At 57.4% G+C, this 113,439-nt stretch carries 114 protein-coding genes, 1 other RNA gene and 2 pseudogenes (1 of these 117 only partly in view); 60 read left to right on the top strand and 57 right to left on the bottom strand.

Going from position 1 to position 113,439, the window contains the following annotated elements; genetic code table 11:
- The 15 genes and pseudogenes from hslV to ubiA all read left to right on the top strand — a co-directional run.
- On the top strand, positions 1 to 410 hold the 3' portion of the coding sequence (gene hslV, locus B2A78_RS05230) for an ATP-dependent protease subunit HslV (protein WP_077728854.1). 154 nt of this gene lie to the left of the window's left edge; 410 of the gene's 564 nt are visible here — the last part of the coding sequence; its start codon lies off the left edge, out of view; its stop codon occupies positions 408 to 410.
- Positions 407 to 1,732, top strand: a complete 1,326-nt coding sequence (gene hslU, locus B2A78_RS05225; RefSeq protein WP_077728853.1) for an ATP-dependent protease ATPase subunit HslU — start codon at positions 407 to 409, stop codon at positions 1,730 to 1,732. The genes hslV and hslU overlap by 4 nt, the downstream gene beginning before the upstream one ends.
- A gap of 14 nt (positions 1,733 to 1,746) precedes the next feature.
- Positions 1,747 to 2,124: a DUF971 domain-containing protein gene (locus B2A78_RS05220; protein ID WP_077728852.1), complete on the top strand. Its 378-nt coding sequence runs from the start codon at positions 1,747 to 1,749 to the stop codon at positions 2,122 to 2,124.
- A 105-nt stretch (positions 2,125 to 2,229) separates the two neighbouring features.
- On the top strand, positions 2,230 to 2,979 hold the full coding sequence (ubiE, locus tag B2A78_RS05215) for a bifunctional demethylmenaquinone methyltransferase/2-methoxy-6-polyprenyl-1,4-benzoquinol methylase UbiE (RefSeq protein ID WP_077728851.1): 750 nt from the start codon (positions 2,230 to 2,232) through the stop codon (positions 2,977 to 2,979).
- 5 nt (positions 2,980 to 2,984) lie between these two features.
- Positions 2,985 to 3,638, top strand: coding sequence for an SCP2 sterol-binding domain-containing protein (locus B2A78_RS05210; RefSeq protein WP_077728850.1), 654 nt, complete (start codon positions 2,985 to 2,987; stop codon positions 3,636 to 3,638).
- A gap of 13 nt (positions 3,639 to 3,651) precedes the next feature.
- A complete protein-coding gene (gene ubiB / locus B2A78_RS05205; protein ID WP_077728849.1) occupies positions 3,652 to 5,274 on the top strand; it encodes a ubiquinone biosynthesis regulatory protein kinase UbiB in 1,623 nt (540 codons plus the stop codon).
- A 386-nt stretch (positions 5,275 to 5,660) separates the two neighbouring features.
- Positions 5,661 to 6,074: pseudogene (locus tag B2A78_RS26270) on the top strand (thioredoxin family protein); the annotation flags it as partial.
- A gap of 147 nt (positions 6,075 to 6,221) precedes the next feature.
- Entirely contained in the window at positions 6,222 to 7,439 is a 1,218-nt protein-coding gene (locus tag B2A78_RS05200; protein WP_240502418.1) for a phosphoglycerate kinase, read from the top strand.
- A gap of 259 nt (positions 7,440 to 7,698) precedes the next feature.
- On the top strand, positions 7,699 to 7,992 hold the full coding sequence (gene rpoZ / locus B2A78_RS05195) for a DNA-directed RNA polymerase subunit omega (RefSeq protein ID WP_077728847.1): 294 nt from the start codon (positions 7,699 to 7,701) through the stop codon (positions 7,990 to 7,992).
- A gap of 52 nt (positions 7,993 to 8,044) precedes the next feature.
- Positions 8,045 to 10,261: a RelA/SpoT family protein gene (locus B2A78_RS05190; RefSeq protein ID WP_077728846.1), complete on the top strand. Its 2,217-nt coding sequence runs from the start codon at positions 8,045 to 8,047 to the stop codon at positions 10,259 to 10,261.
- Positions 10,236 to 10,622, top strand: a complete 387-nt coding sequence (locus B2A78_RS05185; protein WP_077728845.1) for a RidA family protein — start codon at positions 10,236 to 10,238, stop codon at positions 10,620 to 10,622. Before B2A78_RS05190 ends, B2A78_RS05185 begins: the two co-directional genes overlap by 26 nt.
- Before the next feature lie 15 nt (positions 10,623 to 10,637).
- A complete protein-coding gene (recG, locus tag B2A78_RS05180) occupies positions 10,638 to 12,722 on the top strand; it encodes an ATP-dependent DNA helicase RecG (protein ID WP_077728844.1) in 2,085 nt (694 codons plus the stop codon).
- A gap of 287 nt (positions 12,723 to 13,009) precedes the next feature.
- Entirely contained in the window at positions 13,010 to 13,795 is a 786-nt protein-coding gene (gene panB / locus B2A78_RS05175; protein WP_077728843.1) for a 3-methyl-2-oxobutanoate hydroxymethyltransferase, read from the top strand.
- A gap of 152 nt (positions 13,796 to 13,947) precedes the next feature.
- Positions 13,948 to 14,529 carry a chorismate lyase gene (locus B2A78_RS05170; RefSeq protein ID WP_240502407.1) on the top strand — a complete coding sequence of 194 codons (582 nt, stop codon included), beginning with the start codon at positions 13,948 to 13,950 and terminating at the stop codon, positions 14,527 to 14,529.
- On the top strand, positions 14,526 to 15,413 hold the full coding sequence (gene ubiA, locus B2A78_RS05165; protein ID WP_077728841.1) for a 4-hydroxybenzoate octaprenyltransferase: 888 nt from the start codon (positions 14,526 to 14,528) through the stop codon (positions 15,411 to 15,413). The genes B2A78_RS05170 and ubiA overlap by 4 nt, the downstream gene beginning before the upstream one ends.
- A gap of 232 nt (positions 15,414 to 15,645) precedes the next feature.
- Here ubiA and B2A78_RS05160 read toward each other — a convergent pair whose 3' ends face one another.
- The 7 genes from B2A78_RS05160 to B2A78_RS05135 form a co-directional block, all read right to left on the bottom strand.
- A complete protein-coding gene (locus tag B2A78_RS05160) occupies positions 15,646 to 16,731 on the bottom strand; it encodes a nucleotidyltransferase family protein (RefSeq protein ID WP_077728840.1) in 1,086 nt (361 codons plus the stop codon).
- Entirely contained in the window at positions 16,716 to 17,642 is a 927-nt protein-coding gene (locus tag B2A78_RS05155) for an HprK-related kinase A (protein WP_077728839.1), read from the bottom strand. Before B2A78_RS05155 ends, B2A78_RS05160 begins: the two co-directional genes overlap by 16 nt.
- The gene (locus B2A78_RS05150; RefSeq protein ID WP_240502417.1) at positions 17,639 to 17,929 is read right to left on the bottom strand and encodes an HPr-rel-A system PqqD family peptide chaperone; all 291 of its coding nucleotides are present in this window, start codon (positions 17,927 to 17,929) and stop codon (positions 17,639 to 17,641) included. Before B2A78_RS05150 ends, B2A78_RS05155 begins: the two co-directional genes overlap by 4 nt.
- Before the next feature lie 38 nt (positions 17,930 to 17,967).
- On the bottom strand, positions 17,968 to 18,723 hold the full coding sequence (locus B2A78_RS25555) for a hypothetical protein (RefSeq protein ID WP_143735070.1): 756 nt from the start codon (positions 18,721 to 18,723) through the stop codon (positions 17,968 to 17,970).
- Positions 18,724 to 19,073: 350 nt separating this feature from the next.
- Positions 19,074 to 20,711, bottom strand: a complete 1,638-nt coding sequence (locus B2A78_RS05145; RefSeq protein WP_077728837.1) for an electron transfer flavoprotein-ubiquinone oxidoreductase — start codon at positions 20,709 to 20,711, stop codon at positions 19,074 to 19,076.
- Positions 20,708 to 21,658, bottom strand: a complete 951-nt coding sequence (locus B2A78_RS05140) for an FAD-binding protein (protein ID WP_077728836.1) — start codon at positions 21,656 to 21,658, stop codon at positions 20,708 to 20,710. The genes B2A78_RS05145 and B2A78_RS05140 overlap by 4 nt, the downstream gene beginning before the upstream one ends.
- A complete protein-coding gene (locus B2A78_RS05135) occupies positions 21,655 to 22,404 on the bottom strand; it encodes an electron transfer flavoprotein subunit beta/FixA family protein (protein ID WP_077728835.1) in 750 nt (249 codons plus the stop codon). Before B2A78_RS05135 ends, B2A78_RS05140 begins: the two co-directional genes overlap by 4 nt.
- Before the next feature lie 60 nt (positions 22,405 to 22,464).
- Between B2A78_RS05135 and rnd the strand changes: the two genes are divergently transcribed.
- The 4 genes from rnd to B2A78_RS05115 all read left to right on the top strand — a co-directional run bounded on the left by rnd (position 22,465) and on the right by B2A78_RS05115 (position 26,897).
- On the top strand, positions 22,465 to 23,655 hold the full coding sequence (gene rnd, locus B2A78_RS05130) for a ribonuclease D (protein WP_240502406.1): 1,191 nt from the start codon (positions 22,465 to 22,467) through the stop codon (positions 23,653 to 23,655).
- Positions 23,648 to 25,231, top strand: a complete 1,584-nt coding sequence (locus tag B2A78_RS05125; protein WP_077728833.1) for a bifunctional aminoglycoside phosphotransferase/ATP-binding protein — start codon at positions 23,648 to 23,650, stop codon at positions 25,229 to 25,231. The genes rnd and B2A78_RS05125 overlap by 8 nt, the downstream gene beginning before the upstream one ends.
- Positions 25,232 to 25,463: 232 nt before the next feature.
- Positions 25,464 to 26,267: a PDZ domain-containing protein gene (locus B2A78_RS05120; protein ID WP_168175348.1), complete on the top strand. Its 804-nt coding sequence runs from the start codon at positions 25,464 to 25,466 to the stop codon at positions 26,265 to 26,267.
- A gap of 198 nt (positions 26,268 to 26,465) precedes the next feature.
- Entirely contained in the window at positions 26,466 to 26,897 is a 432-nt protein-coding gene (locus B2A78_RS05115; protein WP_077728831.1) for a hypothetical protein, read from the top strand.
- Positions 26,898 to 27,175: 278 nt separating this feature from the next.
- Here B2A78_RS05115 and B2A78_RS05110 read toward each other — a convergent pair whose 3' ends face one another.
- The 5 genes from B2A78_RS05110 to B2A78_RS26505 all read right to left on the bottom strand — a co-directional run bounded on the left by B2A78_RS05110 (position 27,176) and on the right by B2A78_RS26505 (position 29,065).
- Positions 27,176 to 27,607, bottom strand: a complete 432-nt coding sequence (locus tag B2A78_RS05110) for a type II toxin-antitoxin system VapC family toxin (RefSeq protein WP_077728830.1) — start codon at positions 27,605 to 27,607, stop codon at positions 27,176 to 27,178.
- On the bottom strand, positions 27,604 to 27,861 hold the full coding sequence (locus B2A78_RS05105) for a plasmid stabilization protein (RefSeq protein ID WP_077728829.1): 258 nt from the start codon (positions 27,859 to 27,861) through the stop codon (positions 27,604 to 27,606). Before B2A78_RS05105 ends, B2A78_RS05110 begins: the two co-directional genes overlap by 4 nt.
- Positions 27,862 to 28,311: 450 nt before the next feature.
- Positions 28,312 to 28,572: a hypothetical protein gene (locus tag B2A78_RS05100; protein ID WP_143735069.1), complete on the bottom strand. Its 261-nt coding sequence runs from the start codon at positions 28,570 to 28,572 to the stop codon at positions 28,312 to 28,314.
- A 96-nt stretch (positions 28,573 to 28,668) separates the two neighbouring features.
- Entirely contained in the window at positions 28,669 to 28,896 is a 228-nt protein-coding gene (locus tag B2A78_RS26510; protein WP_119631954.1) for a twitching motility protein PilT, read from the bottom strand.
- 10 nt (positions 28,897 to 28,906) lie between these two features.
- A complete protein-coding gene (locus B2A78_RS26505) occupies positions 28,907 to 29,065 on the bottom strand; it encodes a hypothetical protein (RefSeq protein WP_240502405.1) in 159 nt (52 codons plus the stop codon).
- Positions 29,066 to 29,878: 813 nt separating this feature from the next.
- Between B2A78_RS26505 and B2A78_RS05085 the strand changes: the two genes are divergently transcribed.
- Both B2A78_RS05085 and B2A78_RS05080 read left to right on the top strand, forming a co-directional pair.
- Positions 29,879 to 30,175, top strand: coding sequence for a type II toxin-antitoxin system RelE/ParE family toxin (locus tag B2A78_RS05085; RefSeq protein ID WP_077728826.1), 297 nt, complete (start codon positions 29,879 to 29,881; stop codon positions 30,173 to 30,175).
- Positions 30,176 to 30,180: 5 nt separating this feature from the next.
- The gene (locus tag B2A78_RS05080; protein ID WP_077728825.1) at positions 30,181 to 30,480 is read left to right on the top strand and encodes an addiction module antidote protein; all 300 of its coding nucleotides are present in this window, start codon (positions 30,181 to 30,183) and stop codon (positions 30,478 to 30,480) included.
- Between the two features lie 63 nt (positions 30,481 to 30,543).
- On the opposite strand, the gene B2A78_RS05075 is transcribed toward B2A78_RS05080, so the two are convergent.
- From B2A78_RS05075 to B2A78_RS05045, 7 genes are all read right to left on the bottom strand, one after another.
- Positions 30,544 to 30,939 carry a VapC toxin family PIN domain ribonuclease gene (locus B2A78_RS05075; RefSeq protein ID WP_240502404.1) on the bottom strand — a complete coding sequence of 132 codons (396 nt, stop codon included), beginning with the start codon at positions 30,937 to 30,939 and terminating at the stop codon, positions 30,544 to 30,546.
- 125 nt (positions 30,940 to 31,064) lie between these two features.
- The gene (locus B2A78_RS26500; RefSeq protein WP_240502414.1) at positions 31,065 to 31,130 is read right to left on the bottom strand and encodes a type II toxin-antitoxin system VapB family antitoxin; all 66 of its coding nucleotides are present in this window, start codon (positions 31,128 to 31,130) and stop codon (positions 31,065 to 31,067) included.
- 466 nt (positions 31,131 to 31,596) lie between these two features.
- Positions 31,597 to 32,697, bottom strand: a complete 1,101-nt coding sequence (locus B2A78_RS05065) for a 5'/3'-nucleotidase SurE (RefSeq protein WP_077728824.1) — start codon at positions 32,695 to 32,697, stop codon at positions 31,597 to 31,599.
- Between the two features lie 89 nt (positions 32,698 to 32,786).
- Positions 32,787 to 34,307, bottom strand: a complete 1,521-nt coding sequence (locus B2A78_RS05060; protein WP_077728823.1) for a hypothetical protein — start codon at positions 34,305 to 34,307, stop codon at positions 32,787 to 32,789.
- 118 nt (positions 34,308 to 34,425) lie between these two features.
- A complete protein-coding gene (locus B2A78_RS05055) occupies positions 34,426 to 35,949 on the bottom strand; it encodes a hypothetical protein (protein WP_143735068.1) in 1,524 nt (507 codons plus the stop codon).
- Between the two features lie 565 nt (positions 35,950 to 36,514).
- Positions 36,515 to 37,936, bottom strand: a complete 1,422-nt coding sequence (locus B2A78_RS05050) for a hypothetical protein (protein WP_077728821.1) — start codon at positions 37,934 to 37,936, stop codon at positions 36,515 to 36,517.
- Between the two features lie 572 nt (positions 37,937 to 38,508).
- Complete coding sequence (locus B2A78_RS05045; protein ID WP_240502403.1) at positions 38,509 to 39,075, bottom strand: hypothetical protein; 567 nt, start codon at positions 39,073 to 39,075, stop codon at positions 38,509 to 38,511.
- Positions 39,076 to 39,604: 529 nt separating this feature from the next.
- Between B2A78_RS05045 and B2A78_RS05040 the strand changes: the two genes are divergently transcribed.
- From B2A78_RS05040 to B2A78_RS05025, 4 genes are all read left to right on the top strand, one after another.
- Entirely contained in the window at positions 39,605 to 40,270 is a 666-nt protein-coding gene (locus tag B2A78_RS05040) for a hypothetical protein (RefSeq protein WP_077728820.1), read from the top strand.
- Positions 40,271 to 40,491: 221 nt separating this feature from the next.
- Complete coding sequence (locus B2A78_RS05035) at positions 40,492 to 40,914, top strand: hypothetical protein (protein ID WP_077728819.1); 423 nt, start codon at positions 40,492 to 40,494, stop codon at positions 40,912 to 40,914.
- A gap of 141 nt (positions 40,915 to 41,055) precedes the next feature.
- On the top strand, positions 41,056 to 41,613 hold the full coding sequence (locus tag B2A78_RS05030) for a GNAT family N-acetyltransferase (protein WP_205780677.1): 558 nt from the start codon (positions 41,056 to 41,058) through the stop codon (positions 41,611 to 41,613).
- Positions 41,610 to 42,212, top strand: a complete 603-nt coding sequence (locus B2A78_RS05025; RefSeq protein ID WP_077728818.1) for a class I SAM-dependent methyltransferase — start codon at positions 41,610 to 41,612, stop codon at positions 42,210 to 42,212. The genes B2A78_RS05030 and B2A78_RS05025 overlap by 4 nt, the downstream gene beginning before the upstream one ends.
- Before the next feature lie 229 nt (positions 42,213 to 42,441).
- Here the strand turns inward: B2A78_RS05025 and B2A78_RS05020 are convergent, their stop codons facing one another.
- Positions 42,442 to 43,551, bottom strand: coding sequence for a tectonin domain-containing protein (locus B2A78_RS05020; protein ID WP_143735067.1), 1,110 nt, complete (start codon positions 43,549 to 43,551; stop codon positions 42,442 to 42,444).
- A gap of 258 nt (positions 43,552 to 43,809) precedes the next feature.
- Here B2A78_RS05020 and B2A78_RS05015 point away from each other — a divergent pair, with 258 nt between their 5' ends.
- Positions 43,810 to 44,229, top strand: coding sequence for an MAPEG family protein (locus B2A78_RS05015; protein WP_077728816.1), 420 nt, complete (start codon positions 43,810 to 43,812; stop codon positions 44,227 to 44,229).
- Positions 44,230 to 44,291: 62 nt separating this feature from the next.
- Here B2A78_RS05015 and B2A78_RS05010 read toward each other — a convergent pair whose 3' ends face one another.
- The 10 genes from B2A78_RS05010 to B2A78_RS04965 all read right to left on the bottom strand — a co-directional run bounded on the left by B2A78_RS05010 (position 44,292) and on the right by B2A78_RS04965 (position 53,839).
- Positions 44,292 to 45,290 (bottom strand): cytochrome D1 domain-containing protein, encoded by a 999-nt coding sequence (locus tag B2A78_RS05010; protein WP_077728815.1) that lies wholly within the window; start codon positions 45,288 to 45,290, stop codon positions 44,292 to 44,294.
- A gap of 4 nt (positions 45,291 to 45,294) precedes the next feature.
- Positions 45,295 to 45,828: an SRPBCC family protein gene (locus B2A78_RS05005; RefSeq protein WP_077728814.1), complete on the bottom strand. Its 534-nt coding sequence runs from the start codon at positions 45,826 to 45,828 to the stop codon at positions 45,295 to 45,297.
- Positions 45,829 to 45,885: 57 nt separating this feature from the next.
- Positions 45,886 to 47,325 carry an exodeoxyribonuclease I gene (gene sbcB, locus B2A78_RS05000; protein WP_077728813.1) on the bottom strand — a complete coding sequence of 480 codons (1,440 nt, stop codon included), beginning with the start codon at positions 47,323 to 47,325 and terminating at the stop codon, positions 45,886 to 45,888.
- A gap of 153 nt (positions 47,326 to 47,478) precedes the next feature.
- Positions 47,479 to 47,661, bottom strand: a complete 183-nt coding sequence (locus B2A78_RS04995) for a DUF539 domain-containing protein (protein ID WP_077728812.1) — start codon at positions 47,659 to 47,661, stop codon at positions 47,479 to 47,481.
- A 178-nt stretch (positions 47,662 to 47,839) separates the two neighbouring features.
- Entirely contained in the window at positions 47,840 to 49,060 is a 1,221-nt protein-coding gene (gene nqrF / locus B2A78_RS04990; protein WP_077728811.1) for an NADH:ubiquinone reductase (Na(+)-transporting) subunit F, read from the bottom strand.
- A gap of 18 nt (positions 49,061 to 49,078) precedes the next feature.
- Complete coding sequence (gene nqrE, locus B2A78_RS04985; protein ID WP_077728810.1) at positions 49,079 to 49,687, bottom strand: NADH:ubiquinone reductase (Na(+)-transporting) subunit E; 609 nt, start codon at positions 49,685 to 49,687, stop codon at positions 49,079 to 49,081.
- Entirely contained in the window at positions 49,687 to 50,352 is a 666-nt protein-coding gene (locus B2A78_RS04980) for an NADH:ubiquinone reductase (Na(+)-transporting) subunit D (RefSeq protein WP_077728809.1), read from the bottom strand. The genes nqrE and B2A78_RS04980 overlap by 1 nt, the downstream gene beginning before the upstream one ends.
- Before the next feature lie 4 nt (positions 50,353 to 50,356).
- Positions 50,357 to 51,283, bottom strand: a complete 927-nt coding sequence (locus B2A78_RS04975; protein ID WP_077728808.1) for a Na(+)-translocating NADH-quinone reductase subunit C — start codon at positions 51,281 to 51,283, stop codon at positions 50,357 to 50,359.
- Complete coding sequence (locus B2A78_RS04970) at positions 51,276 to 52,481, bottom strand: NADH:ubiquinone reductase (Na(+)-transporting) subunit B (RefSeq protein ID WP_077728807.1); 1,206 nt, start codon at positions 52,479 to 52,481, stop codon at positions 51,276 to 51,278. Before B2A78_RS04970 ends, B2A78_RS04975 begins: the two co-directional genes overlap by 8 nt.
- Complete coding sequence (locus B2A78_RS04965) at positions 52,481 to 53,839, bottom strand: Na(+)-translocating NADH-quinone reductase subunit A (protein ID WP_077728806.1); 1,359 nt, start codon at positions 53,837 to 53,839, stop codon at positions 52,481 to 52,483. The genes B2A78_RS04970 and B2A78_RS04965 overlap by 1 nt, the downstream gene beginning before the upstream one ends.
- A gap of 623 nt (positions 53,840 to 54,462) precedes the next feature.
- Between B2A78_RS04965 and rnpB the strand changes: the two genes are divergently transcribed.
- Positions 54,463 to 54,833: RNase P RNA component class A (gene rnpB / locus B2A78_RS04960), an RNA gene on the top strand.
- Between the two features lie 114 nt (positions 54,834 to 54,947).
- On the opposite strand, the gene B2A78_RS04955 is transcribed toward rnpB, so the two are convergent.
- From B2A78_RS04955 to amoC, 5 genes are all read right to left on the bottom strand, one after another.
- Positions 54,948 to 55,940 (bottom strand): hypothetical protein, encoded by a 993-nt coding sequence (locus B2A78_RS04955; RefSeq protein ID WP_077728805.1) that lies wholly within the window; start codon positions 55,938 to 55,940, stop codon positions 54,948 to 54,950.
- 493 nt (positions 55,941 to 56,433) lie between these two features.
- A complete protein-coding gene (locus tag B2A78_RS25550; RefSeq protein WP_143735066.1) occupies positions 56,434 to 56,700 on the bottom strand; it encodes a hypothetical protein in 267 nt (88 codons plus the stop codon).
- A 265-nt stretch (positions 56,701 to 56,965) separates the two neighbouring features.
- A complete protein-coding gene (locus B2A78_RS04945) occupies positions 56,966 to 57,229 on the bottom strand; it encodes a DUF4242 domain-containing protein (RefSeq protein ID WP_077728803.1) in 264 nt (87 codons plus the stop codon).
- Between the two features lie 40 nt (positions 57,230 to 57,269).
- The gene (locus B2A78_RS04940) at positions 57,270 to 57,758 is read right to left on the bottom strand and encodes a hypothetical protein (RefSeq protein WP_143735065.1); all 489 of its coding nucleotides are present in this window, start codon (positions 57,756 to 57,758) and stop codon (positions 57,270 to 57,272) included.
- A 169-nt stretch (positions 57,759 to 57,927) separates the two neighbouring features.
- Entirely contained in the window at positions 57,928 to 58,698 is a 771-nt protein-coding gene (gene amoC / locus B2A78_RS04935) for a bacterial ammonia monooxygenase, subunit AmoC (RefSeq protein ID WP_077728801.1), read from the bottom strand.
- 369 nt (positions 58,699 to 59,067) lie between these two features.
- On the opposite strand from amoC, the gene B2A78_RS04930 reads away from it, so the two are divergent.
- The 4 genes from B2A78_RS04930 to B2A78_RS04920 all read left to right on the top strand — a co-directional run bounded on the left by B2A78_RS04930 (position 59,068) and on the right by B2A78_RS04920 (position 63,269).
- On the top strand, positions 59,068 to 59,679 hold the full coding sequence (locus B2A78_RS04930) for a hypothetical protein (protein ID WP_077728800.1): 612 nt from the start codon (positions 59,068 to 59,070) through the stop codon (positions 59,677 to 59,679).
- A gap of 80 nt (positions 59,680 to 59,759) precedes the next feature.
- A complete protein-coding gene (locus B2A78_RS25960; RefSeq protein ID WP_168175347.1) occupies positions 59,760 to 59,909 on the top strand; it encodes a hypothetical protein in 150 nt (49 codons plus the stop codon).
- 431 nt (positions 59,910 to 60,340) lie between these two features.
- Positions 60,341 to 62,245 (top strand): ATP-dependent zinc metalloprotease FtsH, encoded by a 1,905-nt coding sequence (gene ftsH, locus B2A78_RS04925; RefSeq protein WP_156880361.1) that lies wholly within the window; start codon positions 60,341 to 60,343, stop codon positions 62,243 to 62,245.
- An 82-nt stretch (positions 62,246 to 62,327) separates the two neighbouring features.
- Positions 62,328 to 63,269, top strand: a complete 942-nt coding sequence (locus B2A78_RS04920; protein WP_077728798.1) for a LysR family transcriptional regulator — start codon at positions 62,328 to 62,330, stop codon at positions 63,267 to 63,269.
- Positions 63,270 to 63,357: 88 nt separating this feature from the next.
- Here B2A78_RS04920 and B2A78_RS04915 read toward each other — a convergent pair whose 3' ends face one another.
- The 5 genes from B2A78_RS04915 to B2A78_RS04895 all read right to left on the bottom strand — a co-directional run bounded on the left by B2A78_RS04915 (position 63,358) and on the right by B2A78_RS04895 (position 69,437).
- Positions 63,358 to 65,694 (bottom strand): nitric oxide reductase activation protein NorD, encoded by a 2,337-nt coding sequence (locus tag B2A78_RS04915; RefSeq protein ID WP_077728797.1) that lies wholly within the window; start codon positions 65,692 to 65,694, stop codon positions 63,358 to 63,360.
- A gap of 39 nt (positions 65,695 to 65,733) precedes the next feature.
- A complete protein-coding gene (locus B2A78_RS04910) occupies positions 65,734 to 66,534 on the bottom strand; it encodes a CbbQ/NirQ/NorQ/GpvN family protein (RefSeq protein ID WP_077728796.1) in 801 nt (266 codons plus the stop codon).
- Positions 66,535 to 66,547: 13 nt separating this feature from the next.
- A complete protein-coding gene (locus B2A78_RS04905; RefSeq protein WP_077728795.1) occupies positions 66,548 to 67,450 on the bottom strand; it encodes an alpha/beta hydrolase in 903 nt (300 codons plus the stop codon).
- An 81-nt stretch (positions 67,451 to 67,531) separates the two neighbouring features.
- Complete coding sequence (locus tag B2A78_RS04900; protein ID WP_077728794.1) at positions 67,532 to 67,891, bottom strand: ribulose bisphosphate carboxylase small subunit; 360 nt, start codon at positions 67,889 to 67,891, stop codon at positions 67,532 to 67,534.
- 124 nt (positions 67,892 to 68,015) lie between these two features.
- Positions 68,016 to 69,437: a form I ribulose bisphosphate carboxylase large subunit gene (locus tag B2A78_RS04895; protein ID WP_077728793.1), complete on the bottom strand. Its 1,422-nt coding sequence runs from the start codon at positions 69,435 to 69,437 to the stop codon at positions 68,016 to 68,018.
- Between the two features lie 575 nt (positions 69,438 to 70,012).
- On the opposite strand from B2A78_RS04895, the gene B2A78_RS04890 reads away from it, so the two are divergent.
- On the top strand, positions 70,013 to 70,696 hold the full coding sequence (locus tag B2A78_RS04890; protein ID WP_077728792.1) for a VPLPA-CTERM sorting domain-containing protein: 684 nt from the start codon (positions 70,013 to 70,015) through the stop codon (positions 70,694 to 70,696).
- A gap of 246 nt (positions 70,697 to 70,942) precedes the next feature.
- Here B2A78_RS04890 and B2A78_RS25955 read toward each other — a convergent pair whose 3' ends face one another.
- The 8 genes from B2A78_RS25955 to cutA form a co-directional block, all read right to left on the bottom strand.
- Entirely contained in the window at positions 70,943 to 71,743 is an 801-nt protein-coding gene (locus tag B2A78_RS25955; RefSeq protein ID WP_077728791.1) for a zinc-ribbon and DUF3426 domain-containing protein, read from the bottom strand.
- Between the two features lie 3 nt (positions 71,744 to 71,746).
- A complete protein-coding gene (gene prmA, locus B2A78_RS04880; protein WP_086134329.1) occupies positions 71,747 to 72,625 on the bottom strand; it encodes a 50S ribosomal protein L11 methyltransferase in 879 nt (292 codons plus the stop codon).
- Positions 72,625 to 73,971, bottom strand: a complete 1,347-nt coding sequence (accC, locus tag B2A78_RS04875; protein WP_077728789.1) for an acetyl-CoA carboxylase biotin carboxylase subunit — start codon at positions 73,969 to 73,971, stop codon at positions 72,625 to 72,627. The genes prmA and accC overlap by 1 nt, the downstream gene beginning before the upstream one ends.
- A 50-nt stretch (positions 73,972 to 74,021) precedes the next feature.
- Complete coding sequence (accB, locus tag B2A78_RS04870; protein ID WP_077728788.1) at positions 74,022 to 74,471, bottom strand: acetyl-CoA carboxylase biotin carboxyl carrier protein; 450 nt, start codon at positions 74,469 to 74,471, stop codon at positions 74,022 to 74,024.
- A 3-nt stretch (positions 74,472 to 74,474) separates the two neighbouring features.
- Positions 74,475 to 74,918: a type II 3-dehydroquinate dehydratase gene (gene aroQ / locus B2A78_RS04865; protein WP_077728787.1), complete on the bottom strand. Its 444-nt coding sequence runs from the start codon at positions 74,916 to 74,918 to the stop codon at positions 74,475 to 74,477.
- Between the two features lie 136 nt (positions 74,919 to 75,054).
- Positions 75,055 to 75,579 (bottom strand): TlpA disulfide reductase family protein, encoded by a 525-nt coding sequence (locus tag B2A78_RS04860; RefSeq protein WP_156880356.1) that lies wholly within the window; start codon positions 75,577 to 75,579, stop codon positions 75,055 to 75,057.
- Complete coding sequence (locus tag B2A78_RS04855; RefSeq protein ID WP_240502402.1) at positions 75,576 to 77,786, bottom strand: protein-disulfide reductase DsbD; 2,211 nt, start codon at positions 77,784 to 77,786, stop codon at positions 75,576 to 75,578. The genes B2A78_RS04860 and B2A78_RS04855 overlap by 4 nt, the downstream gene beginning before the upstream one ends.
- Before the next feature lie 258 nt (positions 77,787 to 78,044).
- On the bottom strand, positions 78,045 to 78,374 hold the full coding sequence (cutA, locus tag B2A78_RS04850; protein WP_077728920.1) for a divalent-cation tolerance protein CutA: 330 nt from the start codon (positions 78,372 to 78,374) through the stop codon (positions 78,045 to 78,047).
- Between the two features lie 47 nt (positions 78,375 to 78,421).
- Between cutA and B2A78_RS04845 the strand changes: the two genes are divergently transcribed.
- The 9 genes from B2A78_RS04845 to B2A78_RS04805 all read left to right on the top strand — a co-directional run bounded on the left by B2A78_RS04845 (position 78,422) and on the right by B2A78_RS04805 (position 86,480).
- Entirely contained in the window at positions 78,422 to 78,850 is a 429-nt protein-coding gene (locus B2A78_RS04845) for an FxsA family protein (RefSeq protein WP_077728784.1), read from the top strand.
- A 275-nt stretch (positions 78,851 to 79,125) separates the two neighbouring features.
- Positions 79,126 to 80,541 (top strand): sulfite exporter TauE/SafE family protein, encoded by a 1,416-nt coding sequence (locus tag B2A78_RS04840; RefSeq protein WP_077728783.1) that lies wholly within the window; start codon positions 79,126 to 79,128, stop codon positions 80,539 to 80,541.
- Positions 80,542 to 80,790: 249 nt separating this feature from the next.
- Positions 80,791 to 81,102, top strand: coding sequence for a hypothetical protein (locus B2A78_RS04835; RefSeq protein ID WP_077728782.1), 312 nt, complete (start codon positions 80,791 to 80,793; stop codon positions 81,100 to 81,102).
- Complete coding sequence (locus B2A78_RS04830) at positions 81,086 to 82,336, top strand: FtsX-like permease family protein (protein ID WP_077728781.1); 1,251 nt, start codon at positions 81,086 to 81,088, stop codon at positions 82,334 to 82,336. Before B2A78_RS04835 ends, B2A78_RS04830 begins: the two co-directional genes overlap by 17 nt.
- 3 nt (positions 82,337 to 82,339) lie before the next feature.
- The gene (locus B2A78_RS04825) at positions 82,340 to 83,020 is read left to right on the top strand and encodes an ABC transporter ATP-binding protein (RefSeq protein ID WP_077728780.1); all 681 of its coding nucleotides are present in this window, start codon (positions 82,340 to 82,342) and stop codon (positions 83,018 to 83,020) included.
- Positions 83,021 to 83,022: 2 nt separating this feature from the next.
- Positions 83,023 to 84,012, top strand: a complete 990-nt coding sequence (locus B2A78_RS04820; protein ID WP_240502413.1) for a hypothetical protein — start codon at positions 83,023 to 83,025, stop codon at positions 84,010 to 84,012.
- 14 nt (positions 84,013 to 84,026) lie between these two features.
- Positions 84,027 to 84,530 (top strand): nitrous oxide reductase accessory protein NosL, encoded by a 504-nt coding sequence (locus B2A78_RS04815; protein WP_077728778.1) that lies wholly within the window; start codon positions 84,027 to 84,029, stop codon positions 84,528 to 84,530.
- The gene (locus tag B2A78_RS04810; protein ID WP_077728777.1) at positions 84,527 to 85,063 is read left to right on the top strand and encodes a TlpA disulfide reductase family protein; all 537 of its coding nucleotides are present in this window, start codon (positions 84,527 to 84,529) and stop codon (positions 85,061 to 85,063) included. The genes B2A78_RS04815 and B2A78_RS04810 overlap by 4 nt, the downstream gene beginning before the upstream one ends.
- Positions 85,047 to 86,480, top strand: coding sequence for a nitrous oxide reductase accessory protein NosL (locus B2A78_RS04805; protein ID WP_077728776.1), 1,434 nt, complete (start codon positions 85,047 to 85,049; stop codon positions 86,478 to 86,480). Before B2A78_RS04810 ends, B2A78_RS04805 begins: the two co-directional genes overlap by 17 nt.
- Before the next feature lie 704 nt (positions 86,481 to 87,184).
- On the opposite strand, the gene B2A78_RS04800 is transcribed toward B2A78_RS04805, so the two are convergent.
- From B2A78_RS04800 to rpe, 8 genes are all read right to left on the bottom strand, one after another.
- Complete coding sequence (locus tag B2A78_RS04800; protein ID WP_205780676.1) at positions 87,185 to 88,582, bottom strand: L,D-transpeptidase family protein; 1,398 nt, start codon at positions 88,580 to 88,582, stop codon at positions 87,185 to 87,187.
- A gap of 312 nt (positions 88,583 to 88,894) precedes the next feature.
- Positions 88,895 to 89,704 carry an inositol monophosphatase gene (locus B2A78_RS04795; RefSeq protein WP_077728775.1) on the bottom strand — a complete coding sequence of 270 codons (810 nt, stop codon included), beginning with the start codon at positions 89,702 to 89,704 and terminating at the stop codon, positions 88,895 to 88,897.
- A 248-nt stretch (positions 89,705 to 89,952) separates the two neighbouring features.
- On the bottom strand, positions 89,953 to 90,756 hold the full coding sequence (gene trpC, locus B2A78_RS04790; protein WP_077728774.1) for an indole-3-glycerol phosphate synthase TrpC: 804 nt from the start codon (positions 90,754 to 90,756) through the stop codon (positions 89,953 to 89,955).
- Positions 90,749 to 91,777, bottom strand: a complete 1,029-nt coding sequence (gene trpD / locus B2A78_RS04785) for an anthranilate phosphoribosyltransferase (protein WP_077728773.1) — start codon at positions 91,775 to 91,777, stop codon at positions 90,749 to 90,751. Before trpD ends, trpC begins: the two co-directional genes overlap by 8 nt.
- 9 nt (positions 91,778 to 91,786) lie before the next feature.
- Entirely contained in the window at positions 91,787 to 92,374 is a 588-nt protein-coding gene (locus B2A78_RS04780) for an aminodeoxychorismate/anthranilate synthase component II (protein ID WP_077728772.1), read from the bottom strand.
- Positions 92,371 to 93,861 carry an anthranilate synthase component I gene (gene trpE / locus B2A78_RS04775; RefSeq protein ID WP_077728771.1) on the bottom strand — a complete coding sequence of 497 codons (1,491 nt, stop codon included), beginning with the start codon at positions 93,859 to 93,861 and terminating at the stop codon, positions 92,371 to 92,373. The genes B2A78_RS04780 and trpE overlap by 4 nt, the downstream gene beginning before the upstream one ends.
- A 149-nt stretch (positions 93,862 to 94,010) precedes the next feature.
- A complete protein-coding gene (locus B2A78_RS04770; RefSeq protein ID WP_077728770.1) occupies positions 94,011 to 94,691 on the bottom strand; it encodes a phosphoglycolate phosphatase in 681 nt (226 codons plus the stop codon).
- Positions 94,692 to 94,693: 2 nt separating this feature from the next.
- Positions 94,694 to 95,389 (bottom strand): ribulose-phosphate 3-epimerase, encoded by a 696-nt coding sequence (gene rpe, locus B2A78_RS04765; RefSeq protein WP_077728769.1) that lies wholly within the window; start codon positions 95,387 to 95,389, stop codon positions 94,694 to 94,696.
- A gap of 324 nt (positions 95,390 to 95,713) precedes the next feature.
- Here rpe and B2A78_RS04760 point away from each other — a divergent pair, with 324 nt between their 5' ends.
- From B2A78_RS04760 to polA, 3 genes are all read left to right on the top strand, one after another.
- Positions 95,714 to 96,550, top strand: coding sequence for a GGDEF domain-containing protein (locus tag B2A78_RS04760; RefSeq protein WP_168175346.1), 837 nt, complete (start codon positions 95,714 to 95,716; stop codon positions 96,548 to 96,550).
- A 54-nt stretch (positions 96,551 to 96,604) separates the two neighbouring features.
- Positions 96,605 to 98,278, top strand: a complete 1,674-nt coding sequence (locus B2A78_RS04755; RefSeq protein WP_077728767.1) for a serine/threonine-protein kinase — start codon at positions 96,605 to 96,607, stop codon at positions 98,276 to 98,278.
- Between the two features lie 401 nt (positions 98,279 to 98,679).
- On the top strand, positions 98,680 to 101,394 hold the full coding sequence (polA, locus tag B2A78_RS04750) for a DNA polymerase I (protein WP_077728766.1): 2,715 nt from the start codon (positions 98,680 to 98,682) through the stop codon (positions 101,392 to 101,394).
- 528 nt (positions 101,395 to 101,922) lie between these two features.
- Here the strand turns inward: polA and B2A78_RS26495 are convergent.
- Positions 101,923 to 102,189 (bottom strand): annotated as a pseudogene (locus tag B2A78_RS26495) (tyrosine-type recombinase/integrase); the annotation flags it as partial.
- 397 nt (positions 102,190 to 102,586) lie between these two features.
- Between B2A78_RS26495 and B2A78_RS04735 the strand changes: the two are divergent.
- The 16 genes from B2A78_RS04735 (at position 102,587) to B2A78_RS04660 (ending at position 113,305) form a co-directional block, all read left to right on the top strand.
- Positions 102,587 to 102,907: a hypothetical protein gene (locus B2A78_RS04735; RefSeq protein WP_077728764.1), complete on the top strand. Its 321-nt coding sequence runs from the start codon at positions 102,587 to 102,589 to the stop codon at positions 102,905 to 102,907.
- Positions 102,908 to 103,009: 102 nt separating this feature from the next.
- On the top strand, positions 103,010 to 103,570 hold the full coding sequence (locus tag B2A78_RS04730; RefSeq protein ID WP_077728763.1) for a hypothetical protein: 561 nt from the start codon (positions 103,010 to 103,012) through the stop codon (positions 103,568 to 103,570).
- Between the two features lie 68 nt (positions 103,571 to 103,638).
- A complete protein-coding gene (locus B2A78_RS04725) occupies positions 103,639 to 104,115 on the top strand; it encodes a VOC family protein (protein ID WP_077728762.1) in 477 nt (158 codons plus the stop codon).
- A 54-nt stretch (positions 104,116 to 104,169) separates the two neighbouring features.
- Positions 104,170 to 104,625 (top strand): cupin domain-containing protein, encoded by a 456-nt coding sequence (locus B2A78_RS04720; RefSeq protein ID WP_077728918.1) that lies wholly within the window; start codon positions 104,170 to 104,172, stop codon positions 104,623 to 104,625.
- A 222-nt stretch (positions 104,626 to 104,847) separates the two neighbouring features.
- Positions 104,848 to 105,465 carry a dihydrofolate reductase family protein gene (locus tag B2A78_RS04715; RefSeq protein ID WP_077728761.1) on the top strand — a complete coding sequence of 206 codons (618 nt, stop codon included), beginning with the start codon at positions 104,848 to 104,850 and terminating at the stop codon, positions 105,463 to 105,465.
- A gap of 179 nt (positions 105,466 to 105,644) precedes the next feature.
- On the top strand, positions 105,645 to 106,016 hold the full coding sequence (locus B2A78_RS04710) for a MarR family transcriptional regulator (protein ID WP_168175345.1): 372 nt from the start codon (positions 105,645 to 105,647) through the stop codon (positions 106,014 to 106,016).
- Between the two features lie 48 nt (positions 106,017 to 106,064).
- Complete coding sequence (locus tag B2A78_RS04705; RefSeq protein ID WP_077728759.1) at positions 106,065 to 106,529, top strand: nuclear transport factor 2 family protein; 465 nt, start codon at positions 106,065 to 106,067, stop codon at positions 106,527 to 106,529.
- 59 nt (positions 106,530 to 106,588) lie between these two features.
- Positions 106,589 to 107,134: a PaaI family thioesterase gene (locus B2A78_RS04700; protein WP_205780673.1), complete on the top strand. Its 546-nt coding sequence runs from the start codon at positions 106,589 to 106,591 to the stop codon at positions 107,132 to 107,134.
- A gap of 114 nt (positions 107,135 to 107,248) precedes the next feature.
- Positions 107,249 to 107,833, top strand: a complete 585-nt coding sequence (locus tag B2A78_RS04695; protein ID WP_077728757.1) for a nuclear transport factor 2 family protein — start codon at positions 107,249 to 107,251, stop codon at positions 107,831 to 107,833.
- A 153-nt stretch (positions 107,834 to 107,986) separates the two neighbouring features.
- Positions 107,987 to 108,412, top strand: coding sequence for a YiiD C-terminal domain-containing protein (locus B2A78_RS04690; protein ID WP_168175344.1), 426 nt, complete (start codon positions 107,987 to 107,989; stop codon positions 108,410 to 108,412).
- Positions 108,413 to 108,928: 516 nt separating this feature from the next.
- Positions 108,929 to 109,519 (top strand): hypothetical protein, encoded by a 591-nt coding sequence (locus B2A78_RS04685; protein WP_077728755.1) that lies wholly within the window; start codon positions 108,929 to 108,931, stop codon positions 109,517 to 109,519.
- A 60-nt stretch (positions 109,520 to 109,579) separates the two neighbouring features.
- A complete protein-coding gene (locus tag B2A78_RS04680) occupies positions 109,580 to 110,059 on the top strand; it encodes a GNAT family N-acetyltransferase (RefSeq protein ID WP_077728917.1) in 480 nt (159 codons plus the stop codon).
- Entirely contained in the window at positions 110,056 to 110,493 is a 438-nt protein-coding gene (locus B2A78_RS04675) for a hypothetical protein (protein ID WP_077728754.1), read from the top strand. Before B2A78_RS04680 ends, B2A78_RS04675 begins: the two co-directional genes overlap by 4 nt.
- A gap of 215 nt (positions 110,494 to 110,708) precedes the next feature.
- Complete coding sequence (locus B2A78_RS04670; protein WP_205780672.1) at positions 110,709 to 110,975, top strand: hypothetical protein; 267 nt, start codon at positions 110,709 to 110,711, stop codon at positions 110,973 to 110,975.
- Between the two features lie 405 nt (positions 110,976 to 111,380).
- A complete protein-coding gene (locus B2A78_RS04665) occupies positions 111,381 to 112,481 on the top strand; it encodes a hypothetical protein (protein WP_077728753.1) in 1,101 nt (366 codons plus the stop codon).
- A complete protein-coding gene (locus tag B2A78_RS04660) occupies positions 112,475 to 113,305 on the top strand; it encodes a hypothetical protein (RefSeq protein WP_077728752.1) in 831 nt (276 codons plus the stop codon). The genes B2A78_RS04665 and B2A78_RS04660 overlap by 7 nt, the downstream gene beginning before the upstream one ends.
- Positions 113,306 to 113,439 lie beyond the last annotated feature (134 nt).

Raw genomic sequence — 113,439 nt, 5'->3', positions numbered from 1 at the left:
TTGCCGGCGCAACCGCCGATGCGTTCACCTTATTCGAGCGCTTCGAAGGCCAATTGGAAAAGCAGCGCGGCAACCTGACCAAAGCGGCGGTCGAATTGGTGAAGGACTGGCGCACCGACCGAATGCTGCGCCGGCTGGAAGCCTTGCTTGCCGTCGCCGATTCGAAAGCATCCTTGATCATTTCCGGCAACGGCGACGTCATCGAACCGGAAAACGGCCTCATCGCGATCGGGTCCGGAGGGCCCTTCGCCCAGGCAGCCGCCCGCGCACTGTTGGAAAATACCGAATTGGGCGCTGTCGACATCGTCGAAAAGTCGCTGCAAATTGCCGCCGATATCTGCATTTATACCAACCGCAATCTGGTTATCGAAGAACTGGACATGCAACGGGAACTGCACGAACACCCATGACGCACATGACTCCCCGAGAAATCGTCCACGAATTGGACAAACACATCGTCGGTCAAGCCGCCGCCAAACGCGCGGTCGCCATAGCCTTGCGCAACCGTTGGCGGCGTATGCAAATCGAACCCGCGCTCCGCGAAGAGATCACGCCCAAGAATATCCTCATGATCGGTCCGACCGGCGTCGGCAAGACCGAAATCGCCCGCCGCCTCGCGCGGCTTGCCAACGCGCCGTTCATCAAGGTGGAAGCGACCAAGTTCACCGAGGTCGGCTACGTCGGACGCGATGTGGAATCCATCGTTCGCGACCTAGTCGATGCCGCGGTAAAAATGACGCGCCAAACCGAGATGGCGAAGGTACGAACCCATGCCGAAGAATCGGCCGAAGAACGGATTTTGAACGCTTTGCTGCCCGGCGGCTCGGGCTGGGGCGGAGAAGGACAGGCCCCGGAATCGGCGACACGCCAGAAATTCCGGCAAAAGCTCCGTAACGGCGAACTCGATGAAAAAGAAATCGAGATCGAAGTCAGCGCCGCACCGATCGGCGTGGAAATCATGGCGCCGCCCGGCATGGAAGAAATGAGCAATCAGCTCCAGAGCCTGTTCCAGAACCTGCACACCGGACGCACGCGCACTCGCAAGTTGCGGGTCAAGGATGCGCTCAAGCTCCTTCGCGAGGAAGAGTCGGCCAAGATGATCAACGAGGAGGACATCAAGTTGCGCGCCGTAGAGTCGGTGGAGCAAAACGGCATCGTATTCATCGACGAGATCGACAAGATCTGCAAGCGCGGCGAGTACGGAGGCCCGGATGTTTCGCGCGAAGGCGTGCAGCGCGACCTGCTGCCCTTGGTGGAAGGTTCCACCGTGAGCACCAAATACGGCATGGTCCGGACCGATCACATCCTGTTCGTCGCCTCCGGCGCATTCCATCTGTCGAAGCCCTCCGACCTCATTCCGGAGCTTCAGGGGCGATTGCCCATTCGGGTGGAGCTGAACGCACTGACCGTGGAGGATTTCATCCGCATCCTGACCGAACCGGCCAGTTCCTTGACCGAACAGTACGCCGCGTTGCTCGCCACCGAAGGCGTCGAACTGGAGTTCACTCAGGACGGCATCGCCCGGATCGCCGAGATTAGCTGGGAAGTGAACGAGCGCACCGAGAATATCGGCGCCCGACGGCTGCACACCGTATTGGAAAGGCTTCTGGAAACGATCTCCTACGAAGCGCCGGATCATGCCGGAAAGTCCGTGGTCATCGACGCCCAGTATGTCGACCGGTATTTGTCCGAGCTGGCCCAGGACGAAGACCTGAGCCGCTATATCCTTTAACCGGCAGTCCCGCCATGGCTGCGCCCCTGCCCACCGAGATCAAGCTCCATCAAAAATCGCGGGTACTCGAAATCGCGTTTGAAGACGGTTCCCGCTTCGAACTGCCCTGCGAATACCTGCGGGTTTATTCGCCGTCCGCCGAGGTTCGTGGCCACGGACCGGGCCAGGAGGTCCTCCAGCTCGGGAAAGAGGATGTCACCATCACGGCGATCCGGCCGGTGGGCAATTACGCCATCGCCCCCAGCTTCAGCGACGGCCACGATAGCGGGATCTACACTTGGGAGATGCTGTACAATCTGGGCGTGCATCAGGCGGAACTCTGGAACGAGTATTTGAAAAAACTGGAGCAAGCGGGATACGAACGTCGAACCGAGGCGCTTCGGAGCCGATAAAGGCGCCGAGAAGGTGATTTAGATCACGTCCCGATCCACGCTGAAGTATAAGATCAACACATATCTCGCCAGGCGATCATCAAGAAACCATCCGGCCACTTACGAATGAACGATCAAAAAACCACCCACTTCGGCTTCCGTGAGGTTCCCGCGAACGAAAAGGCCAGAATGGTCAAGGCCGTATTCGACTCGGTCGCGGGCAAGTACGACGTCATGAACGATCTCATGTCTTTGGGTATTCACCGGATTTGGAAACGGATCGCCCTGCAGCTGAGCCACGTGCGCTCCGGCGAAAAGGTTCTGGATCTTGCAGGCGGCACCGGAGACATGACGTCTCTCTTCCAGAAACGGGTCGGTCCGAACGGCCGTGTCGTTCTTTCCGACATCAATGCCGAGATGTTGAAGCGCGGCCGCGACCGGCTGATCGACGAGGGCGTGGTCGACAACGTCAGCTATGCGCAGATCGACGCCGAAAAGCTGCCGTTCCCGGACAATTATTTCGATTGCGTCTGCATCGCGTTCGGTCTACGCAACGTAACCCACAAGGAGGTCGCGCTTCGCTCGATTCACCGCGTCTTGAAGCCGGGCGGGCGGGCGATCATCCTGGAATTCTCCGAAGCGCAGGGGGATCTGTTCAAAAAGGTCTACGATCTCTACTCGTTCAAGGTCCTGCCGATGCTCGGCAAATTCATTGCCAACGATGCCGAAAGCTACAAATATCTGGCCGAGTCCATCCGGATGCATCCCAACCAGGAAAAGCTCAAGCAGCTGATGCTCGAAGCCGGTTTTGAACGTTGTGAATACTTCAACCTGACCCACGGCGTCGTCGCCGTCCACCGGGGCTATAAGGTCTGACCGTGATGGCTCGTCATCCGGTGTTGGCCGGTATTCTTGCCGAAGCGCTGGAGCGTGCGGTCGCGCACTATTTGAGCCTGGATTCAGGCAACAGAGAACTACTGGCCCCGATCGCGGGCAAAGTCATCGAGCTTCGACTGCATCCGTTCGAGCTGTCGATTTATTTCTGCCCGACCGATTCGGACGTACAAATTCTCGGCGATTTCGGCGGCCGACCGGACGTTACTCTGGCCGGTTCGATTCCGGCCTTTGCCAAGCTCAGGTTCGGCGAACCGGCCAGGCAACTCCTCTCCTCCGGCGACATCGAAATCGACGGCGACATGGACACGGCGCGCCGCTTCCAGGCGCTGTTCGAGAAGCTCGACGTCGACTGGGAGGCCCACCTTGCCCAATATACCGGCCGAGCCTTCGCCTCCGCCTGCTTCGACCTTGTTCGCTCGGGGCTCGGTTGGACCAAAGATTCCCTGAACACCTTAAGACTCGATCTTGCTGAATATTGGCAGGAAGAAAGCCGGGAATTGCCGGCGCAATTCGAGGCTGACGCCTTTTACGCCGAAGTCGACCGGCTTCGCGCCGATTTCGACCGCCTCAAAGCCCGGATAGAGCGGCTTCGGTGCTCGCTGCCGTCTGATTCCTCGTCTTCCGAATCCGCTGCCTAGGAACATCTCGCCCGTGATTCGACCGAAACAGATCCGGCGTTTGCTGCACATTCAACGCGTGCTGGTGCGTCACGGCCTGGACGAATTGGTGCTGGCCACTCACCTGTTTCGGCCGATCCGCTTTGTCGGCACCCTTTCCCCGAACTATTGGCTGGGCGCCAAAGACGAACCGCGCGGCGTTCGGATCCGCCGAACGTTGGAAGACTTGGGTCCCATTTTCGTCAAATTCGGCCAAACCCTGTCCACCCGCCGGGATCTCCTGCCGGACGACATCGCCGAAGAATTGATCAAGCTTCAGGACCGCGTGCCGGCTTTCCCCGGCAGCGATGCCAAAGCCATCGTCGAGCAGGCATTGGGACAGCCGGTCAGCCTGGTTTTCGCCGAATTCGAAGAGACGCCGCTCGCTTCGGCCTCGGTGGCGCAGGTACACGCCGCGCGGCTGCACGACGGTCAGGATGTAGTGGTCAAGGTGCTTAGACCCGGCATCGAAAAGCAGATCCGCTCGGACATCGCCTTGCTGTACGAGTTGGCTCGGCTCGCGCAGCGCTTCTGGAGCGACGCCAAGCGTCTTCGGCCGATCGAGGTCGTCGCCGAATTCGAAAAGACCATTCTGGACGAACTCGATCTGGTCCGTGAAGCGGCCAATGCCGCCGAGATGCGGCGCCGTTTCGAGGATTCCGAGATACTTTACATTCCCAAGGTCTATTGGCCGTACACGCGGCGGCAGGTCTTGGTCATGGAACGCATATCGGGCATTCCGGTCGGCGACGTGGAAACCTTGAAACGCGAAGGCGTCGATTTCAAGCTTCTGGCGGAACGAGGAGTGGAAATCTTCTTCACGCAGGTGCTGCGGGACAGCTTCTTCCATGCCGACATGCACCCCGGCAATATCTTCGTCACGCCGCCCGCTCAGTACATTGCCGTCGACTTCGGCATCGTTGGGAGCATTTCACGGGAAGACAAGCGTTACGTCGCCGAAAATCTTCTGGCCTTTTTCAACCGCGACTACCGCCGTGTCGCGGAGATGCATATCGAATCGGGATGGATTCCCAAAACCACCCGCGTCGAGGAATTCGAGTCCGCCGTACGCGCCGTGAGCGAACCGATCTTCGAAAAACCGTTAAAGGACATCTCCTACGGCCATTTGTTATTGCGGCTGTTCCAGGTGGCCCGCCGCTTCGATATGGAAGTGCAGCCGCAACTGGTGCTGCTCCAAAAAACCCTGCTGAATATCGAAGGACTCGGGCGCGACCTCTATCCGGACCTCGATCTTTGGCAGACCGCCAAACCATTTCTGGAACGTTGGTTCAAGGACGAAATGGGACCCAAAGCCGGCCTGAGAAAAATCCAGTCGCAGCTTCCGGAATGGGCGGAAAGCTGGCCCGAGATGCCCATGCTGATCCATCGGATGCTGGAAAACGCGGCAACCGGAAAGCTGACGGTGACTTTCCAGTCGCGGGAACTCGAACAGATCCATCGGGAAATCACCCAGAACCGGCGGCGCACGCTGACCGGAATCACCGGCGGCGCCCTTGTCATCAGCGCGGCCGTCCTGTCCGGCTCCGCCGCCTCGCTGACCGTCGCCGGAATAGCCGGCGCTTTGGGCGTACTCCTTCTCGTCGGCGCCTGGCTTTAACGAACGATTCAGCATGGCGGCGGGTTTGTCGGCCTACGAGCTCTGCGTCACCGAGTAGGTCCGGAATCCTTCCCAATCGCAAACGGTCGCTTTAGTCGCGACCCTTCCAATCGCAAACGGGCCTTTAATCGGCCCCTTCCAATCGCAAACGGTTGCCTTAGCCGCAACCCTTCCAATCGCAAACGGTCATCCGGGGAAGGGGCTGGCCGGCGCTCCCGGCCAGGCCGTTTGCGATTGGAGCGTCGAACCGATCCTTCCAGGAGCACCGGAGCCGCCCTTCCCGACATTCGCGGGACGGTAAGCGGACGACTGGATTCGATTTCTTTGTTATGATTTCAGCCATTTTCATCGATTTTCACTTATAACGTATAAGAAGGAAGATCTCCATGGCGCGCACAGAAACCCCGGTTTGTGATTTCGGAAAAAAGGCACACAATTTCGCTCTGCCTGGCGTGGATGGGCAAATCTGGACTCTGGAAAAGTGCAAAGGCCCCAACGGCCTTTTGGTGATGTTCATCTGCAACCACTGTCCTTATGTGAAGGCCGTGCAGGACCGCATCGTGCGGGACGTCAAAGAGCTCAAGGAACACGGCATCAACGCCGTGGCCATCATGTCCAACGACCCGGCCGATTATCCCGAAGACTCCTTCGAAAACATGAAAATCGTCGCGGAGCAACTCGGCTATCCCTTTCCGTACCTGTACGACGAAACTCAGGAAGTGGCCAAGGCCTACGGCGCCGTCTGCACCCCGGACTTCTTCGGCTATAACAAGGATCTGGAGTTGCAGTACCGCGGACGGCTGGACGCCAGCCGCAAGGAAACCGCCCCGCCGGACGTCAGGCGCGAGCTGTTCGACGCCATGAAACAAGTTGCGGAGACCGGCAAGGGTCCGAAGAAGCAAATCCCGAGCATGGGCTGCTCGATCAAATGGCGGGAGCAGCCATCGATACCCAAAAAGACCGCTAAGAAGGCCGCTAAGAAGAAGCCCCTCGCTTTCAAGCGAATCACCGATCTCGATCTCGCCGGCAAGCGCGTTCTGATCCGCGCGGATCTGAACGTTCCCGTCAAGAACGGCAAAGTCACCAGCGACACCCGCATCCGCGCCAGTTTGCCCACGATCGAACATTGCTTGAGAGCCGGCGCCAGGGTCATGGTCATGTCCCATCTGGGGCGGCCGACCGAAGGCATATACACCGACGAATTCTCTCTGAAACCCGTGGCCGATCGCATGACCTGGCTGCTCGGACGCAAAGTGCCCCTCGTGAAAGACTGGCTGAACGGCGTCGACATGCACCCGCGGGAGGTCGTTTTATGCGAAAACGTCCGATTCAACAAGGGTGAGAAAAAAGACGACGAAGCGTTGGCCAAGAAAATGGCCGCTCTCTGCGATATCTACGTGATGGACGCCTTCGGCACCGCGCACCGCGCCGAAGCGTCAACCCACGGCGTAGGCCGTTTCGCGACAGAAACCTGTGCCGGCCTCCTGCTCGCTGCCGAGCTCGACGCTCTCGGCAAGGCTCTGGAAAACCCGGAGCGCCCGCTTTTGGCGATCGTCGGCGGCTCCAAGGTTTCCACCAAGCTGACGGTGCTCGACTCCTTGGCCGCCAAAGTGGACCAACTCATCGTCGGCGGCGGCATCGCCAACACGTTCATCGCCGCAGCAGGTCATCCGGTGGGCAAGTCCTTGTATGAAGCCGACCTGATTCCCGAAGCCAAACGCTTGATGGAACAAGCGAAAGCGGAAGGCGCGGAGATTCCGGTACCGACCGATGTGGTTTGCGCGAAAGAATTCTCCGATTCGGCGACAGCCACGATTAAAAAAGTCAGCAAAGTAGCCGAGGACGATTTGATCCTCGATATCGGGCCGGAAACCGCGGCGCGTTATGCGGAAATGATCAAAGCGGCCGGAACCATCGTCTGGAACGGGCCGGTGGGCGTATTCGAGATCGACCAGTTCGGCGAAGGCACCCGCACCGTAGCCATGGCTATTGCGGAAACCAAGGGTTTTTCCATCGCCGGTGGCGGCGATACGCTCGCGGCGATCGAAAAATACGGCATCGGCGATCGGGTATCATATACCTCGACCGGGGGCGGAGCTTTCCTGGAATTCCTGGAGGGCAAGATGCTTCCCGCCGTAGCGATGTTGCAGGAACGGGCAAAATAGTTCTTCGAGTTCACGGCGCGAAGGAGAGCGGCCGAAGCTGTCCTTCGCGCCTTGTTTTTTGGGCGATCTGAACCTTCCAGCCGCGTTGGCGGTCTGGATTAAGAATCCTTCGACCAAAACGCCCGATGGATCGGATTCCGCTTTGAAAAGCGGGTGTTCTGTACAAGAACCTTGCTTTTAGGGTAAAAGGGTTCCATAAACTATTTGTTTTTATTAAATTTTTCATTCAAAACGACTCTAAATCGAGGATACAGCAAACATGGCAAGAGTAACCGTCGAAGACTGTCTGGAACACGTCGACAATCGTTTTCAGTTGGTTTTGCTGGCAACCAAGAGAGCCCGCCAATTGTCCCGCCATCCGGACGATGCCAAGGTGCCGTGGGAAAACGATAAATCGACCGTCGTGGCGCTTCGGGAAATTGCACAGGGCTTGATCACTCGCGAATATCTCACTGCGGCCGCGAAACAGGAGCGGTTCGCCATCGAGCGTCCGCCGGTACCCAATCCGCATGGCGCAGGCATGGGCAACCTTGAAGAGGACGATTTCGAGTAAGGCGAATCGGTACCTCAAACGCCGAAGAGCCGATACAAGAGCGCGGGCTGCCATGAACCAGCTTCTTCCCAAAGAAGTGACCGAACTGCCGAATGAAAAGCTCATTCGCAGGCTGTGCAGCATAGTCTCGGCCTATCTCGACGGAGCGCAGGTCGAGGAAATTTATCGCGCCTATCAGCTTGCCCTTTCCGCGCATGAGGGCCAATTCCGACTGACCGGCGAACCGTATGTGTGCCATCCCCTTTCGGTCGCCATCATCCTCGCCGAGATGCGCATGGACGCAAAAGGCATCATGGCGGCCATTCTGCACGACGTCATCGAAGACACCTCCGTCACCAAGGAGCAACTGCGAGAACAATTCGGAGACGAAGTCGCCGAACTGGTCGACGGCGTCAGCAAGCTGACCCAGCTCGACTGCAAATCGAGGGCCGAGGCGCAGGCCCAGAATGTCCGAAAGATGGTGCTCGCGATGGTCAAGGACCTCCGCGTGATCATGGTCAAACTGGCGGATCGGCTTCACAACATGCGCACCCTAGGGATAATGTCTCCGACGCGGCGCCGGCGCATCGCCCGCGAGACCCTGGACATCTACGCACCCATTGCCAACCGCCTGGGCATGAACGAGATGCGGCTGGAATTGGAAGAACTGGGGTTCTCCGCCATGTATCCGGTACGTTACCGCGTGCTGGAACAGTCGGTAAAGAAAGCTCGCGGCAACCGTAAGGAGGTGGTGGCGATCATCGAGTCGGCCATCACGAAACGACTGCAGGACGCCGGGCTGGTCAACTGCGAAGTAATCGGACGGGAGAAGCATCTTTATAGTCTCTATCAAAAGATGCGAATCAAGCATGTCTCCTTTTCCGGCGTCTACGACGTTTACGCCTTCCGCATCATCGCAGATGAGGTGGACGATTGTTACCGTGCCTTAGGGATAGTTCACAACCTCTATAAGCCGGTGCCTGGCCGCTTCAAGGATTACATCGCCGTGCCCAAGGCCAACGGCTATCAGTCGCTGCACACCGTGCTGGTCGGGCCTTACGGCCAGCCGCTGGAAATTCAGATCCGCACCCGCGCCATGCACCATCTGGCTGAATCCGGCATCGCGGCACACTGGCTGTACAAGAGCGAGCATGAACAGATTTCGACCAGCCAGACCCGTGCCCACGAGTGGCTGAGAGATCTTCTGGAAATCCAGAAGAGCGCCGGCGACTCGATGGAATTCCTGGACAATTTGAAGGTCGACCTGTTCCAGCAGGAAGTTTACGTCTTCACCCCCAAGGGCAAGATCACCAAGCTTCCACGCGGAGCCACCATCGTCGACTTCGCTTACGCCGTGCACACCGATATCGGCAATACTTGCGTCTCGGCCCGAATCGACCGGGTACTCGCGCCGCTGCAAACCGTTCTCGAGAACGGCCAGACCGTCGAGATCATCACGGCGCCCTGGGCCCGCCCCAATCCGCTGTGGCTCAATTTCGTCGTCACCGCCAAAGCGCGCGCGGCCATTCGCAGCTATCTCAGGAATTTCAAGAAACAGGAGGCGGTCGCCCTCGGAAAACGTTTGCTGGAAAAGGAATTCGATGCCCAAAACATACGTTTCGAGGATATTCCGCGGGAGCGGATCGACGATTTGCTGAAGGCGCTCGAATTGCCGTCTCTCGAAGCCTTGCTGGAAGATATCGGGCTCGGCAACCGTTTGCCTTTCCTGGTCGTCCGCCAAATGGCGCAAGCCGACGCCACGTCGGAGACTACAGCCAACCAGGAAAACCTGCCAGCACTGTCGCCTCTGATCATCAAAGGCACAGAAGGCATGGTGGTCAACCTCGCCAAGTGCTGCCGCCCGATACCGGGCGACCCCATCGTCGGATTCTTCAATCCCGGCAAGGGGATCGTCGTTCACCTCACCGAGTGCAAGAACGTCTCGGAGCTCAGAAAAAAACACATGAACTGGCTGGACGTGGACTGGGACAAACAAGCCAGCGGCGATTTCCCGGCGGTCATCCGTCTGGAACTGATGAACCAGGTCGGTACCCTGGCTAAAGTCGCCTCCACCATCTCCCGCATGCGCGCCAACATCGAAAACGTCCAGATCTCCAATCAGGACAGCCAGATTTCCACCGACATCATTACCTTGATGGTCAAGGACCGCGTCCATCTCGCCTCGGTCATGCGAGAACTGCGAAAATTATCGGTCGTTTTGAAAATTTCCCGCGTAAAGTCCGAACTCAGAAAGAAACAGAACCATGGCAAAACAAATTATTCAGACTGACCAGGCTCCCAAAGCGATCGGCACCTACTCCCAGGCCGTAAAAGTCGGCGACACGGTTTATCTGTCCGGCCAGATTCCGCTGGACCCCGCCACCATGACGCTGGTCGAAGGCGGCATGGACGTGCAGATCCGCCGCGTGTTCGACAACCTCAAGGCCGTGGCCGAGGCGGCCGGAGGCAGCCTTCGGGATGTCGTCAAACTGAATGTCTTCCTGACCGATCTCACCCATTTTCCGCTGGTGAATGAAATCATGGCGGAATATTTCGCCGAGCCGTACCCTGCCCGCGCCGCCATCGGCGTGGCTTCCCTGCCGCGGGGCGCCGGAGTCGAAATGGACGCGATCATGGTTTTGGCGAAATAGGCGTCCCGCGACTATTTGGCTTCGCAAAACCGTTCTCTCGACGAGCTTCCGGTCGCCACCCTCAGGGGGGCGGGAGCGCAAACCCTCAAACGGCTGGAAAAGCTGGGCATTTCGACCGTCAGCGACTTGCTTTTCCATCTGCCGCTGCGTTATGAAGATCGGACGTCCGTCACCGCTATCGGACATCTGAAACCCGGCGGTCATGCGCTGGTGGAAGGCCGGATCGAACTCGCGGAAATCCTCCCAAAGGGCCGTCGCTCGCTGATTGTTCGGATCGGCGACGGCACCGGCTTTCTCGATCTGCGGTTCTTCCATTACACGGCGAAACAGCGCGAGCAGCTAACCCGCGGCAAGCGGCTGAGCTGTTACGGCGAAGTGCGGACGGGTTATGCGGGCCTGGAAATGACCCATCCCGATTACAAACTCATCGACGATACGGAGACCGATGTTCCCGAGCGCGCGCTGACGCCGGTTTATCCCTTGACCGAAGGCATCCATCAGAAAGCCATTCGCCGGCTGGCCGCACAAGCACTGTCCATGGCCGACGAAACCCGGCTTCCCGACTTATTGCCCGAGCCCTTGATCCCTTCGGCGAACCGGTTGCGACTCATGGACGCGCTTCGGCTTCTGCATCAGCCGCCCGCCGGCTACAACGAAACTTCGCCGCAACTCGCCGCCGCCCGTTCGCGCCTCGCCTTCGAAGAGCTGCTTAGCCATCATCTGAGCCTCGGGCGCTTCCGGGCCAAGATGCAGGCTCATCGAGCCCCGGTTATGGCGATCAATCGGGAGGCGGCGGACCGGTTTCTGCGCAGCCTGCCGTTCTCTCTAACCGCCGCCCAAAAGCGCGTGATTGCCGAGATCGAAGCCGATTTATCCGGTAACCGTCCCATGATGCGCTTGGTCCAAGGCGACGTGGGATCGGGCAAGACGGTGGTGGCTGCCCATGCCGCGCTGACCGCGCTGTCGTCCAACTACCAGGTCGGCATCATGGCTCCTACCGAACTTTTGGCCGAGCAGCATTTCCGAAGCTTTCGGCAGTGGCTCGAACCCTTCGGCATACAGATCGCCTTCTTGTCCGGACGCCTCAAGGGCGAAGCCCGGAAAGCCGAGCTCGACGCCATCGGTCGCGGCGCAGCCGGCATCGTCATCGGCACCCACGCCCTATTTCAGGAACAGGTGGCATTTCATCGCCTGGGGCTCGTCATCATCGACGAACAGCACCGATTCGGCGTCCATCAACGGCTGGCGCTCCGCGAAAAAGGTCTGCATGATGGCTTGTATCCGCACCAACTCATCATGACCGCCACACCGATTCCGAGAACCTTGGCGATGCTCGGGTATGCCGATCTCGATCTATCGGTCATCGACGAGCGTCCGCCAGGACGGACTCCCGTCAAGACCGTGGTCATTCCGACCAGTCGCCGGGCTGAAATCATCGCCCGCATCACCGACTGGGCGTCCAAAGGAAGACAGGTGTACTGGGTTTGCACGCTGATCGAAGAATCCGAGGCATTGCAATGCGAAGCAGCGGAAAAAACCGCCGTCGTGCTCGCCGAAGCGCTTCCGGATGTTCGCGTCGCGCTGATACACGGGCGTTTGAAACCCGCCGAAAAGGAAGCCGTCATGTCAGCCTTCAAGGAAGGGCATTTCGATTTGCTGGTGGCCACTACCGTCATCGAAGTCGGCGTGGACGTCCCGAATGCCAGCCTGATGATCATCGAGAATGCCGAGCGCTTGGGACTGGCCCAGCTGCACCAATTGCGCGGGAGGGTGGGACGCGGTCCCGGCGAGGCGCATTGCGTCTTGCTGTACCAGCCGCCTCTGTCGGAAACCGCCAAACAACGTTTGGGTATCCTGCGGGACTCCGATGACGGCTTCGTCATCGCCGAAAAAGACCTGGAATTGCGGGGACCGGGAGAACTCCTGGGAACCCGGCAGACCGGCCAGGTCCAGTTCCGCATCGCCGACTTGGCGCGCGACGGACACCTCTTGGATGCCGTTGCTCAAACGGCCGCCATTCTGCTGCGGGATTATCCCGACCGCGCCGAACGCCTGATCCGGCGCTGGGTCGGTCATTCGGTGCAATATGCCGGGGCTTGAATGACTACCCGTACGGGGTATCGACGTTTTTCGAGATGCCATTACATTCTTCCGAAGCGGATACGCCGTGGCGAAACCCCATCTTATCCCCGCCTTGAGGGAAAATCGACCAACGAGATAAGAGCCTATCCAGGCCGTTCGCCCTGAGCCCTTCGACTTAGCTCAGGACAGGGTTGTCGAAGGGTCTGTCCTGAGCCGAGTCGAAGGGTTCTGGGACCTGGCTCTAAGCACCCTGACGAAACGCTTGCGACGCCAGATACGAATCCGACACACCGGAGATGAAAGCCATGAAACTCAACGCAGAGTCCTTGAGACAAATGAAGTCGGTAAAGCCGATCCCGATGCTGACGGCTTACACCGCCCCCGTAGCCCGCTCTCTCGAAAAAGCGGGGATTCCGGTCATCCTGGTCGGAGACACGGTGGGGATGGTGGAAATGGGCTTCGACAGCACGCGCCATGTCACCATCGAGCACATGCAATACCATATCGGCGCCGTCCGCCGCGGCGCGCCGAATACGCATATCATCGGCGATCTTCCATACAACAGCGATCGCGATCCGGCCACGGCCCTGAATAACGCCAAACTGCTGCTGGACGCCGGCGCCGACAGCATCAAGCTGGAAGGTCCGAAGTACGACGTGATCGCTCATCTCGTTGCCAACGGAATCGACGTGGTCGGCCATACCGGATTGACGCCCCAGACGGCTTCCGACTTCCGACAGGTCGGAGGCAAGAAAAGCGACGCGGAACGCATCTTGAGCGAAGCGATCGACATCGCGGAAGCGGGCGCGTTCTTGGTGGTTCTGGAGCACATACCGGCAACCCTGGCGAAGACCATCACGCAGTCGATCAAGGTGCCCACCGTGGGAATCGGTGCCGGCGCATCGTGCGATGGACAGGTTTTGGTCATTAACGACGCGATCGGCCTGGGGGATTTCTGGCCGCCGTTTTCGAGACAGTACGCTTACGTTGGCAAAGCGATCGTCGATGTTGCCGAGCGATTCATGAAGGAAGTCGACGACGGAACCTTCGTGGACAATGTTCTCCACATGCGCGGTTCAAGGAAGAGATAGAGATAGCGATTTGTCCGACCGAAGCGGCCGCTCCGACCGAACCGCCGGAACAGAGGCGCAGCTAGGCAATTCCTTGCAGATGAATGTATCCGGCCGGTCAGGAAAACTCACGCGCTCTGCTAAAATTCGCGGTTTATTCTCGAGACCGACCATTGACGACACGCAGCCAACTTTTCCGCCGAGCACCGGACTGGTTTCAACTTGGAAGCAGTCAGCGCAGCCAGATCCCCGAAGGGCTCCATCCATGGCTTTTCGAAGCCGGCTCGCTGACCCGCCGGGTTCGCGGCCTTTGCGGCGGCGATTTTCGCCTCCGGGTGCTGCAGCAGGACTGGCTGAGGCCGTTTGCCGACGAATCGAGAGCGCTGAGACTTAGACCTTCGCGGGTCGCGTTGGTACGCGAGGTGGCTCTTCAATGCGGCGAACAGCCCCTGGTCGTGGCGCGCAGCATCATACCGGCAAGTATTCTCCGCGGCGCTCAGCGCCATCTGGCTTCTTTGGGCAACCGCCCGCTGGGAGAGATTCTTTTCTCCGACCCGAACCTGAAGCGGCTGGGGCTGGAATTGGCCGTCGTCGAAAGGGCGAAATGGCTACCGGAACGTTCCAAAGCTCTTGACTTCGCCGAATCGTCCGACCGAATCTGGGGTCGGCGCTCGCTGTACGCCGTCGCGCACGGAAACCTGTTAGTAGCCGAGTTTTTTCTACCTTCTCTGTTGAAGCGAGAAGCAAGCCTATGATCGACCAACCGACCTTCCGGCTGTCCAGCCGTCGTCTCGAGCTTTACTGGCGATTGATGCGTCTGGACAAGCCCATCGGCATCTTCCTTCTGCTTTGGCCGGCCCTGTGGGCGCTATTGATTGCCGGAAACGGCAAACCCGACGTCCTGGTGAGCTTCGTCATCGTCACCGGCGTCGTGCTGATGCGGGCGGCGGGCTGCGTGATCAATGACTACGCCGACCGCGACTTCGACCCCCACGTCAAACGCACCAAATTACGTCCGATCGCCGCCGGACTGGTGACACCCAAGGAAGCGCTTTGGCTGTTCGTCGTGCTGTGCCTGGTATCGTTCGGCCTGGTTCTACTCACCAACCCGCTCACAATCGCGCTGTCGGTCCCCGGCGCTTTTCTCGCCGCGTCCTATCCGTTCATGAAGCGCTACACCTATCTTCCGCAAGCCTATCTGGGACTCGCCTTCGGCTGGGCGGTGCCCATGACTTTCGCGGCCCAGACGGGCGGCATTCCGTGGGTCGGCTGGGAACTTTACTTCGCCACCATCCTGTGGGCTTTGGTTTACGACACGATGTACGCCATGGTGGATCGGGAGGACGATCTCAAGATCGGCGTCAAATCCACCGCCATTCTGTTCGGCGACATGGATCGGGTGCTGATCGGAATGCTTCAGGTCTTCGTGCTGCTGATTCTTTATTCGGTGGGAAGGCAATCCGGGCTTGGAATAGCCTATTTTCTCGGTCTCTTGGTCGCCGCCGGGCTGGCCGCCTACCAACAGTATCTGATCCGGGAGCGCGATCCCGCCGGCTGCTTCAAAGCATTTCTGAACAATCATTGGTTCGGCGCGGCGGTATTTTTCGGGTTGGTAGTCGACTACGTCTCCCGCCTTTAGAGCATTTTCCGATTCGGTGTCAGAGAGCCCGATAGGTAGGTCGGCAATCCCTTCCCAATCGCAAACGGTCGCTTTAGTCGCGACCCTTCCGACAAAATCCTTTGCCGAGCCGATAAGTCGGCAAGGGATTGCCGACCTACGTTCTTCCCGCCCGACACGAAGCCGTACACCGGGATGAAAAACGCTCTAGGATGCCTCCGGAGCACCAGCAAGCTCGCATCGAGCCCTCGTTTCACCCGGACTGTTCAACCGCCAATGCCTTACGAGCGAGATGATAAACGAGCAGAGGCAAAGGCATGCGCAGCCAATGGCCCCGAACATAAAGCATCCACCGGGCAATCCCCGTGAAACGGTCGGCGACTGTGGAATGCTTCGGCCGAAGCGCCCGTAAGAACAGCGCATCCATCAGGCTGAGCAATGGCCGCGCCGGCGATCCCACCGCAGCCTTGGCCTGAATCCGCGGAGGAATTCGCGTCCCCAGTATCTTCTCCGTATAACGAAAAGCGTAAAACAAAGGCCTGGCAAGACCGACCTCCACGGCTCGTTCCATCAGACGCTCCCAAAAGCTGTCGTCAGCGGCTGCGAAGTGCGTAAGCAGGGTATCGATATCGGCGAGGTCTCTAAATCCCGAATCCAGTTCGCCTTCCAAAAAAAGATGAGTAGCACTGTGCAGCACCATATCTTCGGGCGCAAGCACAAACAGCCTGTCATGTCCCGGCAACGGCGCTGCCGCAGCGAGCATTTTTTTCGAATCGGCCCGAATCCTGGAAGTAATCGGTGTAATAGCATGATGTACATCGATAACCGTACCACGCTTAATGTGCTGCATCGGTGGGATTTCGTGCATCCATTGGCGATAGTAGCGCTGGTCATAAGCATCATGATGCGTGCTTATCCAGCCATGCAGCATCAGCGCCGCTTCGACATCGGCCAATCGCTCGCGCGGCACCAGTATGTCGATGTCAGCAAACACACGCCCCCGTGCTGCCGGTAGGCCGGCCATTGCGTAGGCCGCCCCCTTGAGCAGGACGATTGGAGCCTGAGTTCTAGCCAGGGCCTTTCGGATTTGCTCGACCTCAATTTCCACGGCCTGGTTTTGCCGGCGTGCAACCAGGTGCGCAGAGATCAGATGTCTGCGGGGAGCCTCCGGGATTAGATCGAGCAAGCCATGGTCTTCGAGTCGGGCCGCTAACTTGGCGAGTACCTTTGCCGCCCTGCACTGGCGGATAACGATGTCCCAGTCGCCAAGAGAACAATCGATTAGAGTCTCGGTGCATGTCAGCGCCTTGGCGGCGGCGACATTCATCGGGCCTGACATAGCGGAGGCGCCTTCAAATCAGCAAATATCGAGATGGCATCATCCAGCTTACTATAGGTAAATTCATAACATTCAGCCTGATCGACTATGCCTATCAAAGCATCAAAGCCTATTGCACCCAGTAAGGTGTAATTAAATGAGTTTTCGGCGAGACGCACGACTGTCCGAGCCTTGGAGTGAGGCCGCAACCGAACGGCAGCATCGCGCTCGTAACGAGGAAAGATGACCCACGCAGGACAAGCCGTTTCGCGAGAACGGAGAATGCTGCCGACCGGCGCTTTCATGTGAGTTACTGTCCCTTTGCGGGTATCTTTTACTACCGGCCCAATCACTGCCGAAGGATTGAAATGGCGGATAATTTCGATCGAATCATTCTTGAGCCCGATCGGGCGGGGAATAGGCGTTATCCGAAGCGTTGCCGGATCGATAAGAGCCAATTCATCGGAAAGCAGCCTCCATCCGCGACTGACCAAAGCGGCGCAGAGTGTACTCTTGCCCGAACCCGGGGGAGCCGCCAAAATTGCCGCACATCCCTCCCGCTCAACGACCGCTGCATGAATCATCAGAAACCGATGGCAATGGTTCGCTATACACCAATTAAGCCCCCATTCGAACATGGGATAAGCTTGCTCGTAAGGCAAAGGCTTAAATGGAACCGTGCCGTCGAATTCAAAGCTGACCTGAGGGCGGAACCAGCGATACGCCGATCGAGGTCGCCGCAACGATACGTGGAAATCTGCAAACGCGCTTGAACCTGGTACCGGGTACTCGCTGTAGTAAAGCTGTAAGCCGGCTAAAACGCTAGGAATATCGGTATAGATTCGGACAACAAACGGAGCAAGTTCTAGAGTTACGCCCTTGTCCGAAAATTGCGCGGACAGGGTCTCGTCGAAGGAGTTAAAAGAGCTCAACTGGCAATTATTTCAATTAGGCCAAGACGCTGAAATTCTTCTAATGTGATGTCAAGAACTCGAATCAACTCCTGTTCGTCGAGATCACCTTTTGCGTTTATTCCGGCAAGAATGGTTGAAGTCTTAAGCGCCTTCTCAGCCTGCAGCATTTCTAGAATCTGAGCACTCAATTTCGGCACTGCGTAAGTGTTACAGCTGGCTGCATCGAATACCACGCATTCGTCCTGCCAAAGCGGCGACATCTTCAGGCGGGCCGCCGAACAAAGAGTGACCACGCGTAAGGTCATGAAGATCAAAAGCAATTTATACCAAAGCCAGCTAATTTTTAGACAAACCCCATGGTGCTTTGTAGATAAAAAATGATTTCCGTTACTCCCCATTTAACACCATTCGTGGGCTGATACTCCGTTAAAGGACCTTTCGCAAACATCTCTTTTGCTTGATCTACCGAAACTGGATACTTCGAATCGGCATTTGCGTTATAAATCGCCGCAATAATGAATTGGGCGAACTGGGCGGCTTGCGGATCGGGCTGCTTTTCCGGAAACGCCAAAAGTTCCCATACAGACGCAAGCCGAGTTTGATCTACAGTCCCGGCACCGTTTGTTGGTAAAACTGGTATAAAAGTAGTAGTGGCGCCAACATACACATCCACGGTTGTACCAAAACTGGATATCTTTGAAGCGGGAGGATTCGAGTCCGATGAAAAAAATGTGTCAAACGAAGGGACACCGCCCCCGGTACAGCCGATCGGATTTCCACTGCCGTCTTGTATCTGCAGTTGCGGTGCATCCAATCCACCTAGAGGCCATGAACCGAACGAAGCACACATCACCAAATAGGAAGGCGGTTTTCCATTGCAGGAATAAACCGGCTCCTCTGTTTGGGGACTGGTGTTTCCAGATGCATGCCGGGATGGAGTGGCACAAGCATTAGCCAACGGCGAATAACCAGAAAAGCTCATCAGGACAGGCGTGGTCAGACCAATTCTCGTCAAATTGCGCCGCGTTTGATCAATTTCCTTTTGCTGCGTTGATGACCGCAACTCAGACTGTTCTTCATGAAGCATATCTTTAGCCATTGTTAGTGCAAATTTCCGATTGTTAAAAACTCTAATGCAACTTACGCGCCGATCACCCTAATAAATTGATTTCTTGGCAACTTTTGATCGCATGCGCAACAATTTTGGCACACTTGTAAAACTTTCTGACATTTGCCAAGATTTGGAGCGAAAGTCAATCAAACTTTACTTCCCGGTAATCTAGTTTAACAGCTGAGTATCCGCCACCCGGACATATTTGCAACTTTCGATCAGAAGCGTGCGTTCGCGATTTAGCCAGGCTTGGAGAACAACCGGTACCAAGATTTTATTCAACAGCGTCCTGCTACCCTATAACTCTCCCGACTTCGACACACAGAACGACCTTGCTTTCACATGTTTACGTAGTTCGGTCCCCCGCCCCCTTCTGGAGGCACCCAGTTGATGTTCTGTGCCGGATCCTTGATGTCGCACACTTTGCAGTGAACGCAGTTCTGCGCGTTGATCTGGAATCGGGCCGGCTGTCCCGGCGCCTCCACGATTTCATAAACCGCCGCCGGGCAATAACGCTGCGCCGGCTCGTCGTACAGCGGCAGATTCCGCTCGATCGGGATGGCCGGATCGGTCAGAACGAGATGGCAGGGCTGGTCTTCCTCGTGATTGGTGTTGGATAGATAGACCGAGGATAGTCTATCGAAGCTCAGCACGCCGTCGGGCTTCGAATAATCGATCTTACGACTGTCCGCGGCTCGATCCAACGAGGCGTGATCCGGAACGCGATTGTGCAGGGTAAACGGCAGCTTTCCCCGGAAAACATTCTGATCGATCCAAATGAACGCGCTTCCAACAAGCGTTCCGAATTTCGCCAACGCGGGACCGAAGTTCCGGCCCCGGAACAGCTCCTGATCGACCCACGATTGGCGATAACGGCCGCCCATATCCGGAATTCCGCCCGTTTCCAGCGCCTCGAACACCGCCTCCGCCGCCAGCATGCCGGTCTTCATGGCGGTATGATTGCCCTTGATCTTCACCGGGTTGAGAAAACCGGCATCGCAACCCGCCATCACGCCGCCCGGAAAAGACAGCTTCGGCACCGACTGCCAGCCGCCCTTGTTCACCGCGCGGGCGCCGTAGCCGATCCGGGTTCCGCCTTCGAGGAACCGGCGCACCACCGGATGGTGCTTCCAGCGCTGCATTTCGCTGAAAGGATTCAAATAAGGATTACGGTAATTCAAGGCCACAATCAAACCGAGCGAAACCAATCCGTCCTCGCCGTGGTAAACGAAGCCGCCACCTTCGGTTTCGTTGTCCAAAGGCCAGCCTAAGGTGTGAACGACCCATCCGGGCCGATGACGCGACGGATCGATGCGCCAGATTTCCTTGATGCCGATGCCGTAATGCTGCGGATCGACGTCCCGCCGCAATTCGAAGCGCTCCATCAGCCGCTTGCCCAAATGCCCGCGGCAGCCTTCGGCAAAAATCGTGTAGGGCGCGCGCAGCTCCACGCCCGGCTGATAGTTCGGCTTCTTCGAACCGTCCCTGGCAATGCCCATGTCGCCCGTGACGACGCCGGCTACCGCGCCTTTATCGTCATAAAGCACATCGGCCGCGGCAAATCCGGTGAATATCTCCGCTCCAAGGGCTTCGGCCCGTTCCGCCAGCCATCGGCACAAGCGGCCCAGGCTGATCACGTAATTGCCCTCGTTACGCATCGGCTTCGGCATCAGAAAGCCGGGCGCTTTGAACGAGCGCTTTTCGCTAAGGAGGTAATGCAATTCATCGTGTTCGACGGCCACGGTGACGGGCGCGCCCTGCCCTTTCCAGTCCGGGAAAAGTTCGTTCAGGGCGGTCGGCTCGAACACGGCGCCGGAAATGATGTGGGCGCCGACCTCCGCACCCTTTTCGACGACGCAGACCCGGAGCGACTTTCCGGCTTCATTGGCCAGCTGCATCAATCGGCAGGCGGCGGACAGTCCCGCGGGGCCGGCCCCCACGATGACGACATCGAACTCCAGACTCTCCCGATTCACGATTTATCCTTGGGCAGAGCATCGGCCAATGCCGGCAGCACCTCGAACAAGTCGCCCACCAGGCCGATATCCGCCACTTCGAAGATTGGCGCATCGGGGTCCTTATTGACGGCGACGATGGTCCCCGCATCCTTGATTCCCGCCAGATGCTGTATCGCGCCCGAAATACCGAAGGCGAGATAAAGCTCCGGCGCGATGATCTTGCCGGTCTGCCCCACCTGCAAGTCGTTCGGAACGAATCCGGCATCCACCGCCGCGCGGGAAGCGCCGACCGCAGCGCCCAGCCGATCCGCCAGGGCGTAGATCAAGTCGAAGTTTTCCTTGCTTGCCAGGCCGCGCCCGCCGGACACCACCACGCGGGCCGACTGGAGATCGGGACGCCCGCCGGACGAACCTTCGACCCGGAGAAAACGCGTGTGGGTCGGGCAGTCGAAATCGAGGCTGATTTTTTCCACAGGCGCCGATCCTGTCTCGGCAACCGCCTTGAACGAAGCCGTACGCACGGTCGCGACGACGATGCCCGGCGGCGTTTCGATCGTTTCCAGCGCGTTGCCGGCATAAATCGGCCGCTCGAAGACATTTCGGCCGAGCACCCGCATGATGTCGCTGACTTGCGGAACACCGAGCAGCGCCGCCGCGCGTGGCAGAACATCCTTGCCGAAGGTGGTCGCCGGCGCCAGCACATGGGTGTAGTCCTTGGCCAGCGCGGAAACTTGCGGCGCCAGAACCGCCGCCACTGGGTTACGGTTGGCGGCATGTTCGACCAGCAACACACGGGTCACGCCATTCAGCCGGGCCGCGGCTTCAGCAGGTTTGTTCTCCGCCTCGGCGAACACCGCCACATCGACCGCCTCAGGTCCGAGAGCCAGCGCGCAGGCCACGGTTCTCGAAGTCGAAAGATTCAAGGTTTCGCCGTCGTGCTCGGCAATAACCAATACCTTGCTCATGACAACAGCCCTCGCTCGCGCAGCGCCGCCACCAGCTCGTCGACCGAAACCACTTTCCGGCCGGCCTGGCGCTTTGGCGGCGGCGCGACTTTGAGCAGCCTGGCCTCCGGTACGAACTCGACGCCCAGGTCTTCCGGCGTAACCGTTTCGATCGGCAGGCGGCGCGCCTTCATGATGTCCGGCAACTTGGGATAACGGGGAATATTGAGGCGAAGGTCGGCGGAAATCACCGCCGGCAGATCGACCAACAGAAATTCGAGCCCGGCATCCACCTCGCGGGCAACGGTCGCGGTTTTATCGGCCAATTCGATCTTGGACGCGAAGGTGGCCTGGGGCCAGCCGAGCAGAGCCGCCAGCATCTGCGGGGTTTGGTTGCAGTCGTCGTCGATGGCCTGCTTGCCCATGAGAATCAACTCGGGATTTTCGCGTCGGGCGAGCTCGGCCAGGGCGCGTGCGGCGTTGACGGGTTGAGGCGCCGCATCCAGGGGTATATGAATCGCTCGGTCCGCACCGAGCGCCAAAGCGCTCCGCAGCTGCTCCTGGACCGCCTGCGGCCCGATCGAAACGGCCACGATTTGCGTCGCCTTGCCGGCCTCCTTAAGGCGAATCGCCTCTTCCAGGGCGATCTCGTCGAAGGGATTCATGCTCATCTTCACCCCATCCAGCATGACGCCCGAGCCGTCCGGCTTCACCTGGATGCGCACGTTGTAATCCACCACGCGCTTTACACTCACCAATACCTTCATGCGCCACCTCGGATCATCGGCGGGAGCGTATTCTTCGTCCCTAAGCCATATAATAACTTTATGACTCGAAAAAGCACTCTCTTCGACATGACGCCTCTCTCCCAAATCAGCTATATCGATTCGCCCAGCCAACTCCAAGATTTCTGCCGTGCCGTCAAGAACTCTCCATGGCTCGCCGTGGACACCGAGTTCCTGCGCGAGAAAACCTACTTTCCCAAATTCTGCCTGCTCCAGATCGCGACCGCCGACAAGGTCGCCTGCATCGATCCGCTCGCGCTCGAATCCTTGGAGCCGGTAGCGGATTTACTGTTCGATCCGGCCATCACCAAGGTTTTTCATGCCGGGCGACAAGATTTGGAAATCTTCTTTCATTTGTGGGGACGTTTGCCGACACCGATCTTCGATACCCAGATCGCGGCTCCCCTGATCGGCTTGCCCGAACAAATCAGCTATGCCGGACTGATTTCGGAACTGCTCGGAATAACCTTGGGCAAAGGACATGCGCGCACCGACTGGTCGCTCCGGCCCCTGGCCGATGCGCAATTGCGCTATGCGGCCGACGACGTCATCCATCTCGGAACCGCTTACCTGAAACTGTGCCAGCGACTGGAAGCCTTGGGCCGCCTGGACTGGCCGGAAGGCGATTTCGGCGCCCTGCTCGATCCGAAGCTTTACGAGAATGCGTCCGATCAAGCCTGGCAGCGTATCAGCGGACATTATCAGCTGAATGCGTCCCAGCTCGCCGTGCTGCAGGCGCTCGCGGCCTGGCGCGAGGACAACGCGCGCCAGCAGGATATTCCACGCAGCTGGCTGGTCAAGGACGAGGTTTTGTTCGATCTCGCACGGCTTCAGCCGACGAATGCCGACAAGTTCAAGCTGATCCGGGGACTGGAGGAACGGACGCTCAAGCGTTACGGCAGCCAATTGTGCCGGATCATCGACGAGGCGAAACATCGTCCGCCGCCGGCGGTTTCTCTCAGGCCGCGGCAGGCCAAAAAGACGCCCGAACAGGAAGCGTTGCTCGACGTATTGACCGCGGTGGTGCGTCTTCGGGCCGCCCAGCACACCCTGAACCCGGCGGTGCTCGCGGGCCGCAAGGACCTGGAACAACTGATGGATGACCCGGAGCAATCGAAACTGCTTCAGGGCTGGCGCAAGGCGATGGCAGGGGCGGAACTGGAAGCGCTCCTTCAGGGCGAACGGCAACTCAGAGTGATCAACGGCCGTTTACGGATGGAACCGCATGGATGACGCCCGCTATCCCGAACTGATCTCGGCGCTGCGGAACCCCGCCGCCTACGATCATCCCACGGAAGCTATCGAAATCCGGGAGACCCATATCTCCTGGGTTTTGCTGACCGGTCCATACGCCTACAAAATCAAAAAGCCGGTGGATTTCGGCTTCCTCGACTTCTCCACCCAGGACAAGCGCCGCCTGTTTTGCGAAGAGGAACTCCGCCTCAATCGCCGGCTCGCCCCGGACTTGTATCTGGCCGTCGTCCCCATCGCCGGAGATCCCCAAAACCCGCGAATCGGCGGCAGCGGCGCCCCCATCGAATTCGCCATCAAGATGCGCCGCTTCGACGAAGCGGCACTATTCGATCGTCTGTGTCAGGACGATCGCCTGTCGGCCGAACACATGGACAAACTGGCCGAGACGCTGGCCCGATTCCACGCAAGCGTAAATCGCAGCACCATCGAAGACGCCCACGGACTCCCGGAACACATCTACGACGCCGCCGAACATAATTTCACCCACATCGAGCCCTTGCAGGACGATCCGGTCGACGTCGCCAAGCTGGAAGCCGTGCGCGCCTGGACGTCCGAGGCGTATTCGCGCTGCCGGGAGACCATGCTCGCCCGAAAAGCCGCCGGCTTCGTTCGCGAATGCCACGGCGACCTCCACCTCGGCAATATCGTGCTCATCGGCGACGAGCCCACGCCGTTCGACTGCATCGAATTCAGCGAAGACTTGCGCTGGATCGATGTGATGAGTGAGCTGGCCTTTCTGGTCATGGATCTGGAAGTCAAAGGCAAGCGGGATTTGGCTTTCCGGCTTCTAAACCGCTACCTGGAAGTTACCGGAGACTACCGTGGTCTCTCGCTCTTCCATTATTACCGCGTCTACCGCGCCATGGTTCGGGCCAAGATCGCCCAACTGACCCGCGCCTCTACCGGCGACACCGCGAAGCAGCAGGAGTTATTGGACCTGTACCGGCGCTATCTCGATTACGCATCCGGCCTCATCCGGCCTCAAAAACCGGCATTGCTCATCACCCACGGTTTTTCCGGCAGCGGCAAATCCCACATCGCGGGCCAAATCGCCGAACGCCTCCCGGCCATACGCCTGCGCTCCGACCTGGAACGAAAACGCCTGGCCGGCTTCGCCGAACACGCCAACACCGCATCGACCCTCGACGCCGGCATCTACACCGCCGACATGACGCGCAGAACCTATAGCTATCTGCTGGATACCGCCGAAGAGATCCTGAAATCCGGCCTCTCCGCTATCGTCGACGCCACGTTTCTAAAACACGACCAGCGGGAAAGCCAGAAAATGCTGGCCGAACGGCTCGGCGCATCATTCCTGATCCTCGACTGCCAGGCACCGATCGCCACATTGAAAAGCCGCATCGAATCCCGCGCCCTGCTCGGGCGTGACCCTTCCGAAGCCAACCCGGCGGTGCTCGACTATCAGCTCGCGGCGCATGATGTTCTGACCGAGGAAGAGCAGCGCGATATGCTGATGATTGATACCGGAGTAGCGGTATCTATTGACGAGCTTATCAAGAAGATCTGTCTCATCACGGGTAAGTCGCCCGGGTAAGATTTTCTTGCCGAAAAGGAATAGCCTAATCGGAAGCAAGAAACACAAGCCTTACCCCGATCATTCATGCAGGGATGAGGGGCGTAGTGTGAGAATTCAATACTAATAGTGTTATAAGACTTGAATTCTCACACCACACCTTTAGGGTAAGGAAATCGAACCATAACAAAATAGGGTAGAGGCTTTGGCTTACCTTATTCAAATTGAAGTCATGCTCGGAAGGGGGACTCTAATGGTTAAAAATTCAATCGCAGTCTCGGTGCTCTTAGTTTTACTTCAAGGATGTTCAACCCCTTTTGCCGAGTTCTACCACGATAATACTGGGGGTGTTGATCTCTCCAAGGCGCCTGCAGTAGAACTCCCCACCGGCAAGCCTCAGTTTTTTCGCGGTAATCATCCGGAGCAGGATACATTGAGAATGCTTGAGGACAATTACAGACTAATTGGCTATTCGTCGTTCAATGCAGGCGATGTGAATGAAAGCGACGCAATCGCGCAGGCAAAGAAAATTAGTGCAGCTGTAGTAATTCTGTATTCCCAATATACGGGATCTGTGCCCGGGTCGATGCCATTGGCGCTTCCTGATACCACTACCTCATCAACATCAATGCTTGGCAGCGCTTATGGTCCTGGTGGTTACGCCTCGTATTCTGGAACCGCATATACGACGACTTATGGAACCAAAACGACGTATATTCCATATACTGTGCATAGATCAGACTACTTGGCGACTTATTGGATCAAAATGAAGCGTCCAATATTTGGTGTTCATATACAGGAACTTACCCCGGAAATAAAAAAGCAAATCGGGAGTAACAAAGGCGTTCTGATTCAAGCAGTGATAAAAGGCTCACCAGCGTTCGATGCTGATATCCTGAAAGATGACGTGCTGAAACAAATCGGAGATATTGAAGTATTTGATGGGGACAGCTACCAAAAGGCGCTATCCAAGTATGAAGGAAAAGAAGCGGACGTTTTTATCATTAGAGGCGACAAGGAAATACATAAATCTGTGGGGTTGAGAAAAAAATATTAGCCAATAACAAAAAGGCGTCATTACTCAGATAACAAATGCGAGCGGCGCTCTTTGTTTTGCCGCTTCTGCTGCAGGTTTACTTAAATATTAACTGTGTCGCCAAGGTACTAGAAGATGAACGAATGTGATCGTGTACGAGGTGTCGGTCAATTGTGTTTCCACTGCACAAGAAACATTGCTTATTATCGTGCAGGATGGATGGGTAAGAACTTTGTTTCCAACGACGATTTTTGGGTGAATGCGAACAGCAATTTTCTAGATATCGCCGTTCTTGAATGGTGCAAACTTTTTACTGACACAAAAGGAAAACATTATTGGACGAAAGTCGTACCTAAATCTGAAACTTTCATGTCTTCTCTTTACGCGGATATTGGGATCACAGAAGGAGATTTCGACGCATGTTATAAGGAAATGCAGACGTATCGAGATAAATTTGTGGCTCACCTTGATGCTGAGCGACGAATGCAGATTCCAAAGTTAACTATTGCCTTTGACACAGTGGTTTTCCTCTATAGCGTTGTGCGGACTGCGTATCCGGACTATCTTCACGATGCGCCATTAGATTTAAAAGCCTTCTACAACGAACGCTTCGCTCATGGTCGCATTAGATATCCAACAATATCAACATAGGCATTGGGGTCAGGCTTTCGTTCTTTGCTTTCGATTTCAATACGCCCCAGCTATTCCGACCCGCGTCGTCCAACGGTTTGATATGGCAAGAGTTTTCCGGACAAAAAGTCAGGCTGCTGTTTGCCACTGTTGTTCGAGTTCCAGCGGAGTTCGGTAGCTCAGGGTTGAACTCGTGTAGCCCGTGTAGGGCGGAATAGCGTACTTGCGTATTCCGCCGCATGGGAATCTCCATTCGGTGCATTACGCTAAACCTAATGCGCCCTACACGAGCTAACCCGCTACGATGCTTCTGGTTGCCAGGGATCGATCAACTTAATTTCCGTTATTTCCTGGAAGTCTTTCAGGTTTCTGGTTGCCAATACCAAACTGTGATTCACGGCAATTGCCGCGATTTGCGCGTCTTCAACCGTAATTGGGCGACCGATGCGGGTACGATGTGCCACAAGTATCGCGTAATGTCCGGCGGCGCGTTCGTCAAAAGGGAGGACGGCTCCTGCAAAGTCTTCGGTAAACATTGCATGTGCCGCATTTGCGAGCGCATCCCGGCGTCTGCCTTTGGGCAGCAAGGCTATGCCCAATTCGATTTCGGCCTGGGTGATGGCGCTGGTAAAGATGTCGCCCCGTGATTGCCTGTCCAGCCAGCCGAGAACGTGCGCATCGGGCTGCGCTTTCATCAACTCCGAGATTACGTTGGTGTCCAGTAGGATCATGGTTCGCCTTTGTCCTTAAAGTCCGGCGGCGGGCGGATATATGTCCGTTCCGGCAATGGCAGATCAACCCCGCCAATCGCAGCAAACCGACTATGGATGCGGAGTCCCAGGCCGGTTTCGGCGGGCGAAGCTTGCACCGCCTGTCTGAGGATTTGCCGCACTTCCTCTTCCATTGAGTGGCCATGGATGGCCGCGCGCAAACGCAAGCCTGCCTTGATGGATTCATCGAGATTGCGAATGGTGAGACTAGCCATGATGGGCTCCGTGTATGCAATGCATGCATCGCTATCGTAGAGCTCGGAGACTGTCGGCGTCAAATAGTCAGGTCGGGCGGGTATCGCCCGCCAAATGATCGGGATATCAGTGGTGACGGCGTGGTCCTAACGATGGAACCTGGACTACAGCCAATCGGCGACGCGAAAAACTACCCGTGCTTCACCGGATTGGTATGGTTGTCATCGAAGTGCCAAATGAAAGGGGCCAGCTCTCACATTCCGACATCAAAGAACTGCCCTTTTTCCCCATGCAAGGAACAGAAATCGCCGTCGATCGTCTCCCAATACCACTCTTAGAGTACTTTCATACCTACTGTACGGGCACTCGCGAGTAGGTTGGGAATCCTTTCCCGACGGTGCCGTTGGGCCAACGGGTTCGTCGGCAAAGGATTGCCGACCTACAAATGCTGAGCCCGTTGAAATCACCGTCTATCGCCTACCAAGGCCATCCTTGATATCTATCCCGAGAGAGAAGGCACTCGGCGCGTCAGCCGTATAGTCGGGCGTGATCGGCACGATGGTGATGTACCCTCGCGCATACCACGTGGTGTCGGCGCCGGGCACCTCGGGCGTTTCGTCGGGGACAATCTTCGTGATCCCGCCCCGGAGCGTGGTTCCGACCGGTACATCGGCGCAGGGCTCACGACAGCCGATGTTGATGGTGACCGTATCGGCGCCATAGCTCACCACCAGATCGTCCGCAAAGGTGACCGTGCGACCCTGCCGCGAAGGGGTCACGAAGGGGTCAGGCTTTTGTTGTTTACTTTCGATTCCAACACGCCCCGACTATTCCACCCCGTATCCCCCGACGGTTCGCAATCCCAGGTGCTCGACAAACGGAATGAAGTCCCGATCGGAAAACAGCTGGGCGTGTCCCTTTTCGATGCGGAATGTAGCGATGATGACGTCGGCGGTTTTGCGGGTGGTGATGCCCCGTTTTCTGAGTGCCCGATAATTCTCCACGTTTTTGTGCGCCTGTTCGGTGCCGAGCAAGTCATAAACGGTTAGCGACATCAGCAACCGTTTAGCCGTTCGGAAATGCCATCCTGGCGAAATCCTTGCAAGACCTCGGTTGGATCAAGTCGCCGATCGCCAGCAGTTCCACGCCGAGCAGTTCGTCGAGTATGGCAGTTTGGGGCGTGTCGATGCCGTTGAAGGAGGGCACACCGGGGTCAGATCTCACATTCCAACATTTCAGCACTATGGGATGGTCGGACACCGACTTCAGGGGCGCTATAAGGCGATATTGGTTCAGAAGGACACCTACTTGATACGGGTTGGCTGCTCAGCCAGTTTGGGCGGGAACGCAAGAGCGCGATCAAGTCCTGCCGTCGATTCGTAATGGACGGCAGAGGGCTGCCCAGTCCACTGGATCAGACCCACCATCAATTGCTATTGGGCGATAATGCGTTCGTCGAGCGATACCGGCAGAACAAAAGCCCGAAGAACTCCGGGCTCCAAAGCGCATCGGCGGTTTATCGCCCTGCCCCTTGACGACTATCGGCAACGCTATCCGGACAGGAATGAGGCATTGGCGCGGGCCTATCTATCCGGCGCTTACACTATGTCGGAGATCGGCACTCATCCAGGCGTTCACTGTAGGAAGCTCTGAACAAGTGGATTCCGTTCATGCCTTTCGACTTAGCTCAGGACAGGCCTGTCGACGGACTTAATCAGAGCTTCCTTAACTGGATTCAGGAGAAAACCGGTATCGATGCGGCCAGCGAGGTCCACTCCTCTCGGGGGCTCCTCGTTCACGTCTTCGGTCGCCTAGCGGCCGCCATCTTCTTATTGAACGTCTTACCGCAAAGCGCTTAATTTGCATTAAAGCGCGACCCGCCGGGACGCAGGCCGTTTACAGGTATTGCTTTACATTCGGCTCCGGCGCTTTGCTCAGGTTCTGTTGTCCGGTGCGCCGCTTAGCTAGACGTTGGGCATCTTGCAGCGGTGTCCTCGCGCCATTGACATTATGTAGCCGAGCGGCTACGGTTAGCCCATGATCGAAATCCGCAAGACAGACGTCTTCGCTCAGTGGCTCGATGGCCTGCGAGACATCCAAGCGAGAGCGCGTGTTCAAGCCAGAATTGAACGGCTCGCCGCCGGTAACTCTGGCGACGTTGAGCCCGTCGGCGAAGGTGTGTCGGAGTTGCGGATTAACTACGGTCCCGGTTACCGGGTCTATTTCAAAAAGCGGGGGCGAGAGCTCATCATTCTCTTGGCCGGTGGTGATAAGAGCACCCAAGCCAAGGACATCAAGGCCGCATTGCGTCTCGCTCGTAATCTTTCGGAGTAATTGCTATGGCCAAGACTACTACCACTCGCTATGACGTTGCTGAACACCTCAGAACCCCAGAGGAAATGGCCGCCTACCTTGAAGCTTGTCTGCAAGAAGCGAACGGAGACGCCGCCTTCATCGCAAAGGCCCTTGGCGACATCGCCCGTGCCAAAGGTATGGCGCAAGTTGCTCGGGATGCGGGACTTTCTCGGGAAAGCCTCTACAAGGCTCTCTCCGGCGAACGTAGCCCAGGTTTCGATACCATCCTCAAGGTCATTAGCGCCCTCGGGCTTAAGCTCCATGCCGAAGCCAACCATAGTTGAAAAGGTATCCAACCCATCGTTCGGGCAGTGAAAGGGTTAGGCTTTTGTTATTTGCTTCCGACTTCAATACGCCCCAGCTATTCGACCCCGTATCTCCCGACCGTTCGCAATCCCGAGTGCTCGACAAACGAAACGAAATCTCGATCGGAAAACAGCAGGGCGTGTCCGTTTATCTATGCAAAATGTAGCGATGATGACGTCGGCGGTTTTGCGAATGGTGATGCCCCGTTTTTTGAGTACCTGTTCGGTGCCGAGCAACTCATAGACGGTTAGCGACATCAGCAACCACTTAGCCGTTCGGAAATCGCCATCTTTGCGGAAGCCCTGCAAGACCTCGGTTAGAATCAAGCCGCCGATGGCCAGCGGTTCCACGCCGAGCAGTTCGTCGAGTATGGCGGTTTGGGGCGTGTCGCTGCCGTTGAAATAATCGATCCAGACGCTGGAATCGACCACGATCACCCGTCGGTTCTCATAGCGTCAAGGTCGCCTTCCCATTTGAGCTTTCCTTTGAACGCTTTGATCTGTTCCTGTTTTTCAAGCGGACGAGTGTCTTGAATCCAAGCTCTACCACCTCCCGTTTGGTTTTAAAGGCCGGTGGATTTCAGAGCTTCGTTCATTAGCTCGTCATCGATGACGATATTGGTTCGCATGCCTGATTCCGATGTGTGTCAAATATGGTCATTTTACACATCCCAAAGCTGCCCAATTCGGCAGGCAAGCCAAAGATGTGGGATAGGCATCTATCGCGGTCAGTCTTCACATTCCAACATTTAAAGAACCGTTCTCGTCGGGATCACCGTCTAGACCATTTTCATACCTGCTGTACGGGCACTCGCGAGTAGGTCGGGAATCCTTTCCAATCGCAAACGGTGTCTCCGGGAGCGCCGAAGCCACCCTTCCAATCGCAAACGGTCGCTTTAGTCGCGACCCTTCCAATCGCAAACGGCCGTCCTGGGAGCGCCAGGACGCCCCTTCCAATCGCAAACGGCCGTCCTGGGATGACCGTTTGCGATTGGAGCGCCGAAGCCGCCCTTCCCGACGGTGCACAGTTGGGCCAACGTTTTCGTCGGCAAAGGATTGCCGACCTACAAATGCTGAGCCCGTTGAAATCACCGTCTATCGCCTGCCAAGGCCATCCTTGATATCTATCCCGAGAGAGAAGGCACTCGGCGCGTCAGCCGTATAGTCGGGCGTGATCGGCACGATGGTGATGTACCCTCGCGCATACCACGTGGTGTCGGCGCCGGGGATCTCGGGCGTCTCGTCGGGAACAATCTTCGTGATCCCGCCCCGGAGCGTGGTTCCGACCGGTACATCGGCGCAGGGCTCACGACAGCCGATGTTGATGGTGACCGTATCGGCGCCATAGCTCACCACCAGATCGTCCGCAAAGGTGACCATGCGACCCTGCCGCGTAACGACGACGCCGGCGGGCTCGGGTAACGGCGGGTAGTTGATGTTGAGACCTATCCCCCGTGGCAGCAGGCTCTTTTCGCCCTCCAGAGAGCCGGCCTTGCGTTCGAGGCGGGCAATGACGGCAACGAGAAAGTCCGCCACCTGCGCGAAATGGGCCTCGTTCGCTGTCTTGCAATCCGGTGTGGACTCGCCGCACAACGGATCGGTGCTGATCGCGATGGCGGGGACAGCGCCGTTGAGCATGGGGGATAGCGCGGCAATGGCGGCACCGACCGTACCCGAAAACTGGGTGGCGGCGCCGATATTGGCGCCCACGTTGATGCCGGACACCAGCAAGTCGGGCAACCGGCCGGTGCTTTGCCGGGCGATGTCCATGGCAACGAGCGCGCTGGTCGCCGGTTCGGCTCCTTCCGCCCCGTCGCCGATCGCAACGGAATACTCGAGCGCGCCCTCGTCGTCGCGTCGCTTGGTAATCCGGAGGTCAGTCAGGTTGATCGCCGCACTGCTGCCGCTTTGCTCATTGAGCGGGCCGGCGAGGATCACGGTGTGACCGGCGGCCGCCAGCGCCCGCTTGGCGGCTTGGATCCCGATAGCATCCCAGCCGTCGTCGTCGCTGAGGGCGATCGTGAGTGCCCGGACGCCGGGCGAGGATACGAGCAACAAGGCGGCGAATGCCGCGGCGACGATGCCTCGGTGCTTGAGGAAGCTCTGATCAAGTGGATTCCGTTCGTGGCTCGACAAGCCTGTCCTGAGCCTGTCGAAGGACTTAATCAGAGCTTCCTTGAGGTCGTTGGGACGCATGGTTTACCTCCGTGTATGGGCATCTTGCAGCCACAAGCGTCCACGGGGCCTTTCTGCGTTTCCGCGGGCGCTCGCAGCGGCACACTTCCTCAGCGGCTCGACGGCCGTGCCTTGCCATCGAAGATGATGACCAATGGTGTCAGCGTCTGCCTGGAATCGGCGCCGCGGGCCGTACCCGGAACAACGTAGTTCCGCTCGATGAACGCGACTGTCTCGCCTTTCGGAATCATCTCCTCCGTGATTTCAAAGCAGTGGGAGAGCCCCGAGCAGTCGCGCGCGAAGTACTGGACGTAAAACCGGTCGGTGTTGTCGACCGTTCCAGAAAACGCCGACGCGCTCCCCGCGAGATCTTCGTCGAAAACGTTCCCGATGCCCTGGAGAACCGACGAACGATTGAGTGCGATGGCCGAGTACGTCGCGTTTCCCGTAGCCGTTTTGAGAGTCCCCACGACGGCCAGCACCTGGCCCGAATCGATGCTCGAACGAGGACTGAGCCGCCAGTCTTCGTCCTGGTTATCGCCGAGGCAGTTCATGGGGCGTTCGAGGCAGTGTTGCCCGACGAGATCCACGGTCAGTTCCAGAGCCTGGAACGGCTGTTCGGGGGCGGAAGTCTGCCCCCAGTGCTTCTTGACCGCCTCGATCAGAGCCGCAAAGTCACTTTGGAGCCCCAGCTCGGAGCGGGCGGTCCGCTCATCGTAATCGGGTTTGGGATAGGGTTCGGTCGGACGCGCCGTGTTCGTGTCCCTCACCCGGAGCACGGCCAGGGGAAGCTGCCGACGCCACTCATCACCCGCCTCCTCGTCCTCCGGACGCGTATAGCGGATCGTGATCCACAGGTCGTCCGCCTCGGGCCCGAGCCCTGCTCGGAAAATCTCCGTTGACACGGGGGTAGTAAACACCTGATTGCGATCGGGGACGCCCGCCCGCAGGAGCGCCTCGGTCACTTCCCGCTCCATCACCGCGTCCGGCGTGACGATGAAGAAGCGCTGCTGGTTAAAGGCCGCGCCGGACTGCCGCTCGATGACGACGTTATTAATGCTGTTGCCGAAGGTCGCGGACATCACCGAGCGGGAAGGGTTCGGCGACGGGGCGAAGAGCAGTTCCCCCAGGAAGGGGTCTGTGACCGACTGGAAGACTATATTCGCGGGGTCGATGCGCCCTTCGCGCGTGAAAACGTAGGTGTGCATCCCGAAGTATTTCGCGGGCGGCGGAAGCTGCGCCAGCACGACCAGCGCCTCGCGCTCATCGAGGCGGTATGTCCACCAGGTGTCGTCCGGCGTCGGCCCGAGCAGATCCTTGATGTGTTCGTCCACGAACTCGTCCGGCCAGAGCGGAACGGCGGGAATAACGTACGGTGACGCCGGATTGTTCCCGAGGCAGTTTCCAATCACGGCGATCGTGAACTGGCAATCCTCGATCGTGAACAGGTCCCAGAAGCCGCGTGTGACCTCGTAGCCTTTCGCCTCGAGGTCGGCTTGAAGATTCTGGACCTTCCGCTCCAGCGACTCGGGGAGCTGATTGTCGTTGCTCGAACCGTTGTTCCAGCCGTTCGCCGCGGACGCAAATCCGATCATCGCCGCGAGCGTGAAGTAAAGCGTGTGGGTTCTCATAAGTCCTCCTGACCGACCATCCTGTTGTCCTTAAGGAAGCTCGGATTAAGTCCTTCGACAGGCCTGTCCTGAGCCTGTCGAAGGGTCATGAACGGAATCCGCTTGCTCAGAGGCCCCTTTAACGGCTCGACGGCCGTTTCGCCCCGTCGAAGACGATGAGCGTCGGGTTCACGAGCTGCTTGGGGTCAGGACCTCGGGTCGACCCCGGCACGACGTAGTTCCGCTGAATGATTTTGATTGCGTCGCCTGGGGGGACCATTTCCTCGGTGATTTCGCGGCAATTCGGAAGGTTCCCGCAGTCGCGTGCGAAGTAGTAGACGTAGAGCTTGTCGGTGTTGCCGACCGTCTCCGAGAAGGCGGACGCGCTCCCCTTGAGATCGGGATCCGAGACGTTCGTGACGCCCACCAGAGCCGGGATCCGGTTGGGCGCCAGACTCGTGTACGTGGCGTTGCCGGTGGCGGTGCCGAGGGTGCCCGCGACGGCGAGGACTTCGCCCGAGTCGATGCTCTCCGTCGGGCTGATCTGGTAGTCTGCGTCCTGGGTATCGCCGAGGCAGTTCATGGGGCGCCGGACGCAATGCTCGCCGATAAGGTCCACCTTGAGCAGCAGGCTTTCGAACGGCCCGTCCTTGGCGTCGGGCTGTCCCCAGTGCTGCTTGACCGCCTCGACCAGATTCTCGACATTACCCTCGAACCCGAGCTCGGACTTGGCGATCCTCTCGTCCCGGACAGGTTTTGGGTAGGGCTCGGTCGGACGCGCCGTGTTCGTGTCCCTCACGCGGAGAATGGCGAGCGGGCGCTTCTGGCGCCACTCATCGCCGGCCGCCTCGTCTTCCGGCAGCGAATAACGCATCACGGTCATCAGGTCGTCCGCCTTTGAGCCGAACCCCAGCCGGCCGAGGTCCGTCGACACGGGCTCGACGAACACCTGGTTGCGATCCGGTACGCCCGCCCGCAGCAGCGCCTCGGTGAGCGCACGCTCCATCACCGCGTCCGGTGTGATGATGAAGAAGCGCTGCTGGTTGAACGCCGCGTCGGATTGCCGCTCGATGACGACGTTGTTGTTGCTGTTGCCGATGCTGGAGAACACCAGCGCACGGGACGGATTCGGCGACATCATGAAGAGGATGCTCTGCATGAAAGGATCATCGGCCACGGACTGGTAGATTTCATCCGTGGTGTCGATCTCCCCTTCGCGCGTAAAGATGTACGTCTGTATCCCGAAGTACCTTCCGGGCGGCGGAAGCTGCGCCAGCACGACCAGCGCCTCGCGCTCATCGAGGCGGTACGTCCACCAGGTGTCGCCCGGCGTCGGCCCGAGCAAATCCCTCATGTTCTGGTCCACGAACTCGTCCGGCCAGAGCGGAACGGAAGGGATGAGATAGGGCGCCGCCGGGTTGTTGCCGAGGCAGTTTCCGATGGTCTCGAGCGCGAACTTGCAGTCTTCGATCCTGAACAGGTTCCAGGCTCCCCGAGCGACCTCGTAGCCTTTCGCCTCCAGGTCGGTCCGGAGATTCCGGACCTTCTGCTCCAGCGACTCGGGGAGCTGATTGTCGTTACTCGATCCGTTGTTCTCACTGTTCGCCGCGGACGCAAATGCAATCATCGCCGCGAACGCGAAGCAAAGCATGTGGGTTCTCATGAGTCCTCCTGACCGACCTAGTGTCCTGAGTGAAACGAATGCGGCAAAGCGCCCCATGTTGCGGAAATGGATCAGAGCAGAAGCGCCTTGCATCAAAAAATTTTCATGCCGCCATAATCTGCTAGATTGCAAGGCTCGGCATTTGTTCCGCTTCCATGGATGAGGTCGGGTCTTGCAATCATGCCTCGACCTGACAAAAACGGAGGACTGCGTCAGTTCTTTACGTCATAGCCGAGATACACGGGCTAACAGGCAATGCCGTTACGTTAAGCCGAAGAACGCCCCCCGGCACGGAACCGTTTATGCGATTGGAATGCCGGGGTCCAGAGGACATGGATGGCAGCGCACCAATCGCGAATGATGCGCTTCACCTTCGTTCAGCACATCCTACGAGCCCGTAGGATGCGCTGAGGTACGACAAATCGGCAGGAAAGCCGATTTGCACGCAAAGCGCCCGAAGGGGACGGCACATGGACGTGCCGTATGACAAATTGGCAGGAAAGCCGATTTATACAGCGGAGCCGCCCGCAGGTCATGCGCACAGCCCGGCGTCCCGCCGGTGTCGTCATAACGACTTCAGATACTCGACTACATCGCGTTTTTCCTGATTGCTCAGTCCTAAATCGAAGCGTGCGTCGTAACTGTCCACCACGTCCAGCAAGGTTTTGAACCGACCGTCGTGGTAAAAACGCCCTTTGTTCTCCGGACGCATGAAAAGGCCGCGTTCACGCACGAAAATCCCGGCCAGGTTCATCGTCTTGTAAGCGTCTCCGGGAGCACGATTCGCCTGAAAACCGTCGATCCTCATCTCGTCGGGTGTATGCAGGTTCCAGCCCGGCTCGGTCCACAGCGGCTCGACATGGCAACTCCCGCACTTGGCTTTGCCGCCGAACAGTTCGCTCCCCCGTTCGGCCGCCCCAGCATCGAAGTCCACGCCGGCTTTCGGCTTGGGTGCGGGCAGAGCCAGCTGAAAGAAATGGAGCGCCGGCAGCTTGGGAGTAACCTGATCCTCTTTCGGATCGACGGATATGTGGCCGAATTCTTTCGCGGCAGCGATCGGAAACTTATCGGCGTCATCCAGCCGGGGATCGAAGAAGGTACCGACCCCGCGCAGTTCCAATACCGCCACGAATGCATTCCAGTAGGTCACCGTACCCCAGTCGCCGGTCCAGGCGTGCTGATTGTAGCCGGCAAGCCCAAAGGCGTCGGGAATGAGCGTGGCAGCCGGCTTGCCTTCCGGGGTGAACGCCTTGCCGTCGAGGAGGAGTTGCGCATCGAACTTGCCGGGTCCCCAACTCTGTAGCACGTCGCGGACTTGGGAGTCGGTAATGTCGGGGTGAACGATTCTCAGCAAATCGACGATTGGTTGCAGGTTCGGAGCGAGGGCGATGATGGCCCCGACGTTGAGATCGTGATTCGCCCAGCCGTCCAAGCGCTCGCCGACGCCCGGAGCGAGCGAGTCATTCACGGTGGAGTGACAAAGGGCGCAGGTGAGACCCACGGATTTGAGCGAACCGTCGGAATTGAACGTGCCTTTGACGCCCAATACGGCGTCCTGCTTGATCAGGGCCAGCGTAACCGCGACGTCGCTCAAATCGACCGCCCCCTGCTCGAGTTGCTGGACGACTGATCCCGGCAGCGCCTCTACGTCGACCTTTAGCCCCAAGTCCAGGGCTTGTTGCGGTGTCAGTCCATTACCGATTCCGCCGAAGCGTTCCCCTTCGATGGCTTTATGCAATTGAAGCGCATCACTCCAGAATTGCTCGTCGCCAAAACTATCGAAGCGAAAAATTTCCCGTCCTTGGGTAACCATCTGCGCGGCATTTTGGACAATTCGGTCGCGCTCCAATTGGGAAGCCGTGTTGGCCTCTGTTGATTTGCCGGTTCTGTGGGAATCATTGGCAAACGCCGCCAAGCTGAGCAAAAACCCCGCAAGTGACAGAAATAACGGGGTGATTGTCCGGGTGATAAGGCTGACTCTATCCATAAGTCTTTCCTCACTATTCCAGTATGAGTTTCCTGCTCATGAACGCGGCGGGCGTTTGTTATCGCTTCGGCACGAGGAGCGATTTTCGACAAACGCCCCTGGCTCTCGTGAAACGCTTAAGTAGCGAACCCGATGCCGCCATGGGTTTGGAGCGGGGGAGGCAGAAAAGCCCGATTACCCGATTCGGGCCTGTATAAAAGGAGACTCGGAATAGGTCGATTTTGTTCACAACTAGACACGCCCGGCACAAACGGCAGCGACGCCTGACCATCCGCCCGGCCCTGTCGCGAAGTTTCGAGGGCCGCCGGGATAGGCACCCTGTCGTGATCGAAAGGTTGGCGGATTGATGCAATACCGATCGGGAGTGTACGGATTGATGTGCGAACGCTTCTTATGGCGAGCGGGGCATGGCACGGGATTGATTCACGACAAGCGACCGATCGCTTGAAGAGATGCGCACCAAGACCTTCGAGAAACTCAAGGGGAAGGGGCCGCTTGTCATTTATGGCCGATGTATAGCCATCGCATGACCGTGCTCAGCCAGCGACAGGCCGCTTGTGCCCCGCATCGCCTCAATGCCAGCCGCCGTAGCGTTTTGTCGGATCGCCGCGGAAGCCGGAGGTGGTCTTGTCTTCCTCGGGAACGGTACTGCTCATCATCGCGGCCGCCATCAGGTTTTTCCGGGTATAGCCGCCCAGCGACTTGGCTTTTTCGGCGATGGCCGTGGTCTTGGGATTGATGTTGTATTGGCTCTCGAACGAGTCCACGATGGCCACTATGAGCGGCTCCGATCCTTCACGATACGCTTTCAGCAGGATCGGCAATGCGGTGCCGGCCGGAATGACGATGGAAAAGCGGTTGCTGCCTTCCAAGGATGTTTCCGCAATGGTGTTGCCTTTTTCGTCGGTGGCCACCACTTTTCCTTGGATGACGGGTTCCTTCTCGTCGTTTACCGTACCTCGCAGGGTCTGCTCTTTTTCGAATTTCTGCTCTTCCTGGAATTTTTGCGGCAGCCCCTGGAACATTTCAGCGGGTTTGTCCGACTCCCCGCATCCCGCTAGGAACACCGCCCCCGCAAGCACAATTGACGCGGTTTTGGGAAGTCTCTTCATCTTTGAAACCAGTTCATGCACAGCCATGGAAACCTCGGATCTTGCATGTGAATGAATAGAGCTATTGCTCGGACAGCTCAATCGGAATGGCATCTTTCAACCATTCTCTAGTTTTCTCTCATTAATCAAACGGTTGCCTGACTCGTCCGACGACATGAATCGGCATTAGATTCAGAGGCCACAGCATACACCAGAATCCATAGCAAACGAGTCAGGAATTCATTCGCCTGCCCGGCTGAGTACGTCTTGGCGTCTTTGGAATCCCCGTCTTCGCAAAAGAGTCCACCCAGTCTCCCACCTGGTTTTCCGTTTAGCACATTACGCTAAAGCCAATGCGTCCTATACGAATCGTCGCAGGCGCTGGATAGTGCTCCCTATCCGGCGACTCATTGTTTCCGAAAATGATTCGATACGGCTGCAGGCCTTGAAATTGCGGTGTTCAAGCCTCTGCACGGTGAATCCCGCGAAGTTTTCCGGCGCGCCTTCCTGTTTCCAACAGCCTGGGCAATGGCGAAAATGGAAAACATCAATACTTGCTCTTTGGAGGTCCCTGAGCATGGACATCATTCTGGACGGGCCGAGTCAACCGCCGCTTTCCTGCGGAAAACCCAAGTACCTCGTGATCCTGCTGCATGGTGCGGCATCGAATGGCGATGAGATCATCGAACTGGCGCTTGATTGGGCTCCCACCTTGAACAAAGCGGAATTCCTGGCGCCCAACGCACCCTGGCTTAGCGATGGGGAAAGCAATCGGCGCCAGTGGACTTGCCCGACCGACAACGCTCAACACTCGGGCGCTGGGCTGGACGAAGCCGCTGAACGTCTTCAGGTGTTTCTCGATGCTGTCCTCGCCAAACGGCGGCTGGAAGACAGCCAGCTCGCGTTGGTCGGTTTTGCCCAAGGCGCGGCTCTCGCGCTTCGCGCCGGCCTGACGCGGGCCAAGCCGCCGGGCGCGATCGTCGCTGTCGCCGGCGGCATCGATGAAGTCCCTATCGAGCGCAATATGATTCGATCCGGTCCGCCGGTGTTATTGGTTGAGGCGGATGTGGAGGCCGGCGCCGGCGCGGTGGGCTTGGATCAGGCCCAGCACCAATTGGCCAAGTGGGGAATCCCTATACAAAGGTTGGCTAAACCCGGAAGTTATCACGGCCTCGACGATGACGGGGTGAGCACCATTGCCGATTACCTTCACCGAGCCTTGGTCAAGCCTAGCGCCGACTAGGCGCATATATCGATCTGCTCTTGGGATGGTAGCTCAAAGGATCTCGCGCCTCGGACTCCATGCGACTCGGCCTGCTAACAATGCAGCTGGTAAGCCTAAGGAGCCCCGAATCCATGACAGCCGAGAACCGGTAAGCACATGGGCCACCTCACTGCTTGTGTACTGGCGCGACGTAGCACGGGCATTCACTTTTGATTAATCGAAAAGCCAGGAGATTCAACGTGTCGCAATCGCAATCCGTAATCCTTAACCGCTCCGACGTGCCCACGCGCGAAGCGCTTCAGGAGGCCATCAAGGGGCTCAAGTTCCAGCTCTCCGTCGATGAGTCCTACGCTCCGTTCGAAAGCTCTGGCTATTTGCCCTGTACCATCAACGGCGAAGACAGTGGAGTCAATATCCGTTTCGATGCTTTGGAGCCTTATCTGGCCCGATTCCCCAACCTGCAGGCGCAGGCCGGCCAGCGCGACACCCTAGTCACCTTGCGCTCGGAAGGCGATCCCCGTGAGGACGTGTGCGTGCTGATGATCGCAGCCGCCTTGGCGCAGAACTTTGATGCCATCGTCCATAGTCCGAAGAAGGATGTACTATCCCCTGCGGAGAAGCTTATCAGTCAGGCGCGCAGCCAGTTCGCCGATCTCGATTAGTCGAGTCGGCCTTCAAACCTGGTAACGGAACCTGCCGGCGGCTCACGACCAGAGGCGCCCATCGATCATGACGTGCGCCTTCGCGCCGGCTGAACTTCGATATCGACGGTGTAGAAAACACTAAACTCGAAAAGCCACGGCATGAAAAATCGGTCGATAGCGGACTTAATTTGGCGTGAAAATGAGACTTTTCCACAGCGTCGTCAGGCATTCACAGGAGAGGCGGCATTGAATCTGAGAATCGCAACAGACGAGGACATCTCTCAGCTGTCTCGTCTCCTTGAGATCCTGTTCGCGCAAGAAGAAGAATTCACGCCCAACGTCGCGCTGCAGGAGGCCGGTTTAAGAACGATCATCTCAAACCCTCAGGTTGGAGAGATCATGCTTGCAGAAGCGGACGGCAAGATCATTGGGATGGTGAGTCTCCTCTATACCGTCTCAACGGCGCTCGGAGCTCGGGCGGCGATCTTGGAGGACATGGTCGTTGATCCCATCAAGAGAGGCGACGGGGTTGGCAGCAAGCTGCTTGAGTATGCGTTGCAGATTTCCCGCGAACGAGGATGTGCACGAATCACGCTCCTAACGGACGCCGGCAATCTTGGCGCTCAAAGATTCTACGAGCGGTTCGGCTTTACCAAATCGACGATGATCCCCTTGCGGCGCTCGCAACAATGCGACTGGCTGAAGTCCGAACAATGAATCGCGACGCCTACAACGCCATCGCCGAGTCATGGGACCGAGCGCGCAATGCCTTTTATGGCCGCGAGAAGGCGTACCTGGACACTTTTCTCCGCGATATGGCCGCGCGGTCCCCTATTTTGGACCTGGGCTGCGGCACTGGACGCCCGATGGCCGAGTGCATTTTGAACCAGGGGCATAAGGTCACCGGTATCGATCAGGCAGTCGAGCTACTCGAGCGCGCCAGAACGCGCATGCCGTCAGGGACCTGGATCGAATCGACGATCGAGGGATTCGAGACCGACGATCGTTTCGCCGGCGTTGTCTGTTGGGACGCCCTCTTCCACATTCCGCGCGAGCGTCACCCGGCTATCCTGGCCCGCATTGCCAAAATGCTTATCCCGAAAGGCCGACTGATGTTGACCGTGGGAGGATCGGAGCATCCGGCGTTCACGGATACGATGTTCGGCGAGACGTTCTTCTACGACTCGTTTCCTCCGGAGAAGGTAATGTCTATGCTCGGCGAGCTGGGTTTCAGGCCACTCGTCGCCGAGTTCATGAACGAACCAAGCTCCGGCCGGGACAAGGGCCGCTACGCTATCGTCGCACACATCGCTTAACGTCTCGATACGGCTGCCGTTTCCGGTTTGCCAGGGAGTAGACGCCCATACAAACGCGTCGAAAAACCCTCGACTCGAAAATTCAGCTTTTCGATCATCGACGAACCACAGACCCTAAGCTGTTCAAACCTTGGGGGATTCTAAGCCCGTTAGGGCGGCAAATTAATGATTGATTTAAAGGATTTACCCGATCGATGGCGCCCACTTTTTCGAGCCTGACTCATACTCATCAGGGGCAGGAAGCAGGGACTGTGTTACTCCAAAAACGATTAGTGAGATCGTTCGGATCCGGCCGGCCATCGTTTGCCGAAAAATTGATTATGATGCCGGAAAGACAAGGGATAGGGAGATCAGCGGCAATTTCCCCATCGGCATTGGCCGTCGTCGTCCAATAATACTCGGAGATTTCGTCTTGGCCGATGCGCACCCCGCGGATAGTCGTCTGTGTATTGGGGAGGAAGCCCGAGCCCGTTACGTGGAAGGCCGTTTCCAGGCCGGCTCCGGTGGTCGAGACGCCGAGGTTGGGCTCCGGTTGGGACGGCGGCGGCGGAGATGGTGACTGCGGCGGTGGCGGTGGAGGTGGGGCCGCGGGAGGAGGCGCTTCGGAGGGTTGCCAAGCCCATAACGTGCCGTCGGCCTTTACGGCCCAATGATCAAGATACCTTCCAGCGGAGATGCTGCTAAACCCTTCCCCTGGGATCTTTTGATAACCGATTCCATCGGTTGTAAACCAGACAGTCCCATCGGCAGCGACGAGCCAGGCTGTGCCATCATGGCTGACCGAGACATCTTCCCATTGCATTTCGCTGCCGATTCCCTCGGCAGGAAACCAGGCTTCATCGGGCGTCCCCACGTTGCCGCGCCACCAAAGAGCACCGTAGTTCGCTATACCCCACATTTGACTACGGTTGTTGCCGGCGAGTCGCTTAAAGCCGATCAAGGCACTTCGGTCCTCGAAATCGATACCGTTCCTCGTCATCCAGACAGACCCATCGGCGCGCGCGACCCATACGGTTCCATTAAACACCGTGACGTCCACCAATGGCCCGGCCAAGTTCTGCGGTACCTGCTTCCACGTTTCATCATTGCGCCGATGCCACAAAAAGCCGCTAGAAGTGATGCACCATACCGTGCCGTCGTACGCCACATCCACGCGTGCAAGTCCGCCGGGGCTTGCGACTTGACCGGCGATTCGGGGGGGCCAGGGGCCGCCGCCATGCCGCCAGAGGGTTCCGTCCTTGGCGATGAGCCAGACATCTGTTGCACCTGTATCCAGTTGCTTGGCGACGTCGCGCAGCTGAGGAAAAGAAACTTGCCCTGACTGGGTGGTGTCGATCACGGACCTCGGATACCAAACCCGTTCGTCAACTGCTCTTACGGTGCCGACGAGCACGGTCAGCACTAAAACGGCCAAGACACTGACAAGCTTGATTGTCCGCTTTGAAGGTGCTGGCATATCCGTGCCTCGCTGTGCAGTTCCCGTGTTTATCGTGACGGGGCTCTAGTGGTAAGGACGGGGTTTGGGTTCGATCATACTTCCCTATGACCGGCCTCCCGAAAAAAGTTCATAAGAGGCTCTATTTACGGGAGTTGATCGATGACGGTTCAGACGTACGATCTTGTTTATCCGATGCTAGCACTGTTCTGCTGGACGTTTCTGATCATGCTCAGGAATGTACAGGTCAGAGTCCGGGCGGTTTTGAAGGGAGAGCTTACAAACGAATACTTCGAACTCTTCTGCGGCCCCGAACCTCCGGAAGAGGTATTGAAGACCGGGAACAATCTGAGAAATCTCTCAGAGTTTCCACCCTTGTTCTATGTCGCCGCCCTCGCAATTATGGTAACAGCGCGTACAGACGCTGTTTTCATTGCTCTCGCGTGGAGCTACGTAGCATTAAGGATCGGGCACAGCATGGTGCACCTGACGTTCAACAAAGTTCCCGTCCGCTTCTTTTTATTCATCCTGAGCAATGCCGTTCTGCTCGTAATATGGATACGGCTCGGTGTTCTGGTGTGAAAAGGAACGAAGTCCCAATCGGAAAACGGCAGAGCGTCCATGCGTCAAACACGACACTGAAACTAGTGCGGATTCGCCTCAACCGCCTGTGCCACAAACTCGCCGAAGGCCCGACTGCCGTCACCGGTGGGAATGGTTTTTTCCAGTTGCAAGGTGTCCGCATTGATCACGGAAACGGAGTTGCTGAACCAATTGGCGACATAGATATGCTTGCCGTCGGGATGGGCGGCTATGCCTTCGGGGTATTCGCCCACCTTGATCGTGGCGATGACTTCGCCCCGGTCGGCCGCGATGACCGATACGGTGTTGTCGTATTGGTTCGTCACGAACAGACGACTACCGCCGGCGCCCAAAGCCACCGCATAGGGTCTGTCGCCGACCGGAATGGTTTTCAGTAGCGCCATGCTCTCCGCATCGACCACGGAGACGTCGTTGCTTTCCACGTTGGCGACGTACAGACGGCTGGCTCTTGAGTCCAGTGTGACGCCGAAGGGGTGCTTGCCGACGGTGACCGTTTTCTTGACTTCCAGCTCGGCGGCATCGATGAGCGAAACCGTGTCGTCGTCCCGGTTCGACACGTAAATTTTCGCTCCGTCCGGACTCACAGCGACACCGGAAGGAGAATGCCCAACCGGAATTCGCTTCAGTACTTTCGAGCTATCGAGATCGACCACGGAAAGATAGTGTCCGTACCAATCCGCCACATAGGCCCTCGTCCCGGCCGGATCGACCGCAATGCCCAACGGTCCCTCGCCCATGGGCAAGGTGGCGATCACGTTTTGGGTGCGTCCATCCAGAACCGTAACGTCTTTACTGCCGGGGTTGGTGACGCAAATCCTGGCGCCGTTTCGGCTGACGGCGACGCCGGCCGGCTCCGACCCGACTTTGACAGCCTTGACGACGGTTCCGCTCGCCGTATCGATCACGGATACGCTGTTGTCCTTTTGGTTAGTGACATAAGCATAGGGTTCGGCGGAAACGTCACCGACCGAGGAAAACAGGAGAGCGGTGGCGTACGCCACCGCTTTCGCCCGATTTACCGAATCGTAAACGCCAAACATGTCGTTATTTCTTCTCGGCAACGGCTTTCAGATTCGCCAATCCTTCCTTGTATAGTTCGGTAACCGCTTTGAGGGCGGCTTCATCGCTCTGCTCCGGCGGAGGATTGTTATTCATGAAGCTGCGATAAAAGGCGCCGTTCCATTCCACCTTGGAACCACCGGCCGGGTTCGGTTCGACTTTGATATTCGACGAATAATTGGCTACCGGCAGATCCTTGGGATCGACTTCGGTGATCTTGTATTGCATGGTCATTTTGGAGGCATCGTAGCTCTTGAGTTCTTCCTTGATCACGCCGCCGCTTTTCAGCTTGAGTTCCCGCGTCGCGCCTTTCTCGGTACCGCCTTGCGCCGTGGTGCTTTCAACCGGCGGCAACCATTTCTGCGGATTCGCCCAGTCGCCGACAAGGGCCCAAACCGCGTCCGGCGTGGCGTTGATGTCGACTGTTTCGGTAACCTTCTGACGGCTCGGACCGTGGGCATTCGCAAACCCCGCCCACAGCAACGACAGGACGGCGACTAATGACAAGAGCTTTTTCATTATTTTCTCCTGGTGTGAACGAACAAAGCCGAAAGTATAAGGCAAATTGCTTATGGGTTAGGAGATAATTTCCTGAGCGTAACGCCGCAGACTCGCGAGGATTTCCAGATCCTTGGCGGATAAGCCGGGAGATGTTTCCAGCGCATCGATTCTTGCTTGATATTCGCTCAGAACTATACTTCCGCCACATCCCTGAACCGTCAAGCGCCGGATGCGATACGCTTCCCAGCGGGCGGCTTCTTCCGCCGACAAAGTCTCGGAAAAGTTTCGAGCACGATAGCGGAAAACCAGCTCCGGCAGACGCGCATCCTTAAATGTTGGTTGCGCGCGGCTTAATTCATCCGGAGACAAACCGCGTAGCCATTTTAGAGTCGCGCGATCGGCATCGCCGATGAATCCGTCATACAGCATGAGATCGGGATCATCCATAACCATCTCGACACCGTTGAATTCCATCACTTCCTGGATCTTCTTCGCCAAGGTCCATTCCCGCTTGAGTAAATCGAGGTGGCGGTTACAGCGAGAAAGGTCGATTTGCAGCCGTTCCGCATCTCCGGGACGCAGAGCCGATAACGGCGCGATAACGGGGCATTTGTTCACGTGGACCGTTTTCAGCGGAACACGCTCGACGCCGGGCGGCAGTTTCGCAACCGGAGTGAACAGGCGTTCCCGAAGCTCTTCAGCACTCAGGGTGACGAGTGGCGTGGGATCGACGGAAAGATCGTAAACAACTATCCCGTTCGGATTTCGCGGATGCTTGACGAGCGCAACCACGACGGCAATACAGTGCCGCTCTGCGGCGAATTTTTCCGAAACGTGCAAGACCGGCTGCATTGCGCCGAACCGCAGCAATTCGAAGGCCTCTCTCTTCCCGCGATTAGAAAAAACGAAATTGAAAAGCTTGGGCTGGCGCTCGCGAACCAAACGCGCTATGGCGATGGTCGCCCAGACGTCGGCCAAGGCGTCGTGCGCATTCTCGTGTTGTATTCCGTTAGCGACCGTCAGCGCGTCCAATCGTAGGCTCGGCCTGCCGGAATCGTCCGTGGGCCATTCGATGCCCTCGGGCCGGAGCGCCCGAGTCAGTCGCAGCATGTCGATGATGTCCCATCGGGAATTGCCGTTGCGCCATTCCCGTTCATACGGATCGAACAGGTTGCGGTAAAGACAGTTTCGGGTGACTTCGTCGTCGAACCGAATATTGTTATAGCCGGCTACGCAGGTTCCCGGCACCAAGAACTGATCATGAATCCTGGCGATAAATTCCGCTTCCGTGACGCCCCGCTCCGCAGCCAACTGAGGCGTTATGCCGGTAATCAGACAAGCTTCGGGTACCGGCAATACATCACGCGCGGGCTTGCAGAACAGCGTTACGGGTTCGCCGATCGGATTGAGTTCCAGATCGGTTCGAATGCCTCCGAACTGCGCAGGACGGTCGCGCCTGGGATCGGTCCCGAAGGTTTCGTAATCGTACCAATATAAGGAAGAGCAGGCGGACATGTGCCGGAAGTACCTAGGGTTTACGTGTCCAAGCGAGGAACGTAAACCGCCACGGTACTGTCTTCATCCGGCACATGGGTTGTTTGCGGGAAAAAATCGTTAATGTATTAGCGCCTATCCGCTGGCGACTGTGGGAATTAAAGCGCCTGTTGATCAGGAGTTTTCGGCCATAGCTTCGAGCTTTCGCCGCTTCTCGCATTTCTGAACGCAAACGCATTCGCCGTTGTTTACGCCTCCACAGGTGCCTTTGATGGCGCCTCGCCCGAACATGACGCCTATCGCCATAAAGAAGATAACGGCGGCTATCACCGCAAAAGTAATCAGAAACAGTGTCATCGTTCGCCTCGACTAATCCAATACGGATGATCTTGAGGCACCCTTATGGCCGGTTGCGCCGGTGCCGAAAAGGACATGCCCCGAAAAATGGTCTCGACTTTACTACGTTTTCCAAAAAAGAAAAGCGGGAGGCGCCCGAAAACCCCTCCCGCTTTCTCGGCCGGACGAACCGGGCGGACTAGCCGCCGAAATCGTCCAGCATGATGTTTTCCCTTTCCACGCCGATGTCTTCCAGCATTTTGATCACGGCGGTGTTCATCATCGGCGGACCGCAAAGGTAGTATTCACAATCCTCCGGCGCCGGGTGGTCCTTCAGATAGTTCTCGTACAGAACGTTATGAATGAAGCCGACGTAGCCGGTCCAATTGTCCTCCGGTTTCGGTTCGGAAAGACCGATGAACCACTTGAAGTTCGGATTTTCTTCCTGCAGCTTGTTGAAATCGTCCACGTAGAACATTTCCCGCAAGCTACGAGCGCCGTACCAGAAGGTCATCTTCCGCTTGCTCTTCAACCTGCGAAGCTGGTCGAAGATGTGCGAGCGCATCGGCGCCATACCGGCGCCACCGCCGATGAAGACCATCTCGTTGTCGGTGTCGCGGGCAAAGAACTCGCCGAACGGCCCGGAAATCGTCACCTTGTCGCCCGGCTTCAGATTGAAGATATAGGACGACATGACCCCCGGCGGAATGCCATTGGCTCCCGGCGGCGGCGTGGCGATACGGACGTTGAGCATGATGATATCGCTCTCTTCCGGATAGTTCGCCATGGAGTAAGCGCGAATGGCCGGCTCCTTGACGACGGATTCGTACTGCCACAGATTGTACTTGTCCCAATCGTCACGGAAGCGTTCTTCGACATCAAAATCCGAGAACTTCGCATGATAAGGCGGGCACTCGATCTGGATGTAGCCGCCGGCGCGGAAATTGACATGCTCGCCCTTGGGCAGTTCCAGCACCAACTCCTTGATAAAGGTCGCGACGTTATGGTTCGAGCGAACCGTGGTCACCCATTTCTTCACGCCGAAGACTTCGTCATGAACATGGATCTTCATGTTCTGCTTGACGGTGACCTGGCAGGCCAGACGATCCCCATCCGCCGCCTCTCGCTTGGTGATGTGCGAAAGTTCGGTGGGCAGAATGTCGCCGCCGCCTTCGTGCACTTTTACCCGGCACTGGGCGCAGGTACCGCCGCCGCCGCAAGCCGAGGATACGAACAGATTGTTGTCCGCAAGCGCGGTCAACAGCTTGGCGCCGATGGGAACGTGGATGGTCTTTTCGTCGTTGATCAGGATATCGACGTTGCCGGATGCGACCAGCTTCGATTTCGCGCCGAGAATCACGAAGACCAGGGCAATGACGATCAGGGTGAAAAACAATACGCCTAGGATGATTTCCAACATTGTCTTATGCCCTGCCCCTTACAGTTGAATGCCCGAAAACGCCATGAAGCCCAGCGCCATCAGGCCTGCCGTGATGAACGTGATGCCCAGGCCGCGAAGTCCCGGCGGCACGTCGCTGTATTTCAGCTTCTCGCGAACGCCCGCCATGGCGGTGATCGCAAGAGCCCAGCCGAAGCCGCTGCCGACGCCGTAAACCACGCTTTCGTTGAAGTTGTAATCGCGCTCGATCATGAACAGGCTGCCGGCGAGGATGGCGCAGTTCACGGTGATGAGCGGCAGGAAGATGCCGAGAGCGTTATAAAGTGCAGGGAAAAAGCGATCCAGCACCATTTCCAGGATCTGCACGATCGCCGCGATCACGCCGATACACGCCATCAAAGCGATGAAGCTCAGGTCGACGTTTTCCAAACCCGCCCAGGACAGTGCGCCTTCTTTCAACAGATAGGTATAGATCAGGTTGTTGGCAGGAACCGTGAGCGTCTGCACGATGACAACGGCGATGCCGAGGCCGACTGCGGTTTCGATCTTCTTCGAGACGGCAATGAACGTGCACATTCCCAAGAAGAAGGCCAGAGCCATGTTCTCGATAAAGACCGACTTAATAAATAGATTGATATAGGCTTCCATCAGTGTGCCTCCCCGTGAGCCGGCATGATGGCGAAGTCAGCCTTCTCGACTTGTTGCGGCTTCCAGGTACGCACCGCCCAGATCAGCAATCCGATCAGGAAGAAAGCGCTCGGCGGGAGCAGCAGCAAGCCGTTCGGGACATACCAGCCGCCGTCCTTCAAAAGAGGCAGCACGTCGATGCCGAGCAGTTTGCCGGAACCGAACAGTTCGCGAACGATGGCGACGGTGATCAGAATCAGGCTGTAGCCGAGGCCATTGCCTATGCCGTCGAGAAAACTTTCCCACGGCGGATTCTTCATCGCATAGGCTTCCGCGCGCCCCATGACGATGCAGTTGGTGATGATCAGACCTACGAACACCGACAATTGCTTGCTGATTTCGTAAGCGAACGCTTTGAGAATCTGATCCACCACGATCACCAGCGAGGCAATAATCACCATTTGAGCGATGATACGAATGCTGCTCGGAACGTGATTGCGGATGAATGCGATACCGGCGCTCGAGCAGGCGGTGACCGAAGTCAACGCGAGGCTCATGATCAGCGCGGTCGATAGCTGCGAAGTCACCGCCAGAGCGGAACAGATCCCTAACACCTGCAGAGTGATGGGGTTGTTATCGACTAACGGTTCGACAAGAACTTTCTTGTGTTCTTCATTAAGGTTCATCGGCTTAACCCCTCTGAGATCTAAGCTTTGCCAGATAAAGTCCGAAGCCTTCCCTGCTCATCCAGTAGCTCACCAGGTTGCTGACGCCGCGGCTCGTGAGCGTAGCGCCCGCGAGCGCATCCACTTGGTATTCCGAGCCCGGCTTGGACGGATCGACGGAGCCCTTTACGAGGCCCAATGCGACTTCGCCGATCTCGATCTGCTGTCCCTTCTCGGTCAAGTTGCTCTCGTGCAATTCCTTGCCGGTGAAGTTGTACACTTTCTTTCCTTTCCAAAGCGCCTTCCATTTCGGATTCACCACCTCGCCGCCCAGGCCGGGAGTTTCCGCCTGATCGTAAAGATTGAGGCCGATAACCGTCTGCGCATCGGCTTGCAGCGCCATAAAACCGTACATGGTGGACCACAACCCGTAACCGCTGACCGGCAGGATCACCGACTTCAATTGGCCGCCCTCCTTGACCAAGTAGACCTTGGCGTATTTGGGCTTGCGCTTGATATTGGCGATATCCTTTTCCGGCGGTATGGCCTCGCTCATCGCCGGATCCTTGGCTGCCTTGCGCTGATCGAAGGTTTTCGGATCGATCGAATCGACGTAATCGCCCGTTGCCAAGTCGACGACTTTCGGCTCGATATTCTTGAAGGCCTCGTCGACCTTGGTTCCTTCATCCAACAGGCCCGCCACCTCGAGAATGTTGACTTTTTCGTCCTTGGACTTATTGCTTTCCTGCAGCGGCTTGAGCGCAACGGCCGAACCCGATACCAATACCGCTCCGACCAGGCACAATGCGAAAGCGACGGCGAGCGTTTTCTGGAAACTGTCGTTCGGCAGCACCAGAATCTTCTGCGCGTACTCGTTCGCTTTTTCGATGAAGCCGGCGATCTTATCGGACACCTGCGTTCCCGCTGTGTTGGGATTTGCTGAATCAGGCATGACGTCTAACCCTTCTCGTGATATTCGCTTTAATTACGGCGTAGTCGATCAGCGGCGCGAAAATGTTGGCGAACAGGATGGCCAGCATGATGCCTTCCGGGAAAGCCGGGTTCACGACTCGAATCAGCACGGTCATGAAACCGATCAAGGCGCCGAAAACCCAACGCCCGGCATTGGTATGCGCCGCGCTGACCGGATCGGTGGCCATATACACCGTGCCGAAAGCGAAGCCGCCCAGAGTCAAATGCCAGTACCAGGGCATCGCGAACATGGCATTGGAATCGCTGCCGACGATGTTGAACAAGGTGGACGTTGCGACCATGCCGACCAGGACGCCGGCCATGATCCGCCACGAGGCGATGCGCGTGTAGATCAGGAATGCGGCGCCGATCAGACAGGCCAGGGTCGAGGTCTCGCCCAGCGAGCCTTGCTCGAAACCGAAGAAGGTCTGCCACCAAGAGATGCCGCCCGCCGTGATCGCGTCGACGCCTCCCATGGCGCCCAAGCCCAGAGCGGTCGCGCCGCTGAATCCGTCTACCGCGGTCCATACCGCGTCACCCGACATGGAGGCCGGATAGGCGAAATACAGAAACGCGCGGCCGGTGAGCGCCGGATTCAGGAAGTTCTTGCCGGTGCCGCCAAAAATTTCCTTGCCGATCACGACGCCGAACGAAATGCCGATGGCCACCTGCCACAAGGGCGTATTGGGCGGCAGCGTCAACGCGAACAGGATGGACGATACGAAGAAGCCTTCGTTTACATCATGCTTCCGGACGACGGCGAACAAGACTTCCCATATACCGCCCGCCACGAGCGTGACGATATAGATCGGGAAGAAATACAAGGCGCCGTGCATCACAACGGAAATCGGATTGACCGGGTTGTAGCCGAAAACGTCCATGATGGCACCGCGCCAGCCGGGTGCCGAGGCGATACCCATGCTCTCCATGGCCGAGTTGGCCTGATAGCCGGTGTTGAACAGCGCCATCAGCAAACACGGCAGAGCCGCGATCCAGACGTAGGTCATGACCCGCTTCAAATCGACTGCGTCGCGGACGTGAACCCCGCCAGCCGTCACATCGGGAGGGCTATAGAGAAAGGTGTCGACCATCTCATAGATCGGATAGAGCTTCTCCAGCCGACCGCCATGCGCGAAGTACGGATGTATCTTGTCTAAGAATTGCCTAGTACGAGACATTAGCCTTCCTTCTCAATTTGGGTAAGATTCTTGCGAAGCACCGGGCCGAAATCGTGCTTGCCCGGATCGACGAAGGTGCAAAGCGCCAGGTCTTCTTCGTCCAGTTCGAGACAACCCAAGGCCTGCGCCGTATCGGTGTCGCCCACGATCAGCGAGCGCAGCAATTGCGTCGGCAGAATGTCCATGGGCATGACCTCTTCGTAGACGCCGACCGGCACGATAGCTCTCGCGCTGCCATATTTGGCGCTGGTGAAAGCGAACTTGCGCCCCTGTTCTTTGGGAAGACTGGATAAAAGCACGTTCAGGAAAGAGTACTTGTCGCGATCCGGTACTACCCACCCCATGAACTCTCTTTGCCGCCCTTCCTCGATGACGCTGACCTGATTGTGATAGCGCCCGAGATAGTCCGACCATCCTTCCGCCTTCTGGCCGCACAGTATGGACCCCGAAATCACGCGTGCTTCCTTATCCGCAACGGTTTCATTTCGAACCAAATCGCTCAGATTGGCGCCCAGCCGAGTGCGGATCAAACGGGGGCGCTCGACCATCGGCCCGGCGAGAGAAACGACTCGCTCCACGTTCAATCGGCCGGTGGTGAACAGGCTACCGATCGCCATGACGGCTTGATAGTCGAGATGCCAGACTATCTTGGTAGCGCTGACGGGATCGAGATAATGGATATGGGTACCCACGAGACCGGCGGGGTGCGGCCCGTCGAACTCAGCGATCTCGATCTTGTTACTGTCTCCGGAAGGCAGGGAATGATTCGGCGCCGTGCAGAGATAAACCTTCCCCTCGGTCAGCTTGGAAACGACAGTCAGTCCGTTTTTGAAGTCTTGAACCCGTTCCTGAATGACAACATCCGGCCGAGCGGCCAATGGGTTGGTGTCGATCGCCGTCACAAAAATGGAATGGGGCGCCGTATCGGGATCGGGAACCTTGCTGTAGGGGCGGGTTCGAAGAGAGGTCCACAAGCCGGAAGCCAGCAGATTCTCTTTTACTTGCTCGACAGTCAGATCGGCGAGTTTGGATTGGTCGTACGATTGAAACTGAACGCTGTCATCGCCGTCCAATTCGATGACGACGGATTGAAGCACGCGTTTGGCGCCGCGATTGATCGCCTTGACCACGCCGCTCCCGGGCGAGGTGAACAAAACCTTGGGATACTGTTTATCCGAAAACAGCGCCTCACCGAGCCTGACCCGGTCTCCCTCCGAAACATTCATGGAGGGCTTCAATCCGACATAATCCAAGCCCAGTAACGCTACGGATTTAACAACGTTACCGTCGTCGTGTATCGTTTGCTCGGGCTCCCCAGTGATCGGCAGATTCAAGCCTTTCTTTGTTCTGATTAGCATATATACGCCTGTGGATCGCACAAATTAACGGCCAAACCACCCCTCTCGCATTCCTGCAACAGGTTCGAAGAAGACGGCAGAGGGAGTGCTAAGATGTTTTCGGCTTAAGGCGCACCGAGAGAGTGCCACGGTTTTTATCAAAACGTCGCGCTCCGAATCGAAGCCGCGCGCAGCGAGAGGTATGCTCGGCGTTTCCCTAAGACTTAGGTAAACCGTCTGGTATTAGAACACAAATACCCGAGGGGCTCAACGCGCGGAGTTCTTGAATCAGAAGGAAAAACGAGGGCCGAGACTCTAATTTTGGTTACAGGACTGTTTCAAAATTCAGCACAAAAAAAAGGGCCTTAGCAAAGCTTCGGCCCTGACAACATCCCAGAGGATTAAGAGGTCTTAAACGCAATGTCGCTAACCCGGAGAATGCTATAACAAGTTCCAAAGAGGAGATGGAGGTAAATCAACTTAGCGTTCTCGCGTGGTCAAAATACTAGCCTCAACCGGACGGTACGATTTTGACTTAAATCAACAAACGCCCGCTTTTCTGTCGTTTCGACAAAAGCTTCGAAACAGTGGCGTAACCGCTCGGTTACTAGCCACTCGACCGATCTCTTAATACAATACCATCGGGAGTTGGCCAGACAGTCGCTGCCCACGTCGTCGACGCGGGGAGAGGAAAGTCCGGGCTCCGCAGGGCGAGGCGCCAGGTAACGCCTGGGAGGCGAAAGCCTACGGAAAGTGCCACAGAAAATATACCGCCGCGCCTCCTTCGGGAACGCGGTAAGGGTGAAATGGTGCGGTAAGAGCGCACCGCGCTTCCGGTAACGGGAGTGGCAGGGAAAACCCCGCCTGGAGCAAGACCAAATAGGGGGGCATTGGGGGCAACCCCTAACGTGCGGCCCGCACGGCTCCCGGGTAGGTCGCTTGAGGCGCGCGGTGACGCGCGCCCTAGATGAATGACTGTCCACGACAGAACCCGGCTTATCGGCCGACTCCTCCCCATCTTCGAAATACCTAGCTGTCTAGTCTCGCAAGGACCGGAAAAGGCATCGAGATCGTGCGCAGTTTCCGCTGCAGCGCGGCATGATCATATCTTCCCGTTCCATCCAATGAATCATTCCTGAGAGCGGACTGCTGTCGACAGAAAACCGATAACTGTGCGGTTTAAGCTTGGCCATACGGAGTGCGGGTTGGAGTTCTCGCAATACCAGGTCTTTACCCCATTGGCACAGCCGGAGTAGGCGACACATCCGTTCGGCAAGGCTTCTACGGCGCGCCCGTCGCACTTGTTACACTTTGCCCACCATTCAACGGTACCTTTCCCATAACCGGGAAAAACCGTGTCTTTGGAGCTGTGCATGACCAGGACCGACAGCGGTTTGGGACAGGAACGATCCGCCAGATCATCCGCGCGGATTCCGACCGCACTCGACACAATAGCCGCCGGAATGTCGCGGGTGCCATTGACGAAGGCGATCCCCATCGAAATAGTCCCGCCATCGGAATGGCCAGTCAGGAGAATCCGGTTCTCGTCCACACACCATTTTTCCTGGATACGCCTCGGAATTCCGGCGAGTTCAATGAGGGTTTCCGGGGCCATACGCTTGTGATCCGCATAAGCCACAATGAACCCGGCTGCCGTGGCATCCCGGGTCAGATAGGTGAACTCCTCCGTGCGATTCCGGTTCTTGCCGTAAGGCGAATACACCATCAGCAGCGGATGGGCTATGGTAGAGTCGTAGTTGGCCGGGGTACGCACATTGTAGCGGATGCCGTCGGAAGTCTCTTCGTCGTCCGTGGCTCCCGCTTGGCCGGGGCGAGCACCGGCTTCGCAACGCTTGGTTCCTGGCCCGATTCGGTATTCGGCCTTACTCAGAATCTGGGCTCCCAATCGGCGCTCGAGATCGTCACCGACATCTTGGGATATCTCACCGAGTCCGGTGAAGCCGCCCATGAAGAGGAGCAGCGCAACCATCGTAATGACTAAACGATCGGGCTCCTTTTTCTTCCACCGCCAGACCCACTGAGGCTTGAGCAACCCCACGACCAATAGCACAACGGAAAGTACGACCAGTATTCGAAACGCAAATTCCAACCCTAGATTCATGACCTATGACCTTAGACCTTGACTAACGACTCGGCCGGGAGGGGAAATCCAGTTGCCTTACCGGTCGATAAAATTGATGCACTCCAAATTGGGGATGGGCGCTACGAATCAGGCCGGAGACTGTTCCAAGCGTTCAGTCCATCCCGAGTAACCGATGATCCGCAGAACCCCGGTCCCGAAAGCCGAGCGGCGATCGAGTCGACATCCTCGCCGACACCGTTCACGAAGCGGCTCACGTAGCTCACGACGCGGCACTGGCTAACTACGTCGACGAAAGCTCTCTCGTTCCAGATGGCGGCGAAGATGACGTCGGCGCCAGCCTGGTGACGTACGTGGGGGTGAGGGTGAGCTTTTTGACATATCTGAGGATAGGTTTCACCCTGTCGTCGACAGCCGCGGTATCGAGATCGACGTTAAGCTGATCGAACACCGATTCATTCACCCCAAAAGTAGCTGTGCCTGCCGCGCGGAGTTAAAAACAACGAGACACTCCTTAGGTCCTCCCTTGTATCTGAGCGGTAGCCTTTCCGGTTCGAAAAAATTTGATCAAGAAAGCGCTGGCTGTAACCAGTATCGCAATGATGGCCGCGAGGATGTCGCTGTTTATCACGTCCTCGTCGATGTTGAGTCCATAGGTCCGTAGATAGGTAACCAAAAAATACAAGGGCTGCACCGTTATTGCCGATATGATCAACGGAACGATAAATCTGTCGAGTACCTTGTGTTCGGTAAACTCCATTCGATCCAAGAATAGCTTCATAGTGACGTACCCCGGAATAAACATCATCATTATGGTAATAATTATGCGTACCATATAATGGGTTATCGGGACTGTAGTAAATACTGACATGATCAATATAAAGATCCCGCTAAACCCGAAGATGCCCAACCACAATAACCGGTCTTCACGGGAGAAGTGAATCGCCTCTTTCATGGATATGTCCTCGATTTCTGAATAGGGATGTGTGGACACCGGATAGTGCCGCGATAGGCTGCCTCTTTCGCTCGCCTCGACCATCCGCGAGTCAAGGATTAAGGTCAAGCACTTCTTCTATCTTGTTGAATGGAAGCGATGCCGCTTCATTGGCACGCCTCACCGACTCCGCATCCGGGGCTTCGAACAAACAGGTACAGCGAGCGTCCGCCGGATAAAAGTTAGTCCGTATATATCTTACCGGTACGCCTTCTCGGGAGAGTTTATCGCTCGCTGCGATAGCGGCCTTTTGGGCTTCAGACAATTGTTCAGGGGTAATGCCAGACAATTGGCGCTGTACGGCATAAATTGGCATGAGTTTTCTCCGTGTTTTTGGATATATCAAATAATGGAAATCAGGTTTGATTAAGCTCCAAGCCTTCAAGAGTCCAGTTAATCCGAAGCGTATCGTCACCCTGAGATCCGCCGGTGTAATGGATATTGCACGCAAAGGCGATGTTTTTCCGCTGTCCCGAAGCGTCACGCTCCACAACGTGCGAGCTGACAAGGTAGCGTCCATTGGACAGTTGCCATACTCTGTGGCCGCTATCCGTAAATTCAATCGTGTCGGAAGCGCCTAACCGATCCTGGACGAAATGATTGCAATGCAAGGCGGCCATTTGACTTAGGTCTTTGCCGTCCAACACGGCCTCTTCCTGGAACACGTTCGAGCTCGCGACAGTCTCGACGAACGGTGAAATGACCTTCGTCTGCAAGATGTATAGTCCGATGACAAAGGCTACGAGTAGAAAGCCGGAATATCTGCTTTCCAGAAGCTTGGATAAAAAACTGGGATTCGACATAGCGGGTATCTCCGAGACTTTAATAAGGGTTTCTGTGATCAAGAATTCTCATGATAATGGGCGTCTTATATGCAGTATCGTGTTTCACTCCGCCCCCTGCCGGAGGGTAAAAAAGGCCACTGCCCAGTGATTTCCGTTTCGGGCAGTGGCTTCTAACTTCAGGGTTTATGGCTGCTCAACATTTACCCGAAGAAGGCCAGTCGGCCTCCGATCACGCCAATTCCGGGCATAGTTCTTTCTTGATCAGTCTGGCGACATCCATAACAACCAGCGAGATGACCCCCATGATCGCAAGCCCGGTCCAGCCGAATACCACAAAGCCGTAGTGCAAGGGCGCTACGAACAGCTCTTCCATGAACCAGAAGGTGTGACCCCACTCGTTCAGCCCCACGTTCGGCAGAATCATGAACGGACCGACAACGACGACCAAATAGGCCAGGGAAAACCCGTTCTTCGCAAATGCCGGCAGGCGGGTATGCGCATACAGGAACGAGGCACCCCCGCTGATGATGTAGATCGGATAGCTCAGATAGAACTCGATGATGTGCGACGGCGTGAAGTCGGTGTCGCGCACGATCGTCTGGTGCCAGGTGCCGTCCTGTTCGGTGAAGTAGCTGCCGCCCCAGTACAGTGCCCACGCATAGCAGCACATCCAGATTCCATGCGTCATGTGGCGGTATAACTGCTCCCGCGGCGTTACGGCATCCATGTCTCGAGTCCGGGTCTTCCACAGATAGCCCCACAGAATCGAGGCGGTGATCACTTCCAGTACGATTTCGGTGTACAGGAAGTTCATCCAGTACGTCTCGAATTCCGGTGCGAACGAGTCGAGACCGGCGGACCAGCCGTAGACCCCTTCGTACCAGCGAACCCATATATAAAACACGAGATAGAGTCCAAGACCAAAAACGAGCCAGCGCTTATCCAGCAGTGGTTTCTCTTGGGCGGCGATCCCACCCGCTTGTTGACTTATAGTAGCCATAACTATTTCCTCTTGCTGATGAAATTAAACAATGATTGCCGGATGAACTTGAGATACCCCAAGAAACATCCGGCGAAGAGTCTGACATAAAATCGGACTAAAAATGCAACATCAAGGTATTAAAGAATTTAATGGCGATATCAAAAAATCTAATTTCAAAACCGCCTAAGGTTAGTCTTTAATGCAGCATCGCGGGAAGAAATAAACCGTATGTTTTGGGAGCGCCTCTCAGTTTATATCGATATATCTTATTATCTTGGTTGGGCACTTTTGCAATAATTATTTGGCTATACAAACGAATCTGCTCCAGAGTAACCCGCGACGCACAGACTATAATCGGCAAATACCAGGTTAACGAGGGCAAAAGATATGTGCGGAAACAGATACCTCAACAAAATAGTCTCGGCCTTGGCCGTTTTAATTCTTGCTTCATTTTCCGGGGTGATCCGCGCACATGGCGGCGGTTCTGGAATCGACGCCGATTCCTGCCGGATTGCCGTCGGGTCTCACTGGGTGCATTTCACGGCTTATCAGCCGCAACTCACGGGAACTACGGAGTACTGCAAGGCCATTCCGGACGTTGGACAGTCGACCCTGGTGTTCGACTACGAAGGTAAAGCACTACGTCGGATGACGGTTGAGTTTGAAATCACACGAGAACCTGACGGGACTAGGATGTACTACCAACCGCCGACGATCCATCCGTCTGGGTCGACCAACGCGACGATCGATTTTACGGAGCCGGGAAATTATCTCGCGCACGTCACCCTGATAAATGAGGGTCAGAAAGTGGATGCGCATGTGCCATTTTCGGTGGGTACGGCGCAAACAGGTCCTTCTCTCGTGGCAGTTCTCGCCATCACTATGCTGGTACTGGCCGTGATCTATATCCTTTATCTCACCAATGCTTCTTTCAAGGGAACCGTTGACCGCCTGCGCCGAAAGCCGGCGAGAAGTGGCACATCGGCTTTGAAGCCTTAATAAAATGTCAGCTCCCATGGAAGAAACCATGCCCTCTTCGAAGTTCGGGGCGTGCTCCGTGAGGTTTTGGGTCAATCCGATTGAGGTTTCTAACCATCGAAGGCGAGCCGCGACGTTACCGACGTTACCTGTTCGTTGCCATCGACCGGACCACCCGCTGGGTCTATCTCACTCTCGAGGTCAACCGTACCGCCCGGAGTCCCAAGGTGTTTTTGAAATCTGTCGGCTAGGCTGCTCCCTTCCGCATTCAAACGTACCTAGCCGACAACGGCTCGGCGTTCGTCGATCATTTCATGAATTGCAGCCAGCAGTCGTCCAGCGACCATCGTCCGACCGTACCTGTGCCCTGCAAGAGATCGAACACCGCCTCATCCCGCCGCGTCGTCCGCAAACTAATGGCATGGTTAAGCGCTTCAACGGAGGTCCTGCAAAGCCATTGCTTCGATTTCCATCTAGGGCTTGGAATCCGCCCTGCGCCGCTTTATCACGCTTTACAACCATCACATTCTCCAGCGAACCTTGGGATACCTCATCCCGATTCAGGCTCTCAAACACTGGCAAACCGCATCATTTCCGCCTCTTCCATAAAGAGGTTTATAAGCAATAAGCAGGCGGGATTTGACAAGTAAACACCATAACAAACCGATGAGTGGACGAATTAATGAAAAATGCGATTCCGTGGATAATCAGTGCCATTGCACTGGCACTGCTTTTCCTCCATTTTGGTCCCCGCATGCCGGTAGATCCGGGAGTACCTTACTCGCGGTTTATCTCGGACGTACAGGAAGGGCAAGTAAAATACGTGAATATCGATGGTCAGATGATCCGAGGCATGCTCGGAACCGGCGAGAAGTTCACCACTTACAGTCCTGGCGACGACCACCTGGTGGACGACTTGTTGAAGAATCACGTCGAGATCAAGGCTCAGCCGCCGGAATCCCAATCACTGCTGATGCAGATCTTTATCTCGTGGTTCCCGATGTTGCTGCTGATCGCCGTGTGGATTTTCTTCATGCGCCAGATGCAAGGCGGCACGGGCGGAAGGGGGGCTATGTCCTTCGGTAAAAGTCGAGCCCGGCTTATCGAAGAAGATCAAGTCAAGGTGACGTTCGCCGACGTCGCAGGCGTTGAGGAGGCTAAGGAAGATGTCCAGGAGATGGTTGACTTCCTCAAGGACCCGAGCAAGTTCCAGAAGCTGGGTGGCAAAATCCCGCGCGGGGCTCTGATGGTGGGCCCTCCGGGTACCGGTAAGACCTTATTGGCCCGGGCGATTGCCGGAGAGGCCAAGGTTCCGTTCTTCTCCATCTCCGGTTCGGATTTCGTCGAAATGTTCGTGGGCGTGGGCGCCTCCCGCGTACGTGACATGTTCGAAACAGCGAAGAAAAATGCGCCGTGCATCATCTTCATCGATGAAATCGATGCGGTAGGCCGCCATCGCGGTGCCGGTTTGGGCGGCGGTCATGACGAGCGCGAGCAGACCCTTAACCAATTGCTCGTCGAAATGGACGGTTTTGAAGGAAACGAAGGCATCATTGTCATCGCGGCCACCAACCGTCCCGATGTCTTGGATCCTGCGCTATTGCGGCCGGGCCGCTTCGATCGTCAGGTCGTCGTTGGGCTTCCCGACGTTCGGGGCCGCGAGCAGATCTTGAAGGTTCACATGAAGCGAGTGCCGATCGCCGACAACGTCGAGGTTCAATATCTGGCGCGCGGGACGCCCGGCTTCTCCGGCGCGGATCTGGCAAACCTGGTCAACGAAGCGGCGTTGTTCGCGGCCCGTAAGAACAAGCGCAATGTCGACATGGAGGATTTCGAGAAAGCCAAGGACAAAATCCTCATGGGTGTGGAACGCAAGTCCATGGTCATGAGCGACGAAGAGAAGCAACTCACTGCTTATCATGAGGCAGGCCATGCCATCGTAGGACGGCTAGTCCCCGAGCATGACCCCGTATACAAGGTCAGTATCATGCCGCGCGGCCGGGCCCTGGGAATCACCATGTTCTTGCCGGAGCGCGACCAGTACAGTGCGAGTAAGCAGAAATTGGAAAGCCAGATTTCGAGTTTGTTCGGCGGACGTATTGCGGAAGAGATTATTTTCGGCAAGGAACGAGTGACGACCGGCGCTCAGAACGATATCGAGCGCGCCACCACTCTGGCGCGTAACATGGTTACCCGCTGGGGTCTCTCGGAGCGCTTAGGGCCGCTGGCATATAGCGAGGAAGAGGGTGAAGTGTTTTTGGGACGCTCCGTCACGAAACACAAGATGGTGTCCGAGGAAACCGCTCATTTGATCGATGAAGAAATTCGCTCGGTGATCGATCGCAATTACGAGCGTTCGGAGCGTATGCTGCGGGAAAACATGGAAAAGTTGCATCTCATGGCGGAAGCTTTGATCAAGTACGAGACGATTGATCGTTTCCAAATTGACGACATCATGGATGGTAAGGTTCCGCGTCCGCCGCAAAGCTGGGGCGAAGCGCCTCCGAGCGGCGGTGCTACGGGCCTGGGATCGAAGGAGACATCCAAGGGCAAGGGAACTTTCGGCAAGATTGCCGAACAATACTGAAGTCCAATTCCGGCTGGACAGCTGGTTTAAGCTAAGGTATCCAACGGCCGGTCGTATTTAACGACACTAGCAGTTTTCAAACATGTTAAATCTGAGACACCTCGATTTCACCATGCTGCTGGCCTTCGATCTGTTGATGCAGGAACTCAACGTTTCACGGGCCGCCGAAAAGATGTTTATTACCCAGCCGGCCATGAGCCAAATCCTGCAGCGGCTTCGGCAACAGTTCGACGATCCTTTGCTAGTGAGGACACCGACGGGCATGAAGCCCACGGAACGCGCCTCGGCATTGCTCGAGCCCGTCCGCTCGGTCCTGCGAAACGCGGAACATATCCTCAAGTCGCCGGCTCAATTCGATCCTGCTACGAGCCACGAACGATTCATCCTGGCCGGATCGGACTATTTCGAGTTTCTTGTCTTGCCCCGCCTGATCGAGCGGGTGTGCAACCTCGCTCCTCGGATCGAGATTCATGTGCAACGGCCAGACACTGGTTCGCTCGAGGCCCGGTTGCAGAATCAGGAGATCGATTTGATTTTAGGCTTTCAGGCGATGTTGAAGCTGCCGGCGCATTTGAATTGGGTGCGGCTTTTCGATGACACTATAGTTTGCATCGCCCGCCGTGACTATGCTGGTGTTGAAGATGAAATCACTCTGGAGGAATACCTACAAAGGAATCAGTTGCTGATCTCCTCTTGCGATCTGAATGCACAGATTGTCGAACGCTGGCTAATGAAACAGGGTTTGGAGAGACGAGTCGCCGTGGTCGTGCCGAATTTTCTCTCGGCTCCTTTTACCGTCGCAACGACGGACCTTTTGCTTTCGTTACCCCGGCGAATCGCTGAAGCTTGTATCAAGTCCTCGCCATTGAAACTCGTCCAGGTCCCCTTCGGTCTGCCGGCCTATGACTTCGTCGTGGCTTGGCACCCATTGAGAGATAAAGATCCTGCTCATCAATGGTTAAGGGAACAGATCCTCGAGGTCAGTCGGGAAATTGATCTGTGCCCCCTGGATCAGTGGGATTAGGATCGGTCTCCTGGCTCCCGGGAGACCGGGGACTCTGGCGGAATCCAGGCTGGCACGGCTCCGGTCGATCTTATTCGGATAGTGTACATCAGCCGGTCAAACTCACGAACAAGGCCGGCAAGCGCTCCGGCAATCGCTGCACATGATCGACGACAGTGTAGCGATTCGGGCCGAAGATTCTGGATACATATTCGTCCGCTTCGGGGTCTAGAGTGAGGCAATAGCTCGTCACACCCGCGGTCGCCAGTTCTTCCACCGCTTTCTTGGTGTCGAACCGAAGATACTGCGGATCGCGCTCGTCGATGTCCGCCGGTTCGCCGTCCGAAATCAGAAGCAGCAGCTTTTTCTGCTGCGGCTGACGCAGCAGAAACTTTCCGGCGTGGCGGAGCGCCGCTCCCATCCGGGTCGAAAGCCCTCCCTGCATGCCCGCCAGCCGCGCTTTCGCCTGATCGTCGAAGGACTGATCGAAATCCTTGAAACGGTAATACTGCACGTCGTGCCGCCCGTCCGAAGCGAACCCGTGGATGGCGAAGGGATCGCCGATACCGTCGATGGCCCAGGCCAGCAGGGTCGTCGCCTCCCGCGCAAGCTGAATCACGGCGCGATCCGATCCCGGCAGGGTCTCGTTGGTCGACTCCGACAGGTCGAGCAGCACCAGCACCGCCAAATCCCGCGTCTTCCGGATGTAGCGGATATTGATGCGCGGGTCCGGCATCTCACCCATGCGGATGTCGATCATGGCGCGAATGGCGGCGTTGAGATCGATCTCGTCGCCGTCCTCCTGCCGCCGCTGGCGGACCAAACCCCGCGGCTGCAAGGCATCGATGATGTGCTTGAGGCGGCTGGCGACGGGCTTGTACTCCACCAGGATCTGCTCGATCAGTTCCCGGTCTCCTCTAGGCTGCCGTTTTTCCAAAACGGTCGCCCAATTGGGGCGGTGCAACTGTACCTGGTAGTCCCACTCGGGGTAATGATAAGGATCGCTGACCGGCTCCTTGCCTTCCAGTTCATTGATGGTGCAGCCTTCCTGATCCAAATGGAACGGCGTCTCCAGGGTCCAGACCTCCTGGGCATCGTCCCCCGCCAGTTCGCAGTCCACCTCGTTGACCATCTCCATGACCGAAACCTTCCTGCGGACCTGGCGCTCGCTGGCCGGTGCGTATTCCGCCTGTTCCCAGAACTGCTCGGCGAACGCCCAGATGAACCGGTTGTCGTCGCGGTACGGGATAGCCATGCCCTCCAGGATGCGCAACGACGGGAGCGCGAGTCGATCCTTGACCTTGTTATATAGCGTTACACCCAGATCCCAGCTGATTTGGTTGTCATCAGGACGAGCCGCAAAGACTTCCCGGAAGGCCGCTACCGTCTCCCGAATCAGGCTATCCTCGGTTTCGAGTTCCGCATCGAGCAGCGCATGGGCCAAGCGCTCCAAGAAAGACAGAGCGGGATCGCGGCTTTCCCGACCTTCGGCATCCGCCTCATGCAACGGAAGCCAGAGCTGCCGGAGCCCTGGAAACTGCCGGATGGCCAGATGCTCGACACGGGCATCCTCGATCAGACCGATCATGAACATCTGCACCGGATTCAACGCTTCCGCCGAGATCGGCTTCTTGGTGTAGGCGAGATGCGCGGCGGCGTGGGCGCAGGCAGCACGGTACAGCTCCTTGCCGGAAATGCCGCCGTAATCGTCGAAAGCATCGGGCAGGTAGATGACCGGAAACTCGATGAAAGGCTTGAGTCCTTCGCGCGTTTCATAATCGCCGGCCGTCGGGCGCAAATGGAAATCGCGGCCCCACAACGCGCGCAGATAGAAGTTCAGCTTGCGCTGGGTATCGACGAACAGCGTGCCGCGGCGTTCCTTCTGGAGCACCGCGAGGCTGTCCGCCGTTTCGAGACCGAAATATTTGGCCAGGTTTTCGAAATCGCGCCCGTGCGCCTGTGCGCCCCAGAGCGCCCAGCGGCGCAGCCCGCCCAGCGTCAACTTATCGAATAGCTGGTCGAGGTGCTGAAGCATCGGGCGCAATCCGCGTGGTGCTTTCGCCGAAAGCTGATGGACCAGGGCCAGATACTGGCGCAGCAAGTCGGCATCGCCCAGCCGGCTGGCCGCCGTGGGCAGGCTGTCGAACAGCGCGGCGATCACGCCCCCGCTGACCATGGAGGCCAGCTTCATCACCGAGGTCACCACGTCGGGAATGATTTCGTCGCCCACTTCCTTGGCGACCAGGGGCATTTCCTGGATATAGGACACCACCAGTTCGGACCCGCGTCCCAGTTCCGAAAGCACGCGGGCACCCTCGATATAATTGCGCAAGCCGCCCGGCGACATCACCCGCCCCGCTTCGTGGAAGCTGGCCTCTAGGGTGTCCTTGATATGCGGCTCGACCCGCTCCAGGTATTCGCGGTAGTCTTCCAGGTTGATGCTCATGGCTCGCCTCGTCTTGCCCCGCAGCGGCTTAGTCCTTTTTTAGAAAAACGTAGCAACCGCTGCGTCCAGAGTATCCCGCATGTCCGGATCATCGGTCAGGGGGCGAACCAAGGTCATCTGACATGCCGCCCTCGGTTCGACGCCCTTCGCGATCAGCTGCCCCGCATACACTAGAAGACGCGTCGAAATTCCCTCGTCCAAACCATGGCCCTTGAGATTGCGGGCTCGATGAGCAATCTGCACCAGCTTCTCTGCGGTTTTCGGGTCGACGCCGGTTTCGTGGGAAATCACTTCGGTTTCCACTTCGGTCTTCGGGTAATTGAAATCCAGGGCGCCGAAGCGTTGCTTGGTGGATTGCTTCAAGTCCTTCAAAAGGTTTTGATAGCCGGGATTGTAGGAAATGACCAACTGGAAATCGGGATGCGCATGCACCAACTCGCCTTTCTTGTCGAGCGGCATGGTCCGGCGATGATCGGTCAAAGGGTGTATGACCACCGTCGTGTCCTGGCGCGCTTCGACCACCTCGTCCAGGTAACAAATCGCACCGATCCTGGCCGCCGTGGTCAATGGCCCGTCCTGCCAGCGCGTGCCGGTGGCGTCGAGCAGGAAACGTCCAATCAGGTCGGAGGCCGTCATGTCCTCGTTGCAGGCGACGGTAATCAACGGCCGCTTCAGCTTCCAAGCCATGAACTCGATGAAACGGGTCTTGCCGCAACCGGTCGGGCCTTTCAGCATGACCGGCATCCGCGCGGCATAGGCGGCCTCGAATAACTCGATCTCGTTAGAGACCGGCCGGTAATAGGGTTGTTCTTCGATAAAATACTGTTCGGAGATGGTCATCGCTCAATCCTCTTCACGGATTTCCACGTTTTATCGACTCGATTAACGTTTTGATAATTTCGTCCGCACGGTTTATCGGCAGAGAAAAATGGCCCTCGCCCGGAAATGTAAAAACCTGAGCGTGGGGAAGTCGTTCGGCGAGCGCCAGCGTGTGGGATAACGGCACGGTAACATCCGCTTCGCCGTGCCAGAACGTAGTCGGCATTCGGATCTGCGCGAGGTCAATCCCCCAGTCGTGAGCATACAAAATCATGTCCTGTACTGCTCCCTCCCCGCCCGAACGCAAGGCCTCCCGCACCGAGGCGCAGAGGGCCGCTTTAATCTCCGGGCGCGTCAAGGTCGACCGGTCGGAAGCCGGACTGCCTAAAGCCAGTAGAGACAGCGCCACTTCGGGGCTTCGGAAAATCAGGCGTCCGAGGAACTCTCCGTAAATCAAACGCAGCATCCGGGGTGCGCTACGGGCCGCGCCGAATCCGAACCGTGCCGGCCAATGCATAGCCTGCGTCGCTTCCGGATCTTCCAATAGCCCGAGACCGCAGATGATCCCGACCGCCTGTACCCGGTCCGGCAGCTGCGCGGCGAGGGCCAGCCCGTAAGGTCCCCCGCCGGACGTGCCCAGCACTGAGAACCGTTCGATGCCGAGATAATCAGCCAATTGAGCGACGTCGTCAGCCCAACTCCCGATAGTGCGCGCCGGCTTCAAATCCGACAGTCCGTAGCCGGGACGATCGGGGGCGATAATGCGTGCCCGCTGACGTTCGGCCGCCTGCGCAATGAGGACGCTCTCCAGCCGGGAGGCGGGGAACCCGTGGCAGTAGACGACCGGCATTCCGCCGGGATCACCGACCTCGGCGAAGCCGAGCCTGCGCCCGTCTTTGAGCGTAACGCTCCGATCAAGTCGCTTGCTTAAGTCCATACCTTTTTGAATCGCCATCTCGAAAAAAAGCCCCGGCCTGCATTCACAGAACGGGGCTTTCGAACCTAAGCCTGGCTGCGCCTAGGCTTTGATCGGCCCCCGGTAAATCACCATGGCAGCGCCTTGCGACTGCTTGAAGTTGTCGTAGCCGACCAACCGCACATGGTTGTTCGGATGCGCCTTATGACAGGCCTCCGCTTCCGCCAGAATACGGTCCACATCGGTTTCGCCGAACATCGGCAACTTCCACATATACCAGTAGTGGTCGAAGGCGTTCTCCGGTTCGGTATGCTCGATGGCCGGATTCCAGCCCTTGCTGACGATGTATTCCACCTGTTTTCGGATATTGGCGGCGTCCATCGGCGGCAAATAGGAGAAAGTTTCGAATTTTCGGCTCGAAACATCGGTCAGGCTGGATTTGTAATCTTGCATTTCACTCATGATTGTTCCAATCCTCGTTCATTGATCGCTTGAGCAATCCCTTCCCGTTTCAGAGGGGACTGCTTTCTAGCGACGTTCGGTTCTTCAACGGTATCGCTTCAAATCAGTCGGACTGTCCGGGCGATTACTTGTGCGCCACGTCGAGTTTGTCAACCGTATCGAACTCGAACTTGATTTCCTTCCAGGTTTCCAATGCAGCCTTGAGCTCGGGGCTGTCCTTGGCCGCGGATGTCAGAATCTCCTTGCCTTCTTTCTCGAGCTGACGGCCCTGGTTGCGGGCTTCGACGCAAGCTTCCAGAGCAACGCGGTTGGCTGCGGCGCCCGCCGCGTTGCCCCACGGATGGCCGAGAGTACCGCCGCCGAACTGGAACACGGCGTCATCGCCGAAAATCGACAACAGCGCCGGCATGTGCCAGACATGGATACCGCCCGAAGCGACGGCGAACGCTCCCGGCATGGCGCCCCAATCCTGATCGAAGAAGATGCCTCTAGAGCGGTCCTCCTTGATGTAGCGCTCGCGAAGCAGATCGATCCAGCCCAAGGTGGACGCCCGATCGCCTTCCAGCTTGCCGACGACGGTGCCGGTGTGCAGGTGATCGCCGCCCGATAGTCTCAGAATCTTGGTCAACACACGGAAATGGATGCCATGATTCGGGTTGCGGTCGATCACGGCGTGCATGGCACGGTGGATATGCAGGAGAACGCCGTTGTCGCGGCACCAGTTGGCAAGACCCGTATTGGCGCAGAACCCTCCGGTAATGTAGTCGTGCATGATGATGGGCGCACCGATTTCCTTGGCGTATTCCGCACGCTTGTACATTTCTTCCGGGGTCGGCGCGGTCACGTTCAGGTAATGGCCCTTGCGTTCCCCCGTTTCGCGCTCCGCCTTATGGATGGCTTCCATGACGAAATCGAAGCGTTGCTTCCAGCGCATGAACGGCTGGCTGTTTACGTTCTCGTCATCCTTGGTGAAGTCCAGGCCGCCGCGCAGGCACTCGTAAACCGCGCGTCCGTAGTTCTTCGCGGACAGCCCCAGTTTCGGCTTGATGGTGCAGCCCAAGAGCGGGCGGCCGTACTTGTTCATGATGTCGCGCTCGACCTGAATGCCGTGGGGCGGACCGCCGCAGGTCATCACATAAGCGATTGGGAAGCGCACGTCTTCCAGGCGCAATCCGCGGACGGCCTTGAAGCCGAACACGTTGCCGACCAGAGAAGTGAAAACGTTTACCACCGACCCTTCCTCGAACAGATCGATCGGATAAGCGATGAAGGCATAGAACTGCTCGTCGCTGCCCGGAACGTCTTCGATGCGGTAGGCGCGGCCTTTGTAATAGTCGAGATCGGTCAGAAGGTCGGTCCAAACCGTAGTCCAGGTGCCGGTGGACGATTCTGCGGCGACTGCCGCTGCCGCTTCCTCGCGAGGCACGCCAGGCTGAGGCGTAATTTTGAATACGGCCAAGATATCGGTATCCGCCGGGGTGTAATCCGGCATCCAGTAGGTCTCGCGGTATTCTTTTACGCCCGCGCTATAGGTCTTTACAGCCATACTTTCCTCCTACCACATCTGTGGATTGTTCTCAGGAATGTTTTTCTGGTCCTACTTGGACCGCAAATCGTATTGTCCTTTCACAGCGAGGAACTATAAGCCGTTCCGTTCATAAAAAAAATTCAGTTGTTATGATTACTGTAATAAGACTTACTTATACTAAATGACCAACGTTTGGAGCCCTGACACAAAGGAATGCCCCACGGTCGCCGGATAGAATAAGCCAAGAACTTTCGGCGCTCCAAGGAAGATTTGCCCGATTCGGACGCGAATCGGCTGTTGTCTCAAACGGCGCACACCGCCCAATCGCTTCGCCTTCGTTCCGTCGCCTCCTCCCTCGGAATACAACTTCAACCGTCGAAACCGGCTTCCCGCTCTCTCAAATGCTTCGAAGGCATCCGTCGCAAACGTGAGACGGAACGTAAAACCTTGCTCACAATCGGGAACTCTGGCGATTCAAGTGCGTCAACACCGTTACGGGCTCACGCTCGTAACCGGGATCAGGGATAGTCCGGATAGACCCGGTTTGTATCCGCCCACCGAATTGGCCAAACTGGATTTTCAAGGAGAGAATCATGAGACTCGCACCGCTTTATTTGGGAGCGGCATTGGCCGTGACGGGCCAATCCCAGGCAGCATCCTATTTCCTGGACCAAACGAACATCGACCAAGCCCCCTTTACCGACGGAACGAATTACTTGACGGTGAATGTGGGCACATCGGGGAACGATGTTACCTTTGACGTCGATGCACTGAATGATCCGGGCCAGCCATTTGCGGACAAGGAATTATCCAATTTCGGCATCCAATCGTTCGGGTTCAATCTGGCAAACGGAACCAGCTTGGAATCGGACAATATCACCGGTTTACCCGCCGGCTGGAACGTCGATTTCAACCGGACACTAAACGGATTCGGCAGATTCGACGTAGTCGTGTCGGGCACCGGGAGTAACCGCCAGGAGCCGCTCAGCTTTAGCATCACCGACATCAACGGCGATACGCCCGACTCTTACCACGCCCCCTCTACCGGAACTGCGGACCAAGGAAACGCTTGGTACGCCGCCCACGTGACGGACTTTTCAGGCCCCGAACCGGCCATGAACGGCAACCAGAACGGCGAGATCACGAGCGGCTATTTCGGCGGCGGCGACGGCCCGGGAGTAGCGCCGTCGCCCGTTCCGGTTCCCGGCGCGGTCTGGCTGTTCGGCTCGGCCATCGCCGGGCTGGGCCTGATCTCAAGACGTTCCCGCAAAATCTAAAGACTCGGGCTCGCATTCCGAGGTCCGTGTTTCAAGAGGATGCTAGCCAAGCGGCTGAAATAAGCCCATTTAATGCCGCCTGCCCGAAATTTAGCGGAGTGCCGATTTCTTTTCATTTCCAGGCAGGCGGCCTCGCCCATCAACAGCAAGGCTCGGGCTCGACTCACCCGTTTGCCTGTGCGCATTCTTGCAGCTGATTTGACGTCCGATAGCTATTTCGCTATCGGAAAGCATGAAAGACCCGGATCAGAGCAGTTCGAACGTGAAGCCGCCCACGTCGTTAGTGGGTTTGGCCAATAGCAAGCGAATTTCAAACGGTTTGCCGACAGGCATCAGCGAGGTTTTTTCCCCTTCGGGAAGATATTCCGCAGGCGTGAATATCCGCTCCGCCACCGGGCTTCCGTTGAGTTCGGTGAGAACCAGCTTCAGATTGGGGAGCATTTGCGGCAAGTTGGACTGATTCGCAAAGACGAGTTGGAATTCCAGTGCGTCATCGCGGGTCGAGTCCGGCCGCAAGGCGCGATCGAAAATCTGGATGCGGCGCACGTCTTTATAGGGCGGCAAAGAACAGTCGATCGTCTTGCAGGCCATGTCCAGCCAGGGACGCAGTCGTGCGCTCTGTACTATTCTGTCTCCTTCGAAAATGACCAGTTGAGCAATCAGGAGACCCAGCAGCCCGAACACGCCCAGCCCCCACAAAGCACCCGGCGTTACCGAGGACGGACCGGACTTTCCTTTGCCATGGCCTGCCCGAGCTTCCCCGTCAAACGCCTTGCTTTTGTGCTCGGTCCCCGATTGCTCGCCACCCGACTCCTCGGACAGCTCCCGCTCGAATTTTCGGAGGAGGACCGCTTCTCGATCTCCCAAAACCGGAGGTCTGGCTTGAGGCGTGTCCTCCGGAACCGCATCCTTCACGGCTTGCCCCAAGGATACTAAGACGTTGAAAACGATATGGCAGCGGTCGCAAAGCGCTTCTCCGCGTCCAGCCCGTAATTGGCCGACGCTGATGCGGTATGCGGTCTTACACTCGGGACAGCGGGTAAACACGATTCAACCTCGAAGCTTGGCGCCGGTAAGCAATGCCCATTCCTCGCGAACCACGGGGGGAGAGAAATCGAACTGCGACGCGTAGGCCGCGCGGACGTTTTCGACCTGCGTCGCCAAAATACCGGACAATGCCAAACTCCCGCCGGGCCGGACTTTTTCGCTGATTTCCGCCGCCAGTTCGATCAAAGGCGTAGCCAAAATGTTGGCGACCAGCACATCAGCGCGGACAGCGGCAAGCTCGCGCGGATACCCGAGGGCCAACCTGTCCTCCACGCCGTTCTTGCGCGCGTTTTCGTCCGAGGCGGTGAGCGCCTGGGGATCGATATCCACGCCATAGGCTTTCGCCGCACCCAGCTTCAATGCAGCCACAGCCAGAACTCCCGATCCGCAGCCGTAATCGATCACGGTCTTGCCTGCGAGATCCTGGCCGTCCAGCCATTCGAGGCAAAGCGCTGTCGTGGGATGAGTGCCGGTTCCGAAAGCCAAGCCGGGATCGAGCACTATGTTGACGGCCTCGGGTTCCGGCGGCTCGAAGCCGGTCGGACAAATCCAGAGCCTCTGGCCGAAGCGCATCGGCTGAAAATGATCCAGCCACGCTCTCTCCCATACACGGTCTTCCAAATCCTCGAGCTGATATTGAAGTACTCGCTCGCCGAATTGGTTCGCGACCGAGTTCCGTATGCGATTGGTATTGGCGTCGGCATCGAATAACCCGATCACTTTAGTCTGCCGCCAAACCGGCGTCTCCCCCGGCTTGGGTTCGAACAGAGGCTGGTCGCCGGCATCTTCGAAGCTGACGGAAACGGCGCCGAGATTCGACAAAAGATCGGAAACCGGCTCCGCCAAAGATTCATCGACCGTAATCGCCAGCTGACGCCACATCAGTGTTTCAATCCGAGCTTCTGCTCCAAATAATGGATATTCTGCCCGCCGGCATTAAAAGCCGCATCGTTGATGATATCGAGCAACAAAGGAATATTGCACTTGATACCGCCGATGACCATTTCCTGAAGCGCCATGCGGGCACGCGCGATAGCCCCGCTCCGGGTCTCGCCGTGGGCGATGAGCTTGCCGATCATCGAGTCGTAATAAGGCGGTACCCGATAGCCGTTATAGATATGCGTTTCGACCCGGATTCCAGGACCTCCGGGCATATGGAACTGCTCGATCACGCCGGGGCTCGGGATAAAACTTTGCGGATCCTCGGCGTTGATCCGGCACTCAATGGCATGGCCCCGCATCTGAACATCCTCCTGCCTGATCGCCAATACCTCGCCGGCGGCAATGCGAAGCTGCTCCTTGACGATATCGAAGCCCGTCACCATTTCCGTCACCGGATGTTCCACCTGTACCCGGGTATTCATCTCGATGAAATAAAACTGGCCGTCCTGGTAAAGAAACTCGAAGGTTCCGGCGCCCAGATAGCCGATTTCCTGACAGGCTCTGACGCAACGCTCACCAATTTGGCGACGCTGCTCCTCGGTAATGCCGGGCGCCGGCGCCTCTTCGACGACTTTCTGATGCCGACGCTGAGTGGAGCAATCGCGCTCGCCCAGATGAACCACATTCCCGTGTCCGTCGGCAATCACTTGGACCTCGATATGCCGCGGATTTTCCAGGAACTTCTCCATATAGACCATGTCGTTGCCGAATGCCGCCGCGGCCTCTCCTCGAGTCAGCGTGATGGCGCTCGGGAGATTCGCCTCGCTGTGGACGACCCGCATGCCGCGTCCTCCACCGCCGCCCGCCGCCTTGATGATGACCGGAAAACCGATTCGGCGGGCGACTTTCAGGTTTTCGTCGTGATTTTCGCTCAAAGGGCCATCCGAGCCGGGCAAACACGGGATACCCGCTTTTTTCATGGCCTCGATGGCAGACACCTTGTCTCCCATGAGCCGGATGGTCTCCGGACGAGGGCCGATGAAAATGAAACCGCTTTGGATCACTTTTTCCGCGAAGTCGGCGTTCTCCGACAAAAACCCGTAACCGGGATGGATAGCCACCGAATCGGTGACTTCGGCGGAGCTGATGATAGCCGGAATGTTGAGATAGCTTTCCTTCGACGGCGCAGGACCGATGCACACGGACTCGTCGGCGAGCCGCACGTGCTTTAGGTCGCGATCGGCCTCGGAATGCACGGCCACGGCTTTGATACCGAGTTCGCGGCAAGCACGAAGAATGCGCAGGGCGATCTCGCCCCTGTTGGCGATGAGAACTTTACCGAGCATGAACTGACACCTGGTGGATGGGCCGAATTAGAAGCAACAGCGATAAGCCGTTACTCGATGACGAACAAGGGCTGGTTGTATTCCACCGGTTGGGCGTTTTCCACCAGCACCTTTGCGATCACACCGGCTTTGTCCGCCTCGATCTGATTCAGAATCTTCATCGCCTCGATGATGCAGAGCGTATCGCCTACTTCCACGCGCTGGCCGACCTCGACGAAAGCCTTCGCTCCTGGCGAGGGCGAACGGTAAAAGGTTCCCACCATGGGCGATCGGACGATGTGCCCGGTCAGTTTATCCGCCGTCGCCTCGGCCGACTGAGGCGCTGCGGTCGGCTGTGGCGCAACGGCCGGCGCAGCAGCCTGCAATACCTGCACCGGTTGCGGCGCCGTACTGCTGTACCGACTAATGCGTACCGATTCCTCCCCTTCGCGAATCTCGATTTCGGCAATGCCCGACTCTTCGATCATTTCGATGAGCTTTTTTATTTTTCTAATATCCATGTTTTAGCCTGTTTTTAGGATGTGTATGGCGGCAGTCAAGGCGAGCTCATAACCGAGCGCGCCGAATCCGCAAATAACGCCTTTGGCGATATCGGATAAATATGAGTGTTTGCGGAAAGGCTCCCGCGCGTGAACGTTGGATAAATGGACTTCAATGAAAGGAATGCGGGTTGCAAGAAACGCATCTCGAAGCGCGATACTGGTATGCGTGTAAGCTCCCGGATTGATGAGTATGAAGTCGATGGATTCCCTGAACGCCTGGTGGATACGGTCTATAAGCTCGTGCTCGGCATTGCTCTGGAAAAAATCCAGATGGCAACCCAGCGCTTGCGCCTTGGAGTCCAGTGCAGACTCGATGTCGCCAAGCGTTTGACTGCCGTATAACCCCGGCTCGCGAAACCCAAGCAAATTGAGATTCGGGCCGTTGAGCACAAGGATGTTTGCCATATTACGAGAGCAGCCCCGTTTCCGATTACCGCAGAAGCCGAAAAACCGCGGCTATTTTGCCGAAATGCGCAAAATCTGTCCACAAATGAAGGATTTCGCTTACATTCGACGCAGTTAGCGCGTTTTGGCGGAAAGGTCAATGAAGCAGCGCTTCGAGAACCTTCATGAGCTGCTCTCTCGAGAATGGCCCCGTATGGGCGTCCACCTGCTGGCCGGCACGGTCGAAAACGGCGGAGAACGGCAAGACGTTAAGCCGGTTTCCGAGACTCTCCGCCCAGGCGGCGGCACGTTCGTCACCCAGCCATATCGGATAGTTGACCGGCGTCTCTCTTAAGAAGTCCTGCACGGCTTCCGATTCGTCTATGGCAATGCCGACGAACTGGACGCCCTTGTCGCCCAATTCCGTCTGCAATCGGACGAACTCCGGCATCTCCTCCCGGCAGGGGGCGCACCAGGTCGCCCAGAAGTTGAGTACGACGATCTTGCCTTTCAATTCGGCGATATCGTGCGGATTGCCATCGAGATCCCTGAGCGTCACAGGCTCCGGAGGCGCCCCATTCCTCGGGGCTGTCGACTCTCCGCTCAGCCAGCTTTGGGCGAGAATGCCGAGAAGAAGCGCGGCCAATGCGAGCAATCCGTAGAGAAACTTTGTCGATTTCACTGCAACGCCCTTTGCAAATGTCCCAAAAATTCATCCGCATTCATATAGCCGACCACGCGGAACGATTTCCGCTCCTCCCGATCAGGTCCGAAGAACAGCGTCGCCGGCGGACCGATGAGACCAAAGCGTTGCAAGAGCGCCTGATCGTCCGCGGAATTTTGCGTGACATCGGCCTGCAGCAATACCACGTTGCTGAGCGCATTCTGTACTTTGGGATCGGCGAAGGTATAGCGCTCCATTTCCTTACAGGAGATGCACCAATCGGCATAGAAATCCAGCATGACCCACTTTCCGGCGACCTCGGCCGCCGCCACCTGCTGATTCAGGTCGTCAATGGTCCTGACCTTTCGGAACGCGATCGACTGCGGCGACGCCTTGGCCGTCGCCGCAGAGATCCCGCGCAACGGCTGTAGCGGGTCGGTGCTGTCCGAAGCGACGCCGATCAACAGCAGCACCCCGTACGTAAGCATGACGATGCCCACGCCCTTCCACAGTCTGCGCCATCCGGAGGCCGGATGAGGCAAGGCATCCAGGGCGCCGAGGTAAATGGCCGGAATGATCAGCAGCAGTGCCCAAAGGAACATGGATACGGCGGCGGGCAGAATACGTTCGAGCAGCCAAACCGCGATCGCCAAAAGACCCACGCCGAAAGCGGCCTTCACCGCATTCATCCAGGTCCCGGCCTTGGGCAGCAACTTGCCTGCCGATGCGCCAATGGCCAGCAAGGGGATACCCATACCCAAGCCCAGCGCGAACAAAGCCAGCCCGCCAAGCACCGCATCGCCGGTCTGGCCGATATAGATTAGCGCGCCGGCCAGGGGCGCCGCCACGCACGGCCCGACGATCAAGGCGGAAAGTGCGCCCATGATCGCCGCTCCAGTCAGAGTGCCGCCGCGTTGCTGATTGCTGATGGAAACCACGCGGGATTGGATGAATTCGGGCATTTGCAGCGTATAAACGCCGAACATCGACAAGGCCAGCAGCACGAACAAAGCGCTGAATGCCACGATGACTTCGGGCTTTTGAAACAGAATCTGAAGATTGCTGCCGAACAGCCCGGCCAAAACGCCGAAGACGGTATAAGCAAACGCCGAAGCCAATACGTAGCTGAGGGACAACATGAAAGCCCGGCCGGTCGTGATCGTGTGGCCATTCCCGACGATGATGCCCGACAGAATCGGGATCATCGGAAAAATACAGGGCGTGAACGCCAGCAGCAGCCCGAACCCGAGAAAACTGAGAACCGTCGCCCAGGGGGAATCGCTTTGCAGCGCGAAGGCGATTCGGTCCTGCTCCGATACCGGCTCGGCAGGATTTGCTACCGACGCGATTTTTCCGGTACCACCGGCCGGCAAATCCAGGCTCGCGGTTTTCTGCATCGGCGGGTAGCACACACCCTTCTCCGCGCAGCCCTGATAATTCGCCTGCAACTGAATATTGACCGGCTTGCCATCGGCACGCGACAGCGGAACGGCAAAACCGACTTCCCGATGGAATACCTCCACCGCCCCGAACTCTTCGTCGTGCTTGGGTTCGCCGTGCGGAATCTCATAGCTCCCGAGCTTTACCCCGCTCTCGCCGAGCAAGGCCAGCTTGAATTTTTCCCGGTAAAGATAATACCCGTCGGCAATCTGCCAGCTCACCCACAGCGTACCAGCATCCTTGACCTCGGCGAAGAAACGGAACGCCTCATCCGGGGGCAGCAAATCGACGGGCTGGGTTTTCACGCCCAGCGATTTGAAGGCTTCGGCCAATTTTCCGAGCGAATCGGTCTTGGCACCGCCTGCGCCAGTCGGAGGCCACGCCACGTTCACCGTCCGCTTGTACGGCGGATAGCATACTCCGGCATCGGCACAGCCCTGCGAGGTTACGTCGAGAGCCAGTGCATCGGCGGTGCCGCCGCTCCGCATCAACGGAAGACGGATATCGACGTGCCCGCGATAAATCTCCATCTCGCCGAAAAATTCGTCGTGTTTGGTTTCTCCCTTCGGAAAAACCGGCTCGCCCAAATCGACGCCCGAAGTCTTGGACGCGAACTTGAATTTTTGCCGGTACAGATAATAGCCGTCCGCGATGTCGAATCCGACCAAGGCCTCATCGCCCTCGATCTTTGCCGATGCCCGGAAAGCCTGTTCGGGTGGCAGAAGCTCTTCGCTGCTGATGGCCCAAACCGTACCTGTCCAGGCCGGCAAAAAGATAAACAACAACCCAAAAACCCACTCGCGGAACCAAAGGTATATGCACACGTTTGCAAAGCCGTCATTCCGGCATGGATTGCCGGAATCCAGAACACAGGGATGTGAAAGGCCTTTGCCATCCTTGGCGCCTGGACCCCGGCACTCCCTGCCGGGGTGACGATCTGTGTAGATACCTTTGTCGGGGAACTGCGGCATAACAAAATCACTCAGTAGGAAGAAGGTCGGGGATGCGGACTCTGTCCGGAAGCAATCTGTCCGGACGGTCCATCAATTTTCGGGGGGCAGCCATCTGCTGATCCAATCGAGGTACGCGGTCGAACCATGCAGTATGGAGACCGCAATGAATTCGGGAAGTTCGTACGGGTGTTTCTCGCGCACAAAGACTTCCAATGCTTCCAAAGAAGCCGTTTCGGTCTTCATCAGGAGGAGATGCTCCTGAGCCGTTTCTATCTTGCCTTCCCAAGGATAAACGGATGTCAGTCCGGGAACGATGTTGGCGCAGGTGACCAGGCGTTCGGCGACCGCCGCCCTAGCCAACGTCTCCGCGGTGTTCGCATCCGGACAAGTGCACAAAACTAGACAGTATTGGGTAGACATGGCAAAAAGCACTGGATTAATCGGAATTCTAAACGTATGAGGGCTTAATGAACATCGGTCAATGGTTATTGCTCGCGCTGTTGAGCTTGCCGGTCTTGGAGATTTATTTACTGATCAAACTCGTCGGTTCTCTGGGTTTTTTCCCCACTTTATTCCTGTTGCTGGGTGCTGCGGCGCTAGGCAGCTTTTTATTGAGAATACAGGGTTGGACCACCTGGTTCCGGGTTCAGCAAGCCTTGGCGCGTGGCGAATTGCCGGCCCGCGAGATGATCGAAGGCGGCTTGATAGCCGCCGGGGGTTTGCTGTTGCTGATACCCGGCTTCATCAGCGATATGCTGGCATTGTTCTGCCTGCTGCCGGCCACCCGGAAACGAATCGCGCAACGTATTCTCGAAAGCGGCATTTCCCACCCTCCCGGAAAGACGACACGCGAAACCCGGCACACGATAGAAGGCGAATTTAAGCGTGAAGACTGACTCATAACGCCTTTCGCGGTTTCCCGCCAACTATTATCCGAGCCGTGCTTTGAACACGCTTCATCGAGAGGCGTAGTTTTTGCAGCCATTCATCCTTGCCGAAAACGAGAAACGCCATCATTACCGCGGTTCCTTGTTTCAAGGCTCCTCATTCGCCCGAAAACGATACATTGATGAAACACTCTTGTAACGTCATCATTAAAATCCGCTAATATAATTCACCCCTACTGAGCTCCGCGGGTAACGGGCTGAAATTTCCCAGCAGGTACTATTGGATGGCGATGATAACCCGGAAATTCCGCGTCGACGGCATGCACTGCCAGGGATGCGAAACGACGATCGAGCAAGCGGTGGCCCAACTTTCCGGGGTCCAAGATATCAAGGCCGATTTTGCGGCCGGGACCGCCACCGTCAGCTTCGACCCCGCTCGAACCGATCCCCGAAAAATCATCGAAGCCATCGATAGCCAGGGTTATCAATGCTCACCGGCGCCGGCCGGCGGTTCTTCGCGGCTCCGCGCCTTCGGACGATTGCTGGTCGCCCTGCTCTCACTAACCGTTATTGCCGCACTCCTGATCCAAGGCGATCAGCTCGCCGAGCGCATGCACCTGCCAGAGTTCGATCGTAGCATGAGCTATGGCCTCTTGTTTCTGATCGGCTTCGTCACCGGTTTTCACTGCGTGGGAATGTGCGGCGGTTTCGTTGTCGGCTATACCGCGAGCGCCGCCGCGACCGGCAAACGTTCCTTGGTGCTCTCCCACGTCCTTTACGGGGTCGGCAAGACCTTATCGTATACCCTGATCGGCGGCCTATTCGGGCTGCTCGGTTCGTTCATAGCCTTTACCCCGGAAATCCGTGGCATCGCCGCGATCGCGGCCGGCATCTTCCTGATCGTGTTCGGCCTCAACATGCTGGACTGGTTCAAGAGCCTCCGGCGCGTTCACATTCGCATACCGACATTCTTGAACCGCTTCGTATACGGCAGGACGCAAAAAAGCAAAAGTCCATTCCTGATCGGCCTGCTGAACGGTCTGATGATCGCCTGCGGTCCGCTCCAGGCCATGTACATCATGGCCGCCGGCACCGGCAGCTTTATCGAAGGCTCCAAGCTCCTTTTCGTCTTCGGGCTGGGCACATTGCCGATATTGTTCGGCTTCGGGGTGCTGACCAGCCTGATTTCCGCCCAGGCGACCCGAGGACTCTTGAAAGCATCCGCCTTTCTGGTGATGGCCCTCGGACTCATCATGCTGAATCGAGGCCTGATCATGAGCGGCTCCGGCTACGACTTTCGGACCTTGGCGACCTTGGCCGCAACCCGCCTGGAAAATTTGACCAAGAAAGAGGACTCCACGGCTCCCGCCGGCGATTACCAGGTGATCCGCATGGAGGTCAATAAGCGGGGTTTTAAACCGGACACGTTCGTACTGAAAAAAGGCGTTCCCGTGAAGTGGATCATCGAGGGAAAGGAACTGAACTACTGCAACCACCGGATCATTGTCCCGTCTCTGGGGCTCGAATTCGACGTGGTAAAAGGCGAGCAAATCATCGAGTTCACGCCGCAACAGGCCGGCGTGATTCCCTGGAGTTGCTGGATGGGCATGATTCCCGGCAGCTTCATCGTGCAAGAAGACGCCGCCGGCCCAGAACAGGGGAAGAGCGACGAACAACCCGGCCGTCGCCCGCCCGAATGAGCGAAGTTGTCGAGCGGTCGACGTATCGCCGAAAACTGTGGGATTTACACTACCGATGCGGGATTTCCCACACTTCCGCCGCAATCAACGCACATGAACATCGGAAAACTCCGATCAAAAAAAGGTCTCAAATTCAGGCATACCTGTTGCATGGCGGTCACACTCTTCTCTTCGCCCCCCGCCAGCGGCAGAGCATAGTTTGAGGAAAGACGCGCCGCAGACCGAAACACAAGACAATTCACAAGAACAATGACCAGGAAATCGAGCGTTTTTTTATCGGCGATCGCAGCGCAATCGGCCATCCTCGGTTTGTTGCTCCTGCACGCCGCAATCTCCACTCGGACGCATCCACCGGAATTGACTGAAAAACGGGCTTTGGTAAAGGCACTCCATCTCACCGATCTATGCCTGTTTACCGAGGCCCGCTACACGCGTCATCTCTCGCAAGCGGACTTGAGCACACCCTTTCAGGACCATCCCATATCCCTGGAGCATTTCCCTTCCGGCTCCTTCCTGGGCGCACCGGAAAACATTCGGAAAATCAATGAAGAGTTGGATTGAGAAGCAGAAATACATCATCGATTTCACCCTGTCGTCGCTGCTGCGGCGCAAGGTGAAGAACATTGGCCTCTTGATCCTGTACGCCTTGATCGTGTTCATCCTGGCCTCGGTGATGTTCTTTACCCACGCGATCAAGAAAGAGGCATCCCTCGTCCTTCGAGAGTCGCCGGAAATGATCGTGCAAAAAGTCGTGGCGGGACGCCACGACCTCATGCCGCTGCGCTATCGGGACGAAATTCTGAAAATCCGGGGCGTGCAGGCAGTCGAGGGGCGGCTCTGGGGCTATTATTTCGACCCTGTTTTCGGAGCCAACTACACCTTGCTGGTGCCGCCCGCCACGACAGCGACGGAACAAGCCGAGACCGAGCCGATGCGCACGGTCGTGACCGAAAACGAGCACCGCCACGGCCCTGAAGAGCAAGCCATGCCTCTCGTCGGCGCCGAAACGATCGGCGCGGGAAACATCGTCATCGGCAACGGCATCGCCCGGGTGCGGAATGCCGGCAAGGGCGAATTCATACTGTTCCGCACCCATGCCGGCGAAGGAATGCCCTTGAGAATCAAGGACACGCTTTCCTCCGCGTCGGAACTTGTCTCCTCCGATCTGATCCTGATGACCGAGCCCGACTTCCGCAGATTTTTCGGCATCCCCGAGAACTATGTGACCGATCTGGCGGTCTCGGTCAGAAATCCCGAGGAGCTTTCCACGATCGCCGCCAAGATCACCCGGCTGTTTCCCGATTCCCGCCCGATCATACGGGACGAGATCCTCCGCACCTACGACTCGATCTTCAACTGGCGCGGCGGCATGATGATCGTGATCCTGTCCGCGGCGGTCCTGGCATTCGTCATCTTCGCCTGGGACAAGGCCTCCGGGCTCAGCGCCGGGGAACGGCGTGAAATCGGCATACTCAAGGCCATCGGCTGGGAAACCTCGGACATCATCCGCATGAAATTCTGGGAAGGCGCGGTGATTTCGCTGACCGCGTTTCTCGCCGGCGTGATCCTCGCTTACATCCACGTATTCTTCACCCATTCCCTGGTGTTCGAACCGGCTTTGAAAGGCTGGTCGACCCTGTATCCGCAGTTCAAGCTGATGCCTTTCGTAAGCGCCGAGCAATTGACCACCCTCTTCTTCCTCACGGTGGTGCCCTACACGGTATCCACCATCGTTCCGGCCTGGCGGGCGGCGACCATCGATCCGGACGCCGCCATGCGCCATACGGGAGAGTGATTCATGATCGAGCTTTTCGACGTCCGCAAAGTATTCAACACAGGCAAGCCGAGCGAATACTCGGCGCTCAACGGCATCAGCCTCAACATCAGCTCCAACAAGGTCACCGTTCTGACCGGCCCCAGCGGCTCGGGGAAGACCACCCTGCTCAGCATCATCGGCTGCATGTCGCGCCCTACCGCCGGACGGGTGAAACTGAGCGGACGCGAAATCACCAGCTTGCCGGAACGCTTTCTGACCGATATCCGCCGCAAGACCTTCGGCTTCATCTTCCAACAGCACAATCTGATCAAGGGGATCACTGCACTGGAAAACGTCATGCTGCCCGCCTACCCCTTGGGCGAACGGCATGGGCCGCTCAAGGAGCGCGCGATGCATCTGCTCGACAGGCTAGACCTTTCCCGCAAGGCACACTCGCGCATCGAGTGGCTGTCCGGCGGCGAAGCGCAGCGGGTGGGCATCGTCCGAGCACTGATCAACGACCCGTCCGTCATCATCGCGGATGAGCCAACCTCCAACCTGGACACCAAGCTCTCTTACAGATTCCTCGAAATCGTGGAAACGTTCAAAAAAGACGGCAAAACGGTCCTGATTACCAGCCACGACCCCCTGGTGTACCAGGCCAGCGTCGTCGACGAGGTGGTCCGGCTGCGGGACGGCCGGCTCGAAGGAGAAGCGCCGTGATCATGCATCCGGCGGTGATCGCCAATATCATCGCCGCGCTGACGGTGAGCCTGATGGTGGTTTATTCGGCCTACTATGGGCTACAGATCTATCGCCACTGGAACATCGAGAGCGGCAGCGAACTGCAGCTGACCCTGGAGCGGCGGACCTACCTGGTCTCGACGCTGCTGTCCTATACCTTCGGGCTGCAACTGATCTCGCTGTTCCTTTACGTGTTCACCGCCGACACGCTCTACCCGCTGTTCGTCGGCGCCATGTGCGCCGCGGGGGCCTTGAGCGTGAATGCCTTCGGTTATCCGACCCTGATCCTGAAGGTCGGCAATTTCCTGCTGGCGGGACTCTGGCTGGTGCTGAACCACGCGGACAATCAGGCTTACGACTACCCTCTCATCAGGAAAAAATACCTCCTGCTGGCGGTCATCGCCCCGTTCATCGTGGCCGAAACGATTGTGGAACTGGCTTATTTCCTGAAGCTGGACGCCAATGTCATCACCTCGTGCTGCGGCGCCCTTTTCAGCAGCGAACGGGTCGAGGGACTCGGCTCGGAAATCGCGGCCCTGCCGGCATTACCCACGCTCTGGGCTTTTTATATCAGCATTGCCGCGGCGCTGCTCTCCGGCATTTATTTCTATCTTCGGGGAAAAGGCGGCTATGTCTATTCCGCTTTGGCGGTAGTGGCCTTCTTCGTCTCCATAGTCGCGATCATTTCCTGCATCTCGCTTTATATCTACGAATTGCCGACCCACCATTGTCCGTTCTGCATCATCATGGAGGAATATAACTACATCGGTTATCTGCTATACATCCTGTTGTTCAGCGCCGTAGTCGCCGGCGCGGGCATCGCCGTCCTGATCCCGTTCCGCGGGATAGCAAGCCTGAGCTCGGCAATACCATCGCTGCTAAGAAGACTCGCATTGACCTCGATCGTGTCCTACACGGCTTTCGCGTCCGTCGTGACCTATCGAATTGCGATCTCCAATCTCGTTATGTAAGCAAGGTAACCCTCATGACCGACCGATCCCGAAGGAACTGTTTGCGCGCCCTCGCGGCGCTGGCTTTGTCCCGGGTCGTTCCCGGCTCCGTCGCCGACGCAGCAGGAAAGGCGGTGCTCAAGAAGAGCGACCGCTGCCCGGTCTGCGGCATGTTCGTCTACAAATATCCGAAGTGGGTGGCGCAGATCGTTTTTAAGGACGGCACCTCGTACTTTTACGACGGCGCCAAGGATATGTTCAAGCATATCTTCGACACGTCCAAATACACACCGGGGAAAACGGCGGACCAAATCGTCGCCATTTACGTCACGGATTATTACGAAGTCGAACTGATCGAAGCCAAGCCCGCATTTTACGTGATCGGCTCGGACGTACTGGGCCCCATGGGTCATGAATTGCTCCCCTTCAGGGATCAAGAGTCCGCCCAGGAATTTCTGGAGGACCACAAGGGCACCAAGATCTTGCGCTTTCAGGATGTGACCCCGGCCGTCATCGAATCGCTGGACCGGCGTTCATGACGATCACATTTTGGATTCGACTTTTATTGGCCGCGTCGATCATGGCGTCGCTCGGCGCCTGCAACGGTCGACGGCCGGGCTTGCAGATCGGCGACATGGCGCCCGTCGTCACGCTCACCGATTTTCACGGAAATCCCGTGACGCTGCCCAAGGACATCCGGGGCAAGGTGGTCCTGGTGCGCTTCTGGGCTATGGATTGCTCCCACTGCAACAAAGAAACCGTCCTGGCCCTGGAAACCCTCTATCAAAAATATAAGGACAAAGGTTTCCTGCCGGTCGCCATACACGAAAGCCGGCCCGTCGAGGCGGACGAGCGGTTCCGGAAGTTCGATCACGTCACTTATCCGATGCTGGTGGACGAATACGGAAAAGTAGCCCGGCAGTTCGGCGTAATCGGCTTGCCGACGACCCTGGTGCTCGACGAGAAAGGCATCGTGCGGGAGAAGATCACCGGGGAAGCCAGTATCGACACTTTCGAAAAGCTTTTGACCACAGTGCTATACAAAGGGGGATTTTATGACGGCACTCATTAGATTTGGCTTGGGGCCAGCATTGGCGATATGCCAGCTTCTGCTCATATCGTTTGCGGTCTCGGCCGAGGAGCCCCATGAACGGGAAAGCTGCCGGGTCTGTGGTATGTACATCGATCAGTACCTAAAGAGTGCCGCCGAATTGGTTTACAAGGACGGCAAGAAAAAATTCACCTGCGGCGTCGCCTGCATGCTGCGCGAGGTCGACGATGCCGGCGGACTTTCCGCCTTCGAATCGGTAAAAGTGCACGACTGGGTCTCCGGCAAGCTGATAGATGCCGAAGACGCCATTTATGTCATCGGCAGCCGCGTCATTCCGGATATGGTTCCGAACTATATCGCTTTCGCCAACCGGGAAGAGGCCGAGGCATTCGCCGCCAAGGAAGGGGGCGACGTGATCGACTTCGGGATCGCCTATCAGGATGTCTCGCCGGTCGGGACCACCGCGCCATTCCGTATCCGTACGGCAGTGACGCCGGGAGCGGGAGCCTTCAGCATCGGCGCCGTCTACGGCTACATGCAGAAAGACCAGGTCAAAGCAGGCTCAAACAGCACCGATCCCAGCGAGTTCATCAACAGCAACAGGACCCAGCCGCGGGCTCCGAAAGAAGTCCAGGCGCATCAGCAGGCACTGATCGTCAACTACTCGCCCACCGACAATCTCTCTCTTTTCGTCAACGTCCCCTGGTTCGAACGTAGAACCAAGACGCTAGTCAGAACGTCGCCCACCAGCGTCAGGGAAACCGTCGGCGAGGAAAACGGCATCGGCGACATTACCCTGGAAGGACGCTATAACTTCTGGCGCAGCACCCGCTGGGACAAATTCGGGACCATTCTGCTCGGCACCACCTTGCCGACGGGACAGTTCGACGGCGAGAGGGGAGCGACCACGGATCCCGTGGCCGGGAGAAGGCTCGTTTCCACCGGCCCCGCTCTACAGCTGGGCAAAGACACCGCCACCTTCACCGGCGGGTTGCTCTACTCGCAGCGCTGGAAAGATTTCTGGTTTCACGGTTCGGCCCTCTACACCGTCAACCCGGAAAATGACAACGACTTTGCCTTCGGCGACGTCGCCACCGTCGGCGCGGCTTTCCACTACACGCCGAACTATGATCTGATGTTGGGCATCGAGATGGACGCCAGCTACACGCAAAAAAGCGAAGACCACGGCTACAAGATCGGGAACAGCGGCGGCACCGTGACCAATCTTGCATTCGTCTTCGACTACCGCTTTCTCAACGCTTTCGGCGGAAACTTCAAGCTGCGCGGGTCGGTCGGCTTGCCGATTTATGAAGATCTGAACACCAAGCACGTAGTGCTCGCCAATCCCCGCCGCGAATTCGACCAGGTCCAACTGGGGGACGGCTTTTTCGGCAATTTGGCCGTTACCTGGACTTACCGCGCCGCTCCGGAGTTTTGATACCTTTGTAGGGTGGGTTAGGCACGCATTGCGCCGATTCCGGAAAATTACGGTGATGTCTCCGCGTGCCGTAACCCACCGATTCCGCAACCTCGCCCGGTAGGTTACGGCCTCGCGGCCCAATCCCCTACAAGAATTAACTCCTTGATTTAAAGCGCTTTGGAGTTAGAGCGTTTTTATCTCGCTCGTACGGCAAAACCGGCTTGGCGGAAGTCGTTGGGCTTTCGGCTCGGGTGAATGGATTCAAGCATTCGGCAATCCTTTGCCGATGAAGACGCTCGGCCGGAGCATGGCGTCGGGAAAGGATTCCCGACCTACAGGGTGCTACAGTCGTAGGTCGGCAATCCTTTGCCGACGAACCCGTTGGCCCAACGACATCGTCGGGAAGGGTCGCGACTAAAGCGACCGTTTGCGATTGGAAGGGATTCCCGACCTACTCGCGAGTGCCCGTACAATCGGTATGAAAATGCTCTAAGTACATTCAGGGAAGTCTTGCGGCATAGGCAACCTGCAGGACAACCCCGCCAATCAAGCTAATCTATCGAGATTCCGCAAATATTTGCGGAATGTACTTAGCGAGGGTCGTCGGCAAAGGATTGCCGACCTACGACCTGAAATCGGACCATCTCGCCCGAGGCGATCGACGCCGCCGGGACGAGGCGGCAGCCGTTACCGGCGTTCGGATGCCGCCTCGGGGATAAACGCTATTTGAGACTCACGCGCTCTTTCGGCGACACGATATCGCCCGTGATATCCAGATCGATCTTCATCCGCTTCGCCGCCGCCTTGGTCGCCTTGCTGTCTTTGAAGGGGCCGGCGATGACTTTGAAGCGTCCGTTCTCCAGGGCCACCACCCGGGCCGGAATCTGCGGTCCCTGATGATTCAGAACCGCCGCCAAACGCTGAGCGCTCAATTCGTCCCCCGATTCCAGCGCCGTGATGTACCAGCCGCTATCGGTCATCGCCGGCGTTTTCGGCCGACCGTATAGCTCATCGGGATATTTCAGGGCCACGGCTTTACTCACCAGCCGAGCGAGATTTTCGCTGTTCTCGAAAATGGGTACCGGAATGCCCCGAGCCTCGCTCACGGTCTGCTCGATGCGTGGCCAATCCAGCTTTCGCTCCTGCTTCTTTTCGATTTTCTTGAGCGCGGCCATCAGATTTTTCTTGAGCTGCTTTGCATTGAGTTCCTCGTGAGGCTTATGGGCCTCCAGATAAAGTTCGCCGTTGCGCCACCCCACCAAATAGGGCTGATTGACGATGCGCACGGGCGTTTTGACCGGCACTTCCCGATAAAGCGTTTCGATATTTTCCGGGTAAAGTCGGACGCAGCCGTTACTCGCACGAAGTCCGATGCCATACGGTTTGTTGGTGCCGTGAATCAAATAGCTCGGACGGCTCAGATACATGGCGTAGTCGCCCAGGGGATTGTCGGGGCCAGGCGACACCACCGCCGGAAGAGGATCGCCTTTCTTCTCGTGATCCCTGCGAATGGACTCCGGAACGTGCCAGGTCGGATGACTGGTCTTTCGCTCGACCAGCATTTCGCCGGTCGGCGTGGAGCGGCCTTCGCGGCCGATGCCGACAGGATAGGTGACCACCTCTCCGCCTTTCTTCTTCGGGAAGTAAAAAAGGCGCATAGAGGCGAGATTGACGACTATGCCCTTGCGTGGAGCGTCCGGAAGGGTGAACTGCATCGGCAATATAACCCGGCTGCCCGGCTGCGGCGCCCATAGATCGATATCGGGATTGGCCTCACCGACCCCTTCCAGGCCCAGACCGAAATGTCGAGCCACGTCCGGAAGAGAATCCCCTTCCGCTATCTTCACCGTCGCCAGTTGTCCGACGACACTGTCGTCTTTTCCCAACGCAAAGCGGTTGCCCTCGATGTTTTCGACCAGCGGCTCGGGAGGGGCTTTCGGCTCCTCCTGCCGGAAAGGCGACCAAGCGCAGGCGTGAAGAAAACCGGCAACAAGAAGGAGCAGCGGCAAGCGCAGTTGAGCGAGGGGCTGACTAAAGGCCCTTGTGCGATTGAAATCGCCGGCGTGTACCGGACGATCCGAATATGGCGCGCCTTGGCGTACAAGAACAGCATCACTCACGATATTAACCCCTCCGCGTCTGGCCGAAAAATAGCCGTTTATGCAAGGTACATGCCCATACCACTCCATATCTGGGCCATCGATTTCGCGGTGCGTCGTTACCGGCATCGACTCGGCTTCCGTTCCGCCCCATCTCTATGCTGAAGGTTGCGATAGGATATCACTGGCATCGAACGCCGCATGTCGCCGATATCCCGGCTCACGGTGACGATCGGACCATATCGAGGGATAAACGGACAATGCGATTTCGCAATCGGCTCTGCGGCCAAAAGACATCAGGCCTGAAACGGCAGTCCTGCCGCATGAAAAAGATCAGGGAGAATCGACGCCGCTCGACTGTTCAACCAGCCAGGTCTTCCATTCCTCGAACAGACGCGCATCGCCGGCAGCGACCACCGAACGGGGCTGCAATTCCGGGCTGAAAATCGGCTCGCCTTGCAGGGTTTCCGCATGGCCTCCGGCTTCGGACAAGATCAGCGCGCCCGCGGCATAGTCCCAGAGCTTTTGTTTGCCGTGCAGATAAACATGGAATCGGCCGACTGCGAGCCAGCACCACTCCAAAGCCACCGAACCTAGATTGCGTTGCGAACTGTATGGGGGACGGGCGGCCAGCTTCGCCGCCAGCGGCCCCAAGCGCTTAAAATCCACCACCGCCAAGCTGCGCCGCAGCGGCAGATCCGTGGGGCGAACCCTGAGTCGGACGCCGTTCAGCCAGGCGCCATGATCGCGCTGCGCGGTGAAGCATTCATTGCGGATAGGATCGTAGACGATCCCCAAGACCGGTTTGCGCTCGATGAGCAAAGCCAGCGAAATACCGAAAAAAGGCAGACCTGCGGCGAAGTTGCTGGTTCCGTCCAGGGGATCCAGACACCAGAGCCCGTTATCGTTTTGCGCCAGCAGTTCTTGTTGCCGCTGAGCGTCCATTTCTTCGCCCAGCAGTTCAAATTCCGGATAACGCTCGCGCAATTCAATAGTCAGCCGCTTTTGCACGGCGAAATCGGCTTCGGTAACGACGCTGCCGTCGGGTTTGAACCGGCGTTCGGTTCCCGAAAACCGGGGCAGCAATTCTTCCTCGGCTACCGCTTTAACCAGAATCGCGAGATCGTCGAGATGAGGAAGCATGAAGGCTATGCCTCGGTGGGCTCGGTGAATGAGTGTCCAACAACCGTGTTACTGCAAATTACGGAAAGAAAGCGATCTTTCGATTACCCTCACCCCTGCCCTCTCCGAGAGGGCTAATGTCGTGAGCTTAACACGTCGACTGGGTTGATGAACGAAACCCAGCATTTCCTCGGGGTTGCCGCGATTCGGTCGTCATCCCGACCTACCGTTGCGACACCATCCCAGGACGATGCGGCACCGAATCCACCTTAGTTTGAAGCAAACAAGGCCTGTAAACGAGCGCCCGGATCTTCCGCCGTCATGAACGCTTCGCCGACCAAAAAGGTGTGGACGCCGTGACGCCGCATCAGCGATACGTCCTCCGGCGTATGAATGCCGCTCTCGGTCACGACCAAGCGGCCTGGCGGAATCCGTTCCAGCAGGTCGAGCGTCGTGTCGAGGCGGGTCTCGAAGGTGCGAAGATTCCGATTGTTGATGCCGACAAGCGGCAGGTCTAGGCGCAAGGCGCGTTCCAATTCGGAGGCATCGTGTACCTCAACCAGCACGTCCATGCCGAGGTCGACGGCGACATCCGAGAGTTCTTGCATGGCCCCGTCATTCAAGGCGGCGGCGATCAGCAGAATGCAATCCGCCCCGATCGCGCGGGCCTCGAACACCTGGTACGGATCGATCATGAAATCCTTCCGCAGCACCGGCAGCGAACAAACGCTTCTAGCCTCTTTCAGGTACTCCTCTGAGCCTTGAAAAAAATCCCGGTCGGTCAGCACCGAAAGGCAAGCCGCGCCGTGATCGGCATAGCTCCGGGCGATGTCCGCCGGGCGGAAATCCGGCCGCATCACGCCCTTGCTGGGCGAAGCCTTCTTGATTTCGGCAATGACGGCGGCCGCGCCGTCTTCGATCCTAGTCCGCAAGGCCCGTACGAAACCGCGGGGCGCATCGGCATCCTGTGCCTGTCGCCGGACGTCCTCCAGCGGCGTGCGCAAACGGCGCTCGGTAACTTCTTCCGCTTTGCGGGCCAGAATCTTTTGCAGGATGTCGGGGGGATTATTCATGAATGGCTATGGATTGGCTGAATTCGATCAAGGCGTCGAGCTTCCGTCGGGCAGAACCGTCGTCGATGACCGCTTTCGCACGCTCGACGCCCGCCTCCAGGCTGTCCACCAGATTGGCCGCATAAATCGCCGCGCCCGCGTTGAGAACGGTAATGTCCCGAGCCGGACCCGGTTCCTTGTCGAGCACGCTCAGCATCATCTTCAGACTCGCGGCAGCGGTATCGACGGTCAGTTTCCTCAAGGGCGCGCGCTTTATGCCGAATTGTTCCGGCGTCAGCCTATAGGTCGTGATCTGACCGTCCTTGAGTTCCGCGACGTGAGTGGGCGCGCCGATGCTGATTTCGTCCAGCCCGTCCTCGGCATGCACCACGAGCACATGCTTGCTGCCGAGCTGCCGCAGCACTTCCGCGAGCGGCTCCACCCAGACGTCGGAAAAAACGCCCACCAGCTGATTGGGCGCGCCGGCCGGATTGGTAAGCGGTCCGAGCAGATTGAACAAGGTCCGCACGCCGATTTCCCGCCGCGGGCCGATGGCGTACTTCATGGCGCCGTGATGGCGCTGGGCAAAGAGGAATCCCAGGCCGATCCGGTCGATACAGGCCTTGACCTGGTCCGGCGTCAAATCGAGATTGATGCCCGCCGCCTCCAGCACGTCGGCGCTGCCCGAACGGCTGGAAACCGAGCGATTGCCGTGCTTGGCCACCTTGCCGCCGGCCGCCGCTACCACGAATGCCGCCGTGGTGCTGATGTTGAACGTGTGGTTGGCGTCGCCGCCGGTGCCGCAGGTGTCGATGAGATGATCGCCCCTCACCGGAACCTTGGTGGCCATCTCCCGCAGCACCTTGGCCGCCGCCACCACTTCCTCCACGCTTTCGCCCTTGGCGCGAAGCGCGACCAAAAAGGCTCCAATCTGCGCCGGCGTGGCGCCGCCGCTCATGATGGTGCGCATGACCTTGCGCATCTGCGACGCGCCGAGATTTTTCTTATCCAACAGAGTCTGCAGGACGACAGGCATTTCCATCGCGAATCCTTACTGATTCAGAAAATTTCGCAGCAGGTCGTGGCCCTGCTCCGTCAGGATGGACTCCGGATGGAATTGCACGCCCTCTATGGCGAGCTGCTTGTGCCTGACGCCCATGATTTCCTCGATCTTGCCGTCCCGGTCCTCGGTCCAGGCGGTGACTTCCAGGCACTCGGGAAGCGTTTCCTGCTCGATGACCAGGGAATGATACCGGGTCGCCTGGAACGGATTGTTCAACCCGCGAAATACCCCCGTATTCCGGTGATGCACCATCGAGCATTTGCCGTGCATGATGCTCTTGGCGTGAATGATATTGCCGCCGAACGCGTAGCCGATGCTCTGATGGCCGAGGCAGACGCCCAAAATGGGATATTTGCCCGCGTACTGGCGGATGGCGTCCACCGAGATGCCAGCCTCTTTCGGCGTGCACGGTCCCGGCGAAATGACGATCTTGTCCGGGGCGAACGCTTCGATTTCCTCGACGTCGATCTGGTCGTTGCGCACCACTTCCACGTCGGCGCCCAACTCCGCCAGGTACTGTACCAGGTTGTAAGTAAACGAATCGTAGTTATCGATCATCAATACGCGAGCGCTCATAAGCTCCGCCCTCCTTCGATCCCGGCTTCCGCCATGGCGACCGCACGAAATACCGCACGCCCCTTGTTAAGCGTTTCCTCCCACTCGTTTCGGGGAACGGAATCGTACACCACTCCCGCCCCGGCCTGGACATGCAGGGTGCCGTCCCTGATGACGGCGGTGCGGATGGCGATGGCCGTATCCAGGTTTCCCGACCAGCCGATGTAGCCCACGGCGCCGGAATAGACTCCGCGCTTGACCGGCTCCAGCTCGGCGATGATTTCCATGGCCCTGATCTTGGGCGCGCCGCTGACGGTGCCGGCGGGGAATGTCGCGGCCAGCACGTCGTAAGCGTCCTTGCCCTTGGCCAGACGGCCGGTGACGTTGGACACGATATGCATGACGTGGGAATAGCGTTCGATGATCATCTTGTCGGTGACGCGGACGCTGCCGGTCTCCGCCACCCGCCCGGTGTCGTTGCGGCCGAGATCTATCAGCATCAGGTGCTCGGCGATTTCCTTGGGGTCGGCCAAAAGCTCCCGCTCCAGGGCCAGATCCTCTTCGTGGGTCTTGCCGCGCCGCCGGGTGCCGGCGATCGGCCGGACGGTAACGGTTTCGTCCTCGACGCGCACCAGGATTTCCGGCGAAGAACCGACGACGTGAAAATCCCCGAGATTCAGGTGAAACATGTAAGGCGAAGGATTCAGACAGCGCAAGGCACGGTATAAATCCATGGGCGAAGCGGAGTACGGAATCGACAAGCGTTGGGAAAGAACCACCTGCATCACATCCCCTTCGACGATGTATTCCTTCACCCTTCGCACCGCGTTTTCGAAACCCTCCTGGGTGAAGCCGGAAACGAAGTCGCTTTCATCGACCTGTTTTTGCGCCCCCTGGCCCCGATTCGCCGGCAAACGGTTTTGCCGAAGCCCCTGGATCAGCGTTTCCAGCCGGTCCTGCGCCTGATGGTAGGCGTTCGGCTCGGAGGGATCGGCATGAGTCAGAACCAGCAGCTTGCCGGACAGGTTATCGAATACCAGCACATCTTCGGACACCATCAACAAAATGTCCGGTACCCCGATCGGATCGGGTTTTTCGCAGTGCAACTGGGGTTCGATGTAATGAATCGTCTCGTAGCCGAAATAGCCGACCAGCCCGCCGGTGAAACGCGGCAAGCCTTCGATCTGCGGAACTTTGAAGCGTGCGCCGTAGCGGCGAATCCAGTCCAGGGGATTATCGACGCGATTCGCTTCGACGATGCGTCCGTCCCTCTCGACCATGATTTCCGAACCGCATACCCGGATCACGGTGCGGCACGGAAGACCGATAATGGAATAACGCCCCCACTGCTCGCCCCCGTGCACGGATTCGAACAGGTAGGAATAAGGCGCGTCGGCCAGCTTGAGATAGGCGCTCAGGGGCGTATCGAGATCCGCCAGGACCTCGCGGGCCAGCGGAATGCGGTTGTAGCCTTGATCGGCGTACTGCTGAAATCGTTCGGGCGTCATGATGTCTTGTCCATCCAGATAGGGCGGGTTCGCGAAGCGTAACCCAATAAGCCATTCCTCGGGTTAAGGCCTTCCGGCCCAACCCGGTTTACGTTTGAGGCTGGTTCAGTGACGCCATCGCTCTTTCAGAATAGGTCGATGCATGATGCTCACGCGGCTTTTTTCAATAAAGCGGGCAACTCGGTCAGGGACGAAACGACGGCATCCGGCCCCAAACACTCGACGCCGTTGCCGCCATGATAGCCATAAGGCACACAGACGACCATGAACCCAGCCGCCCGCGCGGCTTTCACGTCATTCGCGGAATCGCCGACCATCAAACCGCGGGAAGGCTCGACTGCGAAAAATTCGGCGGTCTTCAGCAAGGGATAAGGGTCCGGCTTATGCTTTTCGAATTGATCGCCGCAACCGACGAAGTCCATATCGTGCAGTACGCCCAACCGATCCAGCAGCGGACGGGTGAACCTCGAATGCTTATTGGTGACGCACGCCAGGCGGAAACCCGCCGCCTTGAGCAGTTTCAGCCCTTCGGCAACACCCGGAAACAAGCGACTGCGATTGCAGACGTTCGCCTCGTACAGATCCATGAACATCGGCAAGGCCTCGGCGAATCGCGCCGGCTCGCCTTGAGGCCACATTTCTCCGGTCAGCGCGCGCTTCACCAGCATGTCGACGCCGTTGCCGATCCAGCCTTTCACCCGCGATTCCCCGGCCGGCGGCAAGCCCAGCCGGCCCAGCATGGCATCGACGGCAGCAGCCAGATCCGGCGAACTGTCCACGAGCGTGCCGTCCAGGTCGAAAGCAATGAGCTCCGGCGTGCGATCCAGCATTATCAAATGGCTCTGGCCTTGGCCATTTCCTCGCGCAATGCGCGCACGACCGAGTCGTAGCGGTTCGGATCGCTGTCCTTTCCGGCACCGAAAATGGCCGATCCGGCCACGAAGGTATCGGCCCCGGCCGCGGTGATCTCGCGGATATTGTCCACCTTGACGCCGCCGTCGATTTCCAGCCGGATGTTGCGCCCGCTGGCCTCGATGCGCCGCTTGGTCTCGCGCAGTTTGTCCAGCACATAGGGAATGAAAGACTGGCCGCCGAAACCGGGGTTGACGGACATGAGCAGAATCATGTCGAGCTTGTCCATCACGTGGTCCAGATAATTGAGCGGCGTTGCCGGGTTGAACACCAGCCCCGCTTTGCAGCCCGAGTCCTTGATCAGCTGAAGGCTACGGTCCACGTGTTCGGAAGCTTCCGGATGAAACGTGATGTAACTTGCTCCGGCCTTGGCGAAATCGGGAATGATGCGGTCCACCGGCTTGACCATCAGATGCACGTCGATGGGCGCGGTGACGCCATGCTTGCGCAGCGCTTCACACACCAGAGGGCCAATGGTCAAGTTGGGGACGTAATGGTTGTCCATCACGTCGAAATGGACGATGTCCGCGCCGGCGTTCAGAACGTTTACCACTTCCTCGCCGAGGCGGGCAAAATCGGCGGACAAAATCGAAGGCGCAATCCAGAGTTCGTTCATAGGCGATGGCTCTCTAAAGAAAAAACGGAACGTTCATAACGCTCCGGCTAAAATCCAACTGGGAACACCGGTATCGGTCATCAATCGCGGGCGCCGATCCGAATGGATTGGGTATTTTCACATTTGGCTTTCGGACGGGCAAGCCGAGGCCCCACCAACGTTACCCGCCCGATCCGCCGATAAACTCCTATCCTTTAAAAAATGCCGACGCAAAAGTCCGCTATCTTCCCGGGAGAAAATATGGGAAACGAGACATCGCCAGATGAAACAACGAGGCCATCCGCCACACAATGGTCCGAAAGAAAAAGCGGCCGAAACGAGTTGGTGGCTTGCCTGATCATGATTAGAGGTCCCCATGTGGGGAAACGGATCGTTCTGAATAAAGACGAAATGGTCATCGGCCGATCCAAAAGCGCAGACGCCCAAATCGACGAGAGTTCCGTATCCCGGAAACATGCTGTCATCAGAAAGCGGGGATCCGAATTCATCATCGAGGACCAAAACAGCAAGAACGGAACTCTCGTCAATATGGAAAAACAGATGCTATGCGTCTTACGCGACCAGGATCTGATCACTTTCGGAAACACCCTTTTCAAATTCATCGCCAACAACAGCCTGGAACTCGCTTACCACGAGGAATTGCACAAGCTCGCGATGCTCGATCCCGTGCTGCAGATCCTCAATAAAAAATTCTTTCTGGACTATCTCGAACAAAAATGCAGTTACAGCCAGTTATTTCCGACGAAATTCGCCATCATTCTGTTCGATATCGATCACTTCAAGCGCATCAACGATACCTATGGTCACCAGACCGGTGACCTGGTCCTGCTGCACGTCGCCAACACAGTGAAAACCCATCTGCGAAACAGCGATATTTTCAGCCGCTACGGGGGTGAGGAATTTGCCATCGTCCTGCCGGATAGCGATGCCGAGCAAGCAGAATTCACGGCCGAGAAGTTAAGGTACGCGGTCGAAACCGCCGCCATCGTCCAGGATGAAGAAGAAATCAAGGTTACCATCAGCTTGGGCGCCGCCTCCTTCGGACCGGCCGAGGCGGCAACCTGCTCTTCCCGGAACCTGATAGAACGTGCGGACAGCGCGCTATACCAGGCCAAAAATGCGGGCAGAAACCGGACGGTTGTCTTTCGCGGCCGTGGGTAAACGCATAAATCCCGTGTTTTTGCCAAAAATCCACCGTCCATAGTCGGCAAACACATGGCTGTCGACAATTTCGGCAACTTATGCATGGGCTGCATGCAGGACAAGGGCGAATCCGCGGTTTGCCCCGCCTGCGGGTATCGGCCGGATCATCGGCGCAGCCCTTTCGCACTGCCTTATCAGGCCGTCCTGAACAACAAATTCCTCGTCGGACGCATCCTGGGCAAACCCGGCGGTTTCGGCGTGACCTATCTCGCCTGGGACTTGGTGCTGCACACCACGGTGGCGATCAAGGAATATTTGCCCCGCGACCTGGTGGCACGGGAGGCCAACAGCCTGACGGTTACGCCACACACGCTCGATGGCAGCGAGGAATTCGCCTATGGACTGGAACAGTTTCTGCGGGAGGCAAGAACCCTGTGCAAGTTCAGCCATCCCAACGTGGTGCGGGTCAGGGAGTTTTTTCAGCAGAACAACACCGCCTATCTGGTGATGGACTACTACGAAGGCATTTCTCTCGAAGAATATCTCAAGCGCAATGGCGGCAAGCTCGACGAGGCCACGGCAACAGCCCTAATGCTTCCCGTTTTGGACGGCTTGAAGGAAGTCCATGAAAAAGGCTTTCTCCACCGGGATATCAAGCCTTCCAACATCTATCTGACGAAAGGCGGAACTCCCATCCTGCTCGATTTCGGCGCCGCCCGACTCGCCCTGCACGGGCAAAGAAGCCGGACGCTCTCCGTGATGCTGACGCCGGGCTTCGCTCCTTTCGAGCAATATCTCGAAAAGCACGAATTCGCCCCTGCCGCCGACATCTACGCCATCGGCGCCACGCTTTATTATCTGGTGACCGGCGTAAAGCCGCAGGAGGCGATCAGCCGGTGCAAAAAGGATGAAATGGTGCCTCCGCATCAGCGGATTCCATCCATAACGACCCGCTTCAGCCAAGCCGTCATGATGGCCTTGGCCGTCGATCCGGAACGGCGCCCTCAGACCATCCCGGAACTTCGGGCAATGCTCATGCCTCCCGTACCGGCCAATGGCCCCGGACAGTCCGAATCGACCGCGGTTCCGCGAAAGCCAATGCCGCCATCGTCGGGTCGTACCCGTCTGAACTGCCCTCACTGCAAGACGGCAACATCCGTTCCGATGGATGCGAATCCGAGCCATTTCCGCTGTGCAAAGTGCGGCAGAAATCTCGGACTGCTGAAGCGCAGTCGTTCTGTTCCCGCCTGGCTGTGGGCGCTGTTCGGAACGGCTCTGCTGGTTTGGGGTCTCGTCATTTTCGGGCCGGTAGACCTGTCCCGACGACCGGAGAACCCTCCCGCGACAAGCGAGAAACCCGTCATCGCCCCGGCGGAAAAACCCACGGCGGCTCCATTGTCTCCGCCCTCGTGGAAAGAACCCGTCCCGCCCCCACCACCTCCAAGGGAAGAGCCCGCTGTTATTCCGGCGCCGCCGCCGTTTCCGCCGGAAAGGGCGCCCGAAGCCTGGGGACCGGAGAACAGGCAACCGGGACAGCCCGAATTCGTACACCGCTTCGATCATCCTCCCTACCCGCCGCCTCGCCATGCCATCGAGGCCTGTCTAGGCAGGACGGCGGGAATGGCCTGTAATCTCCATCCTCCGGGCAGGCCACTGGCACGGGGACGCTGTGAACAGGTTCACGCCTATTTCGCCTGTGTGCCCGAGGGACACCCGCCCCCGCCACCTTTCGGACCGCCGCGATAACGAAACTCGGCCATAGGTGGCGAAGCGCTATTGGGAGCGGATTGCAGCGAGAACATCGGTGCGAACACTCAAAACCTGGCTTGCCGATAGCCAAGAAAGTAAAACCAAAAGCTCTCTCTGAGGGTGTCGCAAAAGATGTTACTCCTTCTCCCCTCCGGGAGAAGGTTGGGATGAGGGGATCAAAAGAATCAATACCTTTTAATCTCCCCTCACCCAACCCTCTCCCGCTGGAGAGGGCATTGTTTACTTCATGCGCAGAACGGGACGAGAGAACTCGTGAGCCGGCAACCCTTCGCCGACAGCCCGCTTTTTTCACGCACACTAAACTGCCCGCCCCATGCCGGTAACCATCATCGGACTGTTAAAATGATTTTTCCGTCCCGCCCTATTCCATAAGAAACATGTCCGAACCAGCCGAAAAAAAACTTGTCCTCGTCGACGGTTCATCGTTCCTGTACCGCGCGTTTCACGCTCTGCCGCCCTTGAACAACTCTCGGGGCGAACCGACCGGCGCGGTTCTGGGCGTTGCCAATATGCTGCGCAAGCTCATCGGAGAGTATGAGACTTGCCATATCGGCGTCGTGTTCGACGCGCCCGGAAAGACCTTCCGCGACGATCTTTTCGAGCACTACAAGGCCCATAGGCCGCCGATGCCGGACGAACTCAGGGCGCAGATTCAGCCGCTGCACGCCATTATCCGGGCACTGGGCCTGCCCTTGCTGATCGAATCCGGCGTGGAAGCGGACGACGTCATCGGCACACTCACGATGAAGGCGGTCGAACAGGGGTTTTCGGTCGTCATTTCCACCGGCGACAAGGACATGGCGCAACTGGTCAACGACCGGGTGATGCTCGAGAACACCATGTTCGACAGCCGCCTGGATGTCGAGGGCGTAAAAGCCAAGTTCGGCGTGCCGCCCGAGTGCATCGTCGATTATCTGGCACTGGTGGGCGACACCTCGGACAATATTCCCGGCATTCCCAAGGTGGGACCGAAAACGGCGTCAAAATGGCTGAATGAATACGGCTCGCTGGACGGCATTCTCGCCCATGCCGACGAGATCGGCGGCAAGGTCGGCGAGAATCTTCGCGCCAGTCTCGATCAAATTCCCTTGTCGCGCCAGTTGGCCACCATCAAGTGCGACGTGGATCTGCCGATCGGACCGGACGATTTGAAACGAACCGAACCGGATCAAGCCGCCCTTCGGGAGCTTCTGGTCCAGCTCGAATTCAACTCCTGGCTCCGGCAACTGGATGCTTCGAACACTGCCGAAAACCCGGCCGCCCCTATCGAGCAAACCTCAACCAAGGGTAACTACGAAACGATCCTGAACGCGGATGAGCTGGAGCGCTGGCTGAAAAAGCTGGAGGCCGCGGAATATTTCGCTTTCGACACCGAAACCACGAGCCTCGACTACAGCCGCGCGGAAGTCGTGGGACTGTCGTTCGCGGTGGAACCGGGCGAAGCGGCCTACGTCCCGGTCGCTCACGATTATCCCGGCGCGCCGGCGCAGCTCAGCCGCGATTACGTTCTGGAAAAACTCCGGCCTTTGCTGGAAGACCGGAACCGCCCGAAGCTCGGACAAAATCTCAAATACGACGCCAATGTCCTTGCGAATCACGGCCTCGCGCTGACCGGCATCCGCCACGACACCATGCTCGAATCCTATGTGCTCAACAGTACGGCCACCCGGCACGACATGGATTCCCTGGCCCAACTCTATCTCAATCATCAGACCATCCACTACGAAGACGTGGCGGGAAAAGGCGCGAAACAGATTCCCTTCCAGCAGGTCAGCATCGAAAGCGCCACCGAATACGCGGCGGAAGACGCCGACATCACCCTGCGGCTTCACCACCATCTTTGGCCGAAGCTCGAGGCGGAAGATTCGCTCAAATCGCTATACGAAACCGTCGAAATTCCGCTGGTGCCGGTCCTGTCCCGCATGGAATGCACCGGCGTGCTGGTGGACGTGTACAAGCTGGCCCAGCAAAGCCGCGAGCTCGAAAAGCGCATGCTGGAGATCGAACAGGACGCCTGCAAGGCGGCGGGATGCCAGTTCAACCTGGGATCGCCCAAGCAGATCCAGACCATCCTGTACGACAAGCTGAACATCCCGGTAGTCAAGAAAACGCCGACCGGACAGCCGTCCACCGACGAATCGGTGTTACAGGAATTGGCGGAAAGTTATGAGCTGCCGCGACTGATCCTGGACTACCGCTCCATGAGCAAGCTCAAGTCGACCTACACCGACAAGCTCGCGGAGCAAATCAACCCCCGCACCGGCCGCGTTCATACCTCCTATCACCAGGCCGTGGCCGCCACCGGCCGCCTGTCGTCCTCCGACCCCAACCTGCAGAACATCCCGGTTCGCACCGAGGAAGGCCGCCGCATCCGCCAGGCGTTCATCGCACCGCCCGGCCGCAAGATCCTCGCGGCGGACTATTCGCAGATCGAGCTCAGGATCATGGCGCATATTTCGGGCGATCCCAGCCTGCGCGCCGCCTTCCACGACAATACCGACGTCCATCGCTTCACCGCCGCAGAAGTATTCGGCGTGCCGCCGGAACAGGTCACGCCCGACCAGCGCCGTTCCGCCAAGGCGATCAATTTCGGCCTCATCTACGGCATGTCCGCCTTCGGCCTGGGGAAACAGCTCGGCATTCCCACCAGCCAGGCGCAGCGCTACGTCGACCTTTATTTCGCCCGCTATCCCGACGTCAAAGGCTACATGGAAACGACCCGCGACATGGCGCGGGAGAAAGGCTACGTGGAAACCCTGTTCGGCCGGCGGCTATACATCCCCGAGATCCAATCCCGCAACGCCCAGCGCCGCCAATACGCCGAACGCACCGCCATCAACGCCCCGATGCAGGGTACCGCGGCGGACATCATCAAGCGCGCGATGATCGCCGTGGACGCCTGGATTCAGGAATCCCGCGCTCCGGTATGCATGATCATGCAGGTACACGACGAATTGGTGTTCGAAGTGGCGGAGGATTATGTCGACGAAGCCGCCCGCGAAATCGGCAACCGCATGTGCCGCGCGGCGCAGCTTGCGGTGCCTTTGGTCGTGGATGTGGGGATCGGGGCTAATTGGGATGAGGCGCATTGAATGCGTTAAGGAAGATCTGAAAATCCTTGTCCACTGGACAAAACCATTGACCCCGGCCGAAAGTACCGGCGCCGGGCATCCGGCGTTGGCAACCGCATGTGCCGCGCGATGGACCTAGCGGTGCCCTTGGTCGTGGATGTGGAGATCGGGTCGAATTGAAGATACCGTCTTGGAAATCAAGAGGCAAGCCGCGGGCCGAGCGGCGCAATGTCGCGAAAGGAATCGCGACCTACAGCGGCACGGTCGTAGGTCGGCAATCCTTTGCCGACGAAAGGGTTGGTAGCCACACCAGTTCAGAAAGAGCTCAACTTAGTCCGGCCAAAGGACTCGATTCAGCACATGGGTATAAATCATGGTCGTGCTCACGTCCTTAGAGCGTTTTCCATCCCGGTGTACGGATTCGTGCCAGGAGGGGAGAACGTAGGTCGGCAATCCCTTGCCGACAAAGCCCTTCGCCGAGCCGATACGTCGGCAAGGGATTGCCGACCTACATATCCGAATCCCTTACACCGATCCGGAAAACGCTCTATGGCCGAGCAGTTCCTGGACGGTTCTGATATCGTAGCCCCCTTCGATCAGATAAGTGGCAAAACTATGCCGCAACGTGTGCGGCGTCGCCGGCTTGGCTATTCCGGCAGCCTGAACGGCTTTTTTCATGGCCCGCTACAATAGCTTTTCATCCACATGATGCCGCCGCTCGCGGCCGCTGCGCGGATCGATCGAATAGCTCCCGGAGGGAAACACATACTGCCAGCCCCACTCTTTCGGGCTTTGAGGATATTTTCGCGCCAAGGCTTGATTTTGCGTCGAGACAGATGGGGTAGGCTCTAATACAAAGTTAGGGAGCTGACTCTGTAGCACTCGATGCAATCGCTGAAGTTGTTGTCCGCGCCATCGCGCAGTTTGTAATCGATGTTTTGTTCGTTGGTATTTTCTATTGGCCCGGCTGGATTATTCTTCGCGTGCTTACGTTGGGTCGCTATCCACCGGCCCAATCACACCCACACAACCGCGAGTTGGTCGCCGTCGCGGCTTTTGCTGCATTGTTGACGGGTGTGACACTATATTTTTCGGGTTTCCCCGCGTGAAGACGTTGCTCTCTAACCCTGCGGTCGAGAGGGACGCTCCGCAAGCGGCGCGGCCGCTCGCTCCGCGCCCCTCACCTCCACGTTAGAGGCCGGCAAGAAAACGCATGACCAAGAACGAGTTCATTAACCTGATGCAGTACCCTCGCGAGTGGGTCGAATGGGGCATGCTCCCGGACGAACTATTGAATGGACAGATCGCAGAATATGAGCCGGGCAGTGAACGGGCCTCGCAGCACTACCGAAACGGTGCCTTCCACTTTTGGCTGCGGCGGGGACCAAGCAAAGATGTTCTTCTCAAGCTAGCCAGATTGAGTTTCCTTGACCCCGACCCATTGATGGCTGATTGGCTCCGAAAAGACTACATCGCGAAGGCAGAAAACGCTGATGGAGAAGTGTTGCGCGTTCTCAGACAGGAACGCCTCTAACCATTTCTTGCAGCCGACGCCCGCGACACTGCATGGCTCGTCTGTGCCTCAGCGCGGGCGCGGCTGAAGAAAATCGTTAAGTGTCTTGCGGAATCACAATGGATGACTGAAGAAAATTATCTAAAAGATTTGAATGAATCTTTAAAGATGTTTCAAACATACTTCCCTGAGAAGAGGGAAGATGTAGACATTATTATTCTTCGAGGGCACCAGTTGGCTGAGTCATTGCTTTATAAATTTATAAAACAAAATGTAAATCACCCGGAGTATATAGACTCCTTTTTTATACGATGGGAACCTTTGGTAGCCCTAGTTAGGGCTATGAAGAACGAAAATACAAAAGAATATGATTGGGTTTGGCCGTCCCTTATGCAACTCGAAAGAGCGCGAAACCAGATAGCTCACAATCTCGAAGCCGAAAAATTGCAAATAAAGATAAGGGACTTTATCAATTGTGTACGTTCTAGGGTAAGTGAATTTGGCCAAATTCCGGGAGACGATGATTTAAAGAAAGCTATCTTTATTGTGTATTGTGGTCTTTCTACGGCTTTAGCTGTAGATAAATGGCCCAATATCACAGCAACTTATTTGGTTAGGGATATGGTTGAAGAGCATGGGCGTAAAACCATCAATCAAGGTTGTATTGATGAAAAGGACACTTAACAAGGCGTCCCAGCCGACGCCCAAAAGCGGCGCGGCTGAACTTTAGCGTTAGACGCCAAGGAGACATCATGACGGTAAAGCGTATGGACAACGTCGGCATCGTGGTGGAAGACATTGATGCCGCCATTGAGTTCTTCACCGAACTTGGTCTCGAGCTCGAGGGGCGCGCCCCAGTCGAAGGAGACTGGGCAGATGGCGTCACTGGATTGCGCGACATGCGCGTCGAGATTGCCATGATGCGTACGCCGGACGGTCACAGCCGGCTCGAGATGTCTCGATTCCTCGCGCCGCCTGTGGTCGCCGATCACCGCAGCGCCCCAGTGAACGCTCTCGGCTACCTACGCATCATGTTTACCGTGGAGGACATCGACGATACGCTCGCCCGTCTCGGCAAACGCGGCGCGAAGCTCGTCGGCGAAGTGGTCCAGTATGAAGACATGTATCGGCTCTGCTACATCCGGGGTCCCGAAGGAATTCTCATCGGGCTCGCCCAACAGCTCGGGCAGCAGACTTCCCGAGCGAATCCCGTGAGCCGTAAGCGTTGAGAACTGAAGCATTGGCGTCTAACGCCAACGTTAGCCGCAAAGGAGGTCATGCCCATGCCGAAGATCGACATCGCGGCGGTGCCCATGAGAAAAGGTTCTGGGTATCCCAGCCCATTCGATGTGCCATGCACTACGCGTACTCGGCGAAGGCTGGGTGACGCAGGTGGCCTTGAGGACTTCGGGGTCAACCTGATGACGCTGCCTCCCGGCGCATGGTCGAGCCAACGGCATTGGCACAGTCACGAAGACGAGTTCGTCTATGTACTCGAAGGCGAAGTCACGCTTGTTGAAGATCAAGGAAGAACTCTGCTGCGGGCCGGCGAATGCGCTGCGTTTCCAAAAGGCACACGTAATGGTCATCACTTGATGAATGAATCATCAGCAGTCGCGATCTATCTGGAAGTGGGTTCGCGGCATCCAGAAGATCTGACGACGTGCTCTGACATCGACATGAAGAGCGCGAACTCTGATGGACGGTTCGTTCGCAAGGACGGCACGCCATATGGTTAGCCGGCGGGAACGATATGTCCTCGTCGCGAGGCTAACAAGCGCGTGCAGCCGACGCGCGAAGACGCACGCGGCTGCACGCGCATCGTTAGCCGTCATCCAAGCATCGCACCGTCGATTTCGCAGAGTCTCGTTCGACTATCCGTTAGGGAATGAAGCTGATTGGTCGCAGTGATTGGCATTCCCTGTACGAGAACTTTCATGAGGTCGAACTTGGAGAAGAGTATGCGCAAGCTGATCGTTGCCGAACACATCAGTCTGGATGGCATTATTCAAGCCCCCGGTGGGCCTGAAGAAGATCCCAGCGGGGGATTCAGTCTCGGTGGCTGGATAGTGCCCTACGCCGACGAGGCCACCGGCCAAGCTGTGCAGGACCTGTTCGCGCAGCCGTTCGAGCTGTTGCTGGGGCGTCGTACCTACGACATATGGGCGGCGTATTGGCCGCGTGTACGGGCCGGCCACGCCATCGCTGACCTGTTCAACAGCGTACCTAAGCACGTGGCCACGCACCGACCCGATACGCTTGACTGGCAGTACAGTCATGCGCTGGAGGACGATCTTGTCGACGCGATTCGCGCGCTTAAACACCAGGATGGCGTGAACCTATTGACGTGGGGAAGCGGCGATATGGTGCGCCAACTGCTTGCAGCCGGGTTGGTGGACGAGCTTCGGCTTCTGATTTATCCCGTCGTACTTGGGCGCGGCAAGCGCTTGTTCGACGATGATGCACAGGTGTCGGCCTTCACCCTGGCGCACTCGACCAGCACCCCTGGCGGTGTGCTGATCACCCGCTACGTGCGCAGCGGCGAGGTGCGCACAGGGGCGTTCGAAGAAGTTGAGTAGGAAAAGCCAGTGACGCCTAACAAGCGGTTCCAGGCAACGCTATGTGCAGGGCGCTCGGGCGTGCCTGAACCGCGGCGCCATGCGCAGGGCGCAAGGTTGTACATACAACCACAATACTCTACACTACGACAGTGTTTGAGAGATGTCTGTATTTCAATGTCAATGCTCTAGCAAGAGCAGTGAATCGCATTTGGGACGAGGCTTTCAAGGAACTTGGCTTGTCGCCTGCGCATGCCTATTTGCTCAGACTCGTGCTGGCGTCACCTGGAATATCCCATAAGGCGATCGCTAGTGAGCTAAAGCTCGAGAAATCTACTATCACCCGTTTTGTTGATTCGTTACAGGAAAAGGGGTTGGTCCAAAGATCAAAACTTGGGGCTGAAGACAATCGCGAACAGCGAGTGTTTCCTACCGACAAGGCCAAGAGCATGAAGGAAGCGCTGGAGGCAACATGCGATGCTTTATATAGGAGGATGTGCGGTAATTTGGGCGAAGCTGAAATGAAAGCCCTCGTGGCACAACTTCGCAAAACCGCTCGATTGTTGTCGTGATTTTTTTGCCCATAAAGTTGCTCATACAACCATTAATGGAGATACGGGATGAACCTTACAACTAATCCGATTACCGGATTCGAATCTACGGAAAACGATGGCAAGCCACTTAATGCTCTTGAGGAGTTTTACCGTGCGTTTAATACCCGAGACTTGGAACTCATGAGCGCCAACTGGGCAAATTCCGACGAGGCATCAATGTCCAATCCCCTTGGCGGAGTGCGTAGAGGGTGGGAAGCGATAGAAGAAGCATATTCAAGAATTTTCGCAGGCCCTGCCGAGGTGTATGTCGAGTTCTACGACTATACGATTCACCACGCCGGAATCATGTTCTGCGCTGTCGGTCGAGAAAGAGGATATTTCCGCGCTAATGGGAAGCAAGTTGACCTTGCCATCCGTACCAGTCGGTTTTACCGAATGGATTGCGGAAAATGGCACCAGATACACCACCATGGATCTATCGACGATCCTGCATTATTGGCCGAGTACCAGTCGGCCGTTCTAGGAAAATAGAACAAGAAGCCCAACCCATGATTCCGCCGGATGCTGCGCGATAACACCGCGCAGTGCCGGTGAATCCAAACCTGGAGAATGCAGAAAAACGCCCTACTCGAAAACTCAGCCCACAGACAATCAACAAGTTACAGACGCAAAAATGCTCGAAAACTGGTTTCTTCTACACCATCCTTAGGTGCCCAATGCTTACCCCGGATCACTTCAACAAGCTCGGCGCGCAAAACTTGCCAGGCTATCTTGGCATCGTCGTCACTCATGTGGGACCAGCGGAAGTACGGTCTGAACTCCAGGTAAAGGCGTCGCTCATGGCACCGAATGGTTTTCTTCATGCAGGAAGCGTCGTCGCGCTCGCCGATACCTCGGCAGGCTATGGTTGCGTCGCCAATCTCCCTGAAGAAGCCATAGGGTTCACGACGATCGAACTCAAGTCCAATCATGTCGGAACCGCCCGCGAAGGCATGATCGAATGTATCGCGAAGGCGGTTCACCTCGGCAAGACAACCCAGCTCTGGGATGCAATCGTCATTCACCGAGAGACAGGCAAGACCATTGCACTTTTCCGCTGCACGCAAATGGTTCTCTATGACAAACCGGGCACCTGAGCCTTCCATCAATGGACCTCCCCCGGTCTGCGGCCCGGTCGCCTCTCATGTCAAACCTCAGCCGGCGACAAAAGCAACGGAGGAGTCCCTCGTGAAATTTAGGAGACACATTGAATGATTCGTACGTTTGTGATCGTTCTCGCGGCATTAGGTTCGATAGCTGCCGTGGCATCGGCGAAGTCCTTGCCGCCGAATGCCTCGGCGGCAAGGACACGACAGGCAGATGCCCCCTTGGGCCGCATTGAGCCCACCCAGGCGCCGGTTACCGGTCAGGAGGATTTAGGTGATTTAGGCCAGCCTCGCCAAGTTCTCGCCCAGTTCTATCGAGCCATCAACAACCGCGACTTGAACTTGATGGCCCAAAACTGGGACCAGTCTGCGGAAGCGGTCATGGACAACCCCCTGGGCGGCGTCAAACGGGGCTGGCCGGAGATTCGCTCGGTTTACGAGCGTCTCTTCAGGTTCCGCTCGCAGTACCATTTCGAGTTCTACGACTATACGCTGCACGAGGCAGGCGATCTGTTCTACGTAGTGGGCCGAGAGCGAGGCTGGATCGAGGTTGATGGTGCGAGGCTGGACTTGGCGATCCGTACGACACGGATTTTCCGCAGAGTGAAAGGACGGTGGCTGCAGTTTCACCATCACGGCTCAATCGAGGACCCAAACATGCTCGCGGCTTACCAGAACGCCGTGCGGTGAATTCGGGAATCCGAGATGGAAGAACGCCGTGGTAAGGCCGCTCGCCTGCGGTCGGGACAAAGTCTCCGGACCTCACGAGCGTCGTCGATTGCCCCCCTCCGACAAGAGGGGCGCGCCCCCCGCCTTAACCTTATGTCTAAAAAGGAAAGACGCATGGATGTTACTGCTATTCCCTTTGTAGAGAAGGTCGGTATATGCCGAACGGAAGAAGGAACGCTTACACTGCCCTTCAGCACGTCAACGCAAAACCACTTGAACACGATACATGCGAGCGCACAGTTCGCGCTTGCCGAGACAGCCAGTGGCGAAGCACTGCAACGACTGTTTCCCGAGCTTGCGGGGAAGGTTGTGCCGGTCCTGCGAGAATCCCATGTCAAATTCAAAAGGCCGGCAAGCAGTGCTATTTTCGCGTTCCCAGCCGTATCCGAAGAGGCCGTTTCAAAATTCAAAGAGCAGTTTGAAAAGAAACGGCGGTCGTCCATCACCGTCGATGTAGAGGTCAGAGACTCTGATGGTGTCGTCACATCCGTCGGAATGTTTGATTGGCTCGTGCAAGGCCTCCCGCAGGGGAAGACATAACGAGTCGCTTCGGTCGACGGCCTTGATTCCGCTTCGCTTCGCTCCGGTAAGGCTGCGGCTGAGCTTGGTCACTGGGGGCAGGTATGTCACCGAGATTGGCACATGTCGTTTTTGCGCTGGCAATAGTGACCGTACAAAGGGCTTGGCTCAAGAGTTGTGAAATACAGGGGGCGCTTACAATGGCTCCTACAGAATGGACAAACCGCGCAGTCAACTGGTGTAAGAAGAATCAGACCGGAAGACGTGCAGAGGCGCTTCGTCTTTGGCTTGGCTGCATAATGGAGGATGAGGATGAATACGGCCCAGTCTGTGGCCAGTTATAACCCTAACTTTCACTTCGAGCGAGGCACTCCGACAGCCGGCTTTGCCGCCTGTTTCCACGCACCTCAAGCTTCACGTTGAGAATGTAGAAAAACGCCCTACTCGAAAACCCAGTCCACAACCAATCAACAAGTTACAGACGCAAAAATGTTCGAAAACTGGTTTTTTCCACAGCATCGTTAGGCGAATAAAAGCATGGGGACCCAACCGTATAAAGAAATTTTGAGCGCCGTTGCAATTGCTCTCACTTTTGCGGCCTTTGTTCCCTATATCCGCGCAATCGTTAGCGGCGCAACCCGACCCCATGTTTTTTCCTGGGTCATTTGGGGCGCGACAACCTTCGTTGTTTTTCTTGCCCAACTTGAAGGAAAAGGCGGAATTGGTGCTTGGCCCATCGGGGTTTCGGGAAGCATCACCATTTTTGTCGCGGTTTTGGCTTACGTGAAGCGCACGGACATTACGATCACAAGAACCGATTGGATGTTTTTCGTTTCGGCGCTGTCTTCGTTACCGCTTTGGTACTTTACATCAGACCCACTGTGGGCTGTCGTCATTCTTACCACTGTAGATATTCTGGGGTTTGGACCAACGGTGAGGAAGGCATATAGTTCCCCGCATTCAGAGTCATTGCTATTTTTCGCCTTGTTCGCGGCCCGTAATGTCCTCGTAATTTTGGCCCTTGAAAGTTACTCGGTCACGACGGTTCTGTTTCCCGCAGCTATAGCTGCGGCATGTATGTCATTAATGGCAATGGTCACAGTTCGAAGACGAGCATTAGCAACATGAAAGCACAAAACGATAAACCGCCTAACCACGCCGGTTATGGCGAACGTTGGGTGTCATGAAATGAGCACAGAGATCACCATCCAAAGAGCCACTGCCAAGGATGCAGTGGAAATCGCCGAAATGGTTGGCGAATTGCTGGCTGAAATCACGAACGCCATCGGAATTCAGGCGTTCAACTTCAACTTTGCCGAAACAGCATCTAGGCTGACGGACTTCATTAATCAAGAGAAATATTTCGTCTTTGTCGCTCGCAACGAAAATGGAAGGCCAGCAGGGTTCATTTCCCTTTATGAAAGCTACGCCCTCTACGCGGAGGGAGCATTTGGCACCATTCCCGAACTTTACGTTCGGCCGGAGTACCGCTCGGATGAATTGGGTCTTCGCCTTGTATCTCAGGCCAAGGGGTTCGGCTCGTCACGTGGCTGGACTCGATTGGAGGTAACAACCCCTCCCCTGCCACAATTTGATAGAACTCTGGCGTTCTATGAACGCGAGGGCTTTTCTATAACCGGCGGGCGCAAACTGAAGGTTTTGCTATGAAACCGGTCATTCAGGAGGAGATAACGGGATGCGGCATCGCGAGCGTCGCTGCACTCGTTGGAGTCACTTACAAACAGGCGAAGGCTGTGGCGAATAGTCTCGGCATTTTCGCGGAGGATCGGCGCCTCTGGTCAGAAACGCATCATGTTCGCACGCTTCTAAAGCAGTTCGGGCTCGATGCTTCGCCCGATGAGTCGCTGTTTCAGTCTTGGGAGTCTTTACCTACACTTGCCCTTCTCTCCACCAGGTGGCACTTGGAGCAGGGTCGGCCTTTCTGGCATTGGGCTGTTTTCTGGCGCGGGCCTCGTGGTCCCGTTGTGCTGAACTCCAAGAAGGCGCTTGCAAGCCATGTCCGCACGGACTTTTGGCGAATCAAGCCGAAGTGGTTCATTGAGGTCCATCGCACCCAACAATCCGCTCCAACCAACTGGTAAATCGATGTGCGGTTTGCCAGCGGCTGAGCACAGGCGTTGGCCATAGTGTTCTACGATGGACTGGTTGTACCGGGAGCCCTTCTTCTGCTGGCTTCTGGATGATGATCGAGTTCTATGGCGGTTGGAATTTCGTGCAAGTTCCCTGGTTGCTCGGAATGGTTGTGCTCTTCGCCTTCGAGTTTGTCTAGGGCAATACGGTCACCCGCTTTTACCTCATGCGCCTGCGGCGCATCACCAGAGAGGCCCTGCAGGCGGGCGCGATTACGCCGGAGCTCGAGAAGGCCCGGGGCGAAGGGATTCCCGCTTTCACACATTTTCTTGATCTGCCCATCCTATTCTTGATAGTCGCGCTTGGCGCTATCCGGCCAATGAGCTGGACGCTGTTTATTGTCGGCACCGTCGTTGCTGTTGTCATCGCAACGGCGCTGACACTGTATATCCCGAAGCTGTACCCATGGGGGGAAGCGAAACGGGAGTCCTAACAAACCCGTCAGCACGGACGCGAATTCCGCGGTGTTCCATTGCGCAAGTTCTTAGCAATGCTGGTGCCCCCGAAAGGTTAAGCTTGAAGCCAGCCGTGAGGAGTTCAAGGAAGAGGTCAAATGCGAGGGGCGCCGTTGAGCGGCTTACCAATCGGGTACGGTGGCACATCGGGAGCACGGGGCCTAGTTTGTCATTCCAGCCGACCGTTTTGCGCCGCGCTCCAAATGTCGGCTGGACTACCATGTTAAGGAAGCTCTGATTAAGCCCTTCGACAGGCCTGTCCTGAGCCTGTCGAAGGGACATGAACGGAATCCACTTGTTCAGAGCTTCCTCAAGGACATAGAAATCCCCTCACTCAAAATTCAGCTCATGTAGAATGCCAGCGCACCCGCGTATTCCGCCGCATGGGAAGCGGCTCCATCGGCGGAATGCGGGAATACCCTATTCCGCACTACGGCCGGGGCGCACGCTACGCCGACACCCGCCCCGTTGACTATATTCGCCGCATCGTTTTCGTTACGGGAGGGGGAATCCACATGCTGAATCTGCAGAAGGGCTTTGGGATCGGCGATCAGTTCGTTCCCTGGGGCGCGACGCTCGAGGAAGCGTGCCGGCAGCTCGGCATTCAGCCGGGGTACGGTTGCCACAGGGCGGAAGAAGTCAGGCTGCTCTGCGCGAGCGCTTACGGCTTTGCGGCGGTGAACGTCCACCTGGAGGCACCCGCGACGGATCGCCCGGTGACGAGCGTCGATTTCGAGCTGGCGCCCGCAGGGACCGGAACGCCCGAGCCCGAAATCTGGGCCGCGCCCCTGTCCGAACGCTTGGGACCACCGGACCAGGTGAGCCGTTCCGAAATCCCGTCCTATGCCGATCCGGCCGACTGCGTGCCGTTCTATGCCCGCTGGGTACGTCCCGAGACCAGCGTCGGTCTCTCGATCTACGGCGGGTTGCGTAAAGTCGACGGCGGCCAATCCGCCGGCACCTTGTGGTTGAGCTGGAACGAGCAGTTGGCCGCGCAACCCTATATCGAGGAATGGCGTGCTCGCGTCGCCCGGCTGACGGCCATGGCCGAACGGCCGTCGCAGTTGCGGACCTTCGTGCTGGATTGGCCGCAGAACGCGTACTGGCTGACGGGAGACGCCACACCTCAGGCGCTGGCCGCACGCCAGGCGCGTATCAGCCTGTACCAACCCACACTTCTGGATACCCCTGCCAATATCGCCGCCAAGCTCAACCCGCACAGCTTCGCACTCTGGAGCAGCGAGTCGAACGGCATCTGGTGCGCCTCGACTTTGCGGGACAGCGTGATGTTCGAGCTCGGGCAACCGGTGCAGGCCACCTGGGTCGACCTGCAGCCGGCCAAGGGGCCCGGCTATGCGATGCTGCAGCTCGGAGTCTGGTCCGTTTACGGGCGACACGGCTCGCGCGCCATCCGCGACGCCGCGCAAATGCTCGCCGGCTTTCCCGGAGTGACCGTGAAACAGGAAGGGGGCTACGATTGCTGACTTATGACACGCCGGATGCGGGCGCAGCGCCCATGAAAATCGTCACGATCATACTTTTGGTACTCGGCGCACTGCTCGCGCTCGGGGTTTTCCTGGCCGCCCTGCCCTGGATCGATGTTGCCGTGCTCAATAGTTTTTTCGCCAAGGAAATCGCCACGAACTCAGACCTGCCATGGGCGGCGCCCGGCCGCAAGGCACGCTACTATTCGCTCAAATCCTGGGACTGGAACAACGGGATCACCCGCGTCCCCGCGTGGGGCTCCAACTCGTGGCGCAAGGAGTACCCGCTCGACACGGCAAACAAGGCCTTTGCCTTCCTAGAGAAACACCGCGCGATGAATGCCTGGCCCGCAGCGGGCACCTTCGAAACCTATAGCGTCTATGAACAGCTGCAGCCCGGCGACGTGCACCACCAGGACGATTACGGCAACACCATCGTGACCTATTCCCAGCGCGTGGCGCCCTATCGCTTCTTCATCGTCTCGATCGAACCGACGGTCATCGTCATGCAATCCGCGCCGGAACTGCCCGCATGGCAGGAGGAATACGTGCAGCAGGGATATTCGCGCGACAGCCGCTGGATACGGTGGTATATGAGCCTGCCGGAGCAGCAGCGCTTGCCCGACCTGGTCTGGCTGCAGAACCCGCTGGAGTTCGGCACCGAGCTGCCGCGCGGGAGCGGCTGGAAATGGTTCTCGCCCGACCTCGAACAACTGCCCACCGATTTGCCGCTGGTCGAGAGCGGCAGCGCCGTGATTCCGCTCAAGCACGGTCAACTGAAATTCCGGCCCAGCGAATCGGGATGGCATGTCGTGCGGGAATGAGTCCCATACAGCGAGCAGCCCGAATGAAATGCAGCGAAATCCGGGGAGGTAGAAGCGCCGATCATCCCGGATTCCGCAAGCTTCATCCGGGCTACGTCGGCTATACGGGCACTCGCGAGTCGGTCGGGAATCCA

This window comes from Methylocaldum sp. 14B (assembly GCF_002005105.1).
GTDB lineage: Bacteria > Pseudomonadota > Gammaproteobacteria > Methylococcales > Methylococcaceae > Methylocaldum.
Note: the sequence above shows the minus strand (reverse complement) of the source record. Positions and strands in the feature narration are given on the sequence as shown.

What these genes read in the sequence shown, in the direction of transcription:
- B2A78_RS05120 (WP_168175348.1), top strand. Translation starts at nt 25,464, where the DNA reads ATGGTTAAAAATTCAATCGCAGTCTCGGTGCTCTTAGTTTTACTTCAA.
- ubiA (WP_077728841.1), top strand. Translation starts at nt 14,526, where the DNA reads ATGATCGACCAACCGACCTTCCGGCTGTCCAGCCGTCGTCTCGAGCTT.
- trpC (WP_077728774.1), bottom strand. Translation starts at nt 90,756, where the DNA reads ATGAATAATCCCCCCGACATCCTGCAAAAGATTCTGGCCCGCAAAGCG.
- B2A78_RS05060 (WP_077728823.1), bottom strand. Translation starts at nt 34,307, where the DNA reads ATGAGAACCCACACGCTTTACTTCACGCTCGCGGCGATGATCGGATTT.
- B2A78_RS04665 (WP_077728753.1), top strand. Translation starts at nt 111,381, where the DNA reads ATGGGAAGCGGCTCCATCGGCGGAATGCGGGAATACCCTATTCCGCAC.
- accB (WP_077728788.1), bottom strand. Translation starts at nt 74,471, where the DNA reads ATGGATATTAGAAAAATAAAAAAGCTCATCGAAATGATCGAAGAGTCG.
- B2A78_RS05005 (WP_077728814.1), bottom strand. Translation starts at nt 45,828, where the DNA reads ATGAAAAAGCTCTTGTCATTAGTCGCCGTCCTGTCGTTGCTGTGGGCG.
- B2A78_RS04825 (WP_077728780.1), top strand. Translation starts at nt 82,340, where the DNA reads ATGATCGAGCTTTTCGACGTCCGCAAAGTATTCAACACAGGCAAGCCG.
- B2A78_RS05110 (WP_077728830.1), bottom strand. Translation starts at nt 27,607, where the DNA reads ATGATCCTACTGGACACCAACGTAATCTCGGAGTTGATGAAAGCGCAG.
- B2A78_RS04810 (WP_077728777.1), top strand. Translation starts at nt 84,527, where the DNA reads ATGACGATCACATTTTGGATTCGACTTTTATTGGCCGCGTCGATCATG.
- B2A78_RS04715 (WP_077728761.1), top strand. Translation starts at nt 104,848, where the DNA reads ATGCGCAAGCTGATCGTTGCCGAACACATCAGTCTGGATGGCATTATT.
- trpD (WP_077728773.1), bottom strand. Translation starts at nt 91,777, where the DNA reads ATGGAAATGCCTGTCGTCCTGCAGACTCTGTTGGATAAGAAAAATCTC.
- B2A78_RS04900 (WP_077728794.1), bottom strand. Translation starts at nt 67,891, where the DNA reads ATGAGTGAAATGCAAGATTACAAATCCAGCCTGACCGATGTTTCGAGC.
- B2A78_RS05080 (WP_077728825.1), top strand. Translation starts at nt 30,181, where the DNA reads ATGGCCAAGACTACTACCACTCGCTATGACGTTGCTGAACACCTCAGA.
- B2A78_RS04805 (WP_077728776.1), top strand. Translation starts at nt 85,047, where the DNA reads ATGACGGCACTCATTAGATTTGGCTTGGGGCCAGCATTGGCGATATGC.
- B2A78_RS04685 (WP_077728755.1), top strand. Translation starts at nt 108,929, where the DNA reads ATGGGGACCCAACCGTATAAAGAAATTTTGAGCGCCGTTGCAATTGCT.
- B2A78_RS05220 (WP_077728852.1), top strand. Translation starts at nt 1,747, where the DNA reads ATGGCTGCGCCCCTGCCCACCGAGATCAAGCTCCATCAAAAATCGCGG.
- B2A78_RS04820 (WP_240502413.1), top strand. Translation starts at nt 83,023, where the DNA reads ATGCATCCGGCGGTGATCGCCAATATCATCGCCGCGCTGACGGTGAGC.
- B2A78_RS04690 (WP_168175344.1), top strand. Translation starts at nt 107,987, where the DNA reads ATGGATGTTACTGCTATTCCCTTTGTAGAGAAGGTCGGTATATGCCGA.
- B2A78_RS04945 (WP_077728803.1), bottom strand. Translation starts at nt 57,229, where the DNA reads ATGCCAATTTATGCCGTACAGCGCCAATTGTCTGGCATTACCCCTGAA.
- B2A78_RS04675 (WP_077728754.1), top strand. Translation starts at nt 110,056, where the DNA reads ATGAAACCGGTCATTCAGGAGGAGATAACGGGATGCGGCATCGCGAGC.
- B2A78_RS04905 (WP_077728795.1), bottom strand. Translation starts at nt 67,450, where the DNA reads ATGGACTTAAGCAAGCGACTTGATCGGAGCGTTACGCTCAAAGACGGG.
- B2A78_RS04955 (WP_077728805.1), bottom strand. Translation starts at nt 55,940, where the DNA reads ATGAATCTAGGGTTGGAATTTGCGTTTCGAATACTGGTCGTACTTTCC.
- B2A78_RS04680 (WP_077728917.1), top strand. Translation starts at nt 109,580, where the DNA reads ATGAGCACAGAGATCACCATCCAAAGAGCCACTGCCAAGGATGCAGTG.
- B2A78_RS05125 (WP_077728833.1), top strand. Translation starts at nt 23,648, where the DNA reads ATGGATGACGCCCGCTATCCCGAACTGATCTCGGCGCTGCGGAACCCC.
- amoC (WP_077728801.1), bottom strand. Translation starts at nt 58,698, where the DNA reads ATGGCTACTATAAGTCAACAAGCGGGTGGGATCGCCGCCCAAGAGAAA.
- B2A78_RS04930 (WP_077728800.1), top strand. Translation starts at nt 59,068, where the DNA reads ATGTGCGGAAACAGATACCTCAACAAAATAGTCTCGGCCTTGGCCGTT.
- B2A78_RS04845 (WP_077728784.1), top strand. Translation starts at nt 78,422, where the DNA reads ATGAACATCGGTCAATGGTTATTGCTCGCGCTGTTGAGCTTGCCGGTC.
- B2A78_RS05190 (WP_077728846.1), top strand. Translation starts at nt 8,045, where the DNA reads ATGAACCAGCTTCTTCCCAAAGAAGTGACCGAACTGCCGAATGAAAAG.
- B2A78_RS04915 (WP_077728797.1), bottom strand. Translation starts at nt 65,694, where the DNA reads ATGAGCATCAACCTGGAAGACTACCGCGAATACCTGGAGCGGGTCGAG.
- B2A78_RS04795 (WP_077728775.1), bottom strand. Translation starts at nt 89,704, where the DNA reads ATGCTTCCTCATCTCGACGATCTCGCGATTCTGGTTAAAGCGGTAGCC.
- prmA (WP_086134329.1), bottom strand. Translation starts at nt 72,625, where the DNA reads ATGTGGCGTCAGCTGGCGATTACGGTCGATGAATCTTTGGCGGAGCCG.
- B2A78_RS05015 (WP_077728816.1), top strand. Translation starts at nt 43,810, where the DNA reads ATGACGGTTCAGACGTACGATCTTGTTTATCCGATGCTAGCACTGTTC.
- B2A78_RS04730 (WP_077728763.1), top strand. Translation starts at nt 103,010, where the DNA reads ATGACTGAAGAAAATTATCTAAAAGATTTGAATGAATCTTTAAAGATG.
- B2A78_RS05085 (WP_077728826.1), top strand. Translation starts at nt 29,879, where the DNA reads ATGATCGAAATCCGCAAGACAGACGTCTTCGCTCAGTGGCTCGATGGC.
- B2A78_RS05025 (WP_077728818.1), top strand. Translation starts at nt 41,610, where the DNA reads ATGAATCGCGACGCCTACAACGCCATCGCCGAGTCATGGGACCGAGCG.
- B2A78_RS04835 (WP_077728782.1), top strand. Translation starts at nt 80,791, where the DNA reads ATGACCAGGAAATCGAGCGTTTTTTTATCGGCGATCGCAGCGCAATCG.
- B2A78_RS04970 (WP_077728807.1), bottom strand. Translation starts at nt 52,481, where the DNA reads ATGTCTCGTACTAGGCAATTCTTAGACAAGATACATCCGTACTTCGCG.
- sbcB (WP_077728813.1), bottom strand. Translation starts at nt 47,325, where the DNA reads ATGTCCGCCTGCTCTTCCTTATATTGGTACGATTACGAAACCTTCGGG.
- B2A78_RS04695 (WP_077728757.1), top strand. Translation starts at nt 107,249, where the DNA reads ATGATTCGTACGTTTGTGATCGTTCTCGCGGCATTAGGTTCGATAGCT.
- cutA (WP_077728920.1), bottom strand. Translation starts at nt 78,374, where the DNA reads ATGTCTACCCAATACTGTCTAGTTTTGTGCACTTGTCCGGATGCGAAC.
- B2A78_RS05140 (WP_077728836.1), bottom strand. Translation starts at nt 21,658, where the DNA reads ATGAGCAAGGTATTGGTTATTGCCGAGCACGACGGCGAAACCTTGAAT.
- B2A78_RS05050 (WP_077728821.1), bottom strand. Translation starts at nt 37,936, where the DNA reads ATGGATAGAGTCAGCCTTATCACCCGGACAATCACCCCGTTATTTCTG.
- B2A78_RS05030 (WP_205780677.1), top strand. Translation starts at nt 41,056, where the DNA reads ATGAAAAATCGGTCGATAGCGGACTTAATTTGGCGTGAAAATGAGACT.
- B2A78_RS05115 (WP_077728831.1), top strand. Translation starts at nt 26,466, where the DNA reads ATGGGTAAGAACTTTGTTTCCAACGACGATTTTTGGGTGAATGCGAAC.
- ubiE (WP_077728851.1), top strand. Translation starts at nt 2,230, where the DNA reads ATGAACGATCAAAAAACCACCCACTTCGGCTTCCGTGAGGTTCCCGCG.
- trpE (WP_077728771.1), bottom strand. Translation starts at nt 93,861, where the DNA reads ATGACGCCCGAACGATTTCAGCAGTACGCCGATCAAGGCTACAACCGC.
- B2A78_RS05045 (WP_240502403.1), bottom strand. Translation starts at nt 39,075, where the DNA reads ATGGCTGTGCATGAACTGGTTTCAAAGATGAAGAGACTTCCCAAAACC.
- B2A78_RS05135 (WP_077728835.1), bottom strand. Translation starts at nt 22,404, where the DNA reads ATGAAGGTATTGGTGAGTGTAAAGCGCGTGGTGGATTACAACGTGCGC.
- B2A78_RS05040 (WP_077728820.1), top strand. Translation starts at nt 39,605, where the DNA reads ATGGACATCATTCTGGACGGGCCGAGTCAACCGCCGCTTTCCTGCGGA.
- B2A78_RS04910 (WP_077728796.1), bottom strand. Translation starts at nt 66,534, where the DNA reads ATGACCATCTCCGAACAGTATTTTATCGAAGAACAACCCTATTACCGG.
- B2A78_RS04725 (WP_077728762.1), top strand. Translation starts at nt 103,639, where the DNA reads ATGACGGTAAAGCGTATGGACAACGTCGGCATCGTGGTGGAAGACATT.
- B2A78_RS05185 (WP_077728845.1), top strand. Translation starts at nt 10,236, where the DNA reads ATGGCAAAACAAATTATTCAGACTGACCAGGCTCCCAAAGCGATCGGC.
- B2A78_RS05105 (WP_077728829.1), bottom strand. Translation starts at nt 27,861, where the DNA reads ATGGCTAGTCTCACCATTCGCAATCTCGATGAATCCATCAAGGCAGGC.
- polA (WP_077728766.1), top strand. Translation starts at nt 98,680, where the DNA reads ATGTCCGAACCAGCCGAAAAAAAACTTGTCCTCGTCGACGGTTCATCG.
- B2A78_RS04670 (WP_205780672.1), top strand. Translation starts at nt 110,709, where the DNA reads ATGCGCCTGCGGCGCATCACCAGAGAGGCCCTGCAGGCGGGCGCGATT.
- B2A78_RS04895 (WP_077728793.1), bottom strand. Translation starts at nt 69,437, where the DNA reads ATGGCTGTAAAGACCTATAGCGCGGGCGTAAAAGAATACCGCGAGACC.
- B2A78_RS05055 (WP_143735068.1), bottom strand. Translation starts at nt 35,949, where the DNA reads ATGAGAACCCACATGCTTTGCTTCGCGTTCGCGGCGATGATTGCATTT.
- B2A78_RS04705 (WP_077728759.1), top strand. Translation starts at nt 106,065, where the DNA reads ATGAACCTTACAACTAATCCGATTACCGGATTCGAATCTACGGAAAAC.
- B2A78_RS04980 (WP_077728809.1), bottom strand. Translation starts at nt 50,352, where the DNA reads ATGAACCTTAATGAAGAACACAAGAAAGTTCTTGTCGAACCGTTAGTC.
- aroQ (WP_077728787.1), bottom strand. Translation starts at nt 74,918, where the DNA reads ATGGCAAACATCCTTGTGCTCAACGGCCCGAATCTCAATTTGCTTGGG.
- B2A78_RS05065 (WP_077728824.1), bottom strand. Translation starts at nt 32,697, where the DNA reads ATGCGTCCCAACGACCTCAAGGAAGCTCTGATTAAGTCCTTCGACAGG.
- B2A78_RS04995 (WP_077728812.1), bottom strand. Translation starts at nt 47,661, where the DNA reads ATGACACTGTTTCTGATTACTTTTGCGGTGATAGCCGCCGTTATCTTC.
- B2A78_RS04965 (WP_077728806.1), bottom strand. Translation starts at nt 53,839, where the DNA reads ATGCTAATCAGAACAAAGAAAGGCTTGAATCTGCCGATCACTGGGGAG.
- B2A78_RS04755 (WP_077728767.1), top strand. Translation starts at nt 96,605, where the DNA reads ATGGCTGTCGACAATTTCGGCAACTTATGCATGGGCTGCATGCAGGAC.
- B2A78_RS04975 (WP_077728808.1), bottom strand. Translation starts at nt 51,283, where the DNA reads ATGCCTGATTCAGCAAATCCCAACACAGCGGGAACGCAGGTGTCCGAT.
- B2A78_RS04830 (WP_077728781.1), top strand. Translation starts at nt 81,086, where the DNA reads ATGAAGAGTTGGATTGAGAAGCAGAAATACATCATCGATTTCACCCTG.
- hslU (WP_077728853.1), top strand. Translation starts at nt 407, where the DNA reads ATGACGCACATGACTCCCCGAGAAATCGTCCACGAATTGGACAAACAC.
- accC (WP_077728789.1), bottom strand. Translation starts at nt 73,971, where the DNA reads ATGCTCGGTAAAGTTCTCATCGCCAACAGGGGCGAGATCGCCCTGCGC.
- B2A78_RS25555 (WP_143735070.1), bottom strand. Translation starts at nt 18,723, where the DNA reads ATGGCTAAAGATATGCTTCATGAAGAACAGTCTGAGTTGCGGTCATCA.
- B2A78_RS04815 (WP_077728778.1), top strand. Translation starts at nt 84,027, where the DNA reads ATGACCGACCGATCCCGAAGGAACTGTTTGCGCGCCCTCGCGGCGCTG.
- B2A78_RS04890 (WP_077728792.1), top strand. Translation starts at nt 70,013, where the DNA reads ATGAGACTCGCACCGCTTTATTTGGGAGCGGCATTGGCCGTGACGGGC.
- B2A78_RS05010 (WP_077728815.1), bottom strand. Translation starts at nt 45,290, where the DNA reads ATGTTTGGCGTTTACGATTCGGTAAATCGGGCGAAAGCGGTGGCGTAC.
- B2A78_RS04780 (WP_077728772.1), bottom strand. Translation starts at nt 92,374, where the DNA reads ATGAGCGCTCGCGTATTGATGATCGATAACTACGATTCGTTTACTTAC.
- B2A78_RS04720 (WP_077728918.1), top strand. Translation starts at nt 104,170, where the DNA reads ATGCCGAAGATCGACATCGCGGCGGTGCCCATGAGAAAAGGTTCTGGG.
- B2A78_RS04770 (WP_077728770.1), bottom strand. Translation starts at nt 94,691, where the DNA reads ATGCTGGATCGCACGCCGGAGCTCATTGCTTTCGACCTGGACGGCACG.
- B2A78_RS05210 (WP_077728850.1), top strand. Translation starts at nt 2,985, where the DNA reads ATGGCTCGTCATCCGGTGTTGGCCGGTATTCTTGCCGAAGCGCTGGAG.
- nqrF (WP_077728811.1), bottom strand. Translation starts at nt 49,060, where the DNA reads ATGTTGGAAATCATCCTAGGCGTATTGTTTTTCACCCTGATCGTCATT.
- nqrE (WP_077728810.1), bottom strand. Translation starts at nt 49,687, where the DNA reads ATGGAAGCCTATATCAATCTATTTATTAAGTCGGTCTTTATCGAGAAC.
- B2A78_RS25550 (WP_143735066.1), bottom strand. Translation starts at nt 56,700, where the DNA reads ATGAAGCTATTCTTGGATCGAATGGAGTTTACCGAACACAAGGTACTC.
- B2A78_RS05150 (WP_240502417.1), bottom strand. Translation starts at nt 17,929, where the DNA reads ATGACCTTACGCGTGGTCACTCTTTGTTCGGCGGCCCGCCTGAAGATG.
- B2A78_RS04920 (WP_077728798.1), top strand. Translation starts at nt 62,328, where the DNA reads ATGTTAAATCTGAGACACCTCGATTTCACCATGCTGCTGGCCTTCGAT.
- B2A78_RS04840 (WP_077728783.1), top strand. Translation starts at nt 79,126, where the DNA reads ATGGCGATGATAACCCGGAAATTCCGCGTCGACGGCATGCACTGCCAG.
- rpe (WP_077728769.1), bottom strand. Translation starts at nt 95,389, where the DNA reads ATGAACGAACTCTGGATTGCGCCTTCGATTTTGTCCGCCGATTTTGCC.
- B2A78_RS05160 (WP_077728840.1), bottom strand. Translation starts at nt 16,731, where the DNA reads ATGTCAGGCCCGATGAATGTCGCCGCCGCCAAGGCGCTGACATGCACC.
- panB (WP_077728843.1), top strand. Translation starts at nt 13,010, where the DNA reads ATGAAACTCAACGCAGAGTCCTTGAGACAAATGAAGTCGGTAAAGCCG.
- rpoZ (WP_077728847.1), top strand. Translation starts at nt 7,699, where the DNA reads ATGGCAAGAGTAACCGTCGAAGACTGTCTGGAACACGTCGACAATCGT.
- ftsH (WP_156880361.1), top strand. Translation starts at nt 60,341, where the DNA reads ATGAAAAATGCGATTCCGTGGATAATCAGTGCCATTGCACTGGCACTG.
- B2A78_RS26510 (WP_119631954.1), bottom strand. Translation starts at nt 28,896, where the DNA reads ATGTCGCTAACCGTTTATGACTTGCTCGGCACCGAACAGGCGCACAAA.
- rnd (WP_240502406.1), top strand. Translation starts at nt 22,465, where the DNA reads ATGACTCGAAAAAGCACTCTCTTCGACATGACGCCTCTCTCCCAAATC.
- B2A78_RS04735 (WP_077728764.1), top strand. Translation starts at nt 102,587, where the DNA reads ATGACCAAGAACGAGTTCATTAACCTGATGCAGTACCCTCGCGAGTGG.